A 113,440-nucleotide genomic window follows, 5' to 3' on the forward strand; every position below is an offset into this window, starting at 1 on the left:
GGCGTCGCCTCCGGCAACGGCAAGGGCCAGATCTTCGTCAAGGGCGAGGTCATCAAGACCGTCCCCGAATCCAAGATCGTCGAGACCCTGATCGAAGAGGCGTTCAAGATCGCCGAGCAGATGCAGGCCGAGGGCGCCGAACCCGGCACCCCCACCGTCTCCGCCGCGGACTGACCCCGCGCCCGCCCCCACCCGCACGAGAACGAGGTACCCCCATGACGTACGTCATCGCCCAACCCTGCGTCGACGTGAAGGACAAGGCCTGCATCGAGGAATGCCCCGTGGACTGCATCTACGAAGGCCTGCGGTCCCTGTACATCCACCCGGACGAGTGCGTCGACTGCGGCGCCTGCGAGCCGGTCTGCCCGGTGGAGGCCATCTACTACGAGGACGACACCCCCGCGGAGTGGACCGGCTACCGCACGGCGAACGCCGAGTTCTTCGACGAACTCGGCTCCCCCGGAGGCGCCGCCGCCCAGGGCCTGATCGAGCGCGACCACCCCACCGTCGCGGGCCGGCCCGTCCACACCTCCTGAGCCCCGCCCGGGCCGGGAACCGTCCCGCCACGACCCTGGGCACCGGCACCCCGTCGGCCGACGGCACCGGTCACCATCCGTGCCCACGGCCGCGGGCACGGGAGAACCCGGCACCGCGCGCGGGGGCGGTGCGCGCGGTGCCGGGCGGACCGGGAGGCCGCGAGGGTCAGGGGCGGACGGCCGAGGCGATGAACATCGGGACCATGACGAAGAGCTTGCCGGTCCTCGCCCGCTCCTGCCGCTCCGCGAGCCGGGCGTCGGCGGCCTCGGGGGTGACCGCGCCAAAGGCCTTGCCCGCGACGGCGACGCTCCGGAGGACGGCGTCGCGCTGGGCGTAGTCGCGGTCACCTTCAGAACTCCCACGGCGTCATCCCCCTTGATGTCGGCCGGCCATCCGAACAGCCGTGCCGTGACGGTACGCACCGGCCGAATACTCCGTTGCCTGCCGGAAGGCCGGTCGACACCATGGCACTCATGCGACGCCAGGAACACGCCGGCCCCGTGGCACTACGCGCCATGCAGGACCTGACCGGCCGAACCTTTCCGGTGACCGGATACCGGCACATGGGCGACCTCACCTGGAACTGGTGCCTGTCCCTCGACCGCGTCGACGAATGCCCGACGGCCGTCTGGACGGAAGACGGCAGAACGCTCGCCTGGGGCTGGCTGGAACTGCCGAACACCCTGATGCTCCAGGTCGACCCGGATCGCGCGGAACTGGCCCACGACGTCCTCGTCTGGGCCGAACAACGCGCCTCCTGCCCGCTGCACATCGAGGTGGCCGGCACCGAATCGCACCTGGTCCGCACGCTGGAACAGCGGGGATACGTGCGCGCTGCCGACGGCCCGTTCATGGCATGCCTAGACCGTCCCCTCACCGATCTTCCGGACGTCCCCCCTCTGCCGGACGGCTACTCGATCCGAGCCCAGCACACCGACACCGACGTGGCCGGCCGGGCGGCCGCACACCGCGCCGCCTTCGGATCGACCCGGATCACCACCGAACGCCACGCCCGCATGAGGGAGACCTGGCCCTACCGCCCCGAACTCGACCTCGTGGTGACATCGCCCGCCGGAGACGTCGTCGCCTACTGCCAGGGCTGGTACGACGCGATCAACGCAACCGGCGCGTTCGAACCCGTCGGCACCCACCCCGACCACCGCCGACTCGGCCTGGCCCGCGCCGTCTGCACCGCCGTCCTGCACGCCTTCGCCCGAGCCGGCGGCCGCCGCGCCATCGTCCACTCACGAGGCGACGCCGCCTACCCCGCCCCCAAGCGGCTCTACGAATCCCTGGGCTTCACCACGTACACCCGCACCCACACCTTCATCGGCGGGCCGACGGACCGAGAGATCCATTCCGTGGCCGTAAGACGCGGCAATCCCGCGAGCCGCCCCAATACCCGACCCCACCATCACACCCGCCCGAGCTGTACCGACGAGCCACCGAGCACCCACCTCGGCCCCGCATGACACCTGATGCCCACTCATGACGTCCCGTCCGTGAGAGGCGCGTGAGAAGCGGTGCGCGATGGCAACCTCGGCTGCGGCCTTCCTCACAACCTCATTGCAGCCCCGCTCGCCCGGGTGAGCACGGCCACAGCTTCTGATTCTCCTGTCAGCCGGATTCCGCTGGTCGCCCGATTCGAGAGTTCTGCGAAAAAGGTCGGTTCTTTGCTGGTCCGGCAGGACTCGAACCTGCGGCACGCCGCTTTGGAGACGGCTGCTCTTCCAACTGAGCTACGGACCAGTGCGTTGCCGAGGAATCGAACCTCGCCATCCCTGAGGGAGCAGGGGTTACAGCCCCGCTTGCGTCCCAGCGCTCAACGCTTGGCGATGTATTGATCGTAGGAGGCTGCGGTGGGCAGTGCGAGCGAATATCGAAGCGCGCAACCGCTGTGCCAGAGTGTCCGATCCTGGGAACCGAAATCATTCGTCCCCGGTCAGCGGCGCGGTTACGGTGGGCGCTCAACCGTACGGACCGAGGAGAACAGGCGATGTCCCGGACGACGACCGTGACGCTGTGGCGGCCCACCGGCCCGGAGGAACTGGCGTTGGTCGAGGCGTCAGGCTGGCGGGCCTGGCCGCCCCGTCTACCCGAGCAGCCGATCTTCTACCCGGTGCTGAACGAGGACTACGCGATCCGCATCGCGCGGGACTGGAACGTGCCCGCCTCGGGCGTCGGCTACGTCACCAGGTTCGAGGTCGACGCCGGCTTCGTCGCTCGCTACCCGGTCCAGCAGGCAGGCGGACGCACGATCCTCGAGCTGTGGGTGCCTGCGGAGGAGTTGGACGAGTTCAACCAGCACATCGTCGGCAGCATCGAGGTGGTCCACGAGTTCCAACCCCAGCCCCACACGGAGGCGAGCCGGTGACGGTCTTCCGCTGTGTGCGTTGCAACCGGCCCCTGACCGAGTCACGATGCCGTCGGGCTGCAGGGCTCCCCGGAACGGGAGCCATGGATCGGCTGCTGCGGACCGAGCGGCATGCACGGCCCGAACCAGCTGTGTGCGTGCGGCAATCCGGTAGGCACGCTCATGGCGGACTGCCTCATGCAGAACGAACTGCACCTCGATCCACGGCGCATCCGGGCGGAGCAGATGCGCGCGGCAGTGGAGTCGGCTGACCCCCGGCAGGATCAGCGTCTCGACAGGAGTGGTCCTCGGTTTCTCCCTCATCAGCGGCTGACCACGCACACTCAGCCCTGATCCGGTCACCGGGGCGATGGTCGGTAGCCCCACGGGTCCTCACGAGCACCTACAGATCGCCGCGTTCTGATGCCGTGCCCCGACGCGAAGGCGGTCGGCCGCGGATGGGCACCGACCGACCCGCCCGCGGCCGTCCCCGGTTCCTACTTCGTGGGGTAGCCGATCTCGGCGATGTCCTCGGCCAGGCCCGCGAGGGTCAACTCAGCGTTGAGGGCGCGTACCACGTCATCCGTGAGCGGTCGCAGGGCACACACGTGCCGGACGGCATCCAGGTCCACCGGTATCTCGTAGTAGTCCCTGGCGAAGCCCGCGTACGCCTCCGAAGATCGGTCCACGAGGAGCCCGAACAGCCAGTCGGACCCATCGGGGTCGGCATGGCCTTCCGGGAAGTCGATCTCCCCCGTCTGCCACTGCTCATCGGCTGGCCCGCGCCACAGGCAGGCGGTCACCGTCGGGATTCCGTCGTCGTTGAACGCGGGCTCATCCACACACGAGCGGAACTCCTCAGGGACGGAGTCGACCACGCCCGGCCACACCTCGCCCTCCGCGTACGGGCTCATCGGCGACTCGTGGTCGAAGCCCCGGATGTACACCCCGGCCTGAGCGAAGACGATCGAGTACTCGTCCCCCGAACCGTTGCGCATCGACGCCATCTCCTGCGTCGGCGACCACCGGGTGTCGAAGGAGAAGTAGCGCGAGGACCAATCGGGGCTGAGCATCGCGTCCAGCATCGCCAGAGCACGGCAGTGGTCCCGCAGGGTGTCGGGATCGGGCAGCGAACGGGCGACATCGTTGACGGTCATGTCGACCATCCGAGCGGACCCCGGTGGCGGCTGCCAGCTCGTACCACTCCTGGCCGAGAGCGATCAGGCCGGCCCGGAAGTCCATGAAACGGTCGTCCGAGCAACCTCCCCCGACGAGATGGGCGGCGGCCCCACACGTCCCAGCGGTACACGGCATCGTGCGCCTCGTCGAAACGCTCCTGACAGCCGAGGATCTCCTCCTGCGAGAGCCTCTCCAGCTGGTCCACCGGTGCCTCGACAAACTCCTTGCCGTCCTGACCGCTGCTCCCGGCCCGCACTGCCTCAACCACGGTCCAGAACCCGTTGATGTCCATGGCCGGCCATCCTCACAGCCGACTGCGACATTCGAGGTCCACGGGCCTGCCGCTCGGCGCGACAGTTCCGTGACGATGTCGGTTCCAGGTCTTCTGCGGTCACAGCGTTGACAACAGCGCCCACCGGCAGCACAAATGGCGCGTTGGCTTCCGGGTGCCGGGCCCGTACCCTCGGTATGTGATCACAACCCCTGCCCGTCCGCAACCGGCCCTCGGGGCGACTTCGAGCCCTGCGGGGCGCTGACGTGCCGCCTTTCGTCCACCGCATCACCCCTCACAACTTCACGGACCGCACCGAGGGCAGCTACCGGCCGGGTGGGCTCTCCGGCGACCCGAACCTCGTCGTGGCCGCCCTGGTGGACGCAGTTGACGCGTTCGCCCGCGACAGCGGCGTGGAGCACCTGACGATCGACAACCCGATGCTCGACGGGTTCTTCCACTACTCGTGGCACCCGGGGACAGCAGGCTTCGGACTCACCGACCTCTTCCCACCCGACCGCACGGGCTACTACGACGGCGCACGCATCCCCCGATCCGTCGGCCTCGGCCTGGTGCGCGCGATGCTCCGCCGCAATGGCATCTGGTGCCGGCTTCAGGACGGAGAACGGTTCTTCGTCCATGTCGGCGAGGATCAGCAGCTATACGTCGGCAGCACGGCCCCCTACAACGCCGCGATCGCCCGCTGCCGCGAACTCGGCCTGTACGCCGAACGGATCGAGGCCTCACCATACGACCCGGCATTCGACCGGACGGAGGTGCTACCTCCGGCCGACGACGCGTTCTGGACCGCGCTCGCCGCCCTGGTCGCCGAACGCGATGGCGTACTCCTGGAGGAAATCTACGTCCGCAACGGATCCCGCTGGCACCGCCTGACGCCCGCCAACCTCGACGCCGTACGCACCGCGCTGACTCCGCGCGCCAGGCTGGCCGTCTGGCCGGACCTCACCACCGACATCGACCCGATCCTCGACGCCATGAGCCGGCCCGGCAGGCTTGAACTCCTCGTCGTGCAGCAGCCGGACGGCCGGATCTACACGCGGATCGCGGACCCGTGGATGGCATCCCGTACGGACGCCTACGGATACTCCCGGCGGTCCGACAGCCTCGCGCTGGTCCCACTCCAACCGGCCGAGCGCAACCCGCTGATGGCCGCGGCCCTGCCCGACGAGGACGGCGTCCTGCGTGCCCGGTGGCGTACCGACCCCACCCGGGCGGACCAGCGCCGCGCTTTCCTCCGCACCATACGAAGGGGCGAGATCCGCACCGGGAAGGTGGCCTCGACGCCCCGATTCGGTGTCTTCGTCGACCTGGACGACGATCTCGGGCGAGCGATGGGCTTCATCAACGTCCCCGAGCTGTCCTGGACACACTTCGAGGCCATCACCGACATCGTGCAGGTCGGACAGGAGATCCGCTTCGAAGTCCTCGGCGTTGACCTGGAGCGCGAGCAGGTCGCGCTGTCGCTCAAGGACCCCCAGGAAGACCCGTGGCGGCGCTACTTCGCCACCCACCACGTCGGCGAGGTCGTCCCCGGTACGGTCACCAAGGTCGTCCCTTTCGGCGCCTTCGTCCGCATCGAACCGGGCATCGAGGGCTTGGTCCACCTCGTGGAACTCAGCGCCCACGAGGTTGCCTCACCTGCGGAGGTCGTCCGGGAGGGTGACGATGTCCGCGTCATGCTCATCGATGAGGTCGACTTCGCACGCCGCCGCATCCACCTCTCCGTCCGGCGAGCCACGGAAGCGTCTGCCCACGACCCGACCGCCGCCGGCTTCGACACGACGCAGTAGCGGCACGGCGGAGGGTCGCGGCAGCATCGACGACGGAGAGGCATAGGGGCACTTGTCGCCACAGCAAGGGATCACCGCAGGTCGGAGCACCATTTGGCCCTTATGCGGGCACGGCGTGAGTGCAGGGGTTCACCGTCTGCTGACACCCGACAGGAGACCATGAGCTTGGCTGTTCGCACGACCCGTCTTGGAAGATCACCATGCGCTCCGCAGCCCACGTCGAGCACGTCTACCGCTGGTGCGGCTGCCGCGACCAGTACGGCAAGTAACTCGCAGGCCGCTGCCCCGATCACGGCACCTGGACGTTCTCCCTCGACATGCCCTCCCCGACCACCGGCGCAACAACATCCGCCGCGACGACTACCCCACCGCCGAAGCCGCCCGAGCGGGACTGCGCCGGATGATCGAGGGTCTGGCGGCCGGCTTCCACCGTCCACGACCCACGCCACCTCGCGGCCACCATCTCCATCACTGCAGGCGTCCCGCTCACCGTCGTATCCAAGACCCGGCGCCATTCGACGCTGTCCACCACCGCCAACATCTACAGCCACCTCACCGCCCAAGCGGCCGCGAAGCCGTCAACACCATCGACACCGCACTCACCCGAATCGACCAGGAGGCGATGATCCGCAGCCCTTCATTCCCACACCGCAACCACCCGGCGACCACAATCCAGGACAGCACAACCACCTGACCCTGATTAAGTAACGAACAGCGGAAACGACTTACCCGGGTAGTGCGGGAGACGGGACTTTTCGCTGCGACCACACTGCGACCACCAGCCGACGGGACATCAAAAAGGCCGCTCCCGCCAGAAGCGGAAACGGCCTACGACCTGCGGTTATGCAAGTCGGGACGACAGGATTTGAACCTGCGACCCCTTGACCCCCAGTCGCCCGGCGATGTGTGCCCCAGCCTGCGGTGCGCTGAACGGAACGCGTTGTCCGTGCGGAAGAACGATCGCTGCGCGCATCGATCTGCCGCGTGTGGTCCCCGCCTTGTCCCCGCCTTCGGCTGGTCTCGCGATGCCACCCAGCCGATGTCGCGGCCGGCAGCGGGTCCCTGTGAGGGCAGAGGCCAGGTCTCCAGCTTCGAACACGTTCCCTGACGGAGAGTGTCGTCGAGAACGGCCTGCACTCTTGCGGGCTTCCACCGAGACTCCAACCTTCATCACCCTGCCGGCCTCATTGGATCCTCGCCCCGGCCCATTGAGACCAACAATGCGCCACTCAACCATCGCCATCAACCTCTACGGCCACCTTCTTGAGAACTCAGCTGACGAGGCCGTCCTGGCCCTCGCCAACGCCCCTGACCGGGCGGATACCGAGCGTGGCTCCGGCCTGGGTGCGGCTGTGCGGCCCGCCGCATAGGGGGGGCCTGGCTGGTGTGGCGTGGGCCGGCTGCTGGTTCATGCTGGCGGCTTGGGGCGGACATACCTGCGGACGTGTGTCACTGGGGCAGGCTAGCGTTGTGCCAGGAAGCGCATTCGTCGCTTCGCCGAGGTAGGGCAGATGGCATCTGAGACCGAGCTTGTCCGGTATATCCGTTTCAGCCTGGACACGCTGGGCGAGCGGAACGCTCACCACGAGTTCGAGCATCTCTGCCTCGGTCTTGCGCGTCGCCGGATTGCAAGCAACCTCCTACCGGCTACTGGCCCCGTCAGTGCGGGCGGGGACCAAGGCCGCGATGCTGAGAGCTTTTGGACGCAGCTCCCGGACGAGATTCCGACGGCGACCACCTTCGTACGCCTCGCCTCGAGGAAGTCGGTGGTCCTTGCCTGCACGATCCAGCGGAGCGATGTTCCGTCGAAGATCAACAGTGACCTGGTGTCCATCTGTTCCAGGGGTGAACCGGTCGACCGGGTCGTCTACTTCACCGTTGCGGCCGTCCCTGTGGGTAAGCGGCACGATCTCCAGCAGGTGGCTCGGGGACTCGGGGTTGGGCTCGACATCTGGGATGGGCTCGGCATCGCTCAAGAGCTAGCCGAGCCCGATCTGTATCACCTGGCCGTGGCGCACCTGCAGACACCGGCGGAGATGGCACCCGCGCCACCGGATTCCGACAAGGAGCTGCCGGACTGGTACCTGGAAGCGCGTGCGCGGTGGCGCGAGCGCGTGGAGGTGCACGGTACCTCTGGTGAACTCGTGGACCTTCGAGCTCCGTTGCGACACGCGACGTTCTCGGACGTCGCTCGCGCCGATGTGGCCGAGTGGATCGGCCACGCGCACCGCATGCTGGCTGCGACCGCGTCGGACGATCCGGTGCGCTCGCTCCTCCACTACGAGATCGCCGTCGCGACGCTACGCGGCACGGGCACCCTCCGGCCAACCGACCACCTGGTCCGCGCATTCTTCTCTGCGGTCCTGCCCTCCACGAGAGACTTGGGCCTCCTCCGGGACTGCAGTGTCCTGCACAGCTACACCCACGGGGCGTGGCGGCGCCATCTGACGGACGTCACAGTTGAGGAGCTGGCCGGCTGGCAGCAGGCCCTCAGCGACCGCGTCAACGTGCTACTCGCCGAGGATCCCCCGCCCAACCGCGGAGCCGAACTGCACGCCCTCGCTGCCCGCATCGCCTTCCATGGCCGTTTGGACCCGACTGCCCGACCGGCAGCGCGGTCCGGGCATCAGGCCGTTGTCGAAGTCGTCGAGGACGATCCCGATGTAAGTGGCCATCAACTCGTCGACATTGATGCTGGTATGTCGGCGCTTGCGAAGCTATGCGATCTCCTACCGAGCGCCCCGCTGTTCCCCGTCGACGGCACAGCGGAACTGTTCTCCTTCCTTTCACCGCTTCTGACCCGCCACCGCCACTACCGCCGAATCAACCGTGCACTCAATGAAGCCGCGGCCCTGGCTCCCGGGGGGATCGGCAAGGCCAAACTCAGCCGCCAACGTGCGGTTCAACTCCTGCGGGCCGAGGACCTCCTCGGGGCCCTCGACGAGATCCACTCGATGAAGATGAGCCTGTGGTCCGGTGACACCCTGGAGGACTCCCTCCAGACCATGCTGTTCGCCGCTCAGACCTATGCGCAGCTCAACCTCTACCTGGCCGCGAAACAACATGCCCTGACGGCTGCGACGGTCGCACAGTCCACTGGTCGCAGTGACGTCAGCGAATTCATCGCACGCGGCATCCTCAGAGCCGCTGAGTACGACTTCCTCGCCGGAAGCTGGCTCAGCTCGGCCACCCTCGCCCAGGTCGGTGTCCGCGCCCAGGCGATGTTCGCCGACGACCCGTGGAACCTCGAACTCCACACCGAGTTCGCGGCGATGGTTGCCGTCCAATGCCGAGCCCTGGAGGTAGCGCGCGCCAGCCGGCCCGACCTCGTGCCGCATCTGGAGCACCTCCATGCCTCCACCGACCTGGACACTCTTCTGGAGCCAATCCTCAGCGAACTGCCCGCCGCGGATCCCCAGGCTCCGCGCAGTTTCAGCGACTGGGCTCAGATCGCCATCGATCACGGAATGGGCATGCCGTTCAGTGATATCGGACCGATCCGTACCTACCGCTGGCAGGCGTACGGCACCACCTGGACGGTCAGTGCCTACAACCAGCGCGACCACGTGCTGGCCGCGGAGCGATTCGCGGCGGCCGCTCAGATCGCAATCGTGGAACTGGGCCGACTTGATCCCCTCCTGTTGCCCTGCGAGATCAAGATCCGAGTACGTCTGGTGGAGAACGGGTCGACGGTGTCCGAGAGTGCGGACGGATGGTCCGTCGGCCTGTCGCCAACCGATCCGAACGAGCCGCATGAGCACCAAGTCGAACTCTTCAATGTCATCGTCCAGGTCTTGCTGGCCCACTCGCTTCTGCCACAGGACGCGTTCATGCGACTGGTCGATGATGCCTTCGCCGAGGGGTTGTGGCACAAGGTGCTCATGGGCCGTCCCTATGACGAGCTCCTCGGAATGCTGCCCGCCACAGCGTTCGAACGGATCGTCGATCTACCAGCTGTGGACACGCAGTCGCACGCCCCGGCCGAGCACCCGTTGCTGGCAGCCCATAGCTCAGCGGGCCCACTGGACGACGCCGATCAGCTCATCGTGATGGTACGCAACAGGTACGAGCGCCTGCCGCAGATCCTCCGGTACACGCTCCCGAGGCTCGCTGGTGATCTCGGCTTCCGCAAAGTCGTCGCGTCACTGCGAGAGAAGGGATGGCTGGACTGGCACATCATGGCTGCGGTCGCCGTCGAGGTCGTCAACGAGCGAGTGCGCCACGAGGGCGTACCGATTCCGCCGCGTACGGAGGCGGATGCGCGACGTGCGACCGCCGTGATGTTCCGTGCCGAAGCCGTGGAGGATCCTCGGCTTCCGGTCTCGATGTTCACCGGGGAGCGCCTTACGACAGCCCTGACGATCTCCGCCATGCATACCATGCGGAACCTAGGCCTTGAGATGCGTCAGCGCCGTCCTGACAGCGGAGCGGTCCTGGACTTCCTGGCCACCCGTTACGCCTACTGGAGCCTGGACGTACCCCACGATGACCCGTTCTCTGGCTCCACAGAGTCCTCAGAAATCCTCTGAAGCTGCGGGAGACGCAGTGCGTCCGAACTGGGGGACAGGCACTACCGGATGAGCAGCGCTGCGCGGAGGCCGGGTTCTTTCAGCTGGAGGAGGAGCTCGCTGTCGTTCTCGAAGAAGATCTCTGCAGCGGGTTCGAGGGCCTGGTGGAGCATGGCTTGCACGACATCGGCTATCGGCTGTTCCTGGATAGTCCGGGCCCACATCTCGGCCGTGACGTGATCGCCTCGGACGGTGGCGGTCGTCCATTGGGCGATGCACGCCTTCGTGACTCGGTAGGCGCTCACTCTGCCCTTGGCCAGGATCGCGCGGTTGAGGTGGAACAGGTCGATGGTCGCCTGGCCTCTGGGGGTGAGCGGGTAGTACTGGCCGACCGCGAGGACGAGGCGCAGGTGGGGTGCGGGGTCTTCGGCTGTCGGGTCGATCAGCAATGGGCTGCCGTCGTCGCCGAGTGGGAAGCCAGTTCCTTTGAGGTGGCTGTTGCACAGGGAGCAGGCGAGGACGTGGTTGGTCCAGTCGAAGGCTCTCAGGGGGTGGCGGTCGATCGGCTCGAAGTGGTCGATGTCGGTGCCCTGGTTGTCGCCGCAGTACATGCAGCGTTCTCGGCCGGCGGCCATCTCGGACAGCAGCTCGCGCAGCCGGGCGTGGACGTGGGTGCGCACAGTCGTGTGCTTCCACAGCCTGCGTGCCTCGGTCTCGGGCTTTTCCGCCAGGGCGATGTTGCAGGTGCAGTCCGCCATCCGGGAGCGGGGCGGCTCCGGCAACGGGAGCCGTTTGATGCGGATCACGCGACGTGTCCGGTGAGGGAGTGCAGTCGGGCGGCCACCTCGTCGACGCGGGCGCTGGGTGAACTGGTGAGGGTGTGCTTGAGTTGCCGATAGGCGGCGAGTTCCTCGTCGCTGGCCTGTCCGGCCACGATCTTCATCTCCAGGGAGACCAGCAGCGCGCGTGCCTCGTCCGCTCGCTCGGAGTAGGGGGTGTCGAGGCCGAAGAGTTCGGAGAGAACCGCGTCGTCCCCGCTGCCGAAGACCACGCGGTCGTACAGCTCCGCGCCGACGACCTCGGGCGGCTGCTGGCTGTCGGGGCCGGGCAGCCGGATCAGGCCTCCTGGGTCGGCGGCCTGGCAGATGTAGGGGCTGTGGGTGGTAACGATGAACTGGATGAGTGGGAAGTGCTCCTTGAGCCAGCCACCGATGCGCTTCTGCCATGAGACATGCAGGTGGGCGTCGATCTCGTCGATGATCACCACCCCGGGAAGGACCACCGCAGGGTGTCCGTTGTCGTGGACCAGGTGGATGGCACCGTAGGTGTCGTGGAGCTGCTTGAGGATGTCGACGACGAGCGCCGCCACGGTTCGGTACCCGTCGCTCATCTCGCGCAGCGCGAAGGACCGTTCGCCGTGGGCCACCCACAGGCCGTCGGAGTCGACGTTGCGGATCGTATAGTCGTCGGGCAGAAGGTCGTCACCGAGGATCTCCAGTGCGATGAGTTTCAGCTCCGCCGCGCCCGGCTTCCTCTCCAGGGTGCGCAGGTGCTGCTCGATGAGCCAGCTGACGCCTTCCGCGAGTGAGGCGTCCTCGTGGAAGAGGCTGGTCAACCGCGCCACGGCGCCCGCACCCGCCATCCGCCGTTGCACCTCCCCCGAGCCGCCGGCCAGGCGCCGGAACGGCCCGTACCCGGCGCAGAACCAGCCCACGGGATTGTCCGCCCACGGCCCGCGCTGAGCAGTTGTAGCTCGCTTGTACGACTGGATCTCCAGGGCCGGCTGCGCGGCACGGCCGGAGACCGACCCAGGGTCCGGCGCGGTCCACTTCAGGCCCGCCCAGAACGGCCCAGCAGGGGGACGGCCCGTGGTGAACCGGTCATTGCCCGAGTCGTAGTCCAGGCAGACCTCTGCATATGCAGGGCCCGGTTCGGTGCCGATCCACGAGTCGAAGCCGGTCACCAGACCCCGCGCCGCGCTGGGTCCGCTGACGGCCAGCGCGATGGCGCGCAGGAGCGTGGTCTTTCCGGATCCGTTACGGCCCGCCAGGACCGTCCATCCCGCATAGGAGCCGTCCGGCCTGGTGAGATCGAGGTCCACGTCGCGGGAACCGTGGAAGCCGCGCACGTTCCGGACCCGCACGTTCTTGAGGTACATCTCCGTCCACCTGCCCGTTCTCTCAATGACGTGCACGACCAGCCCCGTCCCGTGCCCATGACTCTAGCCGCGGGCCCGCCCGAAGCCGGAACACATGCGCGTAGCCGCCTGCGGCCTGTCCGCGAGACTCGTTCGCGTCCCCTGGACCCCGCTGCAGCACCGCTATCGCCGACGAGGCCGCGGCTGCCATCGGCAGCCTCCGGCCGGACGGCCCTGCCCTCGGCCGGTCCAGCCGTCTCCAACAGGGTCTGCGGGGTTTGGCGAGAGCGGCGGGTTCGGTGGCTAAGGTCCGCCGCGGCCGATCCCGAGGACGTCGTACAGGTGGTGTCCTGCGCCCCAGCGGGCGAGGCGCTCGTGGTCGACAAGGTGGAGTGGGTGCTTCTCGGCGAAGGCGACGGCTGGTGCCGAGAAGCCGTTCAGGCCAACTTCCTCGGCAAGGACTGAGCGGCTACTGCGAACCCGGATCATAGGGCCACATCTGGCGATCCGCCGGACGGTCGGCGGCCGAACGTACAGTGTCGGGGGCGTCGCTCCCGGGGCACGGGCTGCGGACGCAGGGCATCCCGCAGGTCGAAGGTGGGGCATTGGACAGCAGCGAGTACGACGAGTACGAGGCCATCGTCAGAGTCCGGAAGGGCGCGCGTTTCACGCAGTCGAGGAAGACGGAGGGTGCTCATCGCGGAATGACACGTGACCCCGATACCAATCAGGTGGGTCAAGCCGAGATCTTCTTTAAGGAGAACGAGCCGGACCCGGTGGCGGCGTACCCGCAGGGCGGGCTCGACCACGACCAGTACGAGTCGGAGGCCCGAGCCCAGGAGCGTCGGGAGAACGCGGAGTTCCTCGCCGAGGTGATCGTCCAGATCAGTCTCAAACTGGCGGAGAAGGCCGCGCCGCACGTCAGGAAGTGGTGGCACGAACAAGCGCTTCCAGCGGTGAAGGCGAAGTGGAACGACCAGGCGATCCCGTCCGTGAAAGCGAAGTGGAGCAGCCTGGCACGAAGTCGCACTCGTGACCACCGTGCTGAGACCGCGGAGGACCCGCAGGAAGTCGTCACCGCTTCAAGCGACTACCGGACGACCATGAGCGGTGCGGAGGCACGGAAGCGGTTCGCTTCGGCGCTGATGGCCAGGATATACAGCGACGGACAGCTACGGCTGCTGCGCAACGCCCGGATCGTGGACGACGGGAAGGACGGTCCGGAGGAGCTGGAGGTGGCGGACGATCTCACGCCTCAGCGCATCGGGGAATACGTTGCGTTGATGCTCGAGGTGAACCCTTCGCTGCTCGGTGAGGACACCCTCGCCGAACTCGAGAAGCTCGTCGCGAAAATTCGAGCCAGCGGCGGCAACGTTCCCATCCCGAGAGCGGAAGGTGTGCTGCCGCACGACGACGGGCTGACGAGGAACAGGGGGGGCGACCGCGGTGGGATGAGCCCCCAGGTCGTCGAACTCGCCGAAGATCCAACCGTCTTCAGGGCAGGCCGCGACCTCAACGCCAGCGTCTGACAGTCGAAGGACGGTGCACCCACGACTGCAGCACCTCCCGCTGAGCATCGGTGACCGATAACAGCGTCCCGCTTCGGCGTGCGCCTGTGGTCAGCGGACCGCTTGGCTGAGGAGAGTGGTGTACGCCGCCGTCTTCGGCCTCGTCCCCCTGCTCATCACCCTCGCCATCCTGGCGGTGCCGTGCGAGGCAACCTCACCCTCCTGCAGGCCACCGCCGTCACCGGCCGCTGGGGCACCTCCTCCCACGGCCACCTCAGCGCCATCATCGGCGCGCTCGCGCCATGGGTGGGCGCCGCCCTCCTCCCGGCCCTCGGGAGCCCTCCACGGCTCTTCGCGGTCCTGGCTGCGATCTCAGTTGTCGGCACCTCGCTCGCGCCGGCGAGCGCAGCTGGCCCGTCGCCCGGGCGGGTGGATTTGGCCGGACCCTGCCGGGTTGCCGGAGCGGATCGCTAGCCTGCCAGCATGCCGTCCACTACCGCCACGTACCGGATGGACCTCGGCCTTGTGCTCGATCCCGACGTCCCGCCCGGCCCCCTCGGCGACTTCGAACTCGTCTGCTTCACGTCCTCCTCTGGCAAGGGCAAGCTCCACGGGCAGGAGACCTGCGGTTCACTGCGATCCTCCACCTCCGTCCAGCAGTCGACGCTGGCGCTCCGTGAGGCCCAGGGCCGGCTGTGCGCCACCTGCCGATGGCCGCTGCCAGCCGACATCCCCCTCGTCGCGTTCACCGACGCCGTCCGCGTCATCCGCCAACTCGAGGCGTACGCCGGACCGGAGCCTCATCCGGATACCGACTTCGACGAAGCCGAGGAACGCGACGCCGCGGCGGCCATGGCCATCGGTGAATACCCGCAGGAGCACGCGGGCTCGGCGGACGACGGCAAGGCGGAGGAGGTCGACGACCGGATGGAGTGGGAGCGGTTCGAACGCGCCCGCCTCATTCGTGAGCGCCACCGGGACCACTGGCGCTACCTCCACGGCTACATGCGCGAAAGCGTCGATGCCGTCGCCGCCCATCCATGGCTCTGCCCGTTCGCCGAACCCCTCCAGCACGCCCTCGCGGCCCAGATCGAGCACGAACGCCAAGCCCTGGCAGCGCTCCTGCGCCCCGACGCTCTCCTGGACAGCTCCGTCGTGCCGAGTCTTTCGGTCCCCAACCTCACCGCCGGCCCCGAGTTCGCCGGCCTCGGCCCGAATGCCGACAACATCCTGCGCACCGCGTGGACCAGCTGGCAGCACACAGCCGCCACCACGTGGAGAGCCCTGGAGGACGACGACTTCGCCGCGCGCAGCGTAATCTACGACGCCTTCGGGCGGCGCCGGAAGGGCCGTGACGAAGCGTTCGCCGCCCTGGACCGGCTCACCTCCCGTTGGATCGACGCGGCCCGGGTCGCCGTGGCCGAGCACCGCGGTGCTCCGCGCCAGCTCGTCGGCGTCAAACTCCCTCCCCTGGAGCGCGGGGCCTACAGCGGACAGAGGCGTGACCCGCTCACCGACTGGGAAGCTGGCGTCATCGCCACCCACCAGGTCGCCGCCAACTGGAGCGCCTGCACCATCGCGCTGCTCCTACCGCACCCCGTCGCCGAACGCCTTCTCGCCGATGCCCCCGCCTCCCTGTCAGCGGAACGCCTGGACACCGAGGAGTCCGGCCTGCCGATCACCACCTTGCTGACTCGCTGGACGCCGCAGAACGACCTGCCGTAGACGCCGAAAATCAGGCACACTCCGTGACGGTCCAGCCCTCCTACTCGAGGCGCAGCGAGCCGTGCGAAGCTACGGTCGACCGGGTCGGGGGCGCAGTTCGGCCGGGGATTTCCAGCGAACTGGCCTTGTCACAGGGGAGGTCTAGCGTTGGCGTGAAGGCGCCTATCGATGAAGGGAGTTGGCCATTGCTCGTCGGTGAGTACCTGAACTGGCAGGAGGGCAATCCGATCGTGCCCTTCGAGAACGCACGTCGGGCTGCGCCTGGGCGGGGGCCCTGTCGGCTTCACCGGTGGTTCGCGGCTGGCGCGCTGCGCTGCACCTTCTGCGGTACGGACGTCTACTGTCCCTGCGGCCAAGCCGAATTGGATCCCGCGTTGCAGGCCCGGTTGAAAGGAAGAGACCTCTTCAGTCGGCGGGCGACTCTGGACCACGTAAGGGCCCGGGCCCTCGGCGGTCTCACTGAGGCTGCCAATGTCGCGGTGGCCTGCTGGTCATGCAATTGCAGCAAGGGGGATAGGCACTTTCCCGGCGAGTGGATCCCGCACCGGGACGCCTCCACCTACGTCAACGGGGGTCAACTGCCTGACCTTTCGGGACTCAGCCGGGCGGCCCAGCGGCTCGGGCGGGCGATTGAGTTGCTGGATTCCGGCGAGGTGGGTCCATCGGTTATGGAGCTCGCTGAGACGCATTCGTGGAGGACGGACGGCGTCCACCGGGCGATTGAGGAGATGTTCCGTGCGAAAGCCTTTCGTGTCTCGGCCCATCCGTGTGTGCCGTCGAGCCGGTTCTTCACGCCCGTGCCCGATCCCTCAGACATGTGGGCCGGCACGATTTGGGTCGACGGCTGGTCGTGAGGCCAACGTATCGGGGGGGGCGCCGGTGGCACCTGCACATGGTGCCGAGTCAGGACCAGCCCGTCGTATCGCGGTGGTCGAGCCGAGGTCTACGAGGGTTGAGTTTCTCAGCCACTCTCTGCTCCCGCACGTTCAAGTCGAGCGCTGCCGGTGCGAGCGGACGTACTGACGATCGATGCGGTGCCATGGGTGGACGGTAAGCGGACCCAGCGGTCGCCCTGTCAACGAGTCGATTATCTCCAATTCGTCGGTGAGGTGACGGGCTCCGTTGTCGAACAGGATGTGGCAGTTCGGGCAGAGACACAGGAGGTTTTCAAGCCGGTCCGGGCCGTTGTCTCGCCCGAAGGCTTTGATATGAGCGCCTTCGCTGTATGCACCGTTTGGCAGCGTGAGCACAATGCTACAAATCTGACAGCGGTGTCCATACCATTGTTTGAGCTTCTGGACGATCGCGGTGTCACGGCTTCGATCACTGTCATCTTTGTTAGCGCTAAGCGTTCTGCCCGTTTCTTGAGGTCGGTGGACCCACCGATCGCCCGTGAACGGGATCACCTCATCGGTGCCGGTGGTCCCCTCCACTGTGGCGTCCACATTGGCGAGGGTTTGCTCTACCAAGTCGAAGGGTGCGCCGATCAACTCGGTTGTGTCGAGGCAAGCTCGCCTGGCCAGCGTCCACGCCGACTCGACGTGGACGCCTCGGATCGTGTCTGACTGCTCAGCTGCTGCGAGGGCTGCCGCGATCCGAAGGCAGTGGCCGCCGATCCGAACGAAGAACATGGCCTGCCACTCCGGCAGCTCGCCCTCAAAGGCATCCTCCATGCTCACTCGGATCGGGTGCAGCTTCGCAGCGGCGTTGTGGTCCAGTTGCAAAGTCGGCTCTTCTTGGAAGACCCAGTGATAGGCTGACTCCAACTCCCCTGACCAGGCAGCGTCCTGTTGAGTCATGGTCTTTGTCCTACCGGAAGGCGCGCGCCGAACGAGGTGGAGCATCCGGGAGTACGTGGAGGCACCCATAGTGACGGTGCCGGCATGCCAATCGCGACGATCCACCTCCCACATCGCTCCGACTGAGAGCGAAACGGCACGACGGGGCCGAGGGTACTCGCTCACCACCACGGGCTCGGGTCCGTCCCATGCCTGCCGCAGAATGCTTTCGAGGCTCATGTCCATAGTGAGGCGGCCTCGGTAAGGGCGGAACGGGCTGCCGGTGAGGAGAAGGCCTCTGGTGGTCGCACCTCTCCGCTCGGCTCGCCACGTGCGCTGCGCGGCTTTGCTGAACTCCTTATCTTCACTGACATCCTCGTGGGCCGGAAGGGACCGTAGCGGCTGCTCTTGGGCGCCGCTACGGTTCAGCAACTCCAGTAGAGATGACTGTCCGTAGCGATCGTCCGTCGCGAATAGAGCCCACACCGGCGTCGGCCATTTCATGAGGCCCATGCCGATGGACGAGGCTGGCGCGATGGATGCCGACCACCAGCAGAGCACTGTTGCGTACACATCGACAGCGTCCACGCCTCCTTGTGCTGCGATCTGCTTCGCCATAGCCCCCAACGGACCACGCAGGACAACTCTGTTGAACACCTAATGCCTCTCGTCCTGTTTGCGGCTGCGTAGCCAGTGCGTGTCATGCGGCACCTCGTCTGGCGATGCGAGTGCGAGCCTCGACCGGAGACCACCGAGTACGGACCATCCTCGTGGTGACTCTCTACATGATGTATTCCTCCATTAGTTCGGCGTGGTGGACGATTGCCGGCCAGGTGGTGGCGATCGTTGTGTGGGCGTGGAAGCGTCGTTGGGCATGGACGTACATGGCCCAGTCCGCGGGATCGTCGCCGTCCTGGAGGAAGGCGGGGACGATCTCCAGGGAGCTGGGGTTGACGCAGGTCCGGGTCCGGTTCGCGGTCTGGGCGGGGTCGAGCTTGGTGACGCCGAGCGCGGTCTGGTTCTGGTCAGAGCGCGGGTTGATGCCCCAGAACGCGCGTTCCGCGATGTCGACTAGACCGGAGTGCCGGCCGTAGCGGGTGATGGTGGTCGCTTCTTCGGTGTCGTCCTCAACGGCTGTTTCCTCGGTGACGCCGAAGGCGCGGGGGACGGCGCTGCGGTCGCTGGCCTCCCTGAGCCTGATGATCCTCAGACCGGGCTGGTCTCCGGGTTTGCGGCCGCTGGGGAGGTTGTCGGTGCTCTTCATGTCGACGCCGGGCAGCACCAGCTGGTCGATGGTGATGCGACTGTCCTGCAGCCAGGGCCACAGTCCGTGCTCGCTCATGCGTGCGCGGCGCACGAGCAGCAGCCGGTCGGCCGTGGAGTCGAGGGCGAGGGCTTGGGTGACGAAGTCTGCGAGGGCGGCCCTGGAGGTTCGTAGGCTGATGCGTCCTCGGCCGGCGACGAGTGCCTCGGGCAGTGCAGTGAGCGGCATGGGCTGCTCGGTCGGGTGGCTGGGGGTCGGCATCAGCTGTGCGGTGGGCTGCATGTCTGTGTGCTGGCGGATCAAGATGGGGACGACGCGCTCGCCAGCGGGGGCGATCCAGACGGTGACCAGTTCGAACGGGCCGTCGATCCCGTGGGGCGCGGGCAGTGTGGGGAGGTGCCCGGCCTGGCGGAGCGCGTCGTGGAGTGCCGCGGCACAGCGCTCGATGTCGGTGGTGGAGAAGTCGGTTCCGGCGAAGCGTTTGGCCAGGGCGGCCTTGGTCGGGTTGGGGTTGGCGGGAAGGACGGGGCGCAGGCACTGCACGTTGCGGCGCAGGGTCGGCAGGAAGGCTTTGAAGAGTGGCTTGGGGTCGCCTTGGCGGGTGCGGGAGAAGTACGCGCCGCCTTCCATTTCGACGATGCAGGCGATGGTTTCGGGGAGGCGGGGGAAGGCTGCGGCGATTCTGGCGGTGCGTTCAGCTTCACCGCGCTGGTAGGCGGCGCGGCGTACTTGCGGGTCGGGGTCTGTGGAGCGCGGCAGGCCGGCGGTCAGGTCACCTGGGTCGCAGCGGTTGAGGGTGACGTTGATCGGCCCGGTGAAGGTGGCGGTCGTGTCGGTGGCCGGGCTGGCGGGTGTGAGGCCGAGTTTGGCGCTGGCGGCGGTCAGGAGGGCCTGCCAGGTGCGCTCGGAAGTCGCCCAGACTTCGAGCGTGTAGGAGAGAACACCGAGGATGTCGATGGGGTGGCGGGATTTGGCTCGGGTGCGGGCCTTGGGGCGGGGGGCGAGGGGACTCAGACCCTTTTCTTCGAGTTGCTGGGCGATCTGGTCGAGGATCTCCATGTGGTCGCGTGGTTGGTAGCCGGTGCCTACGGGATGATCGTGGGTAGCCCGGGCCTGCGGGGCGTCGGGATCGGCCGGATGCCGGTAGGTCATACCAGTGCTGTGGACCAGGTGGGCGGCGAAGGGCTGGGTTGCCGCGTCAGCTGGGGCGGTGCGCAGCTGTTCGAGGTTCGGGGGTTGATGGTGGGTGAGGCGGGCGAGGATCCCGGCAACGCCAGGTTGCCAAGACCACTCGCTGCGCTCTCCTCGGCGGCGGATGGTGACCGCGCTCTGGACGAGCATCGGTCGTTCCCTGCGGTGGACGAATCCTTCCTTGGCAAAGAGCAGCACGCTGGCGTTTGGATCGCCGTAGCCACGTCGGGGGATGTAGTCGGGCGGATTGGCAGCGAACCGCGTCATGCTGAGGTCAGCGTGCAGGTGGACCTCAGGGCAACCAGGCACGGTTTCGAGGTGGAAGGTCAGGGTGTCAACACTCGCGCCGACCGCTCCCTGTCCGTCAGTGAGAAGTTCTGGCATGCCCAGGTGGACGGTGCGGCGGCCATCACTGCGGGTGGGACCGAGGAGCAGGTGGCGCGGGTGCCCGAGGATCTTCAGGCCGGTGGTGGCCAGGTGCTCGGCAACAAGGCTCGGCAGGAGGTTGAAGACGTGGTCGGGCGGGTGGGCTGTGCCATTTGTGTGGAGGCCATGGCGGGCAAGGTCGAGGTCTTCGGGTACCCATTGGAACTCGCCGGCGCTGTCGAGCAAGGCGTACCAGTCGGTGCCGGGCTGGTGGGGTGCCACGCGTGAAGAAGCCCACTCGGCGAGGGCGATGAGCGGCAGGTCGGGGTCGACGGGGGTGCGAGCCCGCAGCCAGGCGGGGTCGCGGAGGTTCCAGTGGACCGAGGTGATGTCGGGGTCGATAAGGGTGAGGAGGTCTTTGAGGGAGTCGGTCGGCAGGTTGTCGGGTCCGCTGCGGGCGCGGCGGCCCGGGCGTGTGCTCCAGGCGTCCTCTAGGAGAGTGAGCATGGCCGGCGGGCAGGTGGTGCGGTAGCCGGTACAGCGCCAGGTGGCGTCTGGGGTGAAGGTGAGGACGGAAGCTCGGGTGTGGCGGTAGGCGGGCATCAGCGGTGGCCCCAATCGATGGAGTCGAGGAGGTGGGAGGCCAGGCCCCAGCAGGCCTGGGCGAGTTCATGGTTGAGGCGTTCGGCTGTAGTGGCGGTCGGTCCAGGGGTGGCGAGCCAGCCGTGGAGCAGCTGTTGGGCGGCGACGATGACGCTGGTGCGTGCGGTGTCGGGTGCCGGGTCGTCAAGGTCGGCGGCGCGGGGGGCGAACGCTGCGTCGCACAGGTAGACATCGACCTTCTCATTGCCACGGATGCCGCGGCCGAGGGTCTGGTAGAGCGGGACCAGGAAGTTACCGACGAACGCAGCATGCTCCGTCGGGTCGGTCAGGCGACTGAACAAGACGGGCTCGCCCACCCGTCGCTGCCAGCGGCGCCGTTCGCTCTGTCGCAGGACACGGGCCAGGTCGGTCGGGTCAGTGTGCCCGGGAAGGGTCAGGTCGACGGGCCGGTGCAGTCGGCGCATCGCTTCCTGGCTGAGGAGGGACAGGGGGAAGGTCGCGTCGTCAGTGGGCGGATGGATGCGGGCGAGGTAGAAGACGGCGCCCAGGGCCGCGACGCCGCGGGTGTTGAGGATGTTGTGGCCGCGTTGGATGGCTCCTTCGGCAGCGACCAGGATGTCGGCACCTGACGTGGCGAAGGTGGCGAGGCGCCTGCGGGGGAGGCTGTGACTGGTCGGTGGGTCGTCGTCGCGGATGACGTGGAGGGCGGTGTAGCGGGTCTTGTGGTTGATGTAGTCGGCGACGATCTCGGCGTCACGGGTGCTCTGGACTGTGAACAGGACCTGCTGGCGGTCTGCGGCAAGGTGCTGGCGTGCCTGTTCCAGCAGTGACCAGGCGGCGCCGGGCATGGGGTTGCAGATGCCGTCGGCCACGGCGCGCAGGGCCTGTGCGTGCCGTACAGGGTCTCCGCCAGTGCCCGAGACGAAGACCGGCCGGCCATCGGGGTAGCGCCGTGGGCGGTAGAGCATCCGGCTTTCCTGCAGGGCCGCGCGTGCCGTGGGCGGTTCACGGAGTACCAGGTTGGGTGGGACGTCGAGGTGGTAGCGCGGTGAGGCCGGCATCCAGCTGGTGGCGGAGGCAAGCAGCACGTTGGGGCCGTCGATGCCCTCGGGTGTCAGGAGGTCGTGCAGGTGGTAGAGCAGCCAGCGCCCGACGCCGCGCAGCCACAGGATGCTGAAGGAGCCACTGTCGCCGCCGGGGTTGGGTCGCCATTGCAGTGCCATGAGGTTGCCGGCTGCCTGTTCGGGGATGAATGCCAGGAGGTCGCGGGGTGGTTGGTGGCTCCAGAAGTCCTCGCCGTTGCCGATGGGCGTGCTGGTGATGGCCGGTAGGCGTTGTGCGACTTCGAAGAAGGACGTGGTGATCCGGGCGGCCCACAGGCCGGCCTGGAGGACCTGGGCGAGCGCATCGAGGGAGCGGCGTGGCGTGGTGTCAGCGTCCAGCGAGGGCTGGTGTGCCTGGATCCACGCTTCGGCGGCTTCCTGCGCGCTCGCGGCGGTGTCGTGGGTGGCGGTCATCGCCTGGACGAGTTCGGCCCAGTCCTCGGGCGGTGCCTGGAAGGGGGCGGAGACGAGCGGTTTGAAGTGCTCGTCGAAGTAGACGTCGGCGGCCTCCTCCAGGTCCGCCTTGTGCGTGAAGTCGTTGCGCTCCCCCAACCCGTGAAGGTTGCGAGCCAGACGACGCAGCAAGCTATATCCGGTGAACGGGCCCTCGGAGATTAGGGCCCGCAGGTCGTCGGCGACGGGGTCGATCATGAGCTGGTAGAGCTCCGTCATCGCCTGATCGTGGCGGCGGAAGTGCTTGTCAGTGGCGTTGATGTCGGGGTCGAGCAAGTCGAGGAACCAGGAGTGTTCCAGTTTCTGGCCCAGCCGCTCCCCCACGCGGTGGCTCCAGCCGCGGCCAGGAAGGGAGAGAATCTCGTTCAGGAGGAACTGGTCATCGAACTGCTGCTGCACGGTGTCGGCTTCGTCCACCAGCAGCGCGTCCAAGTGGTGCTGGGCGGCCTCCGCGACGCGGACCTCGACCTGGGACTGCGGCATCAGGGTCGACGCGAGGCCAGCGGCGGTGGTCACCCACACCTGAGCCTGGGCGACGTTGCGTGCCGAGGCGTGCGCGGGGCACTGCGCGAGGATCGGGCAGTCGCCGCGCCCGCTGCGCCCGGCGATGGACAGCTTTCCGGTGCAGGGCCGCTCCTCGCGAAGCAGTGGCTGGCGGTTGGGGCTGTTGGACTGACGCAGGTCCTCGAGGTAGCACTGGTCGTCGGCGAACTCTGCCGCCGGATCGGCTCCGGCGGGGAACGTGGTGTCACCGTCGTGCAGGATCGACCGCCAGTAGCGGTCGGCCTGGAGACCGGTGCGGGTGCGTCCGAAGATTGGCACGGCGTCGATGCCCAGAACCCGCAGGAAGCTGATCTTCGCATAGACGTCACCGCCTGAGGCAAGCACGAAGCCGACTTTGCCGCCGCGGCGGGCAATGATGAAGGCGAGCAGGTCGAGCAGCGTGGACTTGCCGCTGTTCATGAGGCCAACGACGTGCCACAGGCCGTCAATGGACATCTCTTCCAGCCGGCTGTTCAGGCGACCTGTGAGCTGGTTGGCCAGAGCTGCGTCCATGTCCCTGAGTCGCTTGACGAAGTTCCGGTTGCTGACCTCCGGATGGTCGGCCAGCAGCTCGTCCATCTCCTCGGCAGCCCTCTGCAGATCCGCTTCGGTGACGGGAATCGGCTCACGAGTCCGGCTTGTGACGGCCGCAAGGGTGGGCGGCGGCTGCGCCGGGACGAACGTGTCAGGAATCCGGACCTGCTCCCGGGAGCCGTCCGCAAGTGGGAACGTACATGTCGTCCCGGACGGTACCGGACCTCGGACTTGGCGTGCCTTGTACGGGGCGGTCTGCTGAAGGGCCTGCCGGTAGGTGTCATGCCGAGCAGCGGCGTAGGGGCTGGGGCGGCGGGTGAACACGGTTGTCGGGTCGGCCTTGTGCCCGCGCATCTCGCCGGGGTCAAAGCCTCGGACCTGGGCGGGCAGCTTCACGTACAGGTCAAGCTTCTCGCGCAGCGTCCCGCTTCTGGACAGCGGCCCCATCAGCTCGCGCAGTGTCCGGATTTGCGGCTTCAGTTCCGGGCCTAGCTGCATATAGCTGGACAGAATCGGCCACAGCGCGCCCGTGCCCTGTTCGGGAAGGTGGTCGGCCAGGAATGACAGGCCGAGTTCGAGGGCGCAGAGTTCGCGGGGCTTGAGTGTGCCAAGCATGGGCTTTACGCATTCGTCGGCCAGCTCGGCCACGAGGTGGTTGCTCCAGGAAGCGGTGTCCCTCACCTTGCTGCCCCCGCCTTGCTCGCGCGTGCAGCGGCCTGCCGCAGGAAGGCCTTCTCATCGAGGATCTCGATTCCTGTCACCCGGCCTTGTAGCTCACGTTCCAGGTCCGCCCGATAGCCGGGGGTCTGCGCGCGATGGGTGGGGAGGACGATGATGCGCCGACGGGCGGGCACTCGTGGGTCGCTGCAAAATTTGCGGGCGAGGAGCGCTGGGCTGGAGCAGTCCTTCGCATCGAACACCCAGCACTCTGCTGTCTCCTGCGGAAGCATCGGTGTGAACGTAACGGCTCCGTCCCATGCGTCCAGGTGCGGCCACGGCTCGATCTGGACGCGGTCGGCTGGAAGCTCCGCAAGGCCGTCCAACACTCTGCCCTCCACCAGTCCGGGGTCATGGAAGAACTGCCGGGTCGCGCGATGCTGCTGCCAGTAGCCCGCCAGGCAGAGCACCTCGTACGCCTCAGGCCGTCCTGTGCAGCCGGGTGTCCCGCACCTGACGGGGTCGTTGTCGGCCGGGTTGCAACACTGCTGGCATCTACGCAACCGGGCCTTCCCTGGGGCTGGGACTGGGTGAAAGACGTAGGCCGTGCGCAGGAACTTGGCAAGGAAGGTGTCGTTGTCGGAGTCGGCCTTCGGAAGTTCCCTGGCCAGGGCCTGAACATCGCGGTCGCTGAGGACGGGATGGTCGATCAGCAGACGCCGCAACCGGGCGTAGGCCTTCTGGGTCGCTTCCTCGTTAGCGCCGTTTAGCCGTGCACAGAGCAGTAGGGCGGCGAAGGACTGGTTCTGGACGAGTTCCGCCTCGACGTCGGCATGGTGAGCGAGATCAGCGGCCTGCTCGGCAAACTCCGACAGCTCGTCACCCTCCAGCAGTACCGCCTCCAGGTCGGCTCCCGTCAGCTCGAGAGCCAGCGGCCAGCTCCCGAGTGGTCGACGGCACCACTCGAACAGCTCCAGGTCATGAGCGGGCCACTCCAGGCCTAGCGAACGAGCTTTCCACCACAGGCGGCCCCGCGCGTCGCGCCATGCCCTCGGCAACGCGCCCTGCTGGCTGGGCGAGCGCGCATCCCCTTTCCTCGACTGCTCGCGATCAAGGCGGATCTTCGCCAGGGCTGCGCACAAGAGCTCGACTGTCAGGTAGTCGTCCTGCGACTGTCGGCGATCGGGCCCTCTGCGGTCCGTTCGAGCCGTAGGCACCCCGACAGCTGACGTTAGAAGGGGGCCCGTATCCCAATCCGCCGGCGAGGCATCGATAGCCGCAGAGGACAGATTCTGAGTAACGTTCACAGCTACCGTATACAGGGAGCAACCGACAATCAGCGGAACGTGTTGAGCAACTGGCCGGGCATTGGGATAATGCCCCCTCGCCGGGCACTCGGTGGGGCACGCAGGAAGCCAGCGCCTGCTCCGGGCAGCGTCGGCAAGCCCGGCCGTTGACGTTCGCGACGGCCCACGGCAGTGCCCCCGTAGACCGCATCCTCACAGGGTGACCACATGCGCACTCACCTGCCAGGCCGCTCCAGGCCTCGCATCGCAGCGTCGGCGGAGGTCCCCGAGGCGCCCGAAATCGCCATCGGCGAGCCCCCTCCGAATCTTCGCGGGCAGCGCGCAGAAATCTACCGCCATCCAGGACCCTTGCGACTGCGGTTCTTCGCCCGGAGCTGCTACATGAGCTGCACCACCGCTCGGCAGAGATCGGCCTACCCGAGGTCGGCTTGCACGATCTACGCCACACCGCCGAGGTCTGTAGCCGTCGAGGGCATGCCAACAACCCGAGGTGGAAGGCCGGACGGCAGTTCTGCGTAACCGCGAGGACCTCACCGACGAGCAGTTCGCCACCATGTGGAACGCGCTCCTAACTTGCAGCTTCTGCGGACACCTTCTCGCTACGCACCGACCCAGCAGGCCTGCCCCTCACTTGCCCTCACGTAAAGCTATGGCGAGGACGCAGACGGCGACTACGCCTGTCATCGGGGGCGCGGCTAGCTAGCTGTACCCAGGGGACTTGCTGGTTGTTGCTGCTCGGACCGGCCCGGTGCCGGTAACCATCGTCTGCACTCTCTTCCCGCAGCACCGCGCATACGCCCGGTAGCCTTCTCCCTGGCCGGTCAGTATGAGGGAGACATTGACGATCATGTACGAGCGCGGGATGCGGGTACGCCTGCGAGATCGGCTATGGGAAGTGGAGGCGGTACGCGGTGCCGGCGCCGAGACCTTCCTGGACCTGCGCCGTGTAGATAAGGAACGCCCCGGACCGGAACGACTGACCGTGCTGGCGGGGCTCGAGCCCACCCTTCGCCCCGAGTCGTCCACGAAGCTGTCCTTCGAACTCGGGAACCCTCTGCGGTTGAACGAACTGCATGACGCGCTGGCCTTGACCATGGCCCACGGCCGTGGTGACCTCCTCGCGGTGGAGCACGGCCGGATCGACGTCGAGCCGTACCAGCTGGTCCCGGTGCTCGCGGGTATGCGCCAGCCTCGGCTGCGGCTGCTGGTCGCCGATGACGTGGGTCTCGGCAAGACGATCGAGGCCGGCCTGATCCTGATGGAGCTCGCCCGCCGCGGCCGGGCCGATCGCGTGCTTATCGTCTGCCCGGCCGGTCTGCAGGACCAGTGGGTGGAGGAGATGAGGTTCCGCTTCAACCTCGATTTCACCAAGGTCGACAGCCGGAAGTGGCTGGAGGTGCGCCGCGACCACCCGACCACGGTCAGCCCGTGGACCGCGGTTCCGTACGCCGTGTCGTCCGTTGACTACCTCAAGAACAACGTCGGTGCCATCCAGGCAGCGCCCCAGTTCGACGTCGTCATCATCGACGAAGCCCACCATGTGGCCCGCGCCTTCGCAGGCGAGGGCCGGTCTAGCAGCACCGACCGCAGCCGTCTCGCCCGCGCTCTCGCCGACCACAGCCGCGAACTGCTTCTGCTGTCGGCGACCCCCCACAACGGCTACCAGGAATCCTTCGCCAGCCTGCTGCAGCTGCTCTCCCCGCATCTGGCCTCGGACGACGGCCGACTGGACACTGACCTCGTCAAGCCCTACATCGTCAGGCGGCTCAAGGACGACGTCGCCCGCGGCAATCCGCCGCAGCCGATCAGCCGGCGACGCCCGCCGGCACCGATCGAGGTGCGGCCCACCAGCCGTGAGAAGGAGATCCACCAGCGCCTTCGTGGGCACACCAAACGTGTGCTGCGTGCTCTGAAGGACGCGGACTCCTACTATGTTCAGGCCTTCGCGCTCGAAGTGCTGCGCAAGCGGGCTCTGTCCAGCCCCTACGCCCTCCTCCAGAGCTTGCGGCGACGCGCGGCAAATCTCGGTGTCCCCGCCGTTGACCACGCAGGCAAGCGCAGGCTCGACGCGCTGCGCCAGTACCGGGGCGACACGGCTCTGCCGGAGACCGAGCTCATGGCGATGGAAGAAACCGCCCTGGAGGGCGTCGCCGCCCACCTCAAGGCGGATGATCTCCAGGAGGAGCGGCGCCTGGTCGGCCGGCTCTTGGAACAGGTTGAGGCGCTGGCTCCCGGCGACGACAGCAAACTGACCACCTTGCGAAGCTGGCTCAACGGCTTCCGCGCGGGCCGCCGCGGCGAAAGGGTGATCATCTTCACCGAGTACCGCGACACTCTGGAGTACCTGGAACAACACCTCGGAATGGGGCCGTTGCTTCGGATCGACGGGACGGTGCCGCTGGCGAGGCGGCGGGCAGTGCTCGATGAGTTCGCTGGCACCCCCGGGGCGATCCTGCTGGCCACGGATGCAGCGGGCGAAGGACTAAACCTGCAGGACGCCTGCCATGTGCTAGTCCACTACGAACTGCCTTGGAACCCCAACCGCTTGGAACAGCGCAACGGCCGCGTGGACCGCTACGGCCAGCAGCACGTCGTCGAGATCAGCTACCTCTACCTCGCCGAGACCCGCGATGAGGAGATCCTGCAGCGCCTGCGCGAGAAGCTCGGCACGATCACCGAACAGCTGGGCTCCAGCAGCGACATCCTCGGCGTCGCGGGCCGCAGCGAAGTGATCGACGGGCTGCTGGAGGATCTGACCGACGAGGAGTTGGACGAGCGACTGGAACGGGCAGTCCGCCAGGTTCAGGACTACCTCGACAGTAGCGGAGCCCTCGCTCTAATGCGGGGTATGCGTGGCGAACAGGAGGCCGAAGCCGAAGCGCAGACGAAGGACGCCAGGGAACAGGCTCGCTGGCTTCTGCCGGACTTCGAGGAGTTCGCCCAGCTCGTACGTTCTGTCGTCCGGCAAAGCGGCGGTCAGGTCGACGGCGCGGGAGAGGTCCTGACCATCGATGCCGGCCCTCTGCTTCGGCAGTACCCCCAGGTGCCTGAGGAACCGTTCCTGGCCACCTTCACTCGCGATGCCGCACTGGACCCGGCCAACCACGGCGTTGCGTTCCTTACACCGGCTCACCCGCTGGTGCGCGCCGTACTGCAGCGAGTTCGCGCCCGGCTCTACGAGGAGCGCGCGACCGATCGCGTCGCCGTACGGGCCGTCACCGAGGGCGGCGAGGGATGGCTCTTCACCTACAGCGGGCGGATCACTGCGGACGACGGCCGGCTGCTGGAGGAGCCGCTCATCCCCGTCTTTGTTCCGCTCGACGACGACGGAACTCCCGGTCTGCCAGGCGCAGACGAAGCGGCGGACCTCAAGCGGCTGCGCCGGCGCGCCGTTCCGGCCAAGGAGGCCGTCGACCAGGCGCAGAAGCGCCTTTCCAGCGGATTCCAGGTGGCTGCGGATCTCGGCCAGCAAGAAGCCTCACAACGCCTCGCGCGCCGGGTCGAGACGGTCCACGCCCAACTGGCCGCGGACGCTGAGCGTCTGCACAAGGACTTGGCACGCTGGCATAGTGCCGAACTCGTAGCCGCGGAGCAGCGCTTCGCGTCCGCAGTCGGAGACACCTTCCAACTGGGGCTGTTCGCTGACAGCGGGCACGGCGCATTCCACAGCCTCGAGGAAGCCAAGCTGGCTGTCGACACGGAGTTCGACCGCCGGCGAACGGCGTTGGACCGGGGATTCCAGGTGGCCGAGGTGGCCACGAGTGAACCTGTCGGCTGCATCGTGTGCGTGGAGATCCAGGAATGCTGAATGTCACCGTGGCCGGCACCACGCTGTCCACGTACTACCTTGCCGACCCCGCCCTCTTTCTGCGGGACCAGCGGGGCCGCACCGGCGCAGAGGACGCGCTAGAGGGTATCCGGGACGCGAAGCGCGAACTGCGCCGTCTCGTCGCCGATATCGACGAGACGAGCACCGCGGGCGACACCCGCCGCCGGATACTCGCCTGGTTGGCCTGCTTCGGTTGGCGCTTTCCCGCCGGCCTGCCCGCCATAGGAGAGCCAGTTCCTGCCCACCGCGCGCCACAGGATGACCTGGCGCCCCGTCAGCTTGGAGACGATCTGGTCTCCGTGCTCGTGGCCCCGCCCGGCCAGCACCTGGACGCCGCCCCGAGCGGGCGGAAGGTAGGCGGGCTGCGCCCGCAGCGGCAGGCCGAGATGTGTGCGCGGCAACACCAGCTTCCCGCCGTTCTCCTGAGCAACGGCTCGGAGCTGCGCGTCATCCGTCGTGACCCCGGCCTTGGCGGCGAAGCCAGCTACCTCGCTGTGGACCTGCTGGGACTGGCAGAACTTGGAGACGCACACGAGTGGCAGGTCCTCTGGGCACTGCTGCGACCCGAGGCGTTCGCCCCTGACTCCGACGGCGAGGTCCTCTGGAAGCGGGTCGAAGAGGCCAGCGCGGAAGCCGCCACCGCCGTCAGCGAGGACCTCTCCGGAGGCGTTCGCACCGCCCTACGCGCAGTGGCCAACGGTGCGCTCGACCACTGGCGGCGACACGGCCGTGAGCTACCGGAGCCTCGTGCTTTGTTCGCGGACGCTCTCAAGATCGCCTATCGCATGCTGTTCGTCGCGTACGCAGAGGACCGCGGCCTCCTGCCGATCGGCACTCCGTCCTACGACCACGGCTACTCCCTGCGTGCGCTCCGCCGCCAGCTCCACGAGCCCGGCACGGCGTGGGAGCCAGACGGCGGCTACCTGTGGGCATCCCTGCAGGCGCAGTGGGCCATGCTGCGGGACGGGATCGACGCCGGAGAACTGCAGATCACGGGCTTCAACGGCGGCCTGTTCGACCGGAGCAAGTGTCCGCTCGTGGACGAGCCGACGATGCTCATCGGCGACTCCTACGTCGCCGAAATGATCCGCGCCCTGTCCTGGACCCGGGCCGGCAACGGCCAGAACGCGGGGCTGCGCGCCGTCAACTATCGCGAGCTCGGGGTGGAGCAACTCGGCAGCATCTACGAGGGCCTCCTCGCGTTCGAGCCCCAGATCGCAGACGTGCCCAAGGCACTCGCCAAGATCGGCCACGCACAGACCGCTCCTGTGCAGGTCCTCGATGCTGACAAGCTGCCCGGCAACGCGGTGGTGCTCGAGGAGTACCCGGTCGGTACGTTCTACCTCTTCGAGGCCAGTGGACAACGCAAGGGCTCCGGCTCCTACTACACCGCCAAGCCTCTGGCCCACTTCGTCGTCGGGGAGACCCTGCGCCCACTGATCGAGAACGCCACCCCGGAGGAGATCCTCGCCCTGCGCGTCGTCGACCCAGCGATGGGTTCGGGCGCCTTCCTCGTACCAGCTGTTCATCAGCTCACCGAGGCATACGGTGAAGCCCTCATCCGCAAGAACAAGGCCCTGGATCACAAGCTGGACGACGCGGAACGGGCGAAGTACCGGCGGCTCATCGTGGAGCGCTGCATCTACGGTGTCGACCTGAACCCCATGGCCGTCGAACTCGCCAAGGTCTCCCTGTGGTTGACCACAGCAGCGGCTCGAAAGCCGCTCTCCTTCCTGGACGCCCACCTGCGGTGCGGGAACGCGGTCGTGGGGGCCTCCATGGACACCTGGACCGGTGTCCCGGCCCCGGCACAGGGCGGTCGCGTCGCCCGCCGCGCTGTGGACGACAACGAGTTGCAGGACTCGCTGTTCGCCATCGAGGAACCCGATCTGTCCACGATGGTGCGCATCCGCCACTCCATTGCTCGCAGCCCATCAGAGGACCGGCTCCAAGTCCGAGACAAGGAGAAGGAGTTCGCGAAGCTCCTGGACCGCAATGACTTCCGACGACTCCGCGACATGGGTGACTGGTGGGTCGCCCCGTTCTTCTATCCCAACCAGTTGCGCAGCAACAGCGGGCAGTGGCTGGCCGGCCACGAGGCGGTCAAGCGCGGTGAGAGGCCGCGCGGCGAGCTGGCAGCCGTTCTCGAACGTGTGAGGGAGGAAGTCAGGCCATTTCACTGGGAGGTCGAGTTCCCGGAGGTCTTCTACACCAGCGCCGGTGAGCGGCGAGCGGACGCCGGCTTCGACGCGGTCCTGGGGAACCCTCCCTGGGAAGCCATCACCTTCAAGGCCGCAGAGTTCTACGGGCGGTTCGATCCGTCATACGGGCTACTGAAGAAGAAGGACGAGAAGCTCGCCCGGCAAGACGAGCTTGACGCCCGTCCGGAGGTGGCCGACGTTCGGACCTTCGCAGACGCCCACCTCAACGGGGTGAAGTCCTTCATCAAGAACTCCGGCGCGTACCAGATGCTGTACGCGCATGGGACGACGTTCAACTATTACCGCACCTTCCTCGAGCGGGAGATGGCGCTCACCTCGCCGACTGGGCGCCTTGGCGTCCTGATCGACTCCGGAGTCGTATCTGATGCAGCAACCGCGGAGCACCGCCGCGAGCTGTTCGAGAACTGGACGATCGATCAGTTCGTCCTGTGTGACAATGTGAATGGCCTCTTCCCGATCCACCGCAGCGAGCAATTCCTCCTGCTGGTCACCGCAGCTGGCGGATCGACCGACCCGCTACCGTTCACCAGCGGTGTGGACGATCTGGACCACCTTCTCGATCTCGAGAATCGCACCCTGCCAATCCCGCGGGCCACCATTTCGGCGCTCGCACCGGAGACCCTGGCCGTACCCGACACTCGCGACCCGGCCCTTTTGGACGTATTTGCAGCGATCTACGACAATCGGCCGCTCCTCCTCGAGGACATGACTGCGGGGGGATGGGAGGTCGACTGGGGCCGCGAACTGCACTTGCAGGACGACAGGAAGATCTTGTCCGCAGCCGGGACGGGCATCCCCCTGCGGGAGGGCAAGCACATCCACCAATACGTGCACGACTTCGCGGCTCCCACGTACCGGCTGCTCGACCCAGAGGGTGAGGCTGCGCTGCTCGGACGCGCAATGAAGCGGGCCAAGGCCAAGGGCGACCCAGCGCTGCGGCCACGGCGAAAGGGAGAGAAGGAGCTGGTCGGCCCCGAGATCCGCGAGGGCGGTCTGGAACTGCCCTCGGAGCACTTCCGTCCCTGCTTCCGAGAGGTGGCCCGGGCCGGCGATGAGCGGACGCTGATTGCCACGGTGCTCCCACCGGGCACGGCTGTGACGAACGCCGTGCACTACTTCTACCGATCGAGCTGGGAGCCAGCGAAGAACGGCTACCGTACCGTTCTCCCTGCACCTGCCATGGTCTACGTCGTGGCGCTGATGAACAGTCTCGTGTGGGACTTCCTTGTCAGGCGCAAGGCCAGCGCGCACGTCACCAAGAGCATCATGGCCACCATGCCTGTCGCTGACGTGCCTCTTGACCAGGGCCCAGGCGCCCACGTGGTCGCGTTGTCCGCGCGGCTCACCTGCCGCGGGGCAGAGTTCGAGGAACTTGCCGAGGTCCTCGGCGTTGAGTGTGCACCGCTTTCAGCTTCCAAGGAACGCGAACTGCGTGCCGAACTGGACGCCCGCGTCGCCCACCTTTACAAACTGAGCACAGATCACCTCGAACTGATCCTGGCCGACTTCAAGGAGAGCGCGAGCAGCGAGGGCAGTCCTGTTCGGCCGGACGAGGCCTACAAGGAGCTCGTTCGTAACCACTTCGCCCGACTCTCGGAGCTCTCGGAGCGGTCTTGATCTCATTCGTGCCCGGCTGTCGGTGCACGACACTACGCTGCTCACTGTGGGTTGCTCAGACATCAGTCTGAGCAACCCGGCGAGCGTTGGCGTGGTGGACCGCCCGGGTGGCGGCTGGGTGTGGGGAGAGCAAAGATGAATCCACTGGAGCTGGCCGACCGGCTGCGCGAGGATTACCGCCGCTTCACGTGGACGACGTACCCCGTTGCAGACGAGAGACTGCGACAGCAGCTAGAGCACATGGTTGACGAACAGGCGCTGCTCTGGCGAGGCCCTTACCTGTCCGTACAGCCCCGCTTCCAGCTGGACGCGACGCTCGCGGAGCTCGGCGCGCGAATCGGGCTCCCAGCCGAGATGTCCGACGCGTTCCCGCGCGTGGAGCACCTATTCACCCACCAGGTTGAGGCGATCTCCCTGATCTGGGCAGGCGGAAACGCACTCGTGGCCACCGGCACTGGCTCCGGAAAGAGCGAGGCGTTCCTTGTTCCGGTCGCTGCCCATGCTTACGCCAACAAGCACCGGCCCGGCCTCAAGGCTATCGCCCTGTACCCGATGAACGCCCTGGTCAATGACCAGGAAGACAGGGTCAAGGATGTCTGCTCCCGACTCGGTCTGACCTACGGCGTCTACACCGGGAACACCGCACAGAGCGATCGCGCACACCTGCAGGAGTTCCCGCCCGACATCCTGCTGACCAACTACTCGATGCTGGAAAAGCTGCTCACCCGCACCGCCGACCGCCAGCTCTTCCGGCATGGGGAGCTGCGCCACCTGGTCTTGGACGAGGTGCACACCTACCAGGGAGCGCTTGGAACGGAGATCGCCAGCCTGGTACGGCGTCTACGCGGCCACACGAATGCCGAGTTGGTCTGTGTGGGACTGTCCGCGACCGTGAGCGCCGGCGGTGACCATCAGGCGGATCTCCGGCGCACCGCCGAATTCGCCAGCAGCTTGTTCGCTTCGCCCTTCACCACTGCCTCGATCATCGAGGAGACGGCCGTACCGCAGCCGGAGCCTGACCCGCAGTCGGTTGGCGCAGGCCCGGACCCGGAGCAGCTGCGCGCGGCGCTGGCCGACGGCGGCGACACTGGGCGGCTTCGCACGCTCCTCGGAGATCCCGAGGCCAGCCCCGTCCTCAATCTTCTGCGGGCGCATCTCGCAACTCCGAGCACGGTGGAGGAGCTGGTGCGGATCCTCGCCGAGTTGCCCCAGCGCGCCGAAGTCGATGCGGAGGCTCTTCACGACGAGGTCGCAGGCTGGCTGCTGCTCGGCGCTGACACTCATACGCCAGCGGGGCCGCCGGTGCTCGAGGCGAAGGTCCACCTCTTCCTGCGCGGTCTGCCAAGCCCGGTGCGCTGTACGGGAGACAGCGGCCACCTGCTCCTGGATGGAGCGATGACCTGCAACAAGGATGGCTGCGGGGCGCGAAGCACGACGCCGATCGGTGTGTGCCTCGGCTGCGGGCAGGACTACGACCTTGAGCGGGACCAGCCGGGAGGACTAGTGGTCCGCTACCTGGCGCGCCAGCTGTGGACCGAGGATCCGTTCAGTGTTCCCCGGGTTGGCGACCAGAACTGGTACCCGGCCAGGCGCTGCACCCGTTGCGGGCTGGACGCCGCAGGTGCGTCCTGCCTTGGCTGCGGTGACCCCACCCGTGAGGTGTTCGTCGCGGTGCCCAAGGACCAGGGCAGGCCGCTGACTACCTGCCCGGTGTGCGCGTACTCCCGTAGCAGCGGCGCCGTTCAGGAGTTCAACGCGCGCACCGCCGCGGCCGTGACCGCCACGGCTTTCAGTCTCCACACCGGGCTGGCGGCACAGAGCGACGACCCGATGCTGCGCCGGCTGCTGATCTTCGCCGACTCCCGGCAGGACACCGCCTTCCAGGCCGGCTACCTGCGTGACCGCGCCCGTGCGGTCCAGGTTCGGCGGCTGATCGTCGAGGCCGTCACCGCCCGTGCCGACGGGGGCGATGCGCCGGCGAGCTTCAACGGCCTGGTGGAGGACGTGTTCCGGCGCGGCCAGGAGTCCGGGCTCTACACCAATCCGCGGGGCCGCGACGCCCGCAGGCGCGTGCTGCGCGTGTGCGAGTGGGACGTGCTCGGGGAGATCGCCAGCGACGAGCGCCGCCCGCCGACGCTCGAACGCCTCGGCCTGCTCACGGTCGGCTACCCGGGGCTGGACGACCTGAGCGAGGAGGAACTGAAGCCGCTGCTCGACCTGCTGGGCCCCCACCCGGACAGCGCACGCTGGCTCCTCGCCCGCACGCTCGACCTCGCCCGGACCAGGAAGGCGGTAGCACACGAGCTGCTGAGCAGCCGGCTGGACGCGAAGACCGAGGCGGAACTGCTGGAGGCCGGCGCGACCATGGCCCGCGGGCAGGCGGTCGCAGGTTTCGGGGACCGTACGACTGCTCCGGCCGGGACCGCGCCCATCGCGCTCAGCGCGAAGGGCTCCGTCGGCCGTCTGGTCAAAACCGCGTTTCCGCTGGTCAACGACTCCTCCACCGTCGAGCGAGCCGTGCGTCAGGCCGTCAGGCTACTCGAAGAGCATGAGCTACTGAAGAAAGTTCAGGTCGGCTCCGGGCGGAGCCAGATCAGCCTTCTCCAGGTCACCGCGCAGGCTCTGGAGATTCGCCCCGCAGCGGAAACGCTATACAGGTGCCGGGCATGCAAGGCCGTCCAGCCCGCCCCGTCCCCCCGGCACCGGTGCGCGACGTTCAACTGCAAGGGGCTGATGGAGCCTTGGCACGGCGACGAAGACGACCACGAGCGCCTCCTCGCGACCGCTGACACCTCTTTGGTCGTCAAAGCGGAAGAGCACTCGGGCCAGGTGCCGCTGAAGCAACGCGAGGAGATCGAAGAGCGTTTCAAGGACGGTGACCTGAACCTCCTTGTCTGCACCATGACGTTGGAGCTCGGCGTTGACCTCGGCCAACTACTCGCGGTCATCCTGCGCAACGTGCCGCCGCGTCCCAGCAACTACGCGCAGCGCGCCGGGCGCGCCGGGCGGCGCGAAGAGCGGGTCGCCCTGGTCGTCACCTTCGCCGGTGGCCTGCCGCACGACAGCTACTACTACGCCCGTCCCGTGGAGATGATCCGCGGCGCCATCCGCCCGCCGTCGTTCCTGCTGGACAACGAGCGCGTCCTCAAGCGGCACGCCCGCAGTATGGCACTTGAGCTGTGCGGCGAGGACCTTCCCACCTGGATGCAGCAGCTGGTAAGCCCTGACCAGGACGGCGCGCTGCAGGGCGTCGCCGAAGTCAGCAGCGCCCTGAGCGGGCAGGCGGATCGAATCGCCGAGCGCATCCGTAGTAGCTTCCGCACCGGCCTCGGTGAGGACGATCTTCCCTGGCTCGACCTCGCCTGGGCCACCGGTGTCGTGGAGAACTGGATCCCCGACCTCGACACGGCAGTCGCCGCCTACCGAGACCGGCAGAAGAGCCTGCTGGAGGAGTGGCAGCAGGCGACCTCCACCCCCGGCAACCGCGATGCCTCCCGGGCCGTCAGCAGCATCCAGGCGAGCCTCGACGCGATGCGGCACACCGACTACACCCGCGCATACGTCCTGAACTACCTCAGCTCCGTTGGCTTCCTGCCGTCCTACGCCTTCCCCACCGACACCACGACCCTGGCCCTGGAGCGCGAGACCGCCGAACTCGCACAGGACTCGGTGCAGGCCCTCAAGGACTACGCCCCCGGCCAACTCGTCTATGCCCGCGGCACCAAGTGGCTCGTGGACCAGGTCGATTTCAGGCGAGCCAACCTGGTCAACGCCGAGGGCACCGGCAGCCTGGCGCACATCAACCTCTGCGCCGCTTGCGACACCGTCAACGACCCGACGACCACGCACTGCCTGTCCTGCAACAGCGACGACCTCCACCCGCAACTCAGCGTGCCCATGCGAGCCATGCGCGCCACCCGTCGACAGCACATCTCGGCCGACGAGGAACAGCGCGCCCGCGCCCCGTTCGAGGTCACTCATCACCTCGGCGCCCCGAACACCACCGAGACCTGGCTGTTCGAACGGCCCGGCCTAGTCCTGAACTGGGAGCGCGGCGCCGACCTCACTATCCTCAACCGAGGCCGACTCGCCAAGGACAACCGCGACAGCGAACGCTTCATCATCTGCACCGGCTGCGGACTCTGGTTCGACGCCTACCCGAGCAGCAAGCCCACGCAGGCCCAACGCAACCGAGCCACCCTCCACGACAAGATCTGTTCCCAGCACAGCCTGCAGTACAGCGTCCTGCAGCTCGACCGGCGCGTGGACTGCCTGCAGATCCTGCCCGACCTGGAGGACCTGGGCATCACTCCCGAGAAGCTGGAGGAATTCCTGGCCAGCATCCGTGCTGCCTTGGACCTCGGCTGCCGGATCACCCTGCAAGCCGGCGACGAGGAGGTCGCAGGCTTCGATTGGCCCCGCCCCGACCCGGAGAGCGAGGACACCTCCATGCGCCTCGCGGTCCTGTACGAGGAGGTACCCGGCGGCGCCGGATACCTGCGCCAGCTCGCCGAACGCTTTGGAGACGTCGCCAAGTCCCTGCTCTCGGTACTCGACGATTGCTCCTGCGAACGCTCGTGCTACGCCTGCCTGCGCTCGTACGGCAACCAGCTCGAAGGTGATCTCCTCGACCGCCATGTAGCCGCCGACTTCCTGCGCCGGTTCGTTGATGCACCGGACGTTGAGGGCCGTCGCGTCCCCAGCTACTCAGACGTCTTCATCGGGCGGCCCCGGTCGGCCATCGAGCGGCGGCTCGCCATCTCTCTCATGGCCACCGGTGTCCCCAAGGGACAGGCCCAGTATTCCTGGGGCGACCGGGGGTCGACCGACGGCGTTCCCCGCCCCGTGACGGTGGCCGACTTCGCCTGGCCGGAGCACCGCCTCGCGGTGTTCTGCGACGGCTGGGAGCACCACCACACCCCGGAGCGCCGGGCTGCCGACAAGCGCAAGCGCGACGCCATGCGTGACGCCGGTTGGACCGTCCTCTCCTACTGGGGCGGCCAGATCGTGCGAGACGCAGACAAGTGCACCAGCGAGATCAAGCAGTACCTGACCCGGGAGTGAGTCGATAGGTGTGGCGCGCTGGGCCGGAATACCCAGCGCGCCACAAATCGAGCCAAGACTCATACCACTGGCGTCGATGTCGTCGGCGCCTCGGGTCGGCGGGCGGGCGCCCACCTCCCGCCCCCCACCCGCACCCTGGCTACCCGGCCACCGGGACCGGCTCCGGAACCTGGCGCAGTTCGGCAGGCACCTCATGCACAGCCCATCCCAAACCGCGGGTCCACCGGTACACCGCCGCCGGCTCGAACCTGGAGGCCAGCCAGACGTCCCCGATGTGGCCCGGGACGTCCGGGTCGCCGACTGGCTCGAAGCGGTGCCTGAGTGCGATCCCGACCGACAGGTGAGACTGGTCCGACCAGATGAACAGGTGGGCCTCGGGTGCGGCCGCCAGCTTCTTAACCTTGTTCTCGCCCGCAGGCGTCGTCAGGAAGTCAGAGACGTACGGGCTTACGGACTCGGCCGTGGGCGAAGCGACGCCGTTGCCGATGGTGAAGGCGAAGACGCGGCCGGCCAGCGCCGGATCAGTGCTGATCTGCGCAGCCGAGATGACGCCGATACTGTTCATCGTCTCCAGCATGGCGGCGTGCTCCGGCACCGGCTGGCCGTCGGCCCACCGGATCTTGTCCTCGTAGGGCAGCAGGCTTGCCCGGGTCTCCCCGCGCTGCTCCAAGTCCTTGAGTAGCTCGCTGAGCTTGCTGGCTGGCGCACCGCCGATTCGGGCGCCGGGGCGGAACCGGACCGTCCAGGCGCCGACAAGTCCGGGGATCACTGTCTCGTCCCCGTCGTACTCCTTGTTGATCGACTTCCACATGGCCTGGACCTTGCCGTCGGTCGTGGAGCTGATCTCCAGCCCGATCGTGCGCGCGTCGTCGGGCTCATCGGGACGGGCGAGCCAGGCATCGATCATGCCGGGCTCGGTCTGATCGTCGACCGCCACCGTGCGTGTGCCGAGCACACCGTTCACGATGGCTGTGGCCAGGTTCTCCTCAGGGGTCGGCTCGACCCCTCGCTTCTTCGCCATGCTACGGAGAGTAGGCGCTGTCACTGTCCGGAGTCGAGCGATTCTCCGTTCAACTCGCTTGACTGCCCGTCGAGTTCGCGATCAAGGCCATCCGCATGCGCACCGATGGTGCTCGGGGCATGAGGTGCTGGCCGAGGGCCTTCCGGGGCCGCCTCGGGCCCGGCTGGGGTCGGCTTGGCCCGGGGCGGCCTACGGGTGTGAGAGGTCGTTCAGGCAGCCTTCCCGGCAGGCAGGGCGGGGATGGCGGGCAGGAGGACTGCCTGGAGTCCGTTGTTCCACATCTGCAACTCGCTGCCCTGCGGCCGGAAGTGGCGGGCGCGGTGCTGGGGTGCCTCCACAGGTGGCGGAGTGCCCAGACGGTCTCGTTGCGGCTGCGCCACCACCAGGCCTCCTGCGGCGAGGGGGGCGAACTCCCGGTCCCCGGGGATCGCGGCCAACGAGGTCCCGTCAGGGCCGACGATGTGCTCGACGGCGATGTCCACCGTGCCGCTCTCGGAGTCGAGGCTGATGAGCAGGGCGCTGGCGGCGGGGTGCTGGCTGCGGATGCGGGCGGCGAGCATGCCGGCTACGTCTGGGGCGGGCAGGCGGAGCAGGTGGCGGGCCGGGGCACCGGCGCCCATCGGGACCACGGGGAGACCGCTGACGTTCAGGGCATCGGGCAGGAGACCTTCCATGTCCTGGATCTGCAGGTGGTCGCGGAGCGATCTGCGTTCGCCTTCCCGACGCCGCCACAGCTCTCGCCGGTGCGGGGTGACCAGGACGGCGTGGACCTCGGGCCACAGGGCCTGGATGCGTGGGCCGCCGGCTTCGCTGGTGAACTCAATGCTGGCTGCTCCCGGGCGGAACGCCCTGGCGGCCGCGAGGAGTTCGAGCGCGGCGGCGGCCAGTGCCGCCTCCGCGTCGGCGGTGGCGGCCCGGGCGGTGTCGTACGGGCTCTGGAGGTCCGCGCGCTGGAAGGGCGCGGGGATAGGCGGTGGGGCAATCACGATCTTCGGAGTTGGCATGCGGTGTACTGGGTTGGGGCCGGGCCGCGCGGCGGCGGCCCGGCTCGCGGGTCACTTGGTGGCAGCGAGCTGGCGGTGGGCCAGGTCGGCCAGGCGGTCGGTGAGGTCCTTCGCGGCACGAAGCTCAGCGGAGGAGTGGCCGGTCCCGGTGGCACAGCTGTCGAGGAACTGCTTGGCGATGGTGGTCAGGCGCCACATCGCGAGGGCGTCGTAGGCGGGGATCGTGCGGGTCCAGACACTCTCGGGGCCGATGCGGTGGGTGATGCCGGCGCGGTAGGCGAGCAGCAGTCGGTCGTCAGCCTCGTTGCCGGTGTAGTCGGTCGGGAGGCGCCCGTCGCGGGTCAGCCACTCGCAGAAGGGGCCGGGCAGGACGAGGGTCCATCGGCGGCTGGAGACGGCGTGGTGGCGGGCCTGCTCGGCGTAGGCGGCGGCGTAGCCCATGTGCCGGTGTACGGCCTCCGGGTTGGTGTCGATCGCCTGGAGCGCCCAGTCGTAGCCGCAGGCGGCGCGTTCATGGTGGCGGCGGGCGGAGGGGCCCAGGGTCTCGTCGGCGGCGCTGCGGCGGTGCTTGTCGCGGGCGGTCCGCAGGTTCTCCGGGGTGGGCCGGTCGAGTGCCGGCGCGGCGGGGTTGGACATGGTGGCCTTCGGATCGGGGCTGGGAGCGCCGCAGGGCGTGCCCGGCCGTGGTCTGGGGCCGGGCACGGCCAACGCCCCCAGCCTCTCCAGCCGATCAGGCCGCTGGAAACATCAACTCCCCTATTTTTCAGTTGGGTTGACTGTCGAGGTCTAGCGGCGTTCCCGCTGGCGGTGCTCTCAAGCCCGATCGGAGGCTCGGCTAGGCAGCGGCGAGTTTGGCCACGCGCTTGGCCAGAGCGGCGGCGCCGGGGATTCCGCGCCCGGTGTAGACGGTCATGGCTGAGCGGACCGTCTTCAGCTCCTTCCGGTTCCGGTTGGACGCTACGCCGTCCATCAGGTCGAGGCTCTGGCCCCAGAGGACGACGGCTTCCTCGTGGCGGGACTGCGCCGCGACGGACTTGGCGATGTTGGCGAGGGTCAGGCCGCGAGCCCGCTGGTAGGCGCCGGACTCGCGTCCTTCCAGTGCCGCGCGGTAGTGCCGTTCGGCTGCGGCGTAGTCCTTCACCGCGGTCAGGGTCCTGCCCATGTGCGACGCCACGGTGGCTTCGACCGGACCGGATGCGGCAGCGTAGGTGGGGACGGCGTCCCGGCAGGCGAGCACGGCGTCCTCGGCGGCGAGGAGTGCCCGCGCGGCCTTCTGGCCCTCGCCGCTCGCCCCGTATGCGCGTGCCGCCGTCACGAGGAGCAGCGCCTGCGTGCCGCGGTCGACCTTGCCGTGGGATCGTGCGAGAGCCGCCTCCGACAGTTGCACCGTGTTCATGGGCTGGTTGAGGTCGAGTGCCTGGTGGACGAGTGCGCGCATCAGCCAGGCGGCGTGGCCTGCGTCCTCGGAGGAGCAGGCGAGTTGGAAGGCGAGCAGGTAGTACCGCTGAGCGGCGCCCTCGCGGCCGAGGTCGTGGAGTTTCCAGCCGATGAGGGTGGCCAGTTCGGCAGCCGCCCCGTAGGCCGCGCGCCGTACGGCCTCGGCGGGGTGTGCGGCTTGGAGCATCGGCAGGACGGTATCGGTCAGGTAGGAGACCGCCGTGGTGAGGCCGTGGCCGCCGCCGAGCCGGTCGTCGGCGCTGCGGAAGGCGGCGGTGAGCTGGCGCACCGCCGCTACTTCTCTGGCGCCGGCGCGGCCGCCGTTCCTGGCGGCGCTGAGGGTTGCGGCGGCGGCCTGGTGGTCGTAGGCGAGCGGCAGTCCAACAGCTGCGGTGGAGAACGTGAGGGCGAGGAAGTCGCGGCGACGGTGCACGAGGTGCCTCCCGAGGTCGGCAACAGTGGCGAGGGGATCGGCGGTCATCGCCTCCCCGATGCCGTCGCAGCCTAGACCGATTTCGGACGGGGTCACCTTCCGCTTCACCATTCGGGTGAGCGCTTCCGCAATGTAGGCCACTGTCTGGCCTGTTGGGGTGCCGCCGGCGATCCAGGAGTGGACGGCCGATGGCGAGGTGCGCAGGGTCACGCCAGCCTCGGCGGCGACGGCCCGGACCGCCTTCGCCAGGGCTTGGTACGTACACCCTGCTTCCTCAACGACGGCTAACAGCAGCCGGTTCGACTTCCTATGCTCCGTCAACTAGCACCACCTGTAAGGATCTTGAACGGATTGAACGGGTCGGGAGGCCCATCACCGTACCGCCGGTGCGCCGCGTGAGGCTTCACTGAGATCACAACCCCGCACTTCAGAGGAGGCAGCCCTCATGGCTGAGGCGTACCCCGACCCGCGGTTGCGTGAGCTCGCCGGCGCCAGCGTGCTGGTCACCGGAGGCGGCGGACTGGTCGGCAGCCGTATCGTCGCCCAACTCGCCGCGCACGGCGCCCACCCGGTCGTTCTGGACCGGTTCGACGCCTACCCGCACTCGGTGCGGGACAGGTTCGAGGTGGACCGGAACGCGGCCGATGTGGTGCTCGGCGACGTCCGCGAGCGGGCGACGGTGAAGTGGCTGGCCGGCCGCGCGGACTTCGTGATCCACGCCGCCGCGTACGCCGACGTCGCCGCCTGCACCCGGCGGCCCGACACCGCATTCGCCGCCAACGTACACGGCACCCAGACCGTCCTGGACGCAATCGCCGAGTCGCCGGTGAAGCGACTGGTGTTCGTATCCTCCGCCTCGGTCTACGGCGACGGGGACCCAGCCGCGAGCGGCGCGGCACGGTTCAGCGAGGAGCAGCCACTCACCCCGATCTCGGTCTACGCCAACACCAAGCTGTGGGGCGAGAACCAGGTGCGGCTGATGCTCGGCGGGACCGGCACCGAGTTCTCGATCGTGCGGTACTTCTCCGTCTACGGGGACCCGCAGGTGCCCAAGCCCGGCTCGCACTCGTGGATGGTGCCGTGGCTGGCGATGTCCGCCGAGACGGGCCGGCCGCTGCGCCTGAACGGCGGCGGGCGGCAGGTGCGCGACATGGTGCACGTGGACGACATCGCCAACGCCACCATCCTGGCGCTGGTCGCCGACCAGGCTGCCGGGCAGACGGTCAACATCGGCACCGGGGTGGCGACCTCGGTCCGGGAGATCGCCGAGCTGATCGTGGCGCACTACCCCGAGGCGGTGCTCAAGGAGACGCCGATGCCCGAGGGTGACCCGCGCGGCGGCTACGCCGACACCCGCAGGTCCTCGGACCTGCTCGGCTGGCGGCCCACGGTCGCCCTCGCCGACGGCATCGACCGGTACGTGGGCTGGCTCAAGTCCACGCCCGGCGCGATCCCGGACTGGTTCACCGCGCCGGCCGCGGCCGTGCTGGCCGCCTGACCAAGGCCCAGCGACGTGCTGCCTGGGTCGGCTGTCAGAACACCGGCGGCCGGCCCAGCTTCGCCATCCGCCGCACGGTGCTCCACCGCATCGGACGGCGCGGCGGGCACGATACCCGGATGCCCTCGAAGAACCCGCCCCACCAGGCCTTCAGCCCGGACATCGGCGGGCGGCGCAGCATCGTGTAGGCGGCCCAGGAGGTGAGGTAGATCGGCACCAAGGGCGCGGGGAGGTGGCGCTTGGCCAGCCAGACCCGGTTGCGGGCGGTCATGCGGTAGTAGGTGGCGTGCCGGGCCGGGTCGGTGCGGGGGTGCTGGAGGACCATGTCGGCGCGGTAGTCGATGCGCCAGCCGGCGTCCAGGGCCCGCCAGGCGAAGTCGGTCTCCTCGTGGGCGTAGAAGAACGGGGCGGGGAACAGCCCGACCTGGTCGATCACGCTCATGCGGATGGCGTGGCCGCCGCCGAGGAAGGTGGTGACCTCGCCGGAGAGCATCGGGTCGGAGGCGCCGAGGCGGGGGACGTGCCGGCGCTGGGTGAACCCGGTCTCGTCCGCGATCCGGAAGCTGACGACGCCCAGGCCCGGGTTGTCCGCGAAGGCCTCCCGGATCAGCCGGAACGTGTCGGTCTTGGGGAGCAGCCCGTCGTCGTCCAGGACCACCAGGACGTCCACGCCGCCCAGCTCACGCAGCCGCTCCACGCCGGCGTTCCGCCCACCGGGGATACCGAGGTTCTCCGGCAGCTCCACCGCGTCCACCCACCCGGGCAACTCGGGCAGCTTCACGCCCTGCCCCAGCACCACGATCCGGACAGCGCCGTCGCCTTCCTGCGCCTCCACCGAGTCCAGCAGCGCCAGCAGCTCCGCAGGCCGGTTCCCCATCGTCAGCACCACCACGCCCAGCGTGACGCCCATCGCACCCGATCCCAACTCGAGGAACTTTATGATCACATCGACACCGCATCCCGGCGGCGTGCCGCTGCGCGTGCTGGCCGAGACCGGCCAGCTCCCGGACCACCAGTACATGGACCGGGACACGCTCGCCTGGATCGCCTGCAGCCGCCCGGCGGGGCCGGGTGTCCGGGCCACCATGCCACACCGGCCGCTCCTGCTGGTACCCGATGAGTCCTGGTTCGCCCGCACGGAGACGGCCGGCTCGATCCACGGCGTCCGGCACGGCGCCCGCGTCGCCGTCCTGGTCCAGCTCCTGGCCCACACCCGCGGTTTCCACCCCGCCCGGACGCGGGCCCTCGCCGTGGCGGCGGCCTGCCACGACTGCCGGCGCCACACCGACCGGGACGACCCGGGCCACGGCCAGCGCGCGGCCGACTGGCTGACCGGCAACACCGCACCGGTGGCCGCCGTCCTCGGCGCCGAGCCGACGGCCGAGGCGATCACCGCCGTCGCCCTCCACGACACCGCGCACGAGGCGTTCACCAGCGACCAAGCCAGCGCCTACGGCGAGCACCGGGAGGCGGTGGACCTGCTGAAGGCCGCCGACGCCCTCGACCGATACCGGCTGCCGCTGGCCCGCTGGTGGCCCGACTTCGGCCGCCTGCGTCTGCCCGTCCCGGACTGGCTTCCCGCCGCCGCCCACGACCTGGTGGTCCACAGCGAACAGGCGCACCTCGCCAGCGCTACCAACACCCGGGCGCTGGAGCACGCGCTCCACGCCACCTTCCCCGAGTAGGAGACCTTCGTGCACGCCGACTGGGACAACGCCCACACCGACTTCCGCGCCCCGCGTGACCGCCCCTCCCCTGCCGGGCTCGCGGAAAGCGAGAGCGACTGGCGCCGGCACCTCACGCAGGCGGCCCCCAACGGGCACCTCCTGCAGGACAACGCCATGCTCCGCACGCTGACCTCCGGCGCCCCCACCCACCTACTGCACCTCACACGCTCCCTGGACGCCGTTCGCGCCAGCGAACAGCTCCTCGCCTCCACCGGCTGCCTGGTCGGCGCCATCTACGGCTCCCCGCTCACCCCGACCGCCGGCGGCGCCCTGCGGCCCCACAACCTCGGCGCCCACATGCTGGAGAGCCGAGACACAGTGGAGAGCCGCAGCAACAGCACGCCCCTGGTCATCGAGGTCACCCCCGGCGACCTGGCGCCGGCCAAGGGCCTGGACTACCTGCGCCTGGGCGCCATCCACCTGCGCACCCACCAGGCGTTCCGGCACATGCTCACCGGCGCGGAGGACGAGCAGGTCACCCGCTCCGTCGTGGACCGGGTCCGCGCCGCGGCGCCCTTCCTCGACACGCTCCTGCGCACCGCGAGCGGCGCAGCGACAGCGGACGAGACGTTCATCAACGACCTCGCCGCAACGGTCCCGGTCCTCCCCTACCTGGGCTACGTGTACTTCGAGACCGTGGCCGAGTACCTCATGCTCCACTCCACCAGCCCGGCCACCCGGGCGTACGCGGACCACGGGGAGATGAACAACCGCCTGTACAAGGACCTCGCCTTCGCCGCCGTGGAAGGCATGGGCGTCCTGTTCGACCTCGGCCGGTTCCACCCGGACCACGCCCACTTGCTCGGCCTCGTTGGCCGCATCGAGGCCGGGCTGACGCTTGGGGTCGCCGGCTACGTCCGCCGGCGCATGTCCCACCTGTTCGCCGCCGCCTCGCTGGCCCCGGACCAGGACGCCACGGCGATCACCTTCCACGGCGCGAACCTCGACATGCTGACGCGCACCGCCCCGTCGTTGCTCGGCCAGCTCCTCTTCCGTGACGTCCGCCTCCTCGACCGGTACCCGCGGCTCTACCACTGCTTCGAGCAGGCCAAGGCCCTGGAGGCGTGGGCCTATTGGAACGCCGAGGGCATCGCGACCCCGTTCAACGGCACCTGTCCCAAGGGGGAGATCGGGATCAACCCCGCCTACCCGAACGCGCGGTTCACGGTCTGGACCGCCAAGATGTGCGAACAGGGGCTCCTGCACCCGGTCGAGCAGGTCGGCGCCGTGCCGGCTCCGCGACTCGCGCCCTGGGTGTTCGCGCCGCTGCGGGACAGGACCGAGGAGAACCGCTGGATGAACCGGCACCTGCTGCCGGCCTAAGCGAAGGACGGCCAGGTCGGGCGGGTTGGCCGTGATGGACTCGCTCAGGTGGACGCCCGTGGCGAGGCGTGGACGGACGAGGAGTCGCGCACGCGTACGCTTCACGGCGTGGGCAAGCAGAAGACCTTCGAGTACCCGACCGACCTGTGTCAGGCGCAGCAGCAGTTGGAGGCCGCGCAGGCCGAGCGACGGGCCTTCCTGGCGTCGCTGCCTGTCTGGGGCGGTGATCTGGAGGCTATCCGGCGTGGGCTGGACGAGGAGCAGCTGACGGAGTCGGGCCGCTTGGTGGAGGCCGAGCGGCAGGCCGCTCTGGCGGTCACAGCCCACGCCTTCTGGTCGACGTTGTCCGGCGAGGATCGGGTGGTGGCCCGCACCCAGCTCAAGCACTTCTCGGCCGGCGCCGGCGCCTCGGCGTAGCGCCGGCGGTCAGTCGCTCGTCTTGGCCGGCGGCGGAACCTCCACGATGCGGCCGAAGGCGGCCGCCATGCGCAGCGCGAAGATCGCGTTGCCGTGGGCGTTGGCGAAGCCTCGGCAGATCGCGCCCTTCGTGCCGGGTGGGGCGAGGGCGGGCAGGGTGGAGTGGCAGACGATGTGGCCGTTGCGGGCCAGTGCCTCTTGGGCGAGCTTCCGCACGCGGCCGGGGGCGAGGTTCATCAGGTTCCCCGGCCGGTAGATGCAGGTGCCGCACAGGTCGGCGAGGACCCGGACTTCCCTCGTGGCGGGGTCCGCGACGGCCGGCGCCGGGTCGTCGTCCGGCTCGGGTTGCGGTTCGCTGTACTCCACGGTGTCCCCCTGGTTTGCGGTCGATAGGGCGCGGTGCGGGCAACGGGACGGGGCGGGCGCCGAGCGCCCGCCCCGTCCGGACGGTCAGCTGTCTCGGCGGCGAAGGCGGTCTTCGCGCTCCTACCTGATCCTGTCGGTGATCTCGTCCAGGGAGCCCGTCATCGCGAGTTGCTCCATCAGGAGTTTGGCCAGGAGGTAGCGCGGGTCAACCGTCCTGGCCTGGTCGAGGGCGATGAGCGCGGCCGGGATCTCCCCGGCAACGGCGGCGGCGAACCCGGCGAGGGTCAAGGGTGCGGCGCGGAAGGTCGTGCTCTCGCTGGCGCAGCGGCGGGTGAGCAGCGCCCACAGCTCGCGGGCGCGGGGGAGTTCGCTCGGTTCGCTGTACTCGAGCGCGACGTCCCGCAGGGGCCGGTGCCGCAGGCCGACGATCAGCTCTGCCGTCTGCTCGGGGGTGAGGTCCGTCAGCGGGGTGCCGTCGCCACCGCCCAGCAGCAGCCGGTCGAAGATCCCCGTGAGCCGTTTGGTCTCGGCGTCGAAGCTGCTGAACCGCACGCGCTCGGCCCGCAGGCTGACCTCCTGCACGATCGCAGCGCGTTGGACTTCCGCGTCCCCCGGTGATGGGCTCGAACGCGGCGAGGATCTTGGCTTCGCTGGGCGGTGTCGGGATGCCGATGGCGCGGGCGTTCATGGTGACCACGCCCGGGTTGTCCGGGCCGTCCACGGGCATTCCCTCGACCCGGTAGTGGGGGTTGTCGTGGTGGTAGACCCACCAGTGAGTGGGGGTCAGGAATATGACGCCGAGGGCGTCAACGCCGTGGGCCTCAGCCGAGAGCAGAAGCGCGTCCGCGAGTTCCTGGTGCCGGCTCATCGCGTTGTAGCCGTCGCCGGCGTCCTCCTGGCCCGCGCACAGGTACAGCAGGATGTCGGCCGGTCCGGTGGCGAACTCCTCCAGGCGGTACAGGACGTTGTGCATGATCTGGTGGCCGGCCGCGTGCGGGTTGTCCGTGTCGTCGGGCAGCTCGAACTTCTGGCTGAACAACGGACTGTCGTGCATGGTGTCGTGGACGAGGACGAACAGCGTGCCGTCGGGGCCGTCGGGCTGGTAGCTCAGCAGGTAGAACAGTGCTTCCACGGCCTGCGCGGCGTTCCTGATGTTGAAGGCGGGCACGGTGTTGATGTTCAAGGGTCTGTCTCCGTTCGCGGGGTGATCGGGCGGGGGCCAGGGGCCGCTTGGTCAGCGGCCCCTGGCGCGGCTGACTCAGCCCGTGGTGGGGTTCTGCCGGGCGGCACGGCTCAGGCGCAGGTGGCCGCGCAGGTGCTCGAAGGAGTCCCCGCGGTTGAGGAGGTTGTTGATCACACGGGTCAGTTCGTATCCGGGGTCGGCTGCATCGGCCGCGTGAAGGCCGAGGCGGGCGATCCCTTCTTCACCCATCGCCCACGCGGTCGTGGCGTAGAGGGCGAGAGGGGCCGCCGCCAGGTCGGAGAACGGGACGACGCAGCGCCGGGCGAGGTCGTGCCACAACTTCCTCGCGGGCTCCAGTTCGCTGGGCTCGCAGTGCTCCAGAGCGACGTTGCGCACGTCGGTGTACTGGAGAGCCAGCAGGAGCCGGGCGGCGGCCTCGTCGGTGGGGCCGGTGCCGGTCGTGAGGTTCCGGATCGTGGCGGACACGAGGTCGATGGCCTCGTCCACCACGGTCTGGTGGCCGCTGGAGCGGATCTCGTCGCGGAGCGCGCGGAGCGCGGCGTCGAGGTGGGAGGCGGTCTGGACGGCCTCGGGACCGGCGGTCGGCTCGAAGCTGGCGAGCACGTCGGTGCTGCGCGGGAGATCGTCGGCGGCGAACGGGCCCGACGCCGGGCGGATCGGGTGGCCCTCGTGGAGGTTGCTCGGGTCAGCGGAGAGCATCGACCAGTAGCGGGTCCGGGTGATGTACAGGCTCTCCGCCAGCCGGACGCCGCGCGCGTGGCAGGCGGCGTGCAGGTAAGCCGCGATGGGCTGGTGGGTCTGGCGGGACTGCGCTCCGCAGTCCGGGTCCCTCGGGTCGGGGCAGATGTAGGCGGCGAAGGTGTGGATTTCTCGGCTGGCTGTCTGGTGCAGGAGGAAGTCGACCATGCCGTCTGTGGCCGGCTGCCACTGGGCGGGGTCGGCGGGGAGGCCGCCTCGGACGAAGCCCATGGGCTCGCTCGCGCCGGGGGTCAGGCCGATGAGGACGATGCTGTCCTCCGGGTGGAAGCCGAACAGGTGGGGCAGGAGGTCGACGAGCCCTTGAGGGCCGACGAGGGTGACGGTGCGGTGGTCGTCGTTCATGTGGGTCCTATCAGGAAGGGTCCGGGTTCGCGGCCCGGACCGGCACCCAAGAGACTTCCGTCTCTTTTCTTGACTCAAGTCTATTTGCGGGCAGGATTGCTGGGCACACCCCAGCCCGGACCAATCGGCGGTAACTCCCTCTCGGGCGGGCCCACGCCGGGCCGGGCAGACGCATGGGCGCCTGCCCGGCCGGACTATCGGGCCGTCAGCGCTGGCTGCGCAGCCGGCGGGCCCTCTCAGCGGGCAGGTGCCGTCGCATCAGGCCTGCGGCGCCAAGGTCGATGCCTGCCCACTGCCCCGTCGTGTGGAGCCAGCGCGCTGGGATGGTCCGGCCGCAGGACGGCCGCGCGGGCGAGAGCGGCGCCGGCACCCGCGCTGTCGCCGTCCAGCAGCAGAGCCAGCCCGAGCAGGGCGTACGGGGCGCCGGCCAGGTCCTCGTGCTGCCCGACGCATAGCCGGATCGCGCGAGTCCACAGACGGACCGCTCGGGCGGTCTCCGAGGCCTCGCAGTGCTGGGTCGCCGTGTCGAACACGGCACCGTTCTGGACGGCGAGGAGCAGCCGGGCGACATCCCGGTCCTCGAGAGCGCCAGCGGCGTCATCGCTGGCCATGGCGGAGTCGAGGAGGAGCAGCATGCGCCGCTTCACGGCTTCGTGGCCGGCGGCCAGTTCATCGGCGAAGTCGTGGACGAGGGCGCTGGCGTGTGCGTCATCGTGGGCAGGGTGGGGGATGTTGGGGGTGTTCCTGGACATGGCTTTCCTCGCTGCGGAGGGCCGCGCCGGTCGTCGGCGCGGCCGGGGTGACGTGAAGGGGTCGCCGTGGCGGCCGGGGGCAGCACCCCCGGCCGCCGGGGAGGATCAGGCCGCGAGCAGCAGGCTCTTGGCCGTGTCCTTGAGGTCGTTCTTCTGGTCGTGCAGCAGGGCGGTCATGGCCAGGTTGTTGCGGTGCTCCTGCTCGGTCCGGTCCTCGGGCACCTTGACGGTGCGGAAGTAGTCGTCGAACTCGATGACGGCCTGAAGGGCGGCCCAGCGGGTGCCTCGGATGTTGTCCTGGGTATCGGCCTCGGCGAACAGGTGGTGCAGGCGGTCGCGACGCTCCTGGTGGGCGGCGACCAGGTTCTTGCGGGCCCCCTCGGCCGGGGCGCCCCACAGCTGGGCGATGAGCTTGTCGAACTCCTGGTTGGTCATCGCGGTCTGGAACAGCTGGGTGGCCTCGGCCTCGAAGGCGGCCGCGTACCGCTCGGTGAAGCCGAGCGCACGGCGAGCCTCCTCCAGCTGGGAGAGGGCGTCGGAGGTGTGGCGAATCTTCCAGGTGCGCTGCGCCTCGCTGACCGCGAGGTCCAGGGTGTTGGTGCAGACCGCCCGGATGGGGGTCTCGACGGCGACGGCGGCGGAGCGGCCGTCGTGACTGTTGGCAAACAGCGTGTAGAGGTCGATGCGGTCGGCCGCGCCCTCGGGGTCGAGGGTGATGCTCGGGGACATGGTGGACATGAAGACGACTCGGCCGCCGTCGAGGGCCCCGGCGGTCTCATAGGTGACGTGGCCGCCGCCGACCAGCTCGTCCAGGAAGGCGAAGGCCTCGCGGTTCTGGATGGGGGTCCAGGTGTTGCCGACCAGGCCGCCGAGCCAGTCGCCCGTGTCGTCGCGGAAGGTGCCGAAGCGGTTGGGGATCTTCTTGCCGAGCTTGCCCTTGTGCATGGAGAGCAGCGGGCGCTTCTCGACCTGCCAGTCCAGCTTGGCGAGGTGCAGGACCTCCTCGCTGGTCTTGGCCTCCTCGGTCACCGTGCCGAGGCCGTGCCAGGCGGGCTGGCGGTGGGAGTAGAACGCGGCCTCGCCGGTGGTGTTGTCGATGGCTCCGAGGTCGGCGCGGCCGGTGATGACGTCGCTCTGTCGCATGGCTGGGTCTCCTGTGTGGTGTGGGTCCGGGTTCGCGGCCCGGACTGGCAACCTTTCGGACTTCCGTCCGCTTTCTTGACTCAAGTCTAGACGCGGAGGCTCGCCCTTGGGCACACCCCAAGGTGAGCCAACTTGCCTACCTGGCAGGTGCGCTGAGGGAGCGCCCGATGCCCTCGCGGAGCGGCAAGCAGGGCACGGTGCGGCCCTCCGGGCACACTGATGCCACCTCCGGCGAGGAGGCGTTCCCGCATGCCAGGAGTCAGCCGGGTGGTGCCTGGAGCGGCTAGACCAGCAGGACCTCGACGAGGTGCCCGAGGAGGTGCTGGCGTAGGGCGTGGCCGACGGTGACGCCTCGCTGCGCCGCGCCGGAACCGTGTTCCTCAACGTAGGCCACCAGGGTCCAGCAGGTCTGGCACCCGGCCAGCTGCGGCACAGGCGGCACGGCATCAGGATGGGCGGTGTGAAGGTGGAGGCCGTACAGGGCGAGGACGCTGTCCCGACTCACCAAGGCGATCGGGTTCGCCTCCAGTTCGGCCGGGCTGATGTCCTCGGCAAGGGAGAGCGGGCGGCGCCAATCAGCGGCGATCTCGAGACACGTCACACAAGGCGTGAAGCTCAGCTCCGCCACCCGCCCTCCCGCTTTCCACCGCGATTGGCGACAGCCTGCCACAGGTCCCGCCAGGCCAGGGCCCATACGGCTGGGAACGCGTTCCACCGGCTCGACCTGACGGGCCGTTGACTGAAGGACTCGGCCCGTCCTCATAGAGCCTCCGCCCTGGCGGGCTCGGCGACGTACTGGCACGCCGGCATCGGCCTCTCGGCCCACGGCTCCGCGCTGCAAGGAAACGAGCGCGGCTGGTGGATGACGAGTCGCTGGAGCCGTGGATGGCCCAACGGGACGCGCCCCGTCGCCCGGTTGGCGCCTTGAAGGTGATGCGGCTGGACGACAGCGCGAATGCTGCGCACGTTCGCCCGGAGGAACCCCACGGCTGGTGTTGCGGTGGGAGGGCATGCAGTGTCGGTGGATCTCCACGTCCTCCTGCAAGAGGCTCTCCCGTCGCAGTCGGGCCAGTTCCTCACGTTCGTCGCTGGTCAGGCCATCCCGCTTGCCGGCGTCGACCTCGGCCGGCTACACCATTCCTGCACGGCTCTCTCCGTCAGGTCGAAGCGCTCGGCGACCAGACCGGCGGACCGGTCGCCGCGGTGGCACAGCTCGACGATCGCGGCGTTGAACTCCGGCGTCAACGAGCGGCGAGAGCATGGCTTCTTCCCCGCGCTCTCCCTGATGGACATCATGGCCGACCCGGAAGGCATCCGACCCGATGTAGGCGCCGCGGATCAGCCCTGACGAGGGTATTGGGTCCGGGCTACACGCAGACGACGGCACAGCGCTTCCCCTACTGACGTTGCTGTCCGATCAGATCGAGGTAGCGCTGATACTTGGCGTCCGCGTGCTTCTTATCGCAGATGAGGCTGCCCTCCTCCATACGGTAGGTGCGGTTGCGATCGCCCTTGAAGGAAAGCCAGTTGAAGCTCGTGGTCACCCACACGTCGTCGAAAACCAGGACCTTGGCATGCGTGCTCTTGAGGCGCGAGAACTCGAACTTGTCGGGGTAGCGCGCGGCTAGATTCTCGAGCCGACGGATGGCGATCGGATCCGACTTCGTATCGTTCTCCTCATAGCCATAGGCAATGTTCACCTTGACCCCGCGGTTCAGACGCGTCTCGAGCTTACCGAGGAACTCAGTGGTGATGATCGCCTTCTTGATCCACGGCGAGATGATCAGGATCCGGGTCCGAGCGTGGGTGAGTGCCTCGTCGAGGATGTCGGGGTGCTCGAACACTCCGATCGCCCGAATCTCTGGCTCCATCGGTGCGGACTCGGAGACTACATCGGACAGCGGACCCGACGAACTGAGCTGCACCGCAGCCCGCTCGGCACGCTGCTGGGTGACCTCCGTGAGGGGGACACGGACCTGTTCGAGTTCGGGCTCGAGGATCGGCCGCTCGGGCGCGGGTTCCACCGTGATGCCAAGCGCCTTCGCCCCACCGGCCGCGATTAGTGCGAGCTCGTGCGCGTGACTGAGTTCACCGTCGACGACGACGCCCAGTTCGATGTCGGTGCGATCGGGGTTCGCGTAGACGAGGATCTTGGCCGGCATCACCCTTCGGGCCTTGGCCTGGGTGAGGCCTCTGACCTGGAGGACTTCACGGTCGTTGTTGCCGCGTTCCCTCAATAGGGCGTTGATGTCTGCAGCCGATATGTCGCCCGACTCGACCGGACCGCTCTTGGCCGCAGGCAGGAGAATCATGTCGTGTTCGTCGGCCTGACCACGGGGGATCACAGTGTGCCGATCATAGGGTCTGGCTTTCCACAGGAGCTGGTCGTAGACGAGCGGTTGCTCAACGCGCACGGGGGTGATGGCGGCCAGTTCGCGGGCGGTCTGCTCTCCTCGTCCTGTCAGGCGCAGGTTCCTGTAGGCAGGGTCAGCTCCTGGCCGGGGGAGCGCGTAGGTGAGGTAGTCGTCCGAGAAGTGCTGGGCCACGACCTGGGTGACCATGCGCTCGGGCACGCCCAGGAGGCCGGTGATGGCCTGCTCAGTGGTGACCTTGTTGTTCACAAGCCGCAGGACGAACTCGTCGAGCAAGGGCAGCCGCTTCCGGTCCTGCGCGAGGACATCGGCCGTGATGAGGGCAACGGGCAGGCCGGCGTCGACGATGGCTACGAGTTCCAGGCCGGATCGGGCATCGCTGAAACGGACGGCAAGGAGGCTGTCGGGGCTGAAGTCAGGCATCGCGGATCTCGCACTCCTCCGGGTGGTGGCGCATGTAGTCGAGTACGTCGCGTAGCGCGCCGGGCGTGCTACGACAGAACGCTGCGTCACCGACGATGGTGAGGCCGAAGCGGGCTCGGGAGAGAGCCACGTTGATGCGCCGCCAGTACGGCTGGCCCAGGAAGCCGAACTCGGAGCGGGCGTTGCTTCGCGTGACGGAAAAGACCGCGAGGTCGCATTCGCGGCCTTGAACGGCGTCCACGGAGAGGACTTCGGCGGTGAGGTATTTGAGCTTGGCCGAGGCCAGGCGACGGGTCAGCTCTTCGACCTGGCGGCCGTAGGGTGCGATAACCAGGACATCGAGTTTGCCACTTGCAGGGACCTTGATAACGCCCTTGGCTACGGCCTGGTCGATGACTTCCAGGCGGCGGATGGCTAGCTGGGCTTCGGTGCGGTTGGAGATGCTGGTCTGGGTAGCACTGCGCTCGGACTCGCGGCGGTCGGCCAGCTTCGAGGTGTCGAGCCACATGACGGGCTTGCCGATTACCTCGTAGCCGGCCAGCGTGTGGTCGTTGAGGGAGAGGAGCTTCTTGTCGTAGAAGCAGGTGGAAATCATCTTCCCAATGGCCGGCGTCATGCGGTACTGCTCAAGCAGCATGTGCCTGACCGGGGGCTCGGTGTTGCGGACGAGGTACTCGAAGAGCGTGGTGGTGACCAGCTCGGGGATGAGCTGGTGGTCGGCCATGATCTTGGGGTTGCGGAGCAGGTCCTCATCGACCGGGGGAAGCTGTGCGGTATCCCCAACCAATACCCATCGCTTGGCCCTGGCGAGGGGAACGAGGGCTTCGGTGGCGGTGGCTTTGGATGCTTCGTCGAAGATGCACAGATCGAATTCCAGGTCACGGGCGGCAGGGTGACCAAGGAAGCCCAGTGCGGTGCCAGCGACGACCTGGCGTGTGCGTAGGAACGCAGTGATCAGGTTCTGGTCGGTTCCAATGCGCTGGAGCCATTCACCTTGAAGCCGGAGCAGTCGCATGAGTTCCTGGCCGGGGCCAGAGGTACCAAGGAGCGCTTCGACCGCATCACGCGCGTCGGCAGTGCTGAGGTCTTCGCGAAGGGTTAGCTCTCCGGCGAGCATGCGCTGAGCTTCGGTAAAGAGCTCATGGCGCTGTTCGATGAGCTGGTCGCGGCGGGCTCGTACGGTGACGACTTCCTCACCGAGTTCACGGGCGGAGGTGGTGCGGTCGGGGGCTGGCTGGCTGGCGAGTTCCTCTAGCTTGCGACTGACGTGGTCGAGGTTGGCAGCGACGGACGCCAGTTCCTCCAGCGTGAGGGCGGCCTTGAGGTGCCGTCCTTCCAGGCTATTCCGGGAGGCGATGCCATCCAGGTAGCGCTCGGCCCGGGTCCGGACCTGCTGGGTCCAGCGTTTGACCTGCTTGTCGAGGAGGAGTTGCTGCACGCTTGCGGCGACGCGTGGGTCGTCGGGGCGGCCAAGGCGGACCAGCCCTTCGATGCCGGCGTCTGCGATGCGGCGCAGGGCATTGTCGATGGCAATGTGGGTCTGGCTGACGATGAGGATGCGGGCGTGGTGATCGCGCTTGAGGGTCTGCTCGACGATCTCCGCGATGACGGTCGTCTTTCCTGTTCCCGGAGGGCCTTCGACCAGGAGCATGTCCTGGCTGCCCAGCGCGTGGGCGACGACCTCACGCTTGCTCTTGTCAAGGTCAGTGCGGGACCAGCGCGTGACCTCGGCAGGCGGCCGGACCTCAATGGTGGCGGGGTTGTCGATGATCTCGCGCAGAGCCGGGTTCGTAGTCTGGCCCGCGGAGACGTTGGTCAGGGCCTCGCGCTGCCGGTTCAGAGCGCTCTGGCTGGGGCCGAGGAACGGCAGCAGGACGCCGCGGCCGGGAAGCACGGTATCCGGGCGTCGAAATCGGATGACGAGAGTGTCATCGGTCTGCGCGGTGACCTCGCCGCGATCGAAGGGCCGGGTGTAGGAGTTGGGGGCAACCGACCATTCCTCGCCGACCAGGGTGGTGGTGGTGGGCATGGTCAGGTGGAAGACTCGGGTGCGGCCGCTTCCGGTGACGCGCTCGTAGTCGATGTTTTGCCGGCCATCGGCAGCGACTTCTTCGCGAGCTTCGAGCAGTCGGCGCCAGCCGTCGAATAGGTCGCCAAGGTGTTGGTCCCTACTGGCCTTGGCCGCTTCCTCGCGTTGCGCGAGATGTTCCTCCAAGCGGTCAAGGAGAAGGGTCAGGCCATCGTAGGCGGGATCCTCGCCGGGATCGTCGAAGGTCCAGGTGAGGACCGGGCCAATCGGTACGGATCGCTCACGCCGCTTGGCCATCCATTCTTCTCCCCTGGCGTCGGCCGCAACGATCACGCACCGGTCGCGCTGGTGCTCGTCTTCGACGAGCCGGAGGAACCAGGAGCGCCCGAAGATGCGCAGGGTGGCCTTGTCGATCTCATCTGTTTTCGGGTTGTGCCCGTAGTCGGCGTGGACGGCACCGGCCAGATCAGCGAGAACTGCGGACTTGGCAACGTCCCAGTCTGGATCCGTGCCGGCGGGGACCTCGCTGAGGATCTCTGCCGCACGGCGGGTCAGCTTGAGCCATACGAAGTTACTCTGGCGGGCCTGCTGGTTGCTGCATGCCTGCTCAGCGTCAAGTAGGCGCTGCTCGAGCACGGCGGCGTTCGCGGGGCGCTTCTTGGGGTCGAAGTCGACGCAGGACTGCAGGATGGATCGTACCTCGGTGTCCAGATCCAGCTCGGCCAGGACCTCGGCGAGGTCCGGATAGTCGCTCGCCCTACCACCGGATAGGACCTGGATGGCTAGGACCCCGTATCCGTAGACGTCCCGGACGTAGGGGATCGCGTCTTCCTGTTCGGGCGGCGCGTACAGGTTGGAGCGGAACTCCGCCACCGTCTCGTCGGTGACGGCGGACGCCTTGGACCGGATCTTGGCGATACCGAAGTCGGCCAGCTTGGGCGTGCCATCCTCCGTCAGCAGGACGTTGCCCGGTTTGAGGTCCCGGTGCTCGATCTTCTGCGAGTGCGCATAGGCCAGAGCTGCCGCGAGAGGCTTGCCGATGCGAGTGAAGAACGACGACCAGCCGATGGGTCTGCCGACAGCCATGTCGTCCTTGAGGCTACGATCAACCCATTCCAGCGCGATGAAGTACCGGCCAAGGTCGGAATCCCAGCCCGAGTCGAGCATCCGGACGATGTTCGGGTGCCGCAGCGCCTTCAGTGAGCTGGTCTCACGCTCCAGGAAGATCTTAATGACCTCGTCATCACGCTGCTTGAGCAGCTTGACAGCAGCGTAATCTCCGGAGGCGCCACTGGTGTCGACCGCCTTGCGGACCTCAGACAGACCGCCTAGTCGCGGATCCTGAGGGAGCAGCAAGAAACGATGATTGATCATCTGCTGAGACCCCACGCGCTGCTCCTTGCTCAGCACCGCTGCCGGTGCGTCCCTCCCCAGACGGATCATCCTGCCAGCTCCTTCCGTCTTCAGGCAGGGAGTTGGGCAAGAGCGATGGTCTTTCTGAGAACCGACGACACAGAGCTAATGTCAGTCGAACCATGCTGGATCCAAGTCCTCGACTCGGACGCGGCTCGGGTGCCGTGGCCACGGACTGAGCGGCTGCGCGCGCTTCGGGAGGCTGCCAGTGGTGCTGTAGATGATCGGGCGCAGGGCGCATGGTTCCCACCGTCGAGGTGGTGTGCGGAGAGGGTAGGGAGGGCTGGATGGGCTTCGCAGACTCGGAAACCTGGACCTCCTGGAGACCTCGCTTTACGAACGCACCGACAGCCGGCTTACCGACGCTGACGTCGAGTCCGTTCAGGCTCTTCCGGTGCGGCCGACCGCACGTTCCTGCGCCGCTCGACATCGGGCGACATCCGCCGGCCAACCTCTGATCGGTCCGCACCACGGCCGCACATCACGGCCACCAGCGCCGGGCAGCCAGGGCCAGTTCGCATGTGTCGACAACGGACAAGCGCGTGCTCAACAGGTCAGCAAACCCGATGCACCGCCATCCCACCACCCGAACAGGCATCGAACGCTTCCTGAAACGACGAGGATCCCGCCCGATTTTTCGATCGGACAGGTTTTCGTCACCGCTCTCGAGCTAACTCAAGAGCAGTCGTGTCCCAAGCGGTAGCGGTTACTGGCCGCGCTTGCGGTTGCGCAGCTCCAGGCCGGCTTCCTTCGCATAGCGGGTGATCAGGGCGGACTCCAGCCCCGACGCCTCGGACAGCTCGTAGACGGTGCGGGTGCGGTCCGGGTAGGCGGCCACGACGGCCTCGCGGCGCAGCCTGCGCATGTCGGTCAGCGTCGAGTCGACCTCGGCCAGGGGCTCGCGCAGGGCTTCCATGATCTCGACGTGGGTGAGGCCTGCGTCCTCGAGGGCCTTGACCGCCTCCTTGAGGGCCGTGGCGGCGCCGGCCAGCTTCGTGCTCGGCTTCCTGCCGCTCATGATGCTCCTCGCGTGATGGTCCGGCTTCCCGGACGGGGTAAGACGTCATGTCTATCAGGCGGCCGGAGGGCGGTGCGAGGGGCGCTCGCGGTTCAGTCCGGCTCGCCGGGGATGGCCGGCGCGCGCATGAAGGGCGCGCCTTCGCGGAGCAGCGCTCCGATGTCGGACACCTCGAGTTCGACGGCGGCCGTGGCGCGACCGGTGCGCTGGCGCAGGGTGCCGATCACGATCACGCGGTCGCCCGTCCTGAAGGTATCGGCGATCAGCTGGGCCAGGCCGCGCCAGGCGACGCACCGCAGGAGCGGCGGGCCGGCGCTTGCCGCGTTCGGCCAGGGCGGGGCGCTCCTCGAGGGTGAACGTGACGTTCTGGACGGGGCTGTCTGGCATGCTGTGAAGTTCGGGGCTGCTGGCGATGCGGCCGATCCACATCTGGGTGCTCACGGGTCACCTGCCCGGTCCGGCCGCGTCGGCGGCGTTGAGCTCCTGCTGCTGGGTGAGGCGTTCGACAAGGTCGGCTTGCTCCTCGAAGATCCGCCGCTGGTGGGGGTGGGCGTAGGTGTCGGCGAGCTCGTCCAGTGCCATGCGCAGCTGCCAGGCATGCCGCTCTTGGGGCGTGGTGTAGCGGGTGCGCGTGTCGGAGGCGGTGTAGATGGAGACGAGGCGTGCGGAGATGCTCCAGCGGCGGCCGGAGCATGCGTAGTAGTGGATCCATCGGGTCCGGCGGGTGGGGCCGGATTCCTGGTAGGCGAATCGGACCTCGCCCAGGTTGGGCAGGTGGATCCAGTCGCCGTCCCGGGCGGCCCGGTGGAGGTCGTCGCCGTCGGGCGCGATCGGGGTGATGCTGCTGCGCCGCACGTGGGCGAGGGACCGGCCGGTCTCTCCCACGAGGGTGTGGCATCCCTCGTCGCGGCCGGTGATGTCCTGGCCGTGGTCGTCGTCGCAGTCGTGCACGGTGGCGGTGAAGGTGAGTCCGTGAAGTTCGGTGATGCTGCCGCGGTATCGGACCGGGAAGCCGGCCATGTCGTGTCCCCCTGTGTGGCTGCTGGCTGTGGGGGCCGGAGGATTCCGGCCTGGCGTGTCGCCGGGGCTCGCCGCAGTCCGTGCGGCGGGCCCCGGCGGCCTGTCAGCAGATGCTGGCGATGTACCGGCCAATGGCGTCTCGCAGACCATGGGGCTCCAGTGCCCCGGGCTCGTCCAGGAGGTGCGCGTTGTAGGCGGTGAGCATGCCGCCGCCGTGGTGCGGAAGGGTTCCGTGGTCAGCGAACCGGAAGTGGTTGACGTCCAGCTCTCCGGCGCGGTGGGAGAGCACCCGGACGGTGATGCCGTCGTACCACTCGTCGCGGATGGCCTCCGCCAGGGAGGCGACAAGGATGACGTCCCCGACCCGGCACACCTGCTTGATGCCCGAGACGGCGCCGCCCACGAGCGGGCGGATCTTGGTGAGGGCGTCTCCGTGGTTGACGCGCGGCATGTTGGCTCCTTGGTTGGGCCGGGGTTCGCTGGCCCCGGCTGGCAGTACCAGCCTCCACCAATAACAGACTCAGGTCAATTATGCTTACCCGAGTCTGTTCTAGTGAGGTTCGGCAGGCCCGGCACCGTCGGGAGCGACCGGCAGGTGCGCGCCGAGCGCCGCTTCGACGAGTCCACAGACCGTCCTAAGCGCCTCGTTCCAGCCGTCCGACCACGGGTCCTCGCCGCGCTGCGCGCCGAGGGAAAGGATCGAGGTCAGGGCCGCCATCATGGCCGGCACCGGCACCTCGACTACGCGGGTCGCCCCGCCGTACCCGTGAACCGCCTCGACGCCCTTCGCGCGGTCCCACGCGACGGTCGAGCCCCACTCTCCCCTCCAGCGGGTGACCGCGGCGGAGCCCGCAGCGGCCGAGAAGTAGCAGCCCTCGGCGACCGTTCCGGTGCCCGAGACCCCGGACACATCCACGTCACGGCGCAGCACGTACGGGGTGGGCGGCGCCGGGTGGAACTGCTCGAACAGGGCGGCCAGGCGGTCGGCGAGGTTCACGCCGCGTCCCGCGCCATGTGGGTGCCCTTGGGGTCCTTGCGGATCGAGCTGCCGGCCGTCGGGAGAGGACGCCGGCCATCCGTGAGGTCCTTGAGGCGCTGGTGGGGGCGGAAGCAGGGCACGCGACGCGCGGGGATCGTGACCCTGTCGCCGGTCTGGGGATTACGGGCGAGGCGGCTGGCGCGCTCTGCGGGCTCGAAGACGCCGAAGCCGGTGACGGACACCGAGCTCCCCTCGGCGAGGGTGCGGGCGATGGTGTCGAGTACGACCTCGACGGCCTCGGCGGCGGCGCGCCGGCTCCCGAGCTGGGGGGTGACGCGGTCGATGAGGGCCTTCTTGTTGACGTTCATGAAGGGGTTCCTGTCCTGGCTGGGATGGGGGTTGGGGTTGGTGCCGGGCCGGGCGCCGGTCGGCTGTCACGGCGCCCGGCCCGGGGCGTAGGGGCCCGCTACACGGCGAGCTGAGGCGCGGGTGCCGGGGCCGGGCTCGGTGCGGGCTGAGACGGGGTGACGGCCGGCTTTGCCGGGCCGGGCGGCGTGGCGCAGCCGGGCTGGGCGGGCTGGGACGCGGGGACGGCGGGCGGCCGGCTGGGGGCGTCGGCGGTGCGCGCCACGGCGGCGCCGCTGATGGTGCCGAGCACCAGTCCGGCGAGGAGAGAGCCGACGAACAGAGCGGGGCCGCGCATGGCGGTGGTTCCTTCCTGGGGTGGGGGCCTGACCGGCCCCGCGCGGGGCGGGGCCGGTCAGGTTCCGGTCAGTGGCCGGTCGGGCGACCGGGCACCACGGGCGGGACGCTGGCCGGGACGGGCGAGGGGCTGGTGTTGGCCGACGGGCTCACGGTCGCGGTGGGCGAGGGGGCGGGCGCGCAGACCGTGGGCGCGCTGGTCGGGGCGGGCGCCCCCGGGGTGGGGGCGGTCTGGACGTGGGTGACCGTCACGGTGACGGTCGGGACGGGGGCGGGCTGCTCGGCCGTCTGGGTGACGACGGCCGGGGCAGGGGTGAGACCCGGGGCCGGGACGGCGGGCGCCACTGGCAGGGCTGGGACGGCCGGGGCGAGGGCCGGGGCCGCCGGGACCTGGGTCGGCAGGGCCGGGAGGGTGGGGGCCTCGGTGTTGAGCTGGGCCGGGGCGGCCGTCAGGGTCGGGACGAGGTTGGTCGGGGCGGGCTGGGCGCTCGGGGCCGGGGTGGCGGCCGGGCGGCCCATCACGACGGAACCGGCGACGAACCCGGCGGCGGCGAGGCCGAGGGCGACCACGGTCCGCTTGTCGAGGCGCTTGGCGGCCGGGCGGGTGCCGGTCTCGCTCTGAGCGTTGGCCTCGGTGGCGGTGGTGTCGGTCATGGGGCTGTGACTCCTTGTGCGTTGGGCCGGGGCTTCGCGTTTCCCCGGCTGGCAGGACCAGCCTCGCACATAACAGACCTGAGTCAAATAACTAGACTCTGGTAACTCTGGGTGCGGGGTGGGCACTCAAAGCACCCACCCCACAGCCGAGTTGGAGACCTATCGCGCACGCAGGCCGTGAGCTGTCTGGTAGGCGTACAGCCACGTCACAGGCCCCGTCAGCCCGTCAGCCGGCCCAAGATCGTCGATGTAGTGCCCCTGGAGCGCGGCCACCTTCTCCAGGTCCAGCGGCTCCATGTCCTCGCTCGGCCCGACCCGGTACGCCGGCCCCCAGTCGCCGGCCTGGAGCCAGGTCTGCAGCTGCTTGGCGTAGGGGCTGTGCGCACCCAGGACGAAGAACTGGCGGCCCGGGAACGGCGGGGCCGGGATCTGGAGCTGCTGGCCCACCTGGATCAGGTCGGGGTCGGAGATGCCGTTGAGGGTGACGAGCTGCGTCACGCTGGTCTCGAAGCGGCCGGCGAGGGTGCTGAGGGTGTCGCCCGGCTGCACCGTGTAGATGCCGGCGCCGTCGCCGGAGGGCTGCGGCACCGTCCCACCGCCGCCTCCGCCGCCCGCGGGCCTGGGCGCGCCCTGCTGGATCCACGCGTACAGGTCGTCGCCGGGGCAGTCCGTGGCGTAGCCGTCCCGGTGACCCCGGACCTCGCCGCCGGCGCCGCCCTCGCTTCGGCAGTACTCGATGGCATCGACCAGGCCGTCCAGCATCTCGCCGGTCGGCGAGGTGATACCGGAGGTGCCGACCATGGCGCACACCGCGTAGTGGCCCGCGTTGAGTGCCGAGTTGCCGTTCGCCCCGTTCCGGCGACCGAGCCCGCGTCCCTCGTGGACGTAGCCGTGCGGGCAGACGACGAACGAGTACGCGATGTCGATCCAGCCCTCCGAGGTGTTCGCCATGTGCGAGGCCTGGATCGCGCGGACGTGGCCGGCGCACCGGCCGTGGTCGCCCAGCAGGGCGTCCGGGACCGGGGAGCCCTCGTAGTGGATCTTCACGCCCCGGGTGGAGCTGATGCGCGTGTAGGAGCCGGTGGGGTCGGCTGCGCCCCACTCGGAGCGGGAGACGAGCTTCATCGGCCCGCCTCCCGCCCGTACGCGGCCCGACAGTGGCTCTTCTGGTTGGTCGGCACGGTGTCCTCCCAGGTGGGGTGGTTGATGTGCCGGGGAAGCTATGCCGGGGCCGTCGTTAAGGTCGCGCCGTCAGCTGCCGGACTTCTCGACCAACACGCCGTCCTCGTAGACGAATCGGCGCGTCCGCTCGTAGTCGGCGAGCAGGAAGACGGGCACCAGGCCGCCGCCCTCGGCGGGCATCAGCCCGGCGCCGAAGCTGCCGGCCAGGACCATCACCCACTCCTGGGGCTTGGCCTCGGAGAACCCCTCGGGCACCGCGGTTCCCTCGGGGATCCGGCGCTCGGTGGCGCGGCGGGCGTGCTGGCGGGCGATGTGCGGGCACAGCCGCAGGGCGGCTTCCGCGCACTCCTCGTGCATCGGCGGGTCGCAGTAGCCGCCCGCCTCGGCCGACTTGGGCCCGCCGAGGAACGCGGCGAGTCCCGACATCGGGCGTGTGCACAGCGAGCATCGGCCTGCGACGGCCAGCTTGATCGCGGCCTGGCCGTTGATCGACAGGAAGTCGGCGGTGCCGTCGGGCCGCTCGTTGACGGCGGGGATCGGTAGGCCGCGCCGCTGGTCGATCGGGCGGGCGGCAAGGCCCGGCGGCAGCTCGGGCATGGTGGGCTTCGTCATGGTCTCCTCCAAGGCGCCCCCGTCGCGTGGGGGCTGGCAACTGGTGGGCCTCACCCGCGCCGGCTCCCTGCGTCCGAGGTCCGGGCCGGGGCGGACCCGCCCCGGCCCTGCGGGCGCCGGGCCTCTCTCTAGGGGGTCTGGGGTGCGCAAGGGCCCGGCGCGGGCGGGCCCTTGCCACCTTCCCCACCACCGCCCGGCGGGGACAACAGGCTCAGCGCACCGGTCGCACGATGCCGTCCGGGGCTGCGCCGTCGCCATCCAGGAGGTCTTGCGACACCCAGTACGGGGCCACCAGGACCGAGTCCGCGACGGTCCGGCCCGGGCCCTTCCACACGGTCTTCTGGTGCCCGCCCCGCTGGTGCGGGTACTGCCTCCTACCGGACGCCCCGGCGGCCGCATGGGAACCGCTGCGCCGCGTCTCCTGGGCGCGCAACCGCGCGGCCTTGAGCATCGGGCCGAGCCGCCAGCCGACCCGCAGGAACGTCTCCCGCGGCTTGCGCTGCCTGCCGCGTTTGGCGACCTTGCTGCGAGGAGCAGGCGGGAGCGCGATCTCTGCCTTCGAGGAGCACAGGTACACGGCGATCTGCAGAACGCGGGTGACGACGTCGCGGTGACCGTCCGTCGGCTCGTCGAGGCCAGCCTTCCGAGCGAGGCGGCCTGCGAGATCCCCGGCGGTGAACCGCGCGCCGGCCTCGACCGGGATCGTGCAGTGGATGTACTCGAGCGGCGCGACACGGGCTCCATCCGGGGGCGGCAGCGGCGTGCCGTCCTCCGCGAGCGGCTCGGCGATCGCGATCACTGCGATCTCCCCCATGCGTCCGTCGGAGGTCAGGCACAGGAGCCGATCGCCGCTCAGCCGCCCGCAGAAGAAGATCGCGAGCAAACGGCCATGCCCGCCCGCAGTCAGCGTGATGATCGGCGGCTGCGCGAAGACCACGGCCGGGTTCGGGTGCCGCAGGTTGCGGAACAGCTCCCCGGGCAGCTGGCCGACGCTGTACGACCACAGCTCCGACACCATGTCGGGGTGCATCGCGTAGACATTCTTCGCGCGGCCCCACAGCCTCCAGGTCGCTCCGAGCGTCGTCATCTGCCGCACCTGGGCCAAGTTCAGGACGTCCTGCGGGAGGGCGCTCAGCAGCATCCCCCCGTTGATCGCGTGGTCCGGAAGGTCACCGAGGCCTGCCGCTCGCAGCACGCTGTCCGCCGACCGCATCTCACTCACCACCCGGTCGGCGACCTCGGCGGCCTGGCGCCCCAACTCGACGTCCTTGCTGGCCATGCGGGCTACTCCCATCCCCCCGGGCCCCTGCGGCCCGACTGCACCCACACTCACCAACCACAGCAAAACATGACAACATCCGTAGAAAGCACGATACTTGGGCAATCAGGACTCAGGACCCTCGATGAGCTCGGCGTCGACGACCTGCGCGTCCTCCTCCAGCTCCGCAGCGAACTCCCCGCGGATCTGAGCCAGCCGGGCAGCCAGCCGATCGATGCCCTCACCCACCCCACCCGGAGCCGGCAGCACCCCACCACCCGCGGGCGCCACCTCGATCCGGGCCTGCGCCGCGCGGCCGAACGACTCCGGCGCGAGGCACGCCAGGAGGAACTGCGCCGCCCGCCAGTCCGGCTGCGCGAAGTCCCGCTCCGTCTGAACCACCTGCTGGCCCGTCTCCGGGTCACGCACCATCCGGGTCCGCTCCCGCAGCACGTGCCCGCCCTGCGCCGCCTTCCGCACCAGCAGCACCAGCTGCGCCTTGCCCTCGCTACGCGCGCGCATGAACCTGTCGCGAAACTCGCGAAACTGCCGCTCCCCAGCCCTCGCCCGCTGGCCGGCCTCGATGCGCTGCTGCTCCTGCTCCCCCCGCTCCAGCCACCGGTACACCGTGCTGGCATGCACGCCGGCCATCGGCGCTGCATCGCTCACCGGCACGCCGGCGCGCACCGCGTCCAGCAGCCTCTTCTCCACCTCCGGTTCGAGGGCTGGGCGTCGGCCGCGGCGGCCAGGGCGAGGGGTATCCACAGTGGGGACGGTACGTCGAACAGCAGGTCAAGGGCGCTCCGACGACCGCCCCGCCACACCCTCGGGGCGGTCGTCCGGCAGCTGTCAGGCGGGAGCGTCCGAGCGGGCGGCCCGACGTTCCTGGAGCCGCCTCCGGGTCTGATCGAGGTTGGGGCGCACCCAGGCGTGCCAACCTGCCTGCTCGGTCCACTGCCGGGCATGCCCGCGCTCGGGGAGGCCGCAGTGGGCGCAGCCACCCAGGGCGGCAGGCGAGAGTTCGGTGCTCATGGCTTCCTCAGGGTCGGGTAGTCCGGACATGGCTGCGCCCGGTACCCCGTCGGGGCACCGGGCGCAGCTGCGGGGCTTCTACTCCCAGCCGAGGGTGTAGACGAACTCGTCGTACGCGTAGCCCGTCGCGCCGCTGGCCATCGGCGGCAGGGTGACCACGGCCGCCGGGTCGCCGTTCTCGTCCATCGTCAGGTCCTCCACCGGCCAGCCGAGGGTGGTCTGCCGGGGGCCGTCCTCGGTCTCCCACACCGTGACCACCAAGGCGTCGTCCGGCAGGTCCACGAGCCGCCCCCACAGCATGGAAGAGCTCATGACGTCCTCGACGGCGTTCACCTGCGGCAGGCCGACCACGCAGACCCGGCGGCCGGTCTCGTCGCGGACATGGGCCTGGACCGGCCAGCCGACGACGGCCCAGCCGGACCCGTCGTCGGTCGCGCGCTCGGCGACGACCAGGGCGTCGGCCGGCATCTCCAGGAGCCTGGCTCGGAGGGTCGAGACGCGCAGGACGCCTGCGGGCACCTCAAGGGGGACAGTCAGCAACATCGTTGGTCTCCTTGACCGGTAGGCGGCCGGGATTCGCGGTCCCGACCTGGCTCTGCCATCCTCCACTGACATCGCGCGCCTTGGGCACAACTGCTGCGCCCTGTCAGGACGGTGACGGCATCAGGGCGAGAACCTCAGCGCGACGGGCCACGTCGGTGTCCAGCAGCCCGGTGAAGTGGGTGGTGACCATGGCCGCGTCGTGCGCCCGGGCTCCGCGCAGAGTCATGCAGGCGTGCTGGGAGCGGATCAGGCACGCTGCGCCCTGGACGTCCAGGTGGGAGTCGAGGGCTTCCACCACCTGCCGGCCGAGGCGCTCTTGGACCTGCGGGCGGGCGGCGTACTCCTGGGCGAGGCGGGCCAGCTTTGACAGGCCCACGATCCGGGCGCCGGGCTTGGGCAGGTAGGCGACCGTCGCGCGCCCGGGGAACGGCAGGACGTGGTGCTCGCACAGCGCCACGAACGGCACGTGGACGGCGGCGATGATGCCGGGCCGCTCGTCCTCGGGCGGGAAGGTCACCTTCAGGTGCCGGGCCGGGTCGAGGTGGACGCCGCTGGTCAGCTCGGCGAGGGCCTTCGCCATGCGGCGAGGCGTGTCGGCGGTGGACTCGCTGTCGCACGGGATGCCGAGGGCGACGAGCAGGCCGGCGGCGTGATCGGTGGCAGCGTCCAGGTCGATGCCGTCGGGAAGGGTGGTGGTCATCGGTTGCGCTCTCCAGGCCACAGCAGCATGTGCTGCCGCATCGACAGATTCCAGTTCTGGCCGATCACGTGCTCGGCCAGGGAGCGCGCCACGTCGATGGTGCGCTCGGCGGTGGTGCCTTCCGGCATCACCCACACGGCGTGCGGGGGGATGTGGAACCGCTCGACCAGGGCGGCGATCTCCTCGAGGTCGTCGGGGCCGGTGGCGACGAACTTGAAGCGGGCCCGGTCGCGGTGGGAGAGCTCCGCGAACGCCGCCAGCGCCTCGGGGACGATCCGCCGGTCCTCGTCGTCGCCGGCGTTGGCCAGCTTCGGGCTGACGTTGAAGGTCAGCCGCGGCACGCCGAGGGTGACCGGCTGGGGCGCGAGGGTGCCGTTGGTCTCGACCTCGACCCGGCGAGTGGTGTGGCGCAGCACCGCCATCCACGACCGCCAGCCGTCGGTCTTCTGGTGCAGCAGGGTCTCTCCGCCGGTGATGACGACGAGGGCGTGCGGGTGCGCGGCGGCCCACTCGGCGAGGTCGACGACCGGGACGCGGGTGATCTCCTTGCGCAGGTCGAACCGCTTGGCGTCCCACGAGTAGGGGGTGTCGCACCAGGTGCAGCGGAGGTTGCAGCCGCCGAGCCGGATGAACAGGGCGAGCCGCCCGGCGGACGGCCCTTCTCCCTGCACGGTGGGGCCGAACGTCTCCACCACGGGCAGACTGGCCGGCAGGACGAGTGCGCTCACGGCTGCGCCGCCGTCCACGAGGCGGCGTTGACCGCGGTCTCGGACACGCGCACGTGGGAGACGACGGCGCCGGCGGCCCTGGGCAGGGTGTGAAGGGCGTCGGTGGCGACCCGGCTCAGGAGCTCGGCGACAGCTTCGACGCTCGGCCAGCCGAGGTCGGCGGCGTGCCGCTCCTGCTCGGTCGGGTCGTCCGCGCCGAACCGGAACAGCTTGCTGCCATGTCCGGCGAGGATGGGCGCGAGCGGGTCGGTGTGGCCGAGCATGGTGCCGTGGTCGAGGAACGTGTCGATCCACTCGCGCAGGGCCCGCTTGAACCCTCCGAACTCCACGACGGTGCCGGCCGCGAGGTTGGGCGAGGTGACGGTGATCTCGGCCCACCAGCTGTGGCCGTGCAGGTTCTCGCACTTCCCGGCGAGGTGCGGGAGGCGGTGGGCGGTCTCGAAGTTGTGCCGCACGGTGACGGCGTGGCGCACGGTGAGGGTGCTGGTGTCGCTCACTCCTGGTCCTCCTTGGGCAGACGGATGACGGCGCCGGCCTCGCCGTCCTCGGAGACGGCCACCTCGTCCAGGCGCAGGCCCATCGCGGTCAGGTGCTCGGTGAGGGTGCGGGCCAGGGCCTCGCACGAGGCGGGGCCGCACTCGCGGTCGCCGGGGCCCCACCAGGCGCGGATGTGGTCGGCGAGGTCGTGGAACTCGGTGTCGCGGTCGTCGTGGCCGACGTGGACGCTGGCGCGGATGTGGAACAGGTGGCGGTGCCGGGCGCGCAGGTAGGCGCGGTGCTCGGGAGCGGCCGGCCAGTGGTGGAAGCCCGGCAGCCGGACCTCCGCCCACACGGTCGCGGTCGCCGCGCCGGGGGTCGTGATCATGGTTTCTCCTTGTCGGTGATGGGCGGGTAGGACTGCTGGCCGAGCAGCTGCTCCCTGGTGGTCCGAGCGACGCTCCACACCGTGGTGGTGGCCTCGACGGTCTGTGCGCACATGAGGCAGCAGGCCGTGCGGCCTCGTGTCGGGTGTGCCGGCTGGTCGAGGTCGTAGCTGAACCCGCGGTCGATGACGCCGACCTTGCGCAGCAGGGCGGAGTCGACGCGGACGTCGGGCCAGCGCAGCGGGCCGAGCCAGGTGGAGGAGTCGCAGGAGTCCGGCGGTACGGCCAGGCACCACTCGTTGACGGTCAAGCCGAGCACGTGGACCCACAGGTCGGGGTACTGGCGGTGCCGCTCCCACAGGGTGTGCAGGAGCCTCAGCCGCACCGGGGTGGGGGCTTGGACGACGTTGCCGAAGCAGATCCGGTCGTACTGCTGCGCCAGCTCGTCGAAGTAGTCCCAGCCGTCCACCAGAGGGTGGTAGACCGGGATCGGGGCGAGCCCTTCGCCCTCCAGCCGGCCTCGGGTGTGGATCTTGTTGTCCCGGCCGCCCTGGTCCAGCTCGATGTAGCCCCACAGCCGGTCGCCGTGGCGCTGCACCAGCTCGACGTACCGGGTGTACAGCTCCTCGAAGCCGTCGATCTCCTCGGGCGCCAGGCGCAGCGCTTCGTCCATCGTCACGCCGGGGTGGGCCCGCTTGTGCCGGTTGGTGAGCCAGAAGATGCCGCTGTCCAGCAGGACCTGGTGGCCGGCGTCCAGGATGGCCACCAGGCGGCGTTCGTGGCCGGCGGTCAGCAGGTCGTTGGTGGCGAGCAGGACGTGGCGGGGGTAGTGCTCGGAGTCGCCCGCGGCGAAGTAGATGTGCCGCTCGTCCTTGTCGAAGGCGCCGCCTCCGGTCTGCCGGATGGCGGGGGGAGGGGTGCGGGGGCTCATCGGAGCTTCTCTTCTCGGTCGAGGCGGGCAGGGGCCGGGCCGCCGGTCAGCTCCTCGAGGCGGTGCGCCGCGTGCTGCCAGCAACGGCCGAGCGCGGTGGCAGCGTCCGCGCAGATGCGCGCGGCGGCCTCGTAGGAGGCGGTGTCCCCCGGCGCGTACCGGAAGCCGGCGGGCAGGTCGCCGACGCGGCGCAGCAGGGCGGTCTCGATGCGCTGGTGGTTCCAGCGCAGCGGGGCAAGCCAGGAGGAGGAGTCGCAGGAGTCCGGCGCAAGCGGCAGGCACCACTCGTTGGCGGTCAGGCCGAGCGCGTGAATCCACAGGTGTGGATAACTGCGGCGCCGCTCCCACAAGGTGTGCAGGATGCGCAGCCTGACCGGGGCCGATGCCTGGACGACGTTGCCGACACAGATCCGGTCGTACTGCTGCGCCAGCTCGTCGAAGTAGTCCCAGCCGTCCACCAGCGGGTGGTAGACCGGGATCGGCGACAGGCCCAGGTCGTTGAGCGCGGCGCGCTGCGCCCGCTTGTGCACGAGGCCGCCCTGGTCCAGCTCGATGTACCCCCACAGCCAGTCCCCGTAGGTCCGGGCCAGGTAGACGTACCGGTCGCGCAGTTCCTCGAAGCCGTCGATGCTCTCGGGTGGCAGCGCGAGGGCCTCGTCCATCGACACCCCGTGCGCGCGCCGGTGCCGGTTGGTCAGCCAGAAGATCCCGCTGTCGAGGAGCACCCGCATCCCGGCGTCCAGGAGGCCGCGCAGCCGCTGCTCCTCGGCGTCGCCCATCAGCTCGTTGACCGCGGTCAGGACGTACGGGCCGGCGTTGTACTCCCCTCCGCCGGCGGTGAAGTAGATCGGCCCCTCATGCGGGTCGAAAGTCCCCCCGGCGGTCGGCAGGATCGCCGTCACGACTCGTCTTCCACGAGCACGGGCGCCTGCCCGCTGATCCGCGCCCACTTGTCGAGGAGGTGGCCCGCCAGGTAGCGCTCCGGCTGGACCATGACCAGCCGGCGGCCCATCGCGCGGTCGGCGAACGGGGCGAGCGGGGTGGGGTAAGGAAGGAACAGGCTGTCGTCGATGAGCAGCGGCGACCAGCGCGGCCATCCGTCGAAGACCTCGGCGACCACGAGGCGGTGATCCCCCAGCTCCCAGACCTGGCCCTTCTCGACCTGGTGCTCCGGCTCGCCGACGGTCACGCCGGCCAGAGCCAGCAGGTCGCCGCGGGTGGGCTGGTCGGGCTCGTCGTCCGCCTCTTCGGTGTCCCCGTCGGCGTCAACACCGGCGGCTTCGCCCGAGTCGAGGTCGGCGAGGAGAGCATCGAGCTGTCCGTGGTCGAACCCGGTCGCGGCGAAAAGGTCGGTGTCCACCGCTTCCAGACTCGACAGCATGGCGGCCAGGCCGGCTTCGTCCCATCCTCCGCGCGTGGTCAGGTGGTTGGAGGCGATGAGGTATGCCTCGGCGTGGGCGTCGTCGCGCGAGGCCCAGCCCCGCACTACCGGGACCGTCCATCCGCCGTCCTCGGTGACGACCACGCCTTCCGGCGCATCCTTCCCGGCGTCCCGGCGGCGCGCCAGGGTCTCGTAGCGGCCGTGGCCGGCCACCAGGCGCGCGGTGCGCTCATCCAGGAGACCGGGCTCGGTGAAGTCGAACTGCTCGACGGACAGGTCCAGCCCGCCGTCGTCGTGACCTTTCGGGTTCCGCGCGGCGGGCTGGATGTCGTCCAGCGGCATGTAGTCGATGTAGCGGGGGGCAACCATGAGCGGGGAACCTAGGCGGCCTCCCCCGTTAGGTCGCGTCGACCTAACTGCCCAACGGCTGGTGAGGGTTCAGCTCTCCACGGCAGGGCTCGGAGGCTGGGCTCCCTGCTCGCTGCGAGGGAGGCGGGCCCGGGTGGGGCCCTGCCGGCTGAACGGGTCGCCGTAGGCCGCAACGAGCGAGTCGTAGATCGGCGTGCCGGCCTCGCGCGTGCCGCCGATCGTTGCCACAGGCGCCGCAACCGGGACGGCGGGCGCCCCGGACGGCAGGACAGGACGGGAGGCGAACCAGGCGGAGGCGGACGAGTCAGCCGGAGACCCAGAGCTGGTCATGACGATGCAGATCCCTTCAACTCTCTTGATGACCATGGACGTTAGAAAGCTCGATGGGTGTGGTCGCGGCGAGCCTGGTGCCGGAGATGCGGCCCAGGCCCGCCACGGCCGTGCAGCGCGCCACCTGCGGCGCGTGCCGCGTTTGGCGGCCTTACGTGCTCTTACTGCCGCGCTTCGCGGCCCGGACGCGCCGTACCTCGTCGCGGCCGGCGGTCTGGACCCGCTTGGTCGGGTAGTCCAGCTCGTCGAGGGAGGGACGCTCACCGGGCGGGTTGTCCCAGAACGCCTCCAGCTGCCGCACGCGGGCCGTCAGGTCCGGCTCCGGGTCCTTGAGACGCCCGCCCGTCCGGACGTACTCGTACTCGCCGTAAGTGCCGTAGGGCACGCCCTGCAGCAGGGTCTTGGCGATGGACTGCTGCTTGTCGGCGTCGGACTTCGCGGCCCGGTGCCGGTCGTAGTCCGCCAACGCCCACTCGATGTCGGCTCGGTCCTCGATGAGCGTGTACGACTCCGGGGACCGGCCCGCCGAGGCGGCTTCCTGCATGTTCCAGCAGTGGATGCGGGCTGGGCAGTAGCGTCGGCAGATCGGGTCGTTGCTCGGGCCGGGACGGTCGCGTGGCAGCTCGGTGCCGAGGTCGAGGCCCGTGGCGATGGCGGTCAGCCTGGCCAGCGCGCGCTTGGCTGCGTTCTCGTCGTAGGGCCTCGCGAACTCCTCGTCGGCGCCGCTCTTGCGCTCGAAGTAGATGATCCGCACTTCCCGGACCAACTCGCCTGCCAGGACCAGGGCGAGGGCGTAGAGCTGCGCTTGGTCCCAGACCTCCTCGGCCGGGCCCTTCTCGCCGACCTGGGACCACTGCCAGTCTCCGGCGGTCTTGAAGTCGTACAGGATGCCGGTGATCGGGTCGTACTCGTCGTAGCGGCTCGGCCGGTCGAGTCCCGGCAGGGTGACGCGCTGCTCGTACAGCCGCCATGGGTAGAGTGCTCGGCGCCGTGCGGCAACGGAGTCGTGGATGAGGATCCCGGCGGTGGCCGCGCGCCGGTCGGTGGGCGCCGGGGTGTAGTCGGGGGGCGGGTTCTCCCGGTACCAGATGGCCCTGCGGCAGGACGTGGTGTCGGAGGCCCCGATCGACCAGTGCCCTTTCGGCCGGGGAGCACGGCGGCTACGCCGGCGTGTGCGGTCGTACTCGGCAAGGTCCTGTCCGAGGCTGCGCCCGGTGCCGGCCTGGGCGCGTTCCCGCAGGAGGTCGGCCGGATCGCGGCGGTACCTTCCGCATGCGGTGGGGGCGTGGCCGCCCGAGCGTTTCGTACCCCGGTGGACATGGCGAGGGGCGCCGCAGCGGCAGGGCAGCATGTGGGGGCCGATGGTGGTGGCGGCGGCTGCGAGTTCGCGGGCACGCTGGATGAGCAAGGGGTCCAAGGTGAGTCCCGAAGGTGGGCAGGCCGGCCAGCCGCGCGAGGGCGGCTGGCTGGCCTGCGGGTAGGTGGTGGCGCTCAGGCCTGATCGGCGGCGCGGCGACCCCACGCGCGGTGGTCGGGGTTCTGGCGGACGAGCATGCCGCCGGCGGCGAGGTACTGCGCGGCGTCCTCGTTGTATGCGCGAAGTGCGGCGACGACGTGGTCTCGAAGCCCGTCGAGGAGCTGGCTCAGCTCTTCGGGTGTGGCCTCGGTGGTGTTCTTGCCGTTGGATTCGCGCCAGCGCCGGGTGACCTGAGTGACGTTCCTGCCGAGGGCGGCCGCGTAGGCGCGCAGCTCCGCGCGAAGCTCTTCGAATGTCGGTGGCCCGGCGGCGTCATCCTGCGACGGACTCGGCTGCTGGTCCCCATCCGGGTCGGTCTCGGGGTCGCGGTCCTCTGTTGTGCTCTCCACGACGGTGCCTCGGATGACCACCGGGCCGGGCTGGGACGACTCCGAGCGGGCAGCGCGTCGGCGGGCTGCTCCTTCTTCGCGGGCAAGCTCTCGCTGTTCGACGTCCGCTCGGCCCATCTCGTCGTGCTCGTAGATGCCGGTCAGCTCGCGGGGGAACGCGATACGCCACGCCTGGGCCTCGGCCACCTTGCCGATCATGTGGGTGCCCATCCCAGGCCATAGCCCGGAGAGGATCTTGTTCCCGGTCCTCTGCCCCTCGCCGTACGCGTCCCTGGTCCACTCGTCCTTGGTGACGGCGAACTCCTTGAACAGGGCGACGGCCTGAGAGACCGTCCGGTCGCCCGCAATGCTGTAGTGCTCGATGCGGCACATGGCGGCGGCCGGGTGCTCTTCCCCGAGCCAGACGTCGACCCACCGGCGGCGGTTGATGCCGTCCTCGCCCTCGACCCACCACTTCGGGTCGTCCTCGGGGCCGGTCCAGAACGGGCCCTGGCGGCGGATGAAGCGCTTGGTGCGCTGGCCGATGTGCCGGAACCCGTCGATGCCGGTCTGGGCGGTGTAGAACAGCTCCTCCTGCTTGCCCACCTTGCGCTTGCGCGCGATGTAGTAGATCTCGCGGCGGAACGGGTCCAGGCCTGTGCTCTTGCAGATGTGGAAGAACGCGACCTGCTCGTGGGTGGGTGCGTTCGCGAGTCCGATCGAGGCGAGGGCGGATCGCTGCGCCTTGGTCCAGAACCGCTGATCGGCGGTGATCTCCAGGACCTGGTCGGCGGTCTGGATCGCCATCTCGGCACGGTTGTCGTTCAGCGGCGTGAGCGGCTCGGGCGGGGCCGGCGCATCCTGCCGGGCGGCAGCAGGCTTGTCCTGCTGGGTAGTTGTCACCGTGAGGTGCCTTCCTTATCTCCGTGGCGGCACCGGGGTTCGCAGGCCCCGGTGTGGCTGCCTGCGTCTACCCTCCCGCTCCGGGGACGCCCGTGGGAACACCTCACCACGTGGCCAAATCGGCTGCGGAGACTGGAGATTAGGAAGAGCGGCCGCCGGGCCAGCGGGGTGCGAATCCCGCCCGGATTCTCGCGCTCCCCTGATAGGAGACAGCCCCGAAGGGTTGGTTGCCAGAGCACGAGGCCGGTCGGCCCGGCGGTCACATCTTCACTCTAGGGTACGGCCGGCGCCAGCCGAAGGCTGATCACCAACCGGAACGGCGGTCCGGGGCGGTCGCCCGCTCCAGTGCGCCGGCCCCGGCGTGCTGCCACAGGCCGTCGTAGAACGTCTTGGACGCCACGATGGCCAGGGCCACGGTGGTCAGTGCGGTCTGGGCGTGCGCGATGTCACCGCGGGCCAGCACGGTGACGACGCCGACGACGGCGGAGGCCACCGCGCCGACCACGGCGCGTACGGGCTTGGTCCACTGCGGCTGCTGGATGAGGGCGGTGGCCCAGGGGGTGACGGCGCCGAGCAGCAGGCCCCACGCCTCGGTGTCGTTCAGGATGTTCGTCACGGTCGCATCTCCCGGGTGCTGGTGGTGTGCTGGTCGGGTTTGGCGCTCATAGCGGCCAGGTCGCCACGAGGGCGATCGCGGAGACGGCCAGGTAGCCGCTGGTGAAGCGGTAGCGCTCCAGGAGGCCGGCTTGCGCGGCTACTCCCGGGGCGGTCGTTCGTCCCTTGACAGCGCGGCTGGCAGTCCGGCGAGGGTGAGGCCGGTGATGATCACGCTGGGGTCGGCTGGTGGCGTCCACACTTCCCGGACAATCACCGCCATCCCGAGCAGGAAAAGGATCAGGTCCCGGAGAGTCCGCCAACCGGTGATCTCGCGCCATCTGGTCCTCCATCCGTGCTGTCGGCCAGCGGGTGGCTGCTGGTCGTCCTGGTCCGGTTCCACAGCGGGGGACGGTAGGCCGGGCTGACCGTTAGGGTCGCGTCGAGGCGGCCTGGAGCTCGGCGATGGTGGCCTCGAGTTCGGCGATCCGCTGTGCCTGTTCGCTTTCGCGGACGGCCCGCGCGGCGTTCTCCTCCCGGGCGAGCGCAAGTTCCGCCTGCGTTTGGCCCCAGGCCTCGGCCATCTGGGCGCCGAGGCGTGCGATGTACTTGTCCGCTTCGACAGCGACGGGCGCGGTAGCGGGCTGCATGGTGTCTCCGATCATCGGGCCTGGCTGGGTTAGTCGACGGGGTGAGGTTCGTGGGTGCAGCGGGCGCCCTGCTCCCGCAGGTGTCGGACGCCGGCGCGCAGCAGGGCGGCCTCGGCCGGGGTGAGTCGGCGGCGGTCTGCTGTTCCGAGCAGGTGGTCGAGTTGGTCAGGGGTGGGCCGCTCGCTCATGCCATGCCGTCTCCGCTGTCGCTCCGGTGGGCGTCATCGCGCCGGGGCACGGCAGAGTCCCACATCGCGGTGGTGAAGGTCGCGGGGACGGTGGGAGGCGGGGAGGCGGTGCCTGGGGCAGCGCCGAGCTGCTGGCGTGCCTGCTCGACGAGGACGGTCTTGGCGGTGACACCGGCGGTGGTGATGCCGTGGTTGGCTCGGATCAGGTCCAGCGGGTCCGGGGCCGGCGCGGCCGCGGTGCGCTTGGCCGTGGTCGCAGCGGGCGAGACAACCTGGATGCGGGTCCGCTTGGTGTGGGCGATGCGCTCGAGGTGAGCAGCGCGTGCGGTGGCCCGGTCGGGGGCGTTGTGCAGGGTGATGGGCGCTTCGTCGCCGACCTGCAGGCCGTGCAGGGCTTGGGTGGAGGGCGCCGTGAAGCCCTTGGCGGCGGCCGGATCGCGCTCGCGGTGCTCGTTGGGGTCCGGGACGAATGGCTCGTGCAGAAGGATGTCGAGGATCTGGTTGATGCCGGCGGCGGTGGTGTGGTCGATGTCGTACTCGGCGGCCCGCCACTCCAGCGAGGAGGTCGGGAAGACGGTGAGGTGGTGTCCGCCGTCGGGCCGTTGCTGGCGCACCTGCCAGCACTCGGTGGGGCCGACTCGGACAACGCTCGCGTCTACGACTCGGTACTGCTCGGGCATGTGGGTCACTTCCTGTCTCAGATGCGGAACGCCCAGAAGCCCACGCTTCCGTCTGGGCTGCTGGATTCGAGGCCGATGGTGAAGCCGGTGCGGGAGGACGCGGTGACCTGCCACTTGCGGAGGGCGCGCGAGTCCCGGAGGGTCACGATCGGCACCATGTCGGAGTTCATGGTTGGGCCGAAGGCGAGTGCCATGGCGTTCCAGTTGTTCATCTGGACGGTGCCGGTGAACAGCCCTCGATCGGGCTCGGCGTACCAGTAGTTGGGCCAGGTGCCCTTGTACTGGAGGGCGGCGTTGTCGAGCCAGATCTCGCTGCTGGAGCCGTCGTCGTTCCGCCGGCCGAAGGTGGGCCCCCAGCTCTGGGCGGTCACGTAGCTGTGCAGCTTGTCTTCCAGGAGGTAGGTCAGCGCCGCTCCTTCGGTGGCGTTCATCCGCACTGCTCCGCCCCAGGGCATCTGGTTGTCCGTGCGGATGGTCTCCAGCGCGGAGACGTACTCGGTCAGGTAGAGGCGGTATGCCGCTGTCTGTCCGTTGGCGGGGAAGGTGCCGGAGTTCAGGCCGATGTAGGCGGCTCCGTTGTTGCCGCCGATGGCGTTGATGAAGGCGTAGTTGCTGCCGTCCGTCGGGAAGAAGCGGATCTCCGGCAGGCCGCCGCCGGGGTTGATCTCGATCCGCTGGCCGGTGACGCCGCTCGACAGGCCGCCCACGATCTTCACGGAGCCGTTGGCCGCGGCGATCGAGACGGTCTGGACGCCGTCGGCGTTCCAGGCTCCGATGCCTCCGGAGTTCAGTTCGACCCTCGCGCCGTTCTCGGCGGTCTTGATGCGGGCGGAGACTGTGACATCGGCCTTGAGCTGGCCGACCGTCAGCTTGCTGGCCGAGACGGTGCCGATGTTCGCGTCCTGGATCGTGGCGAGGGCGATCTTCGCGCCGACGATCGTCGCGTCGGCAATCTGGACGGCTCCGATGATGTTGGCCGGGAACTCCAGGGCCTCCAGCGTGAGCATGTCGATCTCGGTGACCGCGGCGGCGCCGCCGTCCACGTTGAGCAGCAGGTGCGGGCGGACGTACCGCACGTTGGGGTGGAGGCTGGTGGGCTTCTGCGGGTCGGGCTGGGTGGTCCAGAAGGGTCCTGCGGCGGGGCCGTAGCCCTTGAGGAAGCCGGTGAGGGTGATCCAGCCGCCTCCGGGCGCGAGGGGCGTGGCGTTGGCGGCGACGGTGAAGGGCAGGTCGACCGCGTTGGTGCCGGCGGTGTTGATCCGGGTGAGGCCGTCGGCGGCGATCCCGGTGAGGCCGGCGGTGATCTTGCAGGCGGTGCCGGCGGTCTGCCGGACGCGCACGGACATGCGGTACAGGACCGCCGGGTCGAGGAGCAGGTTCTCGGACCACTCCAGGCGCAGCACCTTGGAGGCGACGAGGGCGCGGGCGCCGGTGGGGGCGTCCGGCCGGGCGGCGGTACTCCACGTGGCGTCGGCATCGCCGGAGGTCTTCACCCACCGCGGTTCGTCGGAGGCGAAGCCGGTGAAGAAGGAGGTCTGGAGGCTGGCGCGCTCGACGTCCGCCCACTTTCCCGCGGTGAGGATCTTGTCGGCGAGGTCGGAGCCGATCACCATGTCCGGGATCGCGGAGACTTCGGCGGACGGGGCGGAGGCGTTGCCCGCCCGGTCCACGGCCCGGAACTTGAGGTAGTAGGTGGTGCCGTAGTTCAGGCCGGTGACCGGTGCGGCGGCCGCGCCGGTCAGCCGGTCGACCACGGTCGCGGCGGTGGGGGTGAAGCCGGCGGCGGTGGAGGCGTGGACCTCGAGGGCCGCGAAGTCGGCGGGCATCGTCTCGCCCTGGGCGCCGCGCCCGTCCCAGGTAGCGCGGATGCCGCCAATCAGCCGGGCGAGGACGGGCTTGGACGGGACGGGCGGCGGTGTGGTGTCGGTGGCGAGGATGATCTCCTCGGACAGCTGCCAGCCGGAGGAGTTCCCGGAGGCGTCGACGGTGCGCACGCGGGCCTGGACGCGCTGGCCGGCGGGCAGCTGGTCGTAGTGCGCGACGGTGCCGTTCACGGCCTGCTCGGGCGACCACTGCGGGGCCTGGCCGCCGATGGGCAGGCCGGGCAGCAGGTAGGAGACGTAGTAGTTCCCGGCGTCGTCGTACACGGTGCCGTCGGCGTTGTCGGTGACCTTCGGCCAGGACACGGCCAGGGCCGCCTGCTGCTGGCCTTCGGAGTCCAGGTAGGCCCACGAGCCGACCAGCACCGCGGCCGGCGCCTTGGGCGCCACCGTGTCGTTGCGGTCGCCGAGCGGCGGCAGCGGGGTGCGGGAGGCGGAGGCTGCGCCGTTGGTGAGCGCGTCCAGGCGGCGCTGGATGCGGATGCGCTGCTCCACGAAGACGTCGTTCAGCTCCAGGGAGCTGGTCGGCTGGCCGCCCTCGTCGTAGGTGGTGGCGATGGTCCGCACCCGCAGCGGCTCCAGGGTGGCCGGGTCGGTGCGCCGCTGGTCGTAGCGGATGTAGTCGCCGGGCTGGTAGGCGATGCCCGGGCGGTGCTGGGTGGCGGCCGGGTCGAGTTCGATGGTGAAGCCCTCGGCGGCCGAGGTCATGCCGCCGAGGGTGACGCGCGCCAGCTCGGCGAGGGTGGCGGCGTCGGTGATGCCACCACGCCCGTCGAACGCCTCGCGGCGGCCGAACCGGGCGGCCGCGGTCGCGTCGACGACCTCGGCCAGGGCACCCCCGTCGCCGGCGGCCAAGAGGTGCGAGCGGACGGTGCGGCGGGAGCGCTGCCGGGGCCCCTTGAGGACGTCCCGGCCCAGGTAGAGCACGATGCCGGGGTGGTCGGTGGCGCAGACCGTGTCGGGCACGTAGGCACGCAGCCGGTAGCCCTCCATCCGTACGTCGGCCCAGCCGGCGCCGGTGATGGCCTGCACGGTCTTGAGCAGGTCGCCGCCGGCGTCGTACTGGGCTGTGTAGGTGGTGGGCCAGGGCCGTCCGGCGCTGTCGGTGGCGGAGGTGAAGTCCCAGGTGACCTCGGGCAGCGCGCCGCGGGCCTGGGCGCGCTGCAGTTGGGTGGCGATGATGGCGCCGGGGCTGGCGTTGACGAACGGGAAGTGCGGGTCGAGGCCGATGACCGGCGCGCCGGGGGTGTGCCCGGCGGGGTAGATCAGGGCACGCTCCAGCAGGGCGAGGGATCCCCGGCAGCCGACTTGTACGGGGCGGGCCTCGCCGCCTCCGTCGGCCGGGTCGTCGCCGTCGTCCTCGAGCAGGTATCGCTCCGGCCGTTCGGTGCCGTCGATGACGAGTGCGATCCGCGGGTCGTCGCCGGACAGCAGCGCGGCGCCGGGGGCGTTGCGGGCGTAGGAGAAGGTGAGGGCTCCGGGCCCGTTGTGCTCGGACTGGACCTTCAGGTCGCTCGGGTAGGGCAGGAGCCCGAGCAGGGGCCCGCTCGGGCTGTAGACGCGCAGGTGGATGGCCACGGTGGTTGCTCCGGTGTCAGGTCAGGTAGGCGCGGCGGCCGGTGACGGTCAGCTGGGTGCCGGCGCCGGGGTTCGTGCCGGTCAGGCGCACGCTCGGCGGCATGCCGGGACGGCCAGGGGCCAGGCGCAGGAAGGCCGGTCCGGTGTTGGTCAGGCGCGCAGGGTCGGGGACGAGGCCGCCGGTGCCGGTCAGCTGCCAGGTGGCGGAGTCCACGGTGAGGGACTGGCCGGCGGCGATCTGCCCGGTGTAGGTGAAGGAGTCGCCGTTGCGGCCGGGCCCGTCGCTGGTGTCGGTAACGGTGGGCGCGGTGATCGGCCCGGTGATCCGGTAGGCGAGCTGCTCCATGGGGGCTGTGGCGTCCGTGAACGGATCAAGGTCGAGGTCTTGCGGCAGCGGGGAGCCGGGGGCGGTGGCCTCGAAGGCGATGTCGCCGGACTCCCAGTAGCCGGCGGGCACGTTGACCTCCACGCCGACCCGCATGCCGTTCTGGCCGAGCGGGGTGGGCGCGAGGGCGGACAGGACCTCGCCCTGGCAGCGGCGGAGCTGCCCGGCTGCGGTGTACCGCTCGAAGGTGAGCAGCCGGTGCGGCCTGGCGATGGCGCGCAGCAGGTCTTCCCACGCCTGTTCGACGGCCTGCCAGCCGCCCGCTCGCGGGGCCAGCCACAGGGCGAGGGTGAACTTGCCGGGGCCGTGGTGTTTGGGCCTCCACAGCTCGCCGATCCGGTTGGGCACGGTGGCGTTGGTGCCGACGACGGCCGGCGTCGTGACCAGCCCGTAGCGGTATTCCACGTCTCGCACGAGGCCGTCGGTGAGTTCGTAGCCGTCCACCAGCCAGCGTTCGCGGGCCATCAGGCGCTCTCCTTGTCGAACAGGCCGAAGCTCGCGAGGGCCCGCAGCCGGTTGTTGACGGTCTCGCCCGGGGTCTCCGGCAGCGGGTTGGTGATGTACTGCACGATCGCGCCGGGCGAGATGACGGTGCCGATGCGGTCGCCTTGGCCGCCGTCGGCGAGCTGCCCGCGGGCGGCGTTGAGGGCGCCGACGGCCGAGGTTCCGCCGAGACCTCGTACGGTCTGCGGGGTGAGGACGCCTTCGCCGGGGCTGAGCCGGGCCAGGGTGGAGTCCTGGCCCGGGGCGTACCCGGGGACGACGCCGCCGGTGGCATAGCCACGGACGAAGGCCAGCACGCCGTCCACGGCGCGGTTGACCATGCCGCGCATCATGTCGCCCCAGGCGTTGTCGGGCATCCAGTTGAACCAGCTGCGCAAGGGGTTGAGGGCCTTGGCCAGGGCGCCGGAGGCCCACCCGCGTAGCCGGTCCATCGCGCCGTCGACGAGGCCGCCGAGGAAGTAGCCCTGGACGGGCGCGCCAGCCTGCGCCAGCCGGCCGGCGCGGGCGGCGTCGTTGAGCGCGGTGATGCCGCCTTCACCGCCGAGCTGCCGCACGGCCTGCGGGATCAGCACGCCCTCACCTGGACTGAGCATCGCAGGCACGGTGTCGCGGCCGGGCGCGTACCCGGGCACGACACCGCCTCGCGCGAAGTTGACGGTGAAGCTCGGGAGCTTACCGAGGCCGAAGGCGTCGGCCAGGGAGTTCCACAGCCGGCGGATACCGCCGTCGTAGACGATGTTGACCCAGAACTTGATGGGCCAGCCGAAGACGGTCGTCAGGGTCGGCCAGATCCACTTGACGAAGTCAACGAGGCCCTGGAGGGCGGACCGCACTCCGGAGACCAGCCCCCCGATGGCGGCGTTCACGACGTTGCGGAACCACTCGGACCGTTCGTAGGCCGTGATGAAGGCGACGACCAGCGCCGCGATGGCGGTGATGATCAGCATCAGCGGATTCGCCGACAGCGCGAGCATGGCCACCCGGACCGCGGCGATCGCGTTCGAGACGGCCATCAGTCCGGCGGCGACACCGGCAATCGTCAGCAGCGCGGAGACGAACGGTCCCATGCCAGGGATCGACAGCAGGACCTGCACGGCCGCCGCGACGGCCTGGAGAACCAGCAGGAACCCGGACAGGGTGCTGCCCAGGCCCCCGAGTTCGGCGGCGATGTTCGCCACCGAGGTGATCAGGCTGAGCAGTTGGCCCCACAGCTGGCCGTTGCCGAGCGCCCCGGCCAGCTGGGTGACAGCGGGCAGGAACTCGGTGCGCAGCCGGGCGATCAGCGGGGCGAGCGCCGGGTTGTTCGTGAAGTTGAACCAGGCGACGGCGACGGCCGCGACCAGTCGCCCGATCTCCTGGACGACGGGGACGGTGTTGGCGAAGTACCCGGCCAGCTTGGCCTGGGTCTTGCCTTCGCCGGTCAGGGTACGGAAGCTCGCGGCGGCGGTGGACAGGGAGTTCAGCAGGGTCTGCCCGGCCGGGGCGGCGGCCTGGCCGATGTTGAACACACCGACGGCGATGTCCCGCAGGATGCCCCACAGCTGCGCGCCGGTGTCCCCGGCGCGCTGGAAGAACGCGCTGAGCTGCCCGCCGTCGCGGGCGGTCTGGACGAACGCGGCGGCGGTGGCCATGCCGCGCTCGGCGGCGCCGGCCAGCCGCTCCACCAGCGGCCCGGCTGCGACGGTGATGTTCCGCAGGATGTCGGCGGCGCTCAGGCCGGCGTTGGCCAGCATGCCAATGACCCGCGTGTTGGTGGCGGCCACCTGCGCCAGGTCCGCCCGCCAGGGGCCGGACGTGGCCAGCTCCGATGCCCGGATGGCGGCCTGGCCGAGGACCTGGCCGGTCTGGGAGATGGCGTTGTTGAAGATCGGCAGCAGCTGCAGGCTGCGACCGATGGCCTGCTCCAGCGGGGGAAGCAGTGCCTCCTGCGCGGAGTCGCGAAGCCCGCGCAGGGCCGGCTGGACGGTGCCCTGGAGGAAGCGGGCGAAGCGCTGCCCGGCCGGGGAGAGCTTGTCGAGGGCCGCAGCGGCGGCGTTGGCTGCCGAGCTGCTGCCCGCGAGGGCCTGCAACTGGTCGCGCAGTGCCCGCGCCACGTCCCGCTGCGCGTCCGCGACCTGTTCGGCGGAACGTTTCTGCTCGCGCTGCCCCTCGCGGACCGTGCGGTCCAGCTCGGTGTGCGCGTCCCGCACCTCGCGGACGGCCTCGACCCGGGCACGCGCCGCCTGCTGCTCGGCGTCCTGGACGCCCCGGACGGCGTCCTGCTCGGCTTCCTGAGCACGGGTCAGCTGCTCCTTCGCGGAGGTGACCTGATCGCTGCCCTCGACGCCTTCCTGGTTCGCCTTCTTGGCGTCCTCGGCGAGGCGCTGGTTGCGGGTACGAACGTCCTCGAGCTGGTTGACCGCCTCCTGGTAAGCGATCTGCGCTTCCCGCCGGTCCGTCTCCGACGCGAACGGCGAGGTGTTGACCTGGTTGAGGCGCGAGCGTGCCTCTTCCAGGCCCAGGAGGGCCTTCTGCTCCTCCAGCGGCCCACGGGCAAGGTCGCGGTTCAGGTCCTCCAGGGAGCGCTGCGCTTCCCGCCGGGCGTCGTTGAGGGCTTCCTGCGCCCGTGTGGTCGCCTGCTGGGCGCGGGTGACGGTCAGCTCGGCCTGGGCCAGCTGCCGGTCCGCCGCCGCGACCGCCGCGGCCGCCTGCTCCTGGACGTCGGCGAGCCGGCGCCGGGCCTGCGCGACCTGCTCGGCGCCGTTGATGGACTGCTCGTCTGCGTCCCGCTGCGCCGCTACGAGACGGCGCTGGGCGTCCGCGACCCGGTCGGCGGCGGCCTGGCGTGCCTGGGCGGCAGCAGTCGCCGATCCGGCAGCCTGGGTGTCGGCTTGCCCGAGGGCCTTCACGGCCGCGCCGATGCCGGAGAAGGCGGCCAGCACGGTGCCGGCTCCCTGCGCGGCGGCCGTCATGGCGCCGGGGAGTGCCCCGAGGAGTCCGACCGCGGGGGCGGCGGCGGAGCCCATGGCGAACAGGCCTGCGGCGGCCTGGGTGAGGGCCTGTCCGAGTGCGAGGGCACCGGAGGCCATCGCGGGCAGGCGCGCCAGCCCGGCGATGGCGGAGCCCAGGCCCTCGGCTGCCTGGGCCAGACCGCCTCCGGCGGCCCCTGCGCCGCCGGAGCTGGGGTTGAGAGGCACGTTGACGGGCCGCTCCGCCATCGTCCGGAACGCCGCCATGCGGGCGGACGCGGCCGCGGTGTCGACCTCGACCTTGACCTTGACGGACATGCCGGCGAGAGCGGCACGCACCTGGGACCGCAGGCTCGCCGCGTCCACGTCCACGGCGAGACGGACCCGCGTCGAGGCGGCCTCGGCGACGGCCCGCACACGTTCCTTGAGCCCGCCGTTGTCGAGGGCAGCGACGACCCGCAGATAGGCGACGCCACGCGTCGCCTCCCGGATCTTCGCGTTCAGGCCGTCGGTGTCCAGGTCGACGCCGACCTGGACCCGGGCCTTGGCCGCCTGCGCGGCGGCCTGGACTCGCTGCCGCACGCCGGTGGTGTCCGCGTCGACACGGACCCTGGCCTTGAGGTTGCGGGTCGCCGCATCGACGCGGGCTCGCGCGTCCTGCGCGAACCCGGACAGGTCCGCGACGACCTGGACCCGAAGACGGCCGGAGTCGATCTCATCCGCCACTGCGGACCGCCTTCCTGGTAGTGCCGCGCAGGACGGCGACTGCGCGGGCCATCTTGTCCGCGCCCGCGTCGTGGGTGTGGCTGGCCCGCAGATGGGCCGGGCGGGGAAGCTCAACCGGCTTCCGCAGGCGGCGCTCCGCCGCCAGTACCGAGATCAGCTCGACGGCCTGCGCGAGGAGTTCCTGCGTCAGGCCCCACCGGTCGGAGCCGACTTCGCCGGCGTCCCGGCGCAGCAGCGCCTCCGCCGGCAGACCGCGCATCAGGGTCAGGAGGCGGCGGGTACCGAGGAATCCAGGGTCACCGGGCCGTCGCCAGACACCGCAGGCATCGAGGTGGTAGAAGCGCTGGAGGTCGGCTTCGAGGTCGTCCCAGCGTTCGAAGGCGTCTCGGACGGCCCGATGAGTTCCCCCAGGCCGGCACCGCCGCCCATGTACTTCGACCAGGCGTAGCGCGCCAGTTCCACCACGTCGGAGTGGCTGGGCCGCTTGGCCATCAGCCGGCTGTAGCCGTCCGACCCGAGCAGCCGGCGGCCCATCTCCCCGAACGCGGCGATCAGGTCGGACGGAAGGCTGGGCTCGGAGCCGAGCACGTCCACGATCAGGCCGGCGGCCTCCGCCTGCTGCTCCCCCTTGGACTGCGCGGCCTCCACGAGCTTGCGCAGCAGCAGCGGCAGGTAGGGGATACCGACGAGCGGCTGCCACACCTCCAGGGGAAGTTCGGCAGGCAGGACGGCCACCTCGGCACCGCCGAAGATGACGGGCTCCTCCCCGACGGTGTACTCGGCCTTCGCGGCTCGCGCTTTGTCGGCGGCGGCGGCCAGGCGGCGCGCGCGGGCGGCGTCCAGATCGATCCCGGGCATCAGCGGCTCCTCGGTCTGTCGGGCGGTGATCGCGGCAGACGCTAGGAGCGCCCCGGGCTTAGCGTCGCCCCGAGGTGTCGGAGGGCACCGGCCGGGAGGCGGCCGGTAGACGCGGCGGGAGGGGCCACGGCTGACCGTGGCCCCTCCCTGGGTGGTGATCGGGCGGCTGAGGGCGGCTACGCGGCCGTCAGGGCCGCGTACTCGGTGCGCAGCCGCTCCAGCGCGGCCGCCAGCGCTTCGGAGTGCGTGGTGTACAGCCGCTCACGCCACTCGTCCCTCCCGGCCCACCCGTCGCTCTCCGAGCACCAGCGCCATCCCGGACCGCACGGGCCCCACTCGCACATGCACGACTCGGTGAAGAAGACCCTCACCCGCCTCCGGGCCCACGCCCGGATCCGTGTGCTGCCGGGAGCGATCGCCTCGACCCGACCGCCCGGGCGCTGCTGGACGCCGTACCAGCCCGGCGCCAGCTGCACCAGCGTGCCGTAACGGGTGCACTCGCCCTCTTCGTCTAGCCGGACGAACGTCCCTTCTGGATATGGCAGTTCCATGGTTCCTCCCCTTGTCTGCGATGGTCCGGCCAGCCTCTTTGCCGCTCGTGGGGTATGGGCACAGCGAAGCCCCGGCTGGTGGGCGGCCGGGGCTTCGCGGAAGCGGTCGGGCCCTCCCCGGGGGGTAGGGACGGCCGGACCGACAGGACCCACAGTAGGCGGCCCAGCGCGCTGTGGGCACAGCTGCAACTGGCCTACAGGACAAGCAGATCAGGCGGCAGGGGCGAATCCGGGATCGTCGGTGAGGTCGTACCACGGGTCGCCCACCGCACCGCCGACGACCTTGAGCTCCAGCGGGAGCGTGGACTCGGCGTCGTTGGGGAACTTCTGGTTCACCGACGCGACCTGCTCGCACAGGGGGATGATCCGCCGGTAGTGCTTGGAGCCGTCGATCAGCTCGACCACGGCCGCGAACTGGGTGCGGCCACCGACGGCCGGCGGCGCGTACCGGTAGAACGTCTTGCCGTTCTGGGTCACGCTCGTGACCGCCCCACCGCCGTACACAGCGGTGATGTTCGCGGCGTTCCACTCCTGAAGCTCGACCTTCACCGTGGCCGCGTCCTCGGTCTGGATGGTGCGCGCGGTGTACCGGAGCTGGTGGGACTTGATCTCCTCGAACTTCGGGTCGGTGTTCCACTCGAGCGACCCGGGCTTGAACAGGCCCACGTCCTTCCAGGCGGCCGCCAGGGCCACGATCGGATCGGCGGGCGCGGCCGTACCCGGCACCGCCAGGTACAGCCGCGCCATCTGGGCGACGAACATGCTCTCCGTAGGCACGGTCGATCTCTCCTTGGGGCGGACCGGTAGGACTGCGCGGACCGTAGGCCGCGCCCCGCCGTAGCGTCGCGCCGTCCCTGGCCGGGGCTCCGGCCGGTCATGGCGCCCCCGCGCGCGTAGGGCTGTCGCAGAACTCGCGGAAATGCCGGCAGTCAGCTGGCGGCCGGGTGGGCGGTCAGCGCCACGACGCCGACGTACCGGCCCTGGCCTGTTGGTTCGGGCAGCCATCCCCCGGTCGACAGGGCCTGCACGAACGTGACCACGGGTTGCCCGGGGAGGGGAGGGCGCGCAGTCAGCTGGTGCAGGGCCTTCACCGCGGTGGTGAACGCCAGTCGCAGGTCGGGCCGGGCTGTCGTACGGTCCAGGTCCCCCAGAGCCTCGACCTGGAGGTTGAACGTACCGAGCCAGCGCCATCCTGGAGCGGAGCCGCCCGGGATCTGGGTGATGCGGATACGCGGGTAGGGCGGGGCGTTGCGCGCCCCGACCCTGCCTGCGCCGCCGAGCACGGCTGTCAGCTCATGGTGGTTGGACAGCCAGTCCACCGCGAGCAGTTCGGCGTCGAGAGACGCGAGGTCACGCACTCGCCTTGCCCTCGGCCTTGTCCGCCGGCGGCTTCGGCGCGAGCTGCTTGCGGGCCGGCTCCGGCGCGAGCGCCTTCGCCACAGCCTGCGGATCCGACGGATCGACGCCGGCCACGTACCCGGCGGAGATCAGCTGCCGGGCCTCGTGGTGCGGCACGTCGATCTCGTCGCCCGGGGCCAGCTGCTCGTCTTCCCGGGTGAGGTGGTGGGCGAGGACGATCCGGATGCGGTCGGTGTCAGCCATGACGGCTCCTTCGTACGGGGATGGGGTGACCGGGCGAAGGAAACCAAGCCCGCGCGGCTACCGTCCCGCCGGGGCGTGCAAAGCCGCGTGCTGTCCTCCCTCGTACGGTCTCATCGGTGCCGGGCGGCGACCTGGGAGGCGGCGCCGCTCATGAAGTGCGTGCCCGCGCCGTCGGCGAACTCAGCTTCAGCGGCCCGCGGGTAGTCGCACGAGACGTCCGCTTCGGCGCGCGAGCCGAGAATGGCGGCCTTGCTGGCCGTGATGGTCGCTGCGACGGCTTCCGGGTCCTCGGTGACGGTGCACCGGCACCCTGCCGTCTCCTCGACCGGGCCGTTCGGGTCTCGGGGCCGGTCCAGCAAGCCTTCGCCGACGTGGAACGGCACCGGGGCGGGCACCGTCTGGCCGTCGGCGGCCTGGTGGCTGGGCCGTGCTTGCCCGTCCTCGCGGGTGTGCCACGTCTTCGCGGCGGGAGCCAGGCGCCGGGCCTCGGCCGCCACTTCCTCGGCCAACCGTTCAACATGCCGGGCTGCCAGCGGCGCGAGGCGGGCTTCGATGTCCGGGGGCAGTTCCAGGCGCGCCATCAGGGGTGTCCCTCCACTCGGGTGCCGCCCGCGGTCCGTGGCCGGCCGGTGACGCGCACGTAGTTGAGTCCGGGGTCGGCCGGGTTCTTCAGCTCGTCGGCGACCAGGACGGTCCACTCGGTCCCGGACGCGGGTTCCACGACCAGGTCGCCGACGAGAAGCGTGCCGACGCGCGGGTCCAATGCGAGGTGCCAGGTGCCGTCGGGCTGCGGCTGAGCGCGTCCGGGCCACGGCCCCCGCAGGTCGCCGAGGGGGCCGGTCATCTCGTCCCCGTAGGCGTCGAGCCCCGGCAGGCCCCGGGTACGGGCACCGAGCTGCCGGTCAGCGAGGTGGACGGCCATCACATGCTCCACGTGCGCGGGGTGCCCGGGACGGTGAGCCCCGGCGGTGTCGGCCTCACAGGTGCCTGGTAGACGCGGCGACCGCGCAGCCGCCACCGGTCTGTGAGGGCGATGTCCGGCGGCGCCAGGAGCATGGGCGGCTCGGTGGTGGTGTCGTAGGTAACCGACTGGCCCTCGACGGACGCGGAAGAAACTCGACGCTGCCGGATCGGCGCGTCGGCCAGGACAGGGTGGTGGCAGGCGGTGGCACGCAGCCACAGGCGCAGCGGGGCGGTCTCGGGGTCGGATCGGGCGTCGATGCCGGCCACGTACTTGACGGTGTACGTGGGCGCGCCGAACGGTCCGGACCGCGAGTCAGGGTCCGCCGTCGCGGAGAGCACCGTGACGACAGGGGTGTGGTGCAGAATCCAGCCCGCGGGGCCGGCTTGGACACCGGTCTCGGTGTACTCGGCAGGCAGTAGCGGCCGGCCGAGATGGGCGACGAGGGCGTCCTGGGCGTCCTCGATCGCGGTCTCGATGCGCCGCCGCACATCATCGGCGGCGGACTCTGGGTATCCGAGGCGTCGGGCAACGTCCTCCACCGCGACGATCAGCTCCGCCATGCCTCTCCCCCAGACTCCGTGTGGGTCAGTGGCATGTGACGGTAGGTCGGGAGCAGCGTTGCGTCCTGCCCGGCACCGTCGCACTGCCGCGCCTGGTGGTTTTCTCGGACTGTCGGGGGGCGGCTCACCAGGGTGCGCCGCCCCTCTGGACTCGCTCTGAAGGTCAGCCGAAGCCTTGGCCCGCTATAGGGCCGGGGCGAACTCCAGAAGCGGCTGGGTCACAATGTCGCGCCAGCGCTCCCGGTGACCGGTGGCGTGAAGCCGGAAGTAGACGGTCTCTCTACGCTCGTCCTGCGACGTGCCGAAGTGGCCTCCGATGTTGTGGGCGAGCAGGTAGTGCATGAGGACGAGGCTCCCAGCCGAACCAGCGACCTGGAGGGGCTTGGGCAAGTCCACTGGCGGATATGGGACGGCGTCACGAAGGGCGTCCGCCCCGTGGTCGCGCAGCCAGGTGCCGGCGATCAGGTGGGTACCAGGCCACACCCATAGATTCCCACGATCCTGCTCCTGCTGGTCGGTAAGCAGCAGCCCAGCGAGCACGGTGAACGTCCCGGGCCGGCCGTCGTCCTCGGTGGGGGTCAGGCCGTCAATGTGCGGGGCGCCGGGATGATGTGGATGCGGCGGAAGGGTGAGCGCGATCTGCGCGACCTCCGGCGCGGGCAGGTCCAGGCTGTCCCGGAGGAATGAGCGGACGCTCTCGCCAACGCCGCTGCCCCTGTAAAGCTCCTGAAGCTCCGGATCGTCGGCAAGCCGCGGCCACAGGAAGTATGGGCCGGTTCGGCCAGGCTCCGGCGGCTGCTGTTCGAGGTTCCGGGCAACGAGACGCCGCCAGTCAGCGGTCTGATGTGGCGTGAGGTGGTCCGACAAGACGATGTACCCATCGCGGTGAAACTTGCTGCGGGTAACCGGAGTTGACATCTCCATTCGCCAAGTGAAGCGAAGCGCGACTGCCTTGGGCAACTCGATTTCCCGCGCATGGCAAGCCCAGAGCGTCCCCTCGCCCGGCCGCAGATGCAGCAGGTCCCAGACCTGCCGCCGCGCCCGTGCCCGCTCCTCAGGTCGAGTTCCGCTGCTGGACCGCGAAGAGAATGTGAGTACCGCCGTCGCGGGCGCCAACGCTGGCGCAGGCAGCGGTCTCGTACGCAAGGAAGCGTTCCCAGAGCCAAGGGGATCGCTCGACGTCGGCCAGGACAGTTGGGTCTTCGAGGCTCGCCCAGTTGCTCGCCGATCCCGCGAGGATCTCGCCGCCGCACTCGGCGACGAGGTTGGTGAGCTGTTCCCAGGTGAACATGCGGCAGACGTGGACCATACCAGGTACGTGGCGCAGGTCGCCGGTGCGGATGACGGCATCCGTGACGTCAGTGCCGTAGCGGATGGCGAGCTGCACGGCACCTGGGAAGCGGGCTCGCCAGCTTCCCCACAGGGACATCACCGAGGCGATCACAACTCCGTCGGGCTTCACGATGCGGAGGAGGCCGGCGAGGGCCTGGTGCTCCTGGTCGAAGGCGTACGAGAGCGGGCCTCCGTAGGCGAGGACCATGTCGAACGCAGCGTCGGGGAATCGGCTGGTGTCGCGGACGTCGAGCGGATGGCGCGCTTCGATGGCGGGCTCGTATCCGGCGGCGGTGACGTTGGCCTCGTTCAGGTGAAGTTGGACGGGCGAGATGTCGGTGACCACCACGCGGGCGCCGTGCTCGGCGAGCACGGTCGTAAAGCGGCCTGGGCCTGCTCCGATCTCCAGCACTCGCTGATCCTTGTTCAGATATCTGGCCAGGAAACGGCGGTGGATCTCGAAGGACACCCGGCCGGCGGTGTCTTTGGTGAGCCGGTCGTGTTCTCCCTCGCCGAGGGCGTCGTAGTAGCGGCGGATGGCGTCGACGGAGTGGTCGCTGGTGGGCGTCTCGTCTGGCGTGTCGGCCATCTGCCTCCTCCTGCGATGCCGCTCTGCATGCGGGCTCTGACCTGGGCTTCTCAAAACGGAGCGATTCGGGCAGGGCTCCGCCACTAGAATGCGTTCACCGTCGTGGTGTCGGCGTGAGCGCCGCCGCGACACTCCGCAGCTTCACCGAGAGGACGGTCTCAGGCCCCATGCGTTGGTCCCAGCTGTACGTGCCCACTCTGCGGGAGGACCCGGCGGACGCGGATGCGGTGAGCCACCGCCTGCTGGTGAGAGGAGGGTTCGTCCGGCAGCTCATGGCGGGCCACTACTCCCTGCTGCCGCTGGCCGTGCGCGTCCGCGCCAAGATCATGGACATCATCCGCGAGGAAATGACCGCGATCGGTGCCCAGGAGTTCGTCCTGCCCGCCCTGCACCCGGCGGAGATCTGGCAGCGCAGTGGCCGCTGGGAGGTGATGGGCGAGGAGATGTTCCGGCTCAAGGACCGCAAGGGTGCGGACCTGGCGCTCGGCATGACGCACGAGGAGATCTTCACCGTCCTGTCGCAGGAGCTGAAGTCGTACCGGGACCTGCCTCAGATGTGGTACCAGTTCCAGACCAAGTTCCGCGACGAGGCCCGCCCGAAGAGCGGCCTGCTGCGGGTGCGCGAGTTCACGATGAAGGACTCGTACAGCTTCGACATCGAGGCCGGTGGACTCGACCGCTCCTTCGACCTGCACAAGGCCGCCTACGAGCGGATCTTCGCCCGCCTGGGCCTGCCGGCGATCCCGGTGCAGGCGTCCAGCGGCAGCATGGGCGGCAGCGCGTCGGTGGAGTTCATGAGCCCGTCGAACGCTGGCGAGGACCTGGTGGTCCGCTGCCCAGGCTGCGACTACGCGGCGAACACCGAGAAGGCGACCTCCGCCCTGCCCGCCGTGGTGGACGGCCCCGGCCTGGACGCCCCGGAGCGGTTCGACACCCCGAACGCGCGCACCATCGAGGAGCTGTCCGGCCAGCACGGTGTGCCGTCGGAACGGCAGATCAAGACGCTGGTGTACGTGGTCGACGACCAGCTGACCCTCATCCTGCTCCGCGGCGACCACAACCTCGTCGAGCAGAAGCTCATCGACACCCTCGCCGCCAAGGCAGTGCGCCCCGCGACCGCCGAGGAGATCCAGACGGCGCTCGCCGCCTCCCCCGGCAGCCTGGGCGCGGTCGGCGTCGCCGAGCTGCCCGTCCTCGCGGACGAGGCCCTGCGTGGCCGCACCGACATGACCACCGGCGCCAACACCGACGGCGTCCACCTGCGCGGTGTGTCAGTCGAGCGGGACATCGCCGTACAGCGGTGGGCGGACCTGCGCGAGGTGACCGCCGGCGAGCCCTGCCCCCAGTGCGGTACGCCCCTGGAGGTGGTGGTCACGATCGAGGTGGGCCACATCTTCAAGCTCGGCCGCAAGTACACCGAGACCCTGGGCGTGACCGTGCTCGGGCGGGACGGCGAGCGCGTCGTCCCGATCATGGGCAGCTACGGGATCGGCGTGGAGCGCGCGCTGGCCTCGATCGTGGAGACGCATCACGACGACAAGGGCATCGTCTGGCCCGTCGCGGTCGCCCCGTTCGAGGCGGCTGTCGTCGTCCTCGGCACCAGCGATGAGAAGGTGACCGAGGCCGCCGAGACCCTGTATCGACAGTTGCAGGGCGAACGGGTCGACGTGCTGCTGGACGACCGTGACGAGCGGCCCGGCGTGAAGTTCCGCGACGTCGAGCTGATCGGCATCCCCTACCGCATCACAGTCGGCGCCCGCGGCCTGGCCGACGGCACGGTCGAGGTCACCACCCGGGCCACCGGCGAGACCCAGTCCGTGCCGGTGGCCGAGGCTATGGAACACGTCCGCAAGCTGCTGACTGCTTCCGTGTGAGGCGATCGGCTCGTCAGCCGGTCACCCGGTGGAACGCCTCGGTGAGGAGCGTCTCCGGGTAGCAGCGAAGGATCTTCGCGACGCTGCGCGCCTGGGTCTCGTAGTGGCCCATGGCGCGCAGTTTCGCTTCCAGGGCATCGCCCACCTCCATCCGCAGGGTGGCCGGTAGCCGCATCGCCTCGACCTGGCCGGGATCCAAAAAGCCTGGTCTGGCCGGTTCGGTGTACCGGGTCGCGCCGGTCACCAGGAGCACGTCCGGGCTGGCGTCGTACCGGTCGAGCGCGGCGAGGGCCATCCGGTGCGCGGCGCGATGGTCCGGGTGGCCGTTCATCCCGTTAGGCGGGAAGGCCACCACGCGATGGGGCTTCCAGCGGCGCAGTGCCTCCAGGACGAGAGTCGTGCCGGCCGCCTCGTGGTTGCTGAGGCCGCCATCGGGCAGGTCGTGGATCTCAGCGCACGTGACTCCGAGAGCCTCCGCGGCACGACGCAGCTCCTGCTCGCGAACGGCAGGCAAGTCCTCGTCGGTGCACATGCCGAGGGTCCTGCCCGCGCCCCCGCGGGTCAGGGTGACGGTGACCGTTGTGCCGCCCCGAAGGGCCGTGCGGTGGAGGAGTCCACCGCAATGCAGGGTCTCGTCGTCGGGATGGGCGACAACGACGAGCAGGTCGGCGGCCGTCATGACGGGACCTCCGCGACAGCGTTCTCGAGGGCAGCCAGGCGGTCGAGGATGTCGGCGTCGCTGACGCTGCCGATCAGGTGTCGGCGGTCGTTTGTGTCCTCGCTGTGCCAGGCGGCGACCTGTGACTGCTCCGGCGTCCACACGAGGCCAGCGGAGTCGATCAGCAGGTAGCGGTGCTTGCGGCCACCCGCGCTCTTGGCGGCGATCCTGACGTGTTCGGGCGCGTTGTCTCGGGCGGTGGCAGCGGCGCGTTGGAAGGCGTCTTCGCTGATGAGGTAGCGCTCGCGGTTCCGGTGTCCCAAGGGCCCGATCGGCATGAACTGGAAGAGCTGCCACTCGTCGATGCCGACGAATCCGCTGAGCAGACCGGCGATCGCCTCGATGTCACCGGTGTTGCCGGAGTGGACGACGGTGTTGACGCAGATCCGGGCGCCCACCTTGTCCAGGAGGGATAAGACCGCCAGCTGGGAGGCGACGGTCGCGTGTCGGCGGAACTGCTGCTGCACGGCGTCGGTGCTGCCGTCGAGTGGGATGCCGATCAGGTCGCTGACGGCGGCGACCTCGTCGGCCGGCACCCGCTCGACGACACCCGTCCCCATGAAGCGGATCTGGGCCGCGCCGAGGAAGGCAGTGCCGACGGTGTCCAGGTGGATTCGGAGGCCCAGGTCGTGCAGGCCCGTGAGCAGCGTGACGATGTCGGGCCGGGTGAGCGGGTCGCCACCTCCGACAGTGATCTTCTCGACGCCGAACCGGTCGCGTAAGCCGACCGCGAACCTGAGTACTTGGGACGTCTCGGTGATCGTACGGCCGAAGTAGTTGTAGCAGCCCGGGCAGGCCACGAAGCAGCTCTTGCCCGCACTGAGGATGACGCTGCGCATGATGCCTCACTGGCGTTAGTGGGGACGGGAGTTGAGCAGTGCGACGCCGATCGGATCAGCCCTGCGTGGCCATCCGGTAGGCGGCTTGATAGCCGTCCGCCATCCGGCGGATCGAGAACTCCGAGGCCACGTGCGCGCGGCAGGTGGCGCGGTCGATCGTCGGCAGGCGGCGGATCGCGTCGGCCATCTCCTGGGCACTGTCGGCGAGGAAACCCGTGACGCCGTCCCGGACGAGTTCGGGGGCAGCTCCCGCGCGTAGGGACACCACCGGCGTGCCGCAGGCCATCGACTCGATCGGCACGAGTCCGAACGGCTCCGGGATGAGCGAGGTCATCAGGGTGGCCGCGGCTCCGGCGAGGAGTGCCGTCTTCCGGGGGAAGTCGAGCTCGCCCAGGAAGGACACCTGATCGCCGTCCACGTGTGGCTGGACCTGCTGCTCGAAGTACGCGCGGTCACCGGGCTTGATCCGGCCGGCTATCTTCAGCCGCAGTCCTGCGCGGCGTGCCGCTTCGATGGCGACGTGAACGCCCTTCTCGGGTCGGATCCGACCGAGGAACACCAGGTACCGCCACAAGCCGGCCACCTCGGTGCCGAACGGGAAGGCTTCCACGTCAATGCCGTGGTGGACCATGCCGAGGTAGTTGAGTTCCGGCAGGTGGGAGCGCTGGTCGCCGCTGATCGCCACGTAGCGCTCGGCGGCGAAGCGGCGGAAGAGCGGCGCGTTGTCCTCGTTGAAGAAACAGTGCACGGTGTGAACTACGGGGGTGCGCAGTCCGTGGAGCGCCGGGACCGCCAGACACCCGGTGTTGGAGTGGACGTGCGAGTGGATGACGTCGAACTCTGCGGCGCGGTCGCGGACCTCCTGGAGCTGGAGCATGCGGTAGACCTCGGGCTCGCGGACACTCGGGTCCGCGTGCAGAGCCGTCGTGCCGATGCCGTGGAGGTTGCCGGCCACTTTGGAGTCGCCAGAAGCGAAGACGGTGACGTCGTGCCCGTCGAGGACCTGGGCCGCGGTGAGGTCGGCGACCAGCGACTCGACGGCCCCGTAGCCCCGGGGAGGGACGCTCTCCCATAAGGGGGCCACATGTGCGATGCGCATACTTTCAAGCTCCTCTCGATACGGCGGCCCGCCGTTGCAGCGGGCCGCCTGCGACAGTTGGGAACGGGGGCCGTAGCCCGGAACGGCCGGTCATTCGGCCGTCGGCGAGGTTCGTTCGGCTTCAGGCGCGCGTGTCAGCGCCAAGCTCAGGAACGTCGGCGAGGAAGCCACGTACCTCATCCGCGCAGCGGCGAATCTCGGCCTCGTGGGATTCGAGGGTGAACAGGGTGAGGTAGCGGGCGATGTTGGACTCGTAGATCCGCGGGTTGATGCTGTGAGCCGCCATGGTGTCCGGCCACAGCGGGAGCATCCACACGTGGAAGTGCGGCCGATCGAGCTTCTCCTCCTGGTACATCTGCACCGCCGCCAGGCCCAGCTGCTCGCGCATGGCCCGCCGGACGAAGTGCGTCACCCGTCCGAGCCGTTCCACCAGCGGCAGCTCCATCTCGTCGAGGGCCCCGATGTGCGGACGGACACCGACAATCATGAAGCCGGGCACCGCCCACTCCGCGTCCTGCCTGACGGTGATGACGCCATCGTCGTACACGGGGGCGAGGATGTCGGGCAGCTCTTGTTCGGCGAGGTTCATGAAGCAACCTCGGCAGGTGTCCTCGCGAACGAGGCGGCTGGCGCCGCCCAGGAAGTCGAGGTATCGGTAGCCGGACGGCGGGGTCGGCAAGCCGTGCTTCACCACGGACTCGGACATGGGGTCTCCATCCCAATCAGCTGATTTCGGTTATTGGGGGGCATTTCGGATGAACGCAGGACGTCGCTGCCCCGACGGTGGAGTCTTGAATGTGCAGGCGTCAGGACCAAGCTCTGCGGCGAGGGGCAACAGCGGGGTATCCGGGTTAGCCAGCACTGTTGCGGCTGTCTGCCCAGAGCCGTCGCCCACGCAGGATGAGCGCCAGGCAGGTGAAGTGTCGTCGGCTTAGCAGGGGCAGCAGGGTGACGCGGTGAACGGCAAGAATCATGCGAACTCCAGTGCCACACAGCTCCAGTTCGTAACCACGGCCGGAGTCGATCGCCTTGATCACGGAGGGAAGAACGGTGTGGTCGTCCAGCCACCTCCGTAGCTCCGCATCCGTGCTTCGACTCAGGACTTGGCTGACGTCGGCGGCGGCGCGGCGCGGGTACTTGTACGCGGCCTCCACGTTCGGCAGCACCTCCCAGTCGAAGGGCTGGGCCAGCTCGCTTCCCTGCATGCCGAAGTACGAGGTGCAGCGGTAAAGCACGCCTGGTCGGGTCACGCCGAGCCCCTCAGGCTGCACGACAGGCAACGTGGGTGCCGACGCCATGCGGCGCTCTCCTCCTCGCAGGGACTTGATACCTCGGGGCCGAGCCGGAACCAGACCTGCTTGCCTGATCTGCACAGCTCGGTGCCGAACTCATCCGCCATGGCCGCGAGCAGGAACAACCCTCGTCCGCCGACTTCGTCGTCGGAGGGCTCTCGGATCACCGGGAGGGTCACGTCGAAGTCGCTGACTCCAACGAATACGCCGGTGTTCGTATCCGAGATGACGAGGTCGCAGTCACCGCGGGCGTGCTTGTAGACGTTGGTGAGTAACTCCGTGACGCCGAGCTCGGCGATGAAGCTCAACTCGGCTTTGCCCCAGAGCCGCAGGTGCGCGCGAACGATCTCGCGGACCGGTTCCATGTGCTCGGGCTGGACGAGGGGGAGGCCCATGCGGCACCACCTCCTTCCAGTCGGCCTCACGACTTCGGACAGGTCGCTCGGCTCCCCTGCACTGACGCAGGCATCGGGAGAACCGAGTGACGTCACATCAGTTGCTGTGCTGTCGGGCCTCATGGCTGAGTACTCCTCAAGCGGTGCAGGTCACTTCGGGCAACCAGGTAACCGCTGTTGAGTAATCAGGAGTAATGTCGGTGGGGGTGTCGAAGGGTGTCACTTCCGCTACCGATCGTGCTGGGGGCCACGGCGATGAAACTGGCGAACACCAAACTCGAGCAGTTGCTGGAGCAGTCCGGCATCAGCAGGGGCGACCTGAGCAGGCGAGTTCGTGCGAAGGCGAAGGAGTGGGGCCAGCCTCACATCGCGCCGGACGCGACGAGCGTTCGCCGCTGGCTTGGGGGCGAGATTCCACGCCAGCCGGTGCCGGACATCCTGGCTGACGTGTTCTCCGCCGAACTCGGCTACCGGGTCACCACCTACGATCTCGGCCTCATCGACGCCCCGTCCGCCGATCGCTCACTGGTGTACAACTCCTCCTACGCGGCTACGGTGGAAGCCGTCACCAACCTGGGGAGAGCTGACGTGGACCGTCGCAAGTTCCTGGCCATGGCACCGTTCGCCGCCGTCGCCGGCGTCGGGCCCTCGCGCGACTGGCTGTTGAGCACGTTGGAGCAGTCCCCGAGCCCCGGACCGCAGGTACGGTTGGAAGACGTGACGGCGGTCCGGAACATGTTCGGTGCCTTCCAGCAGATGGACATCTTCCAGGGCGGTGGCTCAGGCAGGCTGGCGCTCGCCCAGTACATGAACGCCCACGTCTATCCGCTCCTCCGTCGCACCTACACCGAGCAGGTTCGGCGGGCACTGTGCGAAGCCGCCGCCGAGCAGACGTACCTCCTCGGCTGGATGGCCTACGACAACGGCGAGCACGGCACTGCTCAGCGCTACCTGATCCAGTCCCTCCGCCTCGCCGAGGAGTCGCACAACCCCGCGCTCGGCGCCCACGTGCTGGCGGGCATGGCCGACCAGGCCACCCTCCTCGGCCACCCGGAGGAGGGCCGCCGCCTCGCCCAAGCCGGTCGCGCCGGACTCTCCGGGGTCTCCTCACCCGCCTGCCTCGCCGATCTCTGGGCGCTGGAAGCTCGGGCCCTGGCAAAGCTCGGCGACAAGGTCGGCGCCGCTCAGGCCATCCTCCGCTCCGAGGACGCCTTCGAGCGGGTCCAGTCGGACCAGGAGCCGGAGTGGGCGAAGTTCATCGACGCCGCCTACCTCCACGGCGAGCACGCCAACACCTTCCGCGACCTCGACCAGCCAGACCACGCGGCCGAACACGCCCGTCTCTCCATCGACCACGCCCGGCAGCAGAAGCGTGCCCGGCGCGGCGCGATGTCCCAGGCAGCGCTGGCCGTATCGCACTTGCAGCGCAATGACCTTGAAGCCGCGCACGCTGCCGGTGTACGGACCCTCTCGCTCACCAAGCAGGTGCAGTCCTCCCGCGCCGTCGAAGCCGTCCAGGATCTCCAACGCCGTATGGAGCCGTTCGGTCGGCACCGTCTCGTGGTCGACTTTTCAGAACGGGCACGGGAAGTCACTGCTGCGGCCTGATACGCCCTATACCGCGGCATTGCTGCCCAGTCCCGGGGAGCCCGCCGCGTAGGCGTACAACGCGGGCTCCTCCTGGCGAACTGACTCGCGGCCGGACCCTTCGCGGCACCTTCAAACGCGCGAGGGCTTGTTGGATGCCCCCCGCCGTGTTCTGCAGCGACAACGACGACAGGCAGGGCTGCATCCCTCATGCTCATCGACGCAATCCTCCGAAGCCGAGCATCAGGTCCGTCGACCGACAGCTACGACAGTCGTCTCGGAGAAGAAGAACCGCTGGTCGTGCGCTGCGGCTTCCACGCCTGCATACCACTCGCTGACCTCGGCTGCGGTGACCGTCGTAGTTCCGCGGGCAGCCGAGCTCAGCAGGCCTCGGCGCATGTCAGCCAGTCGCCGTTCGGCGTGGCCCGCCAGCACCGTCGACGTGACCGTAAGTGTCTCGGTTCGCTTCGGGAGAAGCCCAGAGCTCGCGAGAAGTCCCGGCAGCGCGCGCCCAATGCGGCCGCTCGCGTGGTCCATCCATGGTTGGCAGTCGTCGGTGAAGGCGTGGCACACCCGCCGGTCCAGGTCTGCCGGCGGACCGGCCACCATGATCGAGTCAAAGTCGACGTGCGCGAGCACCAGCGTGCCCTCGGGCTTGAGGAGCCGGACGGCCTCCCGCACGAGCGCCGCAGGATCACCCAGGCACTCGAGCACGTTGTAGGACACGACCGCCTCCGCGCAGCCGTCTGGCAACGGAAGGGGTTGCCGAAGGTCTGCCTGGACGAGCTGCAACCCACCACCGTGGCCGACCAGTCGGGCGCGCGCGTCCGAGAGCGCTGCCGCCGAGCGATCCAGGCCGACAAGCCGGGCCTGCGGGTGCTGGCTGGAGACTCCGGAGAGCGTCGGGCCGTCACCACAACCGAGATCGACCACTGTCCCGTCCGCGGACAGCCGTAACAGATCGACGAGAAGGGCGTGGATCGGCTCGTCGGACTCTGACATCGTGTACCTCCTGCTCGGGCCGCAGCCGCGTCTGGCCGCGCAGCCAGTCAGCTCCCATGCCGCGGTGCCGGAGATGGCCCCCGCCGCACCAGTGAGGCAGCGCACTCGGCGTGTCTGTCGGCACGGCACGCTCGTCAACGCTGGCATCCGATCGCCAACTTGCCGGAATTGTAGGGGTGCTCAGCGTGATCCGGTTCACGGTTTCGAGCGTGAATTCGTTGAAAGCCAGCCCGCCCCGTTGTGGGGCGGGCTGCGGCCCGGCAGAAGACGAGCAGTCACTCCCACCCGAGGAGAATACGGAGCTGGTCGAACTCTCCTCGCGGGATCGGCTGTGCAGGGGTGTAGAGGAGCTGCGTGACGGTCCGGTGGCTTCCGGCGTACGTACGGCGCCGGTAGATCCGCGTCCTCGGGTAGACGACCGTCCACTCGGGGTGGGTCAGGTCGAACAGCTCGGCGAGGTCGTGCGGCAGCTCGCTGCCGTCCTCGCCCACGAGTTCCGTGTGGTCGACGACCAGCGGCTGGTGGGCGGTGATCCCTGGCTGCGCCGGCGGCTGGCGACTGGGCGCGGGCTCCGGTGCGTGGGATGCCGTCGGCGGTTCGAGTGGGGTGGCGGCCGACAGCTCCATGCCGGGCGGGCTGGCCGGCGGCGTGGCGCGGCTGGCCTCGGGGGTGTCCTGCGGCTTGGGCGTGCTGGCGGCCGCCTTCACGGGCGGCTTGCGGGCGGCCATCAGGGGGTCGCCTTGAAGGTGCCGTAGACGAAGGACTCGGGGCGGGGCACCTCGAGGCCGACGCGCTCGGAGCCGCGCATGGTCACCACGCCGCGCTCGAAGTTGTCGCGGTTCTCGGTGGAGATCTGGACGGAGACCTGCTCGCGGTCGTAGAGGCGGGCGCCGAGCCCGAACGAGCCGATGAGGAACTTGCCCTCGTTGATCGCCATGGAGTCCACGACGGCGAGCCGCCAGACGACCTTCTGCGCGCCGACCGCGACGTTGACCGCGACGCGGTAGGCGCCCTGGTTGTCGGTCTCCAGCTCCAGGTCCTCGAAGTCGAAGGGGTGCAGGACGATGCCGCTCGGCGGGAAGTAGGCGAGGAACGCCCGGGTTGCGGCGCGCCGGATGGCGGCCGACTGCTTGTCCGGGTCCACCTGGGCGTAGGTCTGGACGCCCTGGGTGTTGACGATGCCGGTGATCCTCTCGTCGCCGCCCGGGCCGTAGAGGATCTCGTTGTCCTCGGCCATCTTCACGCCGTCGACCATCTCGCTGTCGATCAGGTCGCGCAGCCGCGGTTCGTCGGCGAGCGTGTTCTTGTGGATCGGCATGGTGTGCGCGATCTCGGCGACCGGGTAGGTCACCGTCTTGAAGGTCAGGTTGGACTGGCCGGCCCGCGCGAACACCTCCACCGCCGCGCCGCCGCCGGGCGGCACCTCCATCGCGCGCTCGGGGACGATGCCGGCCGCGTTGGTGAAGCCGGTGACCCGCACGCCGTACAGCAGGTTCGCGGTGGTGGTCTGGGACGGGAAGAGGTCGCGGATGCGCCCCGGCCGGATGGCACGGGGCACGATGTCCAGTCGCTCGGCGGTACCGAGGCCGAGGACGGAGGCGGTGCCGGCGGACCGGGTGAAGATGTCCTTGCTGGCGAGCTGGTCGAGGGCGTGGCCGTCGACGGTCACCATCTCGTCGAACGAGCCCCGGAAGCCGGCGGCGCTGAGCGCCTTGAACTCGTCGGACTCGAGGAACCGCTGGCCGAGACTCTTGGCCTGGCCGGCGCCGAGGCGGGCGGCGAGTGCCGCGTCCTGGGGAGCGTAGGGCTGGCTGGCGGGCTCGTTGAGGAAGGTCTCGATGCTGGCGGCGCCCTCGAGATCGGTGATCAGCTGCTTGATCGCCTGGGCCTCGCCGAGGGTCTTGCGGAAGGCGGCGGCCTTCTCGGTGGAGACGGTGACACCGCCGTCCTCGATCGTGAAGGCGTTGCTGATGGTGTCGAGCTCGGCGGCCTTGGTGCGCAGCGCGGCGTTGAGTTCCTTGAGCCGGTTCTTGTCGGCGGTCACGAGGTGACGCTCCTTGGGGTTGGGCCGGGCCGTCCCGCCAGTGCAGGGCGAAGGGGTGTCACGTCGTGCGCCCGGTCAGCACCGGTGCGCCACGGCGATCGGCACACCGTAGGAGCGGCCCGTACTTAGTGTCGCGTCGGGCCGCTACCTGTTGGCGGGCATCGGGTCGCGACTCACCATCGCGCCATAACTCTTGTACGGGTGACCGACGTTGGGTGTGCCCAGGGCCGTATCAGGTTGGTGACTGTGGGGAGCGGTCCCGCTGTGCGTTGGACCGGCTGGGCCAGGGCTCGGCCGACACTGATACCGACGATCGGAGCCCCGACGTGTATCCCTTCCCCCGTCCCGACCTACCGCAGGTGCCGGGAGACCTCGACCTGGCTCCTGCGGTGCCGGCCGATCAGTCAGGCAGTGAGCTGGTTGTGGCCGGAGCCAAGTACGAGGTGCTGCCCTCGCCTGCGGGTTGGGTGCTGCGCGTAGCCGGGCCTGGTGGGAAAAGGACGCTGTACGGGCCGTGTGCAGTGGCAGGGCAAGCTGAGACGTGGATGCACCAGCTCGCAGCGTGGTCACTGTGGCCGATGGCGCACGTACGTGGTGCCTGGGGCTGCCTCGCGCGAACGGACGAGGGCTGGTTCACGGCCCTGGCCTTCCGGATCCTCCCGCCGCAGGTACAGATCCATGCGGATGTTCGGGCTGCCGAGGAACGGGCCGCCGGCCACCTGATCACTCCGGCCGTCTGGTCGGACGCCACGGAGTCGGGCCTGCCGGATGGGGTGCGGCGGATCGAGGAGCAGTTCTGGGTACGTGAAGGCCACCGGGTCCTGGCCACGTGGGCGACCACCTCGCTGGGCGAGTTGACGCGGGAGGCGTATCGGGGGCGGGTGCTCGCTCGGGGGAACTTCCCGAGCGCCGACCTCGCCGAGCGCCTTGGGGTGTCCATCGCCACGATCTCCGGCGCCACGACCGGACGAAGCTGGGACCCGCCGATCAACCGGACGCGCGGAGTACTCGCGAACCGCAGGCGGCACGCCTGGTAGCCGCATCGCCTCCGTCTCCTCAAACGCGCAGCGCCCCCACCGTCCGGGTGGGGGCGCTGCACCGTGTCAGCGGGTGACGGGCCGGTCCCACAGGGCCGCCCAGGTGAGCGGACCGATCTCGCCGTCGCCGTCCAGTGGCCAGCCGTTGGCCGTGGAGTCCTGCTGGAAGGCGACGACGGTGGATCGCGTGTGCTCCCCGTACCAGCCGTCCGCGCCGTCGGGGCCGACGTTCCAGGTGCGTTCGATCAGCCGGGCCTGCGCTGTTCGTACGTCGGAGCCGTGCATCATCGGTTCAGCGAGCCTCAGGATCCGGCCGGGGAACGGCGGAGCGGCCGACGGGCCGGACGGCGGCACCGGCGCCGGCTCCGCTCCCGAGCCGCTCGGCCTGGGCGCGCCCTGCTGGATCCACGCATACAGGTCATCGCCGGGGCAGTCGGTCGCGTAGCCGTCCCGGTGGCCCCGGACCTCGCCGCCGGCGCCGCCCTCACTGCGGCAGTACTCGATGGCGTCGACCAGGCCGTTCAGCATGTCGCCGGTAGGCGAGGTGATGCCGGAGGTTCCGACCATGGCGCACACCGCGTAGTGGCCGGCGTTCAGGGGCCCGTTGCCGTTCGCGCCGTTCTTACGGTGGAGGCCGCGCCCCTCGTGCACGTAGCCGTGCGGGCAGACGACGAAGCTGTACGCGATGTCGATCCAGCCCTCGTCCCGGTTCGCCATGTGCGAGGCCTGGATGTCCCGGACGTGGCCGGCACACCGGCTGTGGTCGGTGGCGAGGGCGCCCGGGACGGCGGACCCCTCGTAGTGGATCTTGACGCCATTGGTGGAGCTGACGGGAATGTAGGAGCCAATGGGCCGCGCTGCGCCCCACTCGGAGCGGGAGACGAGCTTCATCGGCTCGCCTCCGGCTCGCTCCAATGCCTCTTTCGCACGGTGTCCTCCCGGTCTGGGTGCTTGGTGCCGGGAAGTTAGGCCGGGGCTGTGGCTAAGGTCGCGTCGTCACTTGGTCGTGTTGGCGCTCTCGTGGGCGTCGGCGAACAGGGCGAGGGCCGCGCTGATCTCGCCCGGGTGCAGGGTTGTGGCGGCCTGCTTGCTCTGCTTCGGCGGGTCGTCCGTCTGCTGCCAGGAGATGCCAGCGGAGTCGAGTACGGCGACCAACTGCTGGACCGCGGTGGCCAGGCGGCTGGCGTTCTCGCCGGACAGGGCCCGGCCTTCCTTACTCTCCACCGTGGTGAGGGTCTTGAGCTGGGATGTGACCCGGTCCAGGTCGGGCACCAGCGGGGCGAGGGCGGCATCCGCACCATCGCCTTCGACGTCCAGGACCAGGCGCACTGGGCGGGGCGGGCCGGCGATCGGCTGCCCTTCACCGTCCAGGGTGTACGGCACCTGCCAGGTGGTGGTGCCGAATCCGTCCTCGGTGTACTTCCACAGGGAGGCGATCACCCGGTCCGGGTAGGTGCCGATGATCTGGAGAGTGCCGGCGCCGAAATCGTCGGGGGTAGCCGGGAGGAGGCGCTGCTGCACGACGGCGGTGATCGCGTCGATACGCTCTTCCAGTGTCCCGGCGAGCGGGGCGAGTTCAACCTCGGCCTCGCGCAGCAGTCCACGGGCCTTGGCGTCCGGGTGGCTCTTGAGGTCGAGGGTCGAGGTGTACGGGTTCGCGCCGAACAGAACAGGGCTGTACTCGTACAGGTCGAGGTCGGTGATGTGCCGGGCGCCCTTGCTGCGCTTGGCGGTGCGGACCTTGTAGCCGATGGACCACTGCACCTGGTCGCTGAAGAACTGCAGGTTGGCGTACATGTCCTGGCCGGCCTGCGTGGCGAGGTTGCAGCGGCCCTTGACGAGCAGCGCGCCCGCCCCGGCGGGCCACGGCTGCCCGTCCGGGAGCGTGACGGGGAGCCGTGCGTCGCCGGGCAGCAGTTCCTCGATGTGCTCGGTGCGGGCCGTCCACACGTTCCAGTCGTGCGACCACACCCCCTTGGGGGTGAGCTCGGCCAGGGTGCGGGCGTAGGCACCCGGCTCGATGACGTCGCCGTCGTGGTCCAGGAGACCGGTGACGGACACGAGCGTGGTGAACGCGCCCTGCTCGTCGTCGGTCTCCAGGACGCCGAGGGTCGCCTGCTTGTGGTCCAGCGTGGCGCTGGCTGTGCGTGCTCCCACCGTGTCGCTCCTCCGAGGTTGGTGCCGGCCACCGTAGGCGCCGGTGGGGTCTTGGGTCGCGCCTGGCCTCAGTCAAAGTAGTCATCCGTCTCGTCGGGGTACACCTCGTAGACGTGCCACTCTCCGGGGCCGGCCAGGACGACGATCTCGGTCTCTTCCAGGCAGCCGATCCCGGTCCCGGGGACGGCCAGGATGCGGGTGACCGGCACGTCGCCGCTCATGACGTAGCCCGACACCTCGCCGCCTTGCGTGGCGAAGTTCTCTGCCATGTGGTCCTCGGTGGAGAACGAGGAGAGCGGCCGGAGCGGGAGGTCTGCGACGGTGCCGGACCCGTCGATCTCCCTGGTGCGGGAGTCGTCGTAGTCGCCGGTGAAGCCCCGGTGCACGGTGACGTGGCCGACTCCCAAGGTGGCGAAGTGCTCCTGCGTGGACTCCCACATGGCGGTGAGGAAGGCGTCCAGCACCTGGCCGTCCTCGGCGAGAACCTGTTGTGTCTCGGCTTCCAGTTCCTCGTGGCCATGGTCCCAGGGCATCGTGTCCGCGAGGTGGAAGCGGCGGCGCGCTGTCTCCTGTAGCGCGAGGGCGTGGGGGTCGTGATCGTTGGCGGTGGAGGCCCAGCCGGCCACCAGGTGGGAGACGGCCTCAGCGCGGGCGAAGTCGCGGTACTCGTCGCCGGTCATCCGTGTGTAGCCCCACGGCTCTCGGCGGGTCCCGCTGTCCAGGTCGGCCTGCTCGACGTACTCGGCGTACCCGTTGGCGCCGCTCTCCGGCTGGTAGGCGGCGAGTTGCCCGGCCTGTACCCGGGCGAGGCGGTCGCGCTGCCGGTCGGAAAGCAGCTGCTCGTCCGTGAGGGCGCTCATGCGCTGGGCAAGCGAGCCGCACATGGCGGCCTTGACCGTCCTGGGCGAGCGATGACGGCTGCCGAGCAGCTCCGCGTCAGGGATGTGCCGGCTGTCGGGTCGAGTGCCGGGAAGGGCTGCCGGAGCAGTGCCGGCGTGTTCGGCGAAGCGCCCGCGGTTGTCTCGGCGGTGGCTGTGCTCGTCCCACGGGCGAGTCTTGGCCCGCAGGCGCAGGGTGACGGTGGTGGGCTCGGCGTACACCGTGCTGCTTTCTGCCGGGTGGTGTGGGGCGCCACAGGCTGGCAGCGCAAGGCGCGCAGCGTCGCGCCGAGCGCATGCCTGATCAGACGTCAGTCGGCTGGCTGCCAGTGCCAGGTGCCCGGGCCGCCCAGGACGACGACCTCGCTTTCGTCCAGGCAGCCGATCCCGGTGGCCGGGGTCGCGATGATGCGCCCGGCGGGCACGATGGCGCTCATGACGATGCCGGGGCCCTCCTCGGTGGCGAACCCGTGGGCGACGTCGGGGTCGAGGGAGAACGCCGAGAGGGGGCGCAGGGCTGGGTCGCTGAGGGTGTTGCCGTCGGCGGCCCACCCGGCGGGCGGCTTGCCGTCAGGGGTGCTCATGCCTCGGAACACCGTGAGGGAGCCGAGGTTGGCTTCGGCGAGGTGGTTCTGAGTGCGGTCCCACATGGCGGTGAGGAACGCTTCGAGCGCGAGCCTGTGGGCTGTCTGGTGGTCGGCGGTGGCCTGCGCTAGCTGGTCGACGCTCGGCCAGTCGGCGGCCGGCTGCAGGCCGAAGTGGTCACGGGCGGTTGCTTGAAGCGCGAGGGCGGCGGGGTCCTCGTCGTTGGAGGTCATCGCCCAGGTCGAGACCATGCGGTTCACGGCCTCCGAGCGCAGGAGGTCTCGGGCCTTCTCCGGGCTGATGGGCGTCCACGAGGAGTGTGGGGGCGGGCTGCCGGGGCCGGTGGTACGCAGCTGCCCGGTCGCCGGGTCGTGGTGGGCGGTGGCGTAGCCGTTCTGGACGTTGGCCAGGCGGATGCGGTCGTGCTCCGTGAGGAGGGCGTCGTCCGGAACGTCCTTCGTTTCCGGGTCAGGCCAGCGACGACGTTGGCCTTGTATGCCTTGGCTACGCGCTCGCTGTCGCCGTCCCGGAACACCAGGCCGTGTTCCTCCTCGTCGAACCGTGGCTGCGAGCGTAGGCCGCGCGTGGGCCGGGTTGCGGCGGCCCGGATGCGCTCGAGTAGCGGGTCGGTGCTGGCGCCTGGCGTGTGCGCGAAGCACCCCTGGCCATCCCGAGGGTGAAGATACTCGCGGAAGGGCTGCTGCTTCACGCGGAGGCGCAGGTGGATGACGGGAACGGCTGGATGCGGCACGGCACTCCCTCGGCAGCGCTGAGGCAGAGAGGGCACAGTGCCAAGAAGTCACCGCTAGCGTCGCTGCGTTGCAGTACGGCCGATCCGCTTTCGGACCTTAAGTCGGCCTCGCCCACAGCGCACGGCGCCAACCGCACCCCGGCTGGATCTCCACTGGCGACCTGCTGTGCGCCGCGCTCTACGACCTCGGGCTTGCCAGACGCGCCGAGTCCGTCCAGTACAGCGACGACCTGGAGCCGCACGGCGGCCGGATCACCGACCCGGTCCGCAACGCCGCGCCCGGCAATAACCCGACAACCGCCAAACGCGACACCTGTCGCTCTGGACGCGCCCCACCCTGGCCGCATCATCGTTGCGCTCGGTGGCTTCGCCTGGCGGGCCCTTCTCCGACCTGCGCCGTAGCCGGCTGGGCTGAGGGCTTGAACGATGCCCCCTGGTGCCATCGCCCATCCAGGGTGTCGAATGGAATCAGAGGCTCCACTGAGCCGAGGACGTGACTCTCATGAAAAAGCACAAAGCAATAAACATTGTCGGCGATCAGACGATCGACTGGACTTTGGAAGTGTCAGACGCCGTTAAGAGCAGCGACCCAGATGATCAGCTCAAAAGCCGTGTCACTGTGCGCTGGATGCCGGGTGGGATATTCCTCGTCAAGGGATACGTTGACCACCTCACGAAGGGGCGCAAAGCGAGGATTCGTTCCGCCGCTCCACGAGAGCCCCTAATAGGACACCTCAGGCCGTTCCGCAACCCCTACCAGCACTCGTTCTTAGTCATTAATTCGAATTCCGCCCAGCAAGCTGCCGACCGGCCCCCGAAGGTCAGGGTCCAGGACAATCTGGGATTCGGTCGCGGCGCGAACCCTCGGCGCATCCGAGAGCCTAAGAAACTTCGGAGCCTTACTCTGAAGCATCCGGCCCGACGAGCATCCGTCATCGTCGTCAACGACTCGAACACCGACTTCAGGAAAACCCCTTCCGCCTGGCCGGCCGTCATCACGAACTCTCACCAACGCCACCGAGTCCAGCCGCATCCCTGGATTCTCCTGAAGATGTCCCACGACGTGGCAGCCGGCGAACTTTGGGAAAGAGTCCTTTCCCGGCTGCGACAGCCGGACGACTGGCTCAGTTCCCGCCTGGTCCTGCTGACTACGGCGTCCCGGCTCCGCGATGCCGGTGCGGCAATATCCCGCGACATGTCCTGGGAGCAATGCATTGAGGACGTCGTGCGGGAAACCGAACAGGGCGGAAAACTCGCGGAACTCGCGGCCTGCCGCTACCTACTCGTTTCCTTCGGACCTAGCGGGCTAATCCTCGTCGAGCGCCGGGCCGAGTCTCCCGCGCGGATCAGCCTAGCCTGCCATCGTAAATTCATGGAGCAATCTTGGACAGCAAAACACTCGGGACAGATGTTCGGATACATGAGTGCTGTCGCCGCCATCATGGCAGTGGCCTTGGCCGAGAGCGACGACGGGGAGTCCGCGCTGCCGAAATGCCTTCCTGATGCCTTGCATGCGATGCAGAGCATCTGGGAAGAAGGATTCAAGCCTGATGCCGTGGACAGGATGCCATTTATTCAAGTGAACGCCTCGGCGAAGGTTCCCCTGGTCAGCGCCCAAGGAATTTTGGAGCCGGACCGCGGGGATAAGCTCTCCATCCTGAAGTCTCAACTTCCGGAACCCGATATCCGCGCCCTCGCCCGCGAAGTCGCCACCGGCGGCGAGGAAGCCCTCAGCCAATGCGCCCCAATCGGGCAGTTTGGCAAGCTGATCGTGGTTGAGCGGAATGAGATCGAGCAGATGCGGATCGTTCAAAATGCCATCACCAACTACCAAAAATCGGCGACATTGAGCGCGCACCCCTTAGCGCTCGCCGTATTCGGAAAGCCCGGATCCGGGAAGTCCTATGCAGTCAAGCAACTGACAACACATCCAAAGCTGGAATTCATCCCGTTCAACCTCTCCCAGTTCGACTCCCCTCGGGACCTGGTCGGCGCCCTGCATAAAATTCGCGACTTGGCCCTCTCCGGAAAGATTCCTGTCGCCTTCTGGGACGAATTCGACACAACCCTGGAAAGCGTACATCTCGGCTGGCTCCGCTATTTCTTGGCTCCAATTCAGGATGGCTCCTTCAGGGAGGCCGAGACAGTGCACCGAATCGGCACATCGATCTTCGTCTTTGCGGGAGGAACGGCCGACACATACGAGCAGTTCAGCTCCAACGCTATGGAGGCCACAGAATTGAAAGGCCCCGATTTCGTGAGCAGGCTGCAAGGTTTTGTCAATGTTTCAGGACCAGAGGGCGATCCGACACGCGATCCGCAAGTCGCATTGCGTCGCGCGCTCATCTTTAACGCAATGCTGCGCCGCGAAGATATCGTCCCCATCGGAATGCGCACCTCCGTCCACTCGCCGCCGCGCGACGAGCTGGATATCAAGAAGACCGTCATTGATGCATTCCTTTACGCCGACGGATATCAGCATGGAACGCGATCAATGGAAGCCATTATCAGAATGAGCCGACTTCGCGAAGGGCAACCATTCTCGGCTTCCGATCTCCCCAGCCGGTCACAACTCGCCATGCACCTCGCGGACGTCGGAAAATTCCTAGATATCGCACATGGAGTGCAAGCTGGCCATTAATACTGCAACAGTGCTTACCGTGACGGTTGTCGGGTTAGCTCTAAGCAGTTCGGCAAGGGGGCGGGATCAGGAGGCCGGGTCGGCTGCAGGCTCCTGGTTGGCCTCGTCCAGCAGCTCTTGGGGGGCGGCCTTCCCGAAGGGCTGGGTCAGGACGCGGCGGGCCGCCTCTCGCCGATCGATGCCGAGAACTTCAGCGAGGCCGTCGAGCGTGGTCACGGGGTTTCCGTTGGCGTAGCGGATGTCCCAGCGCCGGCTGCGGATCCAGTCCTCGTTCAGCTGGCGCCGGTCGCTGGGTGGGGTTCCGGTGGTCATGGTCCATCCTCACAGGTGCGTTACGGGGCTCTGGGCGGGCCTGTAGGCGGGTTGACGGGGGGTCAGTGCTGGATCCGCCAGGCCAGACGGCATCGGCAGTTCAGGGCCTGCCCCGGGGGTGCCTCGGGGTCGGCGGGGTGGCGCAGCAGGTCCGGCCCGACGGTGAAGGGCTGGCCAAGGGGCTGGGTCTGGCCGTCGGCGGCGTCGTGGTCGGGGCGGGTGCGGGCGTCGTCGTGGGCGATCCAGCGCCGTACGAGGCCGGCGCGGGCGGTCGCGGCGGCGGCCTGGTCGCGGGCGGTCTCGATGGTGGCGGTGGCCAGTCGGGTGGCGGTGGCGCTGGCCCAGGTGGCCATGGTCCGGCCCCAGGCCCGGATGGCGGCGGTGATGCCGGCGATGTCCGCGCCGGATCGGTCTCCGGCGCGGACATCGTCGCCGAGCCGGTCGGCCTGTCGGGTGATGGTCTCGGTCAGGTTCGGGGCGAGCGTGGCCCAGGCGGCGACGGTCGGCGTGCCCGGGACGTCGAGGAGTCGGTGCATCTCGTGGGCGGCGGCGGTTCCGGCCTGCTCGATGACGGGCTGGAGGGCCTGCTCGGCTTCCTGCTGCCAGGTCGCTGTGTCGATCATCTGCTCGACGGGCAGGTCCTTGTTGCCGGTGCGAGGGTCGGCGGCCCCGCGGTCGTCCCAGTGGCGGGTGCCCTGGCGGTTGCGGGGCGCGTTGAGGCGGGCGATGGTGCGTTCGGTCCATCGGACGGCTAGGGCCTGGAGGGCGTCGTCCAGGCGGTCGCGGAGGTCGTTGGCCGCGTTGTCGTCGAGCGGCAGGTCGCCGGTGGCGGGGTCGAGGGTCTTGGCGGCGCGCGCGGGCGGCTGGGCGGGCTGGGTCGGGCCGGCGCCGAGGGCCTGGGCGTCGGCGGCGCGGGCGGGTACCGGGGTGCGGCCGGAGGTCAGCCACAGGGCCCGGGTGGCCGGGGTGTCGTCCACTTCGTCGGCGTATCCGGCGAGTTCGGCGTAGGAGCGGACGGACCGGACGCCGGCGGCGACTTCCTCGCGGGCCTCGGTCAGCCGCTTGGCGCGCGCCTCACGGAGCACGTCCACGTCGGAGACGTCGAAGTAGGCCTCGTTGCCGTCGCCGGCGTCCTCCTGGAAGGCTGCCGCGACCAGGCGCAGGTGCGGCGGCATCGTGATCTCCCAGAACATCAGCTTCTCGGCGCGGGCGTTGTCGTAGGTACGGCCGCTGGCGTTGCCGAGCTGGGATTCGGGCACGCCGAACGCGGCCAGGAGCTCGACCTTGGAGTTGAGGGAGACGGTCTCGTAGGCCATGTCGCGCGGCGTGGTCGAGGTGTCGGTGACCGTGACGTTGCCGCCCGACAGAACGGTCCACGCGCCAGCGGCCGCCGGGCCTCCGGCGAACTTGGCGCGGAGCAAGCGCAGTTCGGCGTCGTCCATGTCGCCGTCGATCCCGATGACGCCGCCGGGGCGGGCATCGTTGTGGACGAAGCTGAGGTTGTAGTGCCGGGTGAAGAAGTCGAGGTCGGCGGACAGGCCGGCGGCCTCCAGCGGGGTGATGCCGGAGTAGGGGTCGAGGGGGTGCGGGTTGCGGATCCACCGCACCTGCTCGACGTCCAGGGTGCGCAGCTCTCCCGTCGGCGTGACGGTCTCGAAGTGCGAGACCAGGTCCGCTCCCTTCCCGGGCACCGGGCGGGTGCGGCCCGGGGGCAGCAGGTCGATGCGCAGCAGGTCGCCGCCCCTGGTGAACGTGGGCTCCAGGAAGACGCCGCGCTTGGAGAGGAGCAGCTGCATGCTGACCCGCTTCTTGAAGATCCAGGCGCCCTCGAGGGGGTTGGCCTTGACGTTCATGGCCTCGTACAGCGGGTGCGCGGCGAGTGGCGGCAGCGGGTCCTCGGAGGTTCCGCTGCGGGGGCGGACGCGCAGCAGCCGGTCGGCGGCGTGGTTGGAGATGGTGTCCACGGCCTTGTAGATCCACACGGCGCGTTCCATGCCGTCCTGGACGGCTCGTTCGACGGACCACGGCCGGGCCCGGTCGATGCCGGCGGGCGACCAGTTGAGGGCGTAGTTCGGCTCGCTCTTGGTGGCTGGCGGCGGGGTTCGGCGCAGGGTGGGGAACCAGCGGTGGGACATGGGTGGGGGTCCTCCTACTGCTGCTCGTCGTCGCGGCCTAGGACGGTGGCGGCTGCGAGCGCGCACAGGCTGGTGCAGGCCGTGCCGAGCCGCGGGTCCGTGGTGTAGGCGGCGGCGTTGAGGCCCGCGGTGCCGAGGGCGAACAGGACTACGGCGACGATGTCGCGGGCCCCCGGGGGGGGGGGGGGGGGCGGGGGGTGGTGGTGGGGGGGGGTGGGGGGGAGATTGGGAG

General features: G+C 69.4%; 98 protein-coding genes, 1 tRNA gene and 4 pseudogenes. 22 read left to right on the forward strand and 81 right to left on the reverse strand.

The genetic code is table 11. The features are described 5' to 3' along the window. The 3 genes and pseudogenes from ACWEQL_RS01775 to ACWEQL_RS01785 form a co-directional block, all read left to right on the forward strand. Window positions 1-174 (forward strand): annotated as a pseudogene (locus tag ACWEQL_RS01775) (flavodoxin-dependent (E)-4-hydroxy-3-methylbut-2-enyl-diphosphate synthase); the annotation flags it as partial. Window positions 175-215: 41 nt separating this feature from the next. Then, window positions 216-536, forward strand: a complete 321-nt coding sequence (gene fdxA / locus ACWEQL_RS01780; protein ID WP_452148144.1) for a ferredoxin — start codon at window positions 216-218, stop codon at window positions 534-536. Between the two features lie 474 nt (window positions 537-1,010). Then, window positions 1,011-2,009, forward strand: coding sequence for a GNAT family N-acetyltransferase (locus ACWEQL_RS01785; protein WP_452148145.1), 999 nt, complete (start codon window positions 1,011-1,013; stop codon window positions 2,007-2,009). Between the two features lie 204 nt (window positions 2,010-2,213). Here ACWEQL_RS01785 and ACWEQL_RS01790 read toward each other — a convergent pair. Next, window positions 2,214-2,286, reverse strand: a tRNA-Trp gene (locus tag ACWEQL_RS01790). Window positions 2,287-2,533: 247 nt separating this feature from the next. Here ACWEQL_RS01790 and ACWEQL_RS01795 point away from each other — a divergent pair. After that, window positions 2,534-2,911, forward strand: a complete 378-nt coding sequence (locus ACWEQL_RS01795; RefSeq protein WP_452148146.1) for a hypothetical protein — start codon at window positions 2,534-2,536, stop codon at window positions 2,909-2,911. 476 nt (window positions 2,912-3,387) lie between these two features. Here the strand turns inward: ACWEQL_RS01795 and ACWEQL_RS01800 are convergent, their stop codons facing one another. From ACWEQL_RS01800 to ACWEQL_RS01810, 3 genes and pseudogenes are all read right to left on the reverse strand, one after another. Next, window positions 3,388-4,047, reverse strand: coding sequence for a hypothetical protein (locus ACWEQL_RS01800; protein ID WP_452148147.1), 660 nt, complete (start codon window positions 4,045-4,047; stop codon window positions 3,388-3,390). A gap of 70 nt (window positions 4,048-4,117) precedes the next feature. Then, window positions 4,118-4,204: pseudogene (locus tag ACWEQL_RS01805) on the reverse strand (hypothetical protein); the annotation flags it as partial. Between the two features lie 25 nt (window positions 4,205-4,229). Continuing rightward, window positions 4,230-4,361 (reverse strand): annotated as a pseudogene (locus ACWEQL_RS01810) (hypothetical protein); the annotation flags it as partial. A 245-nt stretch (window positions 4,362-4,606) separates the two neighbouring features. On the opposite strand from ACWEQL_RS01810, the gene ACWEQL_RS01815 reads away from it, so the two are divergent. Next, entirely contained in the window at window positions 4,607-6,151 is a 1,545-nt protein-coding gene (locus tag ACWEQL_RS01815; protein ID WP_452148148.1) for a S1 RNA-binding domain-containing protein, read from the forward strand. A 289-nt stretch (window positions 6,152-6,440) separates the two neighbouring features. Here the strand turns inward: ACWEQL_RS01815 and ACWEQL_RS01820 are convergent, their stop codons facing one another. Next, window positions 6,441-6,692 carry a hypothetical protein gene (locus tag ACWEQL_RS01820; RefSeq protein ID WP_452148149.1) on the reverse strand — a complete coding sequence of 84 codons (252 nt, stop codon included), beginning with the start codon at window positions 6,690-6,692 and terminating at the stop codon, window positions 6,441-6,443. 970 nt (window positions 6,693-7,662) lie between these two features. On the opposite strand from ACWEQL_RS01820, the gene ACWEQL_RS01825 reads away from it, so the two are divergent. Further along, window positions 7,663-10,680 (forward strand): hypothetical protein, encoded by a 3,018-nt coding sequence (locus ACWEQL_RS01825; RefSeq protein WP_452148150.1) that lies wholly within the window; start codon window positions 7,663-7,665, stop codon window positions 10,678-10,680. A gap of 41 nt (window positions 10,681-10,721) precedes the next feature. On the opposite strand, the gene ACWEQL_RS01830 is transcribed toward ACWEQL_RS01825, so the two are convergent. Both ACWEQL_RS01830 and ACWEQL_RS01835 read right to left on the reverse strand, forming a co-directional pair. Then, window positions 10,722-11,465 carry an HNH endonuclease gene (locus tag ACWEQL_RS01830; protein WP_452148151.1) on the reverse strand — a complete coding sequence of 248 codons (744 nt, stop codon included), beginning with the start codon at window positions 11,463-11,465 and terminating at the stop codon, window positions 10,722-10,724. Further along, entirely contained in the window at window positions 11,462-12,817 is a 1,356-nt protein-coding gene (locus tag ACWEQL_RS01835) for an AAA family ATPase (protein ID WP_452148152.1), read from the reverse strand. Before ACWEQL_RS01835 ends, ACWEQL_RS01830 begins: the two co-directional genes overlap by 4 nt. A gap of 584 nt (window positions 12,818-13,401) precedes the next feature. On the opposite strand from ACWEQL_RS01835, the gene ACWEQL_RS01840 reads away from it, so the two are divergent. The 3 genes from ACWEQL_RS01840 (at window position 13,402) to ACWEQL_RS01850 (ending at window position 16,883) form a co-directional block, all read left to right on the forward strand. Further along, window positions 13,402-14,325: a hypothetical protein gene (locus ACWEQL_RS01840; protein WP_452148153.1), complete on the forward strand. Its 924-nt coding sequence runs from the start codon at window positions 13,402-13,404 to the stop codon at window positions 14,323-14,325. Window positions 14,326-14,787: 462 nt separating this feature from the next. After that, window positions 14,788-16,029, forward strand: a complete 1,242-nt coding sequence (locus ACWEQL_RS01845) for a hypothetical protein (RefSeq protein WP_452148154.1) — start codon at window positions 14,788-14,790, stop codon at window positions 16,027-16,029. A 230-nt stretch (window positions 16,030-16,259) separates the two neighbouring features. Further along, complete coding sequence (locus ACWEQL_RS01850; protein WP_452148238.1) at window positions 16,260-16,883, forward strand: HNH endonuclease; 624 nt, start codon at window positions 16,260-16,262, stop codon at window positions 16,881-16,883. 132 nt (window positions 16,884-17,015) lie between these two features. Here the strand turns inward: ACWEQL_RS01850 and ACWEQL_RS01855 are convergent, their stop codons facing one another. The 4 genes from ACWEQL_RS01855 to ACWEQL_RS01870 all read right to left on the reverse strand — a co-directional run bounded on the left by ACWEQL_RS01855 (window position 17,016) and on the right by ACWEQL_RS01870 (window position 25,663). Next, window positions 17,016-18,425, reverse strand: a complete 1,410-nt coding sequence (locus tag ACWEQL_RS01855) for an HNH endonuclease (RefSeq protein WP_452148155.1) — start codon at window positions 18,423-18,425, stop codon at window positions 17,016-17,018. Window positions 18,426-18,588: 163 nt separating this feature from the next. Beyond that, window positions 18,589-21,231, reverse strand: a complete 2,643-nt coding sequence (locus ACWEQL_RS01860; protein WP_452148156.1) for an RNaseH domain-containing protein — start codon at window positions 21,229-21,231, stop codon at window positions 18,589-18,591. Next, on the reverse strand, window positions 21,231-24,512 hold the full coding sequence (locus tag ACWEQL_RS01865) for a pPIWI_RE_Z domain-containing protein (RefSeq protein WP_452148157.1): 3,282 nt from the start codon (window positions 24,510-24,512) through the stop codon (window positions 21,231-21,233). Before ACWEQL_RS01865 ends, ACWEQL_RS01860 begins: the two co-directional genes overlap by 1 nt. Window positions 24,513-24,541: 29 nt before the next feature. Continuing rightward, the gene (locus tag ACWEQL_RS01870) at window positions 24,542-25,663 is read right to left on the reverse strand and encodes a restriction endonuclease-related protein (RefSeq protein ID WP_452148158.1); all 1,122 of its coding nucleotides are present in this window, start codon (window positions 25,661-25,663) and stop codon (window positions 24,542-24,544) included. A gap of 1,012 nt (window positions 25,664-26,675) precedes the next feature. Between ACWEQL_RS01870 and ACWEQL_RS01875 the strand changes: the two genes are divergently transcribed. The 3 genes from ACWEQL_RS01875 to ACWEQL_RS01885 all read left to right on the forward strand — a co-directional run bounded on the left by ACWEQL_RS01875 (window position 26,676) and on the right by ACWEQL_RS01885 (window position 38,560). Continuing rightward, window positions 26,676-29,636, forward strand: coding sequence for a helicase-related protein (locus tag ACWEQL_RS01875; protein WP_452148159.1), 2,961 nt, complete (start codon window positions 26,676-26,678; stop codon window positions 29,634-29,636). After that, the gene (locus tag ACWEQL_RS01880; protein ID WP_452148160.1) at window positions 29,630-33,496 is read left to right on the forward strand and encodes an Eco57I restriction-modification methylase domain-containing protein; all 3,867 of its coding nucleotides are present in this window, start codon (window positions 29,630-29,632) and stop codon (window positions 33,494-33,496) included. Before ACWEQL_RS01875 ends, ACWEQL_RS01880 begins: the two co-directional genes overlap by 7 nt. Before the next feature lie 135 nt (window positions 33,497-33,631). Then, window positions 33,632-38,560: a DEAD/DEAH box helicase gene (locus tag ACWEQL_RS01885; RefSeq protein WP_452148161.1), complete on the forward strand. Its 4,929-nt coding sequence runs from the start codon at window positions 33,632-33,634 to the stop codon at window positions 38,558-38,560. Between the two features lie 139 nt (window positions 38,561-38,699). On the opposite strand, the gene ACWEQL_RS01890 is transcribed toward ACWEQL_RS01885, so the two are convergent. From ACWEQL_RS01890 to ACWEQL_RS01905, 4 genes are all read right to left on the reverse strand, one after another. Beyond that, window positions 38,700-39,581, reverse strand: coding sequence for a hypothetical protein (locus tag ACWEQL_RS01890; protein WP_452148162.1), 882 nt, complete (start codon window positions 39,579-39,581; stop codon window positions 38,700-38,702). Window positions 39,582-39,790: 209 nt separating this feature from the next. Continuing rightward, window positions 39,791-40,585, reverse strand: coding sequence for a hypothetical protein (locus tag ACWEQL_RS01895; RefSeq protein WP_452148163.1), 795 nt, complete (start codon window positions 40,583-40,585; stop codon window positions 39,791-39,793). Between the two features lie 51 nt (window positions 40,586-40,636). Next, window positions 40,637-41,221 carry a hypothetical protein gene (locus ACWEQL_RS01900; RefSeq protein ID WP_452148164.1) on the reverse strand — a complete coding sequence of 195 codons (585 nt, stop codon included), beginning with the start codon at window positions 41,219-41,221 and terminating at the stop codon, window positions 40,637-40,639. Window positions 41,222-41,420: 199 nt separating this feature from the next. Continuing rightward, window positions 41,421-42,776: a tetratricopeptide repeat protein gene (locus ACWEQL_RS01905; protein WP_452148165.1), complete on the reverse strand. Its 1,356-nt coding sequence runs from the start codon at window positions 42,774-42,776 to the stop codon at window positions 41,421-41,423. A gap of 124 nt (window positions 42,777-42,900) precedes the next feature. Between ACWEQL_RS01905 and ACWEQL_RS01910 the strand changes: the two genes are divergently transcribed. Further along, window positions 42,901-43,953 (forward strand): NAD-dependent epimerase/dehydratase family protein, encoded by a 1,053-nt coding sequence (locus ACWEQL_RS01910; RefSeq protein ID WP_452148166.1) that lies wholly within the window; start codon window positions 42,901-42,903, stop codon window positions 43,951-43,953. Between the two features lie 34 nt (window positions 43,954-43,987). On the opposite strand, the gene ACWEQL_RS01915 is transcribed toward ACWEQL_RS01910, so the two are convergent. Further along, a complete protein-coding gene (locus tag ACWEQL_RS01915) occupies window positions 43,988-44,863 on the reverse strand; it encodes a glycosyltransferase family 2 protein (protein WP_452148167.1) in 876 nt (291 codons plus the stop codon). Window positions 44,864-44,891: 28 nt separating this feature from the next. On the opposite strand from ACWEQL_RS01915, the gene ACWEQL_RS01920 reads away from it, so the two are divergent. From ACWEQL_RS01920 to ACWEQL_RS01930, 3 genes are all read left to right on the forward strand, one after another. Further along, window positions 44,892-45,638 carry a hypothetical protein gene (locus tag ACWEQL_RS01920; RefSeq protein ID WP_452148168.1) on the forward strand — a complete coding sequence of 249 codons (747 nt, stop codon included), beginning with the start codon at window positions 44,892-44,894 and terminating at the stop codon, window positions 45,636-45,638. A 9-nt stretch (window positions 45,639-45,647) separates the two neighbouring features. Next, window positions 45,648-47,003 (forward strand): hypothetical protein, encoded by a 1,356-nt coding sequence (locus ACWEQL_RS01925; protein ID WP_452148169.1) that lies wholly within the window; start codon window positions 45,648-45,650, stop codon window positions 47,001-47,003. Window positions 47,004-47,111: 108 nt separating this feature from the next. Beyond that, window positions 47,112-47,420, forward strand: a complete 309-nt coding sequence (locus ACWEQL_RS01930; protein WP_452148170.1) for a hypothetical protein — start codon at window positions 47,112-47,114, stop codon at window positions 47,418-47,420. Between the two features lie 9 nt (window positions 47,421-47,429). On the opposite strand, the gene ACWEQL_RS01935 is transcribed toward ACWEQL_RS01930, so the two are convergent. The 6 genes from ACWEQL_RS01935 to ACWEQL_RS01960 all read right to left on the reverse strand — a co-directional run bounded on the left by ACWEQL_RS01935 (window position 47,430) and on the right by ACWEQL_RS01960 (window position 52,587). Beyond that, a complete protein-coding gene (locus ACWEQL_RS01935; protein ID WP_452148171.1) occupies window positions 47,430-47,786 on the reverse strand; it encodes a hypothetical protein in 357 nt (118 codons plus the stop codon). A gap of 120 nt (window positions 47,787-47,906) precedes the next feature. Beyond that, the gene (locus ACWEQL_RS01940) at window positions 47,907-48,368 is read right to left on the reverse strand and encodes a DUF4192 family protein (RefSeq protein WP_452148172.1); all 462 of its coding nucleotides are present in this window, start codon (window positions 48,366-48,368) and stop codon (window positions 47,907-47,909) included. A 676-nt stretch (window positions 48,369-49,044) separates the two neighbouring features. Continuing rightward, window positions 49,045-50,091, reverse strand: coding sequence for a DUF4192 domain-containing protein (locus ACWEQL_RS01945; protein ID WP_452148173.1), 1,047 nt, complete (start codon window positions 50,089-50,091; stop codon window positions 49,045-49,047). Window positions 50,092-50,327: 236 nt separating this feature from the next. Beyond that, window positions 50,328-50,843 carry a DUF4192 family protein gene (locus ACWEQL_RS01950; RefSeq protein ID WP_452148174.1) on the reverse strand — a complete coding sequence of 172 codons (516 nt, stop codon included), beginning with the start codon at window positions 50,841-50,843 and terminating at the stop codon, window positions 50,328-50,330. Between the two features lie 105 nt (window positions 50,844-50,948). Next, a complete protein-coding gene (locus ACWEQL_RS01955; protein ID WP_452148175.1) occupies window positions 50,949-51,986 on the reverse strand; it encodes a DUF932 domain-containing protein in 1,038 nt (345 codons plus the stop codon). A gap of 283 nt (window positions 51,987-52,269) precedes the next feature. Further along, complete coding sequence (locus tag ACWEQL_RS01960; RefSeq protein ID WP_452148176.1) at window positions 52,270-52,587, reverse strand: hypothetical protein; 318 nt, start codon at window positions 52,585-52,587, stop codon at window positions 52,270-52,272. A 257-nt stretch (window positions 52,588-52,844) separates the two neighbouring features. On the opposite strand from ACWEQL_RS01960, the pseudogene ACWEQL_RS01965 reads away from it, so the two are divergent. Further along, window positions 52,845-52,961 (forward strand): annotated as a pseudogene (locus ACWEQL_RS01965) (DUF6087 family protein); the annotation flags it as partial. A 46-nt stretch (window positions 52,962-53,007) separates the two neighbouring features. Next, the gene (locus ACWEQL_RS01970; RefSeq protein ID WP_452148240.1) at window positions 53,008-53,334 is read left to right on the forward strand and encodes a hypothetical protein; all 327 of its coding nucleotides are present in this window, start codon (window positions 53,008-53,010) and stop codon (window positions 53,332-53,334) included. Between the two features lie 49 nt (window positions 53,335-53,383). Here the strand turns inward: ACWEQL_RS01970 and ACWEQL_RS01975 are convergent, their stop codons facing one another. The 43 genes from ACWEQL_RS01975 to ACWEQL_RS02185 form a co-directional block, all read right to left on the reverse strand. Then, window positions 53,384-54,781 carry a phospholipase D-like domain-containing protein gene (locus tag ACWEQL_RS01975; RefSeq protein ID WP_452148177.1) on the reverse strand — a complete coding sequence of 466 codons (1,398 nt, stop codon included), beginning with the start codon at window positions 54,779-54,781 and terminating at the stop codon, window positions 53,384-53,386. Next, entirely contained in the window at window positions 54,774-58,253 is a 3,480-nt protein-coding gene (locus tag ACWEQL_RS01980; RefSeq protein WP_452148178.1) for an AAA domain-containing protein, read from the reverse strand. Before ACWEQL_RS01980 ends, ACWEQL_RS01975 begins: the two co-directional genes overlap by 8 nt. Window positions 58,254-58,929: 676 nt before the next feature. Then, complete coding sequence (locus ACWEQL_RS01985; RefSeq protein WP_452148179.1) at window positions 58,930-59,241, reverse strand: hypothetical protein; 312 nt, start codon at window positions 59,239-59,241, stop codon at window positions 58,930-58,932. Window positions 59,242-59,333: 92 nt separating this feature from the next. After that, window positions 59,334-59,474: a hypothetical protein gene (locus tag ACWEQL_RS01990; RefSeq protein WP_452148180.1), complete on the reverse strand. Its 141-nt coding sequence runs from the start codon at window positions 59,472-59,474 to the stop codon at window positions 59,334-59,336. Window positions 59,475-59,685: 211 nt separating this feature from the next. Continuing rightward, the gene (locus ACWEQL_RS01995) at window positions 59,686-60,261 is read right to left on the reverse strand and encodes a hypothetical protein (protein ID WP_452148181.1); all 576 of its coding nucleotides are present in this window, start codon (window positions 60,259-60,261) and stop codon (window positions 59,686-59,688) included. A 103-nt stretch (window positions 60,262-60,364) separates the two neighbouring features. Continuing rightward, the gene (locus ACWEQL_RS02000) at window positions 60,365-60,712 is read right to left on the reverse strand and encodes a hypothetical protein (protein WP_452148182.1); all 348 of its coding nucleotides are present in this window, start codon (window positions 60,710-60,712) and stop codon (window positions 60,365-60,367) included. 99 nt (window positions 60,713-60,811) lie between these two features. After that, the gene (locus ACWEQL_RS02005) at window positions 60,812-61,258 is read right to left on the reverse strand and encodes a hypothetical protein (protein ID WP_452148183.1); all 447 of its coding nucleotides are present in this window, start codon (window positions 61,256-61,258) and stop codon (window positions 60,812-60,814) included. Further along, window positions 61,255-61,608, reverse strand: coding sequence for an HU family DNA-binding protein (locus ACWEQL_RS02010; RefSeq protein ID WP_452148184.1), 354 nt, complete (start codon window positions 61,606-61,608; stop codon window positions 61,255-61,257). The genes ACWEQL_RS02005 and ACWEQL_RS02010 overlap by 4 nt, the downstream gene beginning before the upstream one ends. Window positions 61,609-61,706: 98 nt before the next feature. Then, window positions 61,707-61,943: a hypothetical protein gene (locus ACWEQL_RS02015; RefSeq protein ID WP_452148185.1), complete on the reverse strand. Its 237-nt coding sequence runs from the start codon at window positions 61,941-61,943 to the stop codon at window positions 61,707-61,709. A 68-nt stretch (window positions 61,944-62,011) separates the two neighbouring features. Beyond that, on the reverse strand, window positions 62,012-62,596 hold the full coding sequence (locus tag ACWEQL_RS02020) for a hypothetical protein (protein WP_452148186.1): 585 nt from the start codon (window positions 62,594-62,596) through the stop codon (window positions 62,012-62,014). 159 nt (window positions 62,597-62,755) lie between these two features. After that, a complete protein-coding gene (locus tag ACWEQL_RS02025; RefSeq protein WP_452148187.1) occupies window positions 62,756-63,721 on the reverse strand; it encodes a LysM peptidoglycan-binding domain-containing protein in 966 nt (321 codons plus the stop codon). Between the two features lie 126 nt (window positions 63,722-63,847). Beyond that, complete coding sequence (locus tag ACWEQL_RS02030) at window positions 63,848-64,390, reverse strand: hypothetical protein (RefSeq protein ID WP_452148188.1); 543 nt, start codon at window positions 64,388-64,390, stop codon at window positions 63,848-63,850. Between the two features lie 211 nt (window positions 64,391-64,601). After that, window positions 64,602-65,669, reverse strand: a complete 1,068-nt coding sequence (locus ACWEQL_RS02035; RefSeq protein WP_452148189.1) for a hypothetical protein — start codon at window positions 65,667-65,669, stop codon at window positions 64,602-64,604. A gap of 105 nt (window positions 65,670-65,774) precedes the next feature. Further along, window positions 65,775-66,359 carry a hypothetical protein gene (locus ACWEQL_RS02040; protein WP_452148190.1) on the reverse strand — a complete coding sequence of 195 codons (585 nt, stop codon included), beginning with the start codon at window positions 66,357-66,359 and terminating at the stop codon, window positions 65,775-65,777. Window positions 66,360-66,497: 138 nt separating this feature from the next. Further along, window positions 66,498-66,680 (reverse strand): hypothetical protein, encoded by a 183-nt coding sequence (locus ACWEQL_RS02045; RefSeq protein ID WP_452148191.1) that lies wholly within the window; start codon window positions 66,678-66,680, stop codon window positions 66,498-66,500. A 78-nt stretch (window positions 66,681-66,758) separates the two neighbouring features. After that, window positions 66,759-67,223, reverse strand: coding sequence for a hypothetical protein (locus ACWEQL_RS02050; protein WP_452148192.1), 465 nt, complete (start codon window positions 67,221-67,223; stop codon window positions 66,759-66,761). A 103-nt stretch (window positions 67,224-67,326) separates the two neighbouring features. Further along, complete coding sequence (gene folE / locus ACWEQL_RS02055) at window positions 67,327-67,923, reverse strand: GTP cyclohydrolase I (RefSeq protein ID WP_452148193.1); 597 nt, start codon at window positions 67,921-67,923, stop codon at window positions 67,327-67,329. Then, a complete protein-coding gene (locus tag ACWEQL_RS02060) occupies window positions 67,920-68,651 on the reverse strand; it encodes a 7-carboxy-7-deazaguanine synthase QueE (protein ID WP_452148194.1) in 732 nt (243 codons plus the stop codon). The genes folE and ACWEQL_RS02060 overlap by 4 nt, the downstream gene beginning before the upstream one ends. Then, window positions 68,648-69,148: a 6-pyruvoyl trahydropterin synthase family protein gene (locus tag ACWEQL_RS02065; protein WP_452148195.1), complete on the reverse strand. Its 501-nt coding sequence runs from the start codon at window positions 69,146-69,148 to the stop codon at window positions 68,648-68,650. Before ACWEQL_RS02065 ends, ACWEQL_RS02060 begins: the two co-directional genes overlap by 4 nt. Next, on the reverse strand, window positions 69,145-69,516 hold the full coding sequence (locus tag ACWEQL_RS02070) for a hypothetical protein (protein ID WP_452148196.1): 372 nt from the start codon (window positions 69,514-69,516) through the stop codon (window positions 69,145-69,147). Before ACWEQL_RS02070 ends, ACWEQL_RS02065 begins: the two co-directional genes overlap by 4 nt. Continuing rightward, entirely contained in the window at window positions 69,513-70,445 is a 933-nt protein-coding gene (locus ACWEQL_RS02075) for a hypothetical protein (RefSeq protein WP_452148197.1), read from the reverse strand. Before ACWEQL_RS02075 ends, ACWEQL_RS02070 begins: the two co-directional genes overlap by 4 nt. Continuing rightward, window positions 70,442-71,347: a hypothetical protein gene (locus ACWEQL_RS02080; protein ID WP_452148198.1), complete on the reverse strand. Its 906-nt coding sequence runs from the start codon at window positions 71,345-71,347 to the stop codon at window positions 70,442-70,444. The genes ACWEQL_RS02075 and ACWEQL_RS02080 overlap by 4 nt, the downstream gene beginning before the upstream one ends. Continuing rightward, window positions 71,344-72,168, reverse strand: coding sequence for a hypothetical protein (locus ACWEQL_RS02085; RefSeq protein ID WP_452148199.1), 825 nt, complete (start codon window positions 72,166-72,168; stop codon window positions 71,344-71,346). The genes ACWEQL_RS02080 and ACWEQL_RS02085 overlap by 4 nt, the downstream gene beginning before the upstream one ends. A 508-nt stretch (window positions 72,169-72,676) precedes the next feature. Continuing rightward, a complete protein-coding gene (locus tag ACWEQL_RS02090) occupies window positions 72,677-73,933 on the reverse strand; it encodes a hypothetical protein (protein ID WP_452148200.1) in 1,257 nt (418 codons plus the stop codon). A gap of 83 nt (window positions 73,934-74,016) precedes the next feature. After that, on the reverse strand, window positions 74,017-75,273 hold the full coding sequence (locus ACWEQL_RS02095; RefSeq protein WP_452148201.1) for a recombinase RecT: 1,257 nt from the start codon (window positions 75,271-75,273) through the stop codon (window positions 74,017-74,019). Between the two features lie 304 nt (window positions 75,274-75,577). Continuing rightward, a complete protein-coding gene (locus ACWEQL_RS02100) occupies window positions 75,578-75,889 on the reverse strand; it encodes a hypothetical protein (RefSeq protein WP_452148202.1) in 312 nt (103 codons plus the stop codon). 409 nt (window positions 75,890-76,298) lie between these two features. After that, window positions 76,299-76,532: a hypothetical protein gene (locus ACWEQL_RS02105; protein WP_431681242.1), complete on the reverse strand. Its 234-nt coding sequence runs from the start codon at window positions 76,530-76,532 to the stop codon at window positions 76,299-76,301. A gap of 14 nt (window positions 76,533-76,546) precedes the next feature. Further along, a complete protein-coding gene (locus ACWEQL_RS02110) occupies window positions 76,547-76,705 on the reverse strand; it encodes a hypothetical protein (protein ID WP_452148203.1) in 159 nt (52 codons plus the stop codon). Next, complete coding sequence (locus ACWEQL_RS02115) at window positions 76,702-77,385, reverse strand: hypothetical protein (protein ID WP_452148204.1); 684 nt, start codon at window positions 77,383-77,385, stop codon at window positions 76,702-76,704. Before ACWEQL_RS02115 ends, ACWEQL_RS02110 begins: the two co-directional genes overlap by 4 nt. 17 nt (window positions 77,386-77,402) lie before the next feature. Beyond that, complete coding sequence (locus tag ACWEQL_RS02120; RefSeq protein WP_452148205.1) at window positions 77,403-80,843, reverse strand: hypothetical protein; 3,441 nt, start codon at window positions 80,841-80,843, stop codon at window positions 77,403-77,405. A gap of 16 nt (window positions 80,844-80,859) precedes the next feature. Continuing rightward, window positions 80,860-81,693 carry a hypothetical protein gene (locus ACWEQL_RS02125; RefSeq protein WP_452148206.1) on the reverse strand — a complete coding sequence of 278 codons (834 nt, stop codon included), beginning with the start codon at window positions 81,691-81,693 and terminating at the stop codon, window positions 80,860-80,862. Beyond that, window positions 81,693-85,406 carry a hypothetical protein gene (locus ACWEQL_RS02130; RefSeq protein WP_452148207.1) on the reverse strand — a complete coding sequence of 1,238 codons (3,714 nt, stop codon included), beginning with the start codon at window positions 85,404-85,406 and terminating at the stop codon, window positions 81,693-81,695. The genes ACWEQL_RS02125 and ACWEQL_RS02130 overlap by 1 nt, the downstream gene beginning before the upstream one ends. After that, a complete protein-coding gene (locus ACWEQL_RS02135; protein WP_452148208.1) occupies window positions 85,396-85,665 on the reverse strand; it encodes a hypothetical protein in 270 nt (89 codons plus the stop codon). The genes ACWEQL_RS02130 and ACWEQL_RS02135 overlap by 11 nt, the downstream gene beginning before the upstream one ends. A gap of 5 nt (window positions 85,666-85,670) precedes the next feature. Then, on the reverse strand, window positions 85,671-86,264 hold the full coding sequence (locus tag ACWEQL_RS02140; protein WP_452148209.1) for a hypothetical protein: 594 nt from the start codon (window positions 86,262-86,264) through the stop codon (window positions 85,671-85,673). A 176-nt stretch (window positions 86,265-86,440) separates the two neighbouring features. Then, window positions 86,441-86,815, reverse strand: coding sequence for a hypothetical protein (locus tag ACWEQL_RS02145; RefSeq protein WP_452148210.1), 375 nt, complete (start codon window positions 86,813-86,815; stop codon window positions 86,441-86,443). Between the two features lie 210 nt (window positions 86,816-87,025). Beyond that, window positions 87,026-87,592, reverse strand: coding sequence for a phage tail tube protein (locus tag ACWEQL_RS02150; RefSeq protein WP_452148211.1), 567 nt, complete (start codon window positions 87,590-87,592; stop codon window positions 87,026-87,028). Between the two features lie 152 nt (window positions 87,593-87,744). Then, window positions 87,745-88,173 carry a hypothetical protein gene (locus ACWEQL_RS02155; protein WP_452148212.1) on the reverse strand — a complete coding sequence of 143 codons (429 nt, stop codon included), beginning with the start codon at window positions 88,171-88,173 and terminating at the stop codon, window positions 87,745-87,747. After that, the gene (locus ACWEQL_RS02160; RefSeq protein WP_452148213.1) at window positions 88,166-88,417 is read right to left on the reverse strand and encodes a hypothetical protein; all 252 of its coding nucleotides are present in this window, start codon (window positions 88,415-88,417) and stop codon (window positions 88,166-88,168) included. Before ACWEQL_RS02160 ends, ACWEQL_RS02155 begins: the two co-directional genes overlap by 8 nt. Window positions 88,418-88,527: 110 nt before the next feature. After that, window positions 88,528-88,998 (reverse strand): hypothetical protein, encoded by a 471-nt coding sequence (locus ACWEQL_RS02165; protein ID WP_452148214.1) that lies wholly within the window; start codon window positions 88,996-88,998, stop codon window positions 88,528-88,530. Next, window positions 88,998-89,339, reverse strand: coding sequence for a hypothetical protein (locus ACWEQL_RS02170; RefSeq protein ID WP_452148215.1), 342 nt, complete (start codon window positions 89,337-89,339; stop codon window positions 88,998-89,000). Before ACWEQL_RS02170 ends, ACWEQL_RS02165 begins: the two co-directional genes overlap by 1 nt. Then, the gene (locus tag ACWEQL_RS02175) at window positions 89,339-89,941 is read right to left on the reverse strand and encodes a hypothetical protein (RefSeq protein WP_452148216.1); all 603 of its coding nucleotides are present in this window, start codon (window positions 89,939-89,941) and stop codon (window positions 89,339-89,341) included. The genes ACWEQL_RS02170 and ACWEQL_RS02175 overlap by 1 nt, the downstream gene beginning before the upstream one ends. A gap of 183 nt (window positions 89,942-90,124) precedes the next feature. Then, window positions 90,125-90,865, reverse strand: a complete 741-nt coding sequence (locus ACWEQL_RS02180; protein WP_452148217.1) for a phytanoyl-CoA dioxygenase family protein — start codon at window positions 90,863-90,865, stop codon at window positions 90,125-90,127. Between the two features lie 130 nt (window positions 90,866-90,995). Then, the gene (locus ACWEQL_RS02185) at window positions 90,996-91,862 is read right to left on the reverse strand and encodes a class I SAM-dependent methyltransferase (RefSeq protein WP_452148218.1); all 867 of its coding nucleotides are present in this window, start codon (window positions 91,860-91,862) and stop codon (window positions 90,996-90,998) included. Window positions 91,863-92,029: 167 nt separating this feature from the next. Here ACWEQL_RS02185 and ACWEQL_RS02190 point away from each other — a divergent pair, with 167 nt between their 5' ends. Next, window positions 92,030-93,736 carry a proline--tRNA ligase gene (locus ACWEQL_RS02190; protein WP_452148219.1) on the forward strand — a complete coding sequence of 569 codons (1,707 nt, stop codon included), beginning with the start codon at window positions 92,030-92,032 and terminating at the stop codon, window positions 93,734-93,736. A gap of 13 nt (window positions 93,737-93,749) precedes the next feature. On the opposite strand, the gene ACWEQL_RS02195 is transcribed toward ACWEQL_RS02190, so the two are convergent. The 6 genes from ACWEQL_RS02195 to ACWEQL_RS02220 form a co-directional block, all read right to left on the reverse strand. After that, window positions 93,750-94,415, reverse strand: a complete 666-nt coding sequence (locus ACWEQL_RS02195; RefSeq protein ID WP_452148220.1) for a PIG-L deacetylase family protein — start codon at window positions 94,413-94,415, stop codon at window positions 93,750-93,752. Continuing rightward, on the reverse strand, window positions 94,412-95,293 hold the full coding sequence (locus ACWEQL_RS02200; protein ID WP_452148221.1) for a radical SAM protein: 882 nt from the start codon (window positions 95,291-95,293) through the stop codon (window positions 94,412-94,414). The genes ACWEQL_RS02195 and ACWEQL_RS02200 overlap by 4 nt, the downstream gene beginning before the upstream one ends. Before the next feature lie 55 nt (window positions 95,294-95,348). Next, window positions 95,349-96,392, reverse strand: coding sequence for a glycosyltransferase family 4 protein (locus tag ACWEQL_RS02205; RefSeq protein ID WP_452148222.1), 1,044 nt, complete (start codon window positions 96,390-96,392; stop codon window positions 95,349-95,351). Between the two features lie 121 nt (window positions 96,393-96,513). Further along, the gene (locus ACWEQL_RS02210) at window positions 96,514-97,098 is read right to left on the reverse strand and encodes a hypothetical protein (protein ID WP_452148223.1); all 585 of its coding nucleotides are present in this window, start codon (window positions 97,096-97,098) and stop codon (window positions 96,514-96,516) included. Window positions 97,099-97,243: 145 nt separating this feature from the next. Further along, window positions 97,244-97,690: a hypothetical protein gene (locus ACWEQL_RS02215; RefSeq protein WP_452148224.1), complete on the reverse strand. Its 447-nt coding sequence runs from the start codon at window positions 97,688-97,690 to the stop codon at window positions 97,244-97,246. Next, a complete protein-coding gene (locus tag ACWEQL_RS02220; RefSeq protein ID WP_452148225.1) occupies window positions 97,639-98,079 on the reverse strand; it encodes an ATP-binding protein in 441 nt (146 codons plus the stop codon). The genes ACWEQL_RS02215 and ACWEQL_RS02220 overlap by 52 nt, the downstream gene beginning before the upstream one ends. A 255-nt stretch (window positions 98,080-98,334) precedes the next feature. Here ACWEQL_RS02220 and ACWEQL_RS02225 point away from each other — a divergent pair, with 255 nt between their 5' ends. Next, window positions 98,335-99,687 (forward strand): transcriptional regulator, encoded by a 1,353-nt coding sequence (locus ACWEQL_RS02225; RefSeq protein ID WP_452148239.1) that lies wholly within the window; start codon window positions 98,335-98,337, stop codon window positions 99,685-99,687. 222 nt (window positions 99,688-99,909) lie between these two features. Here ACWEQL_RS02225 and ACWEQL_RS02230 read toward each other — a convergent pair whose 3' ends face one another. The 3 genes from ACWEQL_RS02230 to ACWEQL_RS02240 all read right to left on the reverse strand — a co-directional run bounded on the left by ACWEQL_RS02230 (window position 99,910) and on the right by ACWEQL_RS02240 (window position 102,712). Then, window positions 99,910-100,668, reverse strand: coding sequence for a methyltransferase domain-containing protein (locus tag ACWEQL_RS02230; protein WP_452148226.1), 759 nt, complete (start codon window positions 100,666-100,668; stop codon window positions 99,910-99,912). A gap of 275 nt (window positions 100,669-100,943) precedes the next feature. Beyond that, complete coding sequence (locus ACWEQL_RS02235; protein ID WP_452148227.1) at window positions 100,944-101,396, reverse strand: hypothetical protein; 453 nt, start codon at window positions 101,394-101,396, stop codon at window positions 100,944-100,946. Further along, on the reverse strand, window positions 101,396-102,712 hold the full coding sequence (locus ACWEQL_RS02240) for a phage major capsid protein (protein WP_452148228.1): 1,317 nt from the start codon (window positions 102,710-102,712) through the stop codon (window positions 101,396-101,398). Before ACWEQL_RS02240 ends, ACWEQL_RS02235 begins: the two co-directional genes overlap by 1 nt. 578 nt (window positions 102,713-103,290) lie before the next feature. Between ACWEQL_RS02240 and ACWEQL_RS02245 the strand changes: the two genes are divergently transcribed. Then, complete coding sequence (locus tag ACWEQL_RS02245; protein WP_452148229.1) at window positions 103,291-103,749, forward strand: hypothetical protein; 459 nt, start codon at window positions 103,291-103,293, stop codon at window positions 103,747-103,749. A gap of 66 nt (window positions 103,750-103,815) precedes the next feature. Here the strand turns inward: ACWEQL_RS02245 and ACWEQL_RS02250 are convergent, their stop codons facing one another. The 4 genes from ACWEQL_RS02250 to ACWEQL_RS02265 all read right to left on the reverse strand — a co-directional run bounded on the left by ACWEQL_RS02250 (window position 103,816) and on the right by ACWEQL_RS02265 (window position 107,629). After that, the gene (locus ACWEQL_RS02250) at window positions 103,816-104,640 is read right to left on the reverse strand and encodes a peptidoglycan recognition protein family protein (protein WP_452148230.1); all 825 of its coding nucleotides are present in this window, start codon (window positions 104,638-104,640) and stop codon (window positions 103,816-103,818) included. A gap of 105 nt (window positions 104,641-104,745) precedes the next feature. Then, entirely contained in the window at window positions 104,746-105,906 is a 1,161-nt protein-coding gene (locus ACWEQL_RS02255) for an HK97 family phage prohead protease (RefSeq protein ID WP_452148231.1), read from the reverse strand. 68 nt (window positions 105,907-105,974) lie between these two features. Continuing rightward, on the reverse strand, window positions 105,975-107,006 hold the full coding sequence (locus ACWEQL_RS02260; RefSeq protein WP_452148232.1) for a hypothetical protein: 1,032 nt from the start codon (window positions 107,004-107,006) through the stop codon (window positions 105,975-105,977). Between the two features lie 89 nt (window positions 107,007-107,095). Next, complete coding sequence (locus ACWEQL_RS02265) at window positions 107,096-107,629, reverse strand: hypothetical protein (protein WP_452148233.1); 534 nt, start codon at window positions 107,627-107,629, stop codon at window positions 107,096-107,098. A gap of 993 nt (window positions 107,630-108,622) precedes the next feature. Between ACWEQL_RS02265 and ACWEQL_RS02270 the strand changes: the two genes are divergently transcribed. Next, entirely contained in the window at window positions 108,623-110,761 is a 2,139-nt protein-coding gene (locus ACWEQL_RS02270) for a hypothetical protein (protein ID WP_452148234.1), read from the forward strand. A 66-nt stretch (window positions 110,762-110,827) separates the two neighbouring features. On the opposite strand, the gene ACWEQL_RS02275 is transcribed toward ACWEQL_RS02270, so the two are convergent. The 3 genes from ACWEQL_RS02275 to ACWEQL_RS02285 form a co-directional block, all read right to left on the reverse strand. Continuing rightward, on the reverse strand, window positions 110,828-111,073 hold the full coding sequence (locus tag ACWEQL_RS02275) for a hypothetical protein (RefSeq protein WP_452148235.1): 246 nt from the start codon (window positions 111,071-111,073) through the stop codon (window positions 110,828-110,830). Between the two features lie 62 nt (window positions 111,074-111,135). After that, entirely contained in the window at window positions 111,136-113,208 is a 2,073-nt protein-coding gene (locus ACWEQL_RS02280; protein WP_452148236.1) for a phage portal protein, read from the reverse strand. A gap of 14 nt (window positions 113,209-113,222) precedes the next feature. Then, on the reverse strand, window positions 113,223-113,440 hold a 218-nt coding region (locus ACWEQL_RS02285), incomplete at its 5' end, for a hypothetical protein (protein WP_452148237.1).

Source organism: Kitasatospora sp. NPDC004240 (assembly GCF_053603215.1).

Coding starts and splice junctions, on each gene's coding strand:
- fdxA (WP_452148144.1), top strand. CDS start 216: ATGACGTACGTCATCGCCCAACCCTGCGTCGACGTGAAGGACAAGGCC.
- ACWEQL_RS01785 (WP_452148145.1), top strand. CDS start 1,011: ATGCGACGCCAGGAACACGCCGGCCCCGTGGCACTACGCGCCATGCAG.
- ACWEQL_RS01795 (WP_452148146.1), top strand. CDS start 2,534: ATGTCCCGGACGACGACCGTGACGCTGTGGCGGCCCACCGGCCCGGAG.
- ACWEQL_RS01800 (WP_452148147.1), bottom strand. CDS start 4,047: ATGACCGTCAACGATGTCGCCCGTTCGCTGCCCGATCCCGACACCCTG.
- ACWEQL_RS01820 (WP_452148149.1), bottom strand. CDS start 6,692: ATGTTGGCGGTGGTGGACAGCGTCGAATGGCGCCGGGTCTTGGATACG.
- ACWEQL_RS01825 (WP_452148150.1), top strand. CDS start 7,663: ATGGCATCTGAGACCGAGCTTGTCCGGTATATCCGTTTCAGCCTGGAC.
- ACWEQL_RS01835 (WP_452148152.1), bottom strand. CDS start 12,817: ATGTACCTCAAGAACGTGCGGGTCCGGAACGTGCGCGGCTTCCACGGT.
- ACWEQL_RS01845 (WP_452148154.1), top strand. CDS start 14,788: ATGCCGTCCACTACCGCCACGTACCGGATGGACCTCGGCCTTGTGCTC.
- ACWEQL_RS01855 (WP_452148155.1), bottom strand. CDS start 18,425: ATGGCGAAGCAGATCGCAGCACAAGGAGGCGTGGACGCTGTCGATGTG.
- ACWEQL_RS01860 (WP_452148156.1), bottom strand. CDS start 21,231: ATGCCCGCCTACCGCCACACCCGAGCTTCCGTCCTCACCTTCACCCCA.
- ACWEQL_RS01875 (WP_452148159.1), top strand. CDS start 26,676: ATGTACGAGCGCGGGATGCGGGTACGCCTGCGAGATCGGCTATGGGAA.
- ACWEQL_RS01880 (WP_452148160.1), top strand. CDS start 29,630: ATGCTGAATGTCACCGTGGCCGGCACCACGCTGTCCACGTACTACCTT.
- ACWEQL_RS01885 (WP_452148161.1), top strand. CDS start 33,632: ATGAATCCACTGGAGCTGGCCGACCGGCTGCGCGAGGATTACCGCCGC.
- ACWEQL_RS01890 (WP_452148162.1), bottom strand. CDS start 39,581: ATGGCGAAGAAGCGAGGGGTCGAGCCGACCCCTGAGGAGAACCTGGCC.
- ACWEQL_RS01895 (WP_452148163.1), bottom strand. CDS start 40,585: ATGCCAACTCCGAAGATCGTGATTGCCCCACCGCCTATCCCCGCGCCC.
- ACWEQL_RS01900 (WP_452148164.1), bottom strand. CDS start 41,221: ATGTCCAACCCCGCCGCGCCGGCACTCGACCGGCCCACCCCGGAGAAC.
- ACWEQL_RS01910 (WP_452148166.1), top strand. CDS start 42,901: ATGGCTGAGGCGTACCCCGACCCGCGGTTGCGTGAGCTCGCCGGCGCC.
- ACWEQL_RS01915 (WP_452148167.1), bottom strand. CDS start 44,863: ATGGGCGTCACGCTGGGCGTGGTGGTGCTGACGATGGGGAACCGGCCT.
- ACWEQL_RS01920 (WP_452148168.1), top strand. CDS start 44,892: ATGATCACATCGACACCGCATCCCGGCGGCGTGCCGCTGCGCGTGCTG.
- ACWEQL_RS01945 (WP_452148173.1), bottom strand. CDS start 50,091: ATGAACGACGACCACCGCACCGTCACCCTCGTCGGCCCTCAAGGGCTC.
- ACWEQL_RS01950 (WP_452148174.1), bottom strand. CDS start 50,843: ATGTCCAGGAACACCCCCAACATCCCCCACCCTGCCCACGATGACGCA.
- ACWEQL_RS01955 (WP_452148175.1), bottom strand. CDS start 51,986: ATGCGACAGAGCGACGTCATCACCGGCCGCGCCGACCTCGGAGCCATC.
- ACWEQL_RS01975 (WP_452148177.1), bottom strand. CDS start 54,781: ATGCCTGACTTCAGCCCCGACAGCCTCCTTGCCGTCCGTTTCAGCGAT.
- ACWEQL_RS01980 (WP_452148178.1), bottom strand. CDS start 58,253: ATGATCCGTCTGGGGAGGGACGCACCGGCAGCGGTGCTGAGCAAGGAG.
- ACWEQL_RS01985 (WP_452148179.1), bottom strand. CDS start 59,241: ATGAGCGGCAGGAAGCCGAGCACGAAGCTGGCCGGCGCCGCCACGGCC.
- ACWEQL_RS01995 (WP_452148181.1), bottom strand. CDS start 60,261: ATGGCCGGCTTCCCGGTCCGATACCGCGGCAGCATCACCGAACTTCAC.
- ACWEQL_RS02000 (WP_452148182.1), bottom strand. CDS start 60,712: ATGCCGCGCGTCAACCACGGAGACGCCCTCACCAAGATCCGCCCGCTC.
- ACWEQL_RS02010 (WP_452148184.1), bottom strand. CDS start 61,608: ATGAACGTCAACAAGAAGGCCCTCATCGACCGCGTCACCCCCCAGCTC.
- ACWEQL_RS02015 (WP_452148185.1), bottom strand. CDS start 61,943: ATGCGCGGCCCCGCTCTGTTCGTCGGCTCTCTCCTCGCCGGACTGGTG.
- ACWEQL_RS02020 (WP_452148186.1), bottom strand. CDS start 62,596: ATGACCGACACCACCGCCACCGAGGCCAACGCTCAGAGCGAGACCGGC.
- ACWEQL_RS02025 (WP_452148187.1), bottom strand. CDS start 63,721: ATGAAGCTCGTCTCCCGCTCCGAGTGGGGCGCAGCCGACCCCACCGGC.
- ACWEQL_RS02030 (WP_452148188.1), bottom strand. CDS start 64,390: ATGACGAAGCCCACCATGCCCGAGCTGCCGCCGGGCCTTGCCGCCCGC.
- ACWEQL_RS02035 (WP_452148189.1), bottom strand. CDS start 65,669: ATGGCCAGCAAGGACGTCGAGTTGGGGCGCCAGGCCGCCGAGGTCGCC.
- ACWEQL_RS02045 (WP_452148191.1), bottom strand. CDS start 66,680: ATGAGCACCGAACTCTCGCCTGCCGCCCTGGGTGGCTGCGCCCACTGC.
- ACWEQL_RS02050 (WP_452148192.1), bottom strand. CDS start 67,223: ATGTTGCTGACTGTCCCCCTTGAGGTGCCCGCAGGCGTCCTGCGCGTC.
- folE (WP_452148193.1), bottom strand. CDS start 67,923: ATGACCACCACCCTTCCCGACGGCATCGACCTGGACGCTGCCACCGAT.
- ACWEQL_RS02070 (WP_452148196.1), bottom strand. CDS start 69,516: ATGATCACGACCCCCGGCGCGGCGACCGCGACCGTGTGGGCGGAGGTC.
- ACWEQL_RS02075 (WP_452148197.1), bottom strand. CDS start 70,445: ATGAGCCCCCGCACCCCTCCCCCCGCCATCCGGCAGACCGGAGGCGGC.
- ACWEQL_RS02085 (WP_452148199.1), bottom strand. CDS start 72,168: ATGCCGCTGGACGACATCCAGCCCGCCGCGCGGAACCCGAAAGGTCAC.
- ACWEQL_RS02105 (WP_431681242.1), bottom strand. CDS start 76,532: ATGATCGGAGACACCATGCAGCCCGCTACCGCGCCCGTCGCTGTCGAA.
- ACWEQL_RS02110 (WP_452148203.1), bottom strand. CDS start 76,705: ATGAGCGAGCGGCCCACCCCTGACCAACTCGACCACCTGCTCGGAACA.
- ACWEQL_RS02115 (WP_452148204.1), bottom strand. CDS start 77,385: ATGCCCGAGCAGTACCGAGTCGTAGACGCGAGCGTTGTCCGAGTCGGC.
- ACWEQL_RS02125 (WP_452148206.1), bottom strand. CDS start 81,693: ATGGCCCGCGAACGCTGGCTGGTGGACGGCTACGAACTCACCGACGGC.
- ACWEQL_RS02135 (WP_452148208.1), bottom strand. CDS start 85,665: ATGCGCGGTCTGCCGGCGGAGGCGCTGCTGCGCCGGGACGCCGGCGAA.
- ACWEQL_RS02140 (WP_452148209.1), bottom strand. CDS start 86,264: ATGCCCGGGATCGATCTGGACGCCGCCCGCGCGCGCCGCCTGGCCGCC.
- ACWEQL_RS02145 (WP_452148210.1), bottom strand. CDS start 86,815: ATGGAACTGCCATATCCAGAAGGGACGTTCGTCCGGCTAGACGAAGAG.
- ACWEQL_RS02160 (WP_452148213.1), bottom strand. CDS start 88,417: ATGGCTGACACCGACCGCATCCGGATCGTCCTCGCCCACCACCTCACC.
- ACWEQL_RS02165 (WP_452148214.1), bottom strand. CDS start 88,998: ATGGCGCGCCTGGAACTGCCCCCGGACATCGAAGCCCGCCTCGCGCCG.
- ACWEQL_RS02170 (WP_452148215.1), bottom strand. CDS start 89,339: ATGGCCGTCCACCTCGCTGACCGGCAGCTCGGTGCCCGTACCCGGGGC.
- ACWEQL_RS02175 (WP_452148216.1), bottom strand. CDS start 89,941: ATGGCGGAGCTGATCGTCGCGGTGGAGGACGTTGCCCGACGCCTCGGA.
- ACWEQL_RS02180 (WP_452148217.1), bottom strand. CDS start 90,865: ATGGAGATGTCAACTCCGGTTACCCGCAGCAAGTTTCACCGCGATGGG.
- ACWEQL_RS02185 (WP_452148218.1), bottom strand. CDS start 91,862: ATGGCCGACACGCCAGACGAGACGCCCACCAGCGACCACTCCGTCGAC.
- ACWEQL_RS02190 (WP_452148219.1), top strand. CDS start 92,030: ATGCGTTGGTCCCAGCTGTACGTGCCCACTCTGCGGGAGGACCCGGCG.
- ACWEQL_RS02195 (WP_452148220.1), bottom strand. CDS start 94,415: ATGACGGCCGCCGACCTGCTCGTCGTTGTCGCCCATCCCGACGACGAG.
- ACWEQL_RS02200 (WP_452148221.1), bottom strand. CDS start 95,293: ATGCGCAGCGTCATCCTCAGTGCGGGCAAGAGCTGCTTCGTGGCCTGC.
- ACWEQL_RS02205 (WP_452148222.1), bottom strand. CDS start 96,392: ATGCGCATCGCACATGTGGCCCCCTTATGGGAGAGCGTCCCTCCCCGG.
- ACWEQL_RS02210 (WP_452148223.1), bottom strand. CDS start 97,098: ATGTCCGAGTCCGTGGTGAAGCACGGCTTGCCGACCCCGCCGTCCGGC.
- ACWEQL_RS02215 (WP_452148224.1), bottom strand. CDS start 97,690: ATGGCGTCGGCACCCACGTTGCCTGTCGTGCAGCCTGAGGGGCTCGGC.
- ACWEQL_RS02220 (WP_452148225.1), bottom strand. CDS start 98,079: ATGGGCCTCCCCCTCGTCCAGCCCGAGCACATGGAACCGGTCCGCGAG.
- ACWEQL_RS02225 (WP_452148239.1), top strand. CDS start 98,335: ATGAAACTGGCGAACACCAAACTCGAGCAGTTGCTGGAGCAGTCCGGC.
- ACWEQL_RS02230 (WP_452148226.1), bottom strand. CDS start 100,668: ATGTCAGAGTCCGACGAGCCGATCCACGCCCTTCTCGTCGATCTGTTA.
- ACWEQL_RS02235 (WP_452148227.1), bottom strand. CDS start 101,396: ATGGCCGCCCGCAAGCCGCCCGTGAAGGCGGCCGCCAGCACGCCCAAG.
- ACWEQL_RS02245 (WP_452148229.1), top strand. CDS start 103,291: ATGGCGCACGTACGTGGTGCCTGGGGCTGCCTCGCGCGAACGGACGAG.
- ACWEQL_RS02250 (WP_452148230.1), bottom strand. CDS start 104,640: ATGAAGCTCGTCTCCCGCTCCGAGTGGGGCGCAGCGCGGCCCATTGGC.
- ACWEQL_RS02270 (WP_452148234.1), top strand. CDS start 108,623: ATGAAAAAGCACAAAGCAATAAACATTGTCGGCGATCAGACGATCGAC.
- ACWEQL_RS02275 (WP_452148235.1), bottom strand. CDS start 111,073: ATGACCACCGGAACCCCACCCAGCGACCGGCGCCAGCTGAACGAGGAC.
- ACWEQL_RS02280 (WP_452148236.1), bottom strand. CDS start 113,208: ATGTCCCACCGCTGGTTCCCCACCCTGCGCCGAACCCCGCCGCCAGCC.